The sequence below is a fragment of the Lysobacter olei genome, assembly GCF_054777355.1.
In genome coordinates this window covers 1-115,343 of record NZ_BAAHAT010000009.1, presented here as the reverse complement: position 1 = coordinate 115,343, position 115,343 = coordinate 1, and the positions used below count along the sequence as shown (strand labels likewise).

At 67.3% G+C, this 115,343-nt stretch carries 93 protein-coding genes, 3 tRNA genes and 1 pseudogene (1 of these 97 running past the window's edge); 51 read left to right on the top strand and 46 right to left on the bottom strand.

The window, feature by feature from the left end; translation table 11 throughout:
• From ACYVBS_RS13235 to yeiP, 5 genes are all read left to right on the top strand, one after another.
• A protein-coding gene (locus ACYVBS_RS13235) for an acetyl/propionyl/methylcrotonyl-CoA carboxylase subunit alpha (RefSeq protein WP_460824169.1) crosses the window boundary here: on the top strand, positions 1-747 show its final stretch. 1,251 nt of this gene lie to the left of the window's left edge; 747 of the gene's 1,998 nt are visible here — the last part of the coding sequence; the start codon falls outside the window, past its left edge; its stop codon occupies positions 745-747.
• Between the two features lie 7 nt (positions 748-754).
• Positions 755-1,648: a hydroxymethylglutaryl-CoA lyase gene (locus tag ACYVBS_RS13230; RefSeq protein ID WP_460824205.1), complete on the top strand. Its 894-nt coding sequence runs from the start codon at positions 755-757 to the stop codon at positions 1,646-1,648.
• Entirely contained in the window at positions 1,645-4,221 is a 2,577-nt protein-coding gene (locus tag ACYVBS_RS13225) for a sensor domain-containing protein (RefSeq protein WP_460824168.1), read from the top strand. The genes ACYVBS_RS13230 and ACYVBS_RS13225 overlap by 4 nt, the downstream gene beginning before the upstream one ends.
• 70 nt (positions 4,222-4,291) lie before the next feature.
• A complete protein-coding gene (locus ACYVBS_RS13220; RefSeq protein WP_460824166.1) occupies positions 4,292-5,062 on the top strand; it encodes an SDR family NAD(P)-dependent oxidoreductase in 771 nt (256 codons plus the stop codon).
• Between the two features lie 78 nt (positions 5,063-5,140).
• Positions 5,141-5,707 carry an elongation factor P-like protein YeiP gene (gene yeiP, locus ACYVBS_RS13215; protein ID WP_460824164.1) on the top strand — a complete coding sequence of 189 codons (567 nt, stop codon included), beginning with the start codon at positions 5,141-5,143 and terminating at the stop codon, positions 5,705-5,707.
• A 209-nt stretch (positions 5,708-5,916) separates the two neighbouring features.
• Here the strand turns inward: yeiP and ACYVBS_RS13210 are convergent, their stop codons facing one another.
• Positions 5,917-7,305: an FAD-binding oxidoreductase gene (locus tag ACYVBS_RS13210; protein ID WP_460824163.1), complete on the bottom strand. Its 1,389-nt coding sequence runs from the start codon at positions 7,303-7,305 to the stop codon at positions 5,917-5,919.
• A 125-nt stretch (positions 7,306-7,430) separates the two neighbouring features.
• Here ACYVBS_RS13210 and serA point away from each other — a divergent pair, with 125 nt between their 5' ends.
• Positions 7,431-8,675 (top strand): phosphoglycerate dehydrogenase, encoded by a 1,245-nt coding sequence (gene serA, locus ACYVBS_RS13205; protein ID WP_460824162.1) that lies wholly within the window; start codon positions 7,431-7,433, stop codon positions 8,673-8,675.
• A 33-nt stretch (positions 8,676-8,708) separates the two neighbouring features.
• Here serA and ACYVBS_RS13200 read toward each other — a convergent pair whose 3' ends face one another.
• Positions 8,709-9,290, bottom strand: coding sequence for an NUDIX hydrolase (locus ACYVBS_RS13200; protein ID WP_460824160.1), 582 nt, complete (start codon positions 9,288-9,290; stop codon positions 8,709-8,711).
• A 169-nt stretch (positions 9,291-9,459) separates the two neighbouring features.
• Between ACYVBS_RS13200 and ACYVBS_RS13195 the strand changes: the two genes are divergently transcribed.
• The 6 genes from ACYVBS_RS13195 to mtnC all read left to right on the top strand — a co-directional run bounded on the left by ACYVBS_RS13195 (position 9,460) and on the right by mtnC (position 15,144).
• Positions 9,460-10,935, top strand: coding sequence for an amino acid permease (locus ACYVBS_RS13195; RefSeq protein WP_460824158.1), 1,476 nt, complete (start codon positions 9,460-9,462; stop codon positions 10,933-10,935).
• Between the two features lie 99 nt (positions 10,936-11,034).
• A complete protein-coding gene (locus tag ACYVBS_RS13190) occupies positions 11,035-12,462 on the top strand; it encodes an amino acid permease (RefSeq protein WP_460824157.1) in 1,428 nt (475 codons plus the stop codon).
• Between the two features lie 42 nt (positions 12,463-12,504).
• Positions 12,505-13,179, top strand: coding sequence for a class II aldolase/adducin family protein (locus tag ACYVBS_RS13185; RefSeq protein ID WP_460824155.1), 675 nt, complete (start codon positions 12,505-12,507; stop codon positions 13,177-13,179).
• A gap of 83 nt (positions 13,180-13,262) precedes the next feature.
• Positions 13,263-13,898 (top strand): methylthioribulose 1-phosphate dehydratase, encoded by a 636-nt coding sequence (locus ACYVBS_RS13180; protein ID WP_460824154.1) that lies wholly within the window; start codon positions 13,263-13,265, stop codon positions 13,896-13,898.
• Positions 13,895-14,452, top strand: a complete 558-nt coding sequence (locus ACYVBS_RS13175) for a 1,2-dihydroxy-3-keto-5-methylthiopentene dioxygenase (RefSeq protein WP_460824153.1) — start codon at positions 13,895-13,897, stop codon at positions 14,450-14,452. Before ACYVBS_RS13180 ends, ACYVBS_RS13175 begins: the two co-directional genes overlap by 4 nt.
• Positions 14,449-15,144 carry an acireductone synthase gene (mtnC, locus tag ACYVBS_RS13170; protein ID WP_460824152.1) on the top strand — a complete coding sequence of 232 codons (696 nt, stop codon included), beginning with the start codon at positions 14,449-14,451 and terminating at the stop codon, positions 15,142-15,144. Before ACYVBS_RS13175 ends, mtnC begins: the two co-directional genes overlap by 4 nt.
• Positions 15,145-15,197: 53 nt before the next feature.
• Here mtnC and ACYVBS_RS13165 read toward each other — a convergent pair whose 3' ends face one another.
• The 10 genes from ACYVBS_RS13165 to ACYVBS_RS13120 form a co-directional block, all read right to left on the bottom strand.
• Positions 15,198-16,865, bottom strand: coding sequence for a calcineurin-like phosphoesterase C-terminal domain-containing protein (locus ACYVBS_RS13165; RefSeq protein ID WP_460824151.1), 1,668 nt, complete (start codon positions 16,863-16,865; stop codon positions 15,198-15,200).
• Positions 16,866-16,913: 48 nt separating this feature from the next.
• Complete coding sequence (hisIE, locus tag ACYVBS_RS13160; protein ID WP_460824204.1) at positions 16,914-17,546, bottom strand: bifunctional phosphoribosyl-AMP cyclohydrolase/phosphoribosyl-ATP diphosphatase HisIE; 633 nt, start codon at positions 17,544-17,546, stop codon at positions 16,914-16,916.
• A gap of 65 nt (positions 17,547-17,611) precedes the next feature.
• Complete coding sequence (hisF, locus tag ACYVBS_RS13155; RefSeq protein ID WP_460824150.1) at positions 17,612-18,400, bottom strand: imidazole glycerol phosphate synthase subunit HisF; 789 nt, start codon at positions 18,398-18,400, stop codon at positions 17,612-17,614.
• Complete coding sequence (gene hisA, locus ACYVBS_RS13150) at positions 18,400-19,143, bottom strand: 1-(5-phosphoribosyl)-5-[(5-phosphoribosylamino)methylideneamino]imidazole-4-carboxamide isomerase (protein ID WP_460824149.1); 744 nt, start codon at positions 19,141-19,143, stop codon at positions 18,400-18,402. Before hisA ends, hisF begins: the two co-directional genes overlap by 1 nt.
• Positions 19,140-19,739: an imidazole glycerol phosphate synthase subunit HisH gene (gene hisH / locus ACYVBS_RS13145; RefSeq protein ID WP_460824148.1), complete on the bottom strand. Its 600-nt coding sequence runs from the start codon at positions 19,737-19,739 to the stop codon at positions 19,140-19,142. The genes hisA and hisH overlap by 4 nt, the downstream gene beginning before the upstream one ends.
• 13 nt (positions 19,740-19,752) lie before the next feature.
• The gene (hisB, locus tag ACYVBS_RS13140) at positions 19,753-20,850 is read right to left on the bottom strand and encodes a bifunctional histidinol-phosphatase/imidazoleglycerol-phosphate dehydratase HisB (RefSeq protein ID WP_460824147.1); all 1,098 of its coding nucleotides are present in this window, start codon (positions 20,848-20,850) and stop codon (positions 19,753-19,755) included.
• Positions 20,847-21,929 carry a histidinol-phosphate transaminase gene (gene hisC, locus ACYVBS_RS13135; RefSeq protein WP_460824146.1) on the bottom strand — a complete coding sequence of 361 codons (1,083 nt, stop codon included), beginning with the start codon at positions 21,927-21,929 and terminating at the stop codon, positions 20,847-20,849. The genes hisB and hisC overlap by 4 nt, the downstream gene beginning before the upstream one ends.
• Positions 21,926-23,227, bottom strand: a complete 1,302-nt coding sequence (gene hisD, locus ACYVBS_RS13130) for a histidinol dehydrogenase (protein ID WP_460824145.1) — start codon at positions 23,225-23,227, stop codon at positions 21,926-21,928. Before hisD ends, hisC begins: the two co-directional genes overlap by 4 nt.
• Positions 23,224-24,141, bottom strand: a complete 918-nt coding sequence (hisG, locus tag ACYVBS_RS13125; RefSeq protein WP_460824144.1) for an ATP phosphoribosyltransferase — start codon at positions 24,139-24,141, stop codon at positions 23,224-23,226. Before hisG ends, hisD begins: the two co-directional genes overlap by 4 nt.
• Before the next feature lie 29 nt (positions 24,142-24,170).
• A complete protein-coding gene (locus tag ACYVBS_RS13120; protein WP_460824143.1) occupies positions 24,171-24,479 on the bottom strand; it encodes a YerC/YecD family TrpR-related protein in 309 nt (102 codons plus the stop codon).
• Positions 24,480-24,632: 153 nt separating this feature from the next.
• On the opposite strand from ACYVBS_RS13120, the gene ACYVBS_RS13115 reads away from it, so the two are divergent.
• Positions 24,633-26,459: a sensor domain-containing diguanylate cyclase gene (locus ACYVBS_RS13115; RefSeq protein WP_460824142.1), complete on the top strand. Its 1,827-nt coding sequence runs from the start codon at positions 24,633-24,635 to the stop codon at positions 26,457-26,459.
• Between the two features lie 92 nt (positions 26,460-26,551).
• Here the strand turns inward: ACYVBS_RS13115 and ACYVBS_RS13110 are convergent, their stop codons facing one another.
• Both ACYVBS_RS13110 and hisS read right to left on the bottom strand, forming a co-directional pair.
• Complete coding sequence (locus ACYVBS_RS13110) at positions 26,552-28,444, bottom strand: HAL/PAL/TAL family ammonia-lyase (protein WP_460824141.1); 1,893 nt, start codon at positions 28,442-28,444, stop codon at positions 26,552-26,554.
• Positions 28,441-29,895, bottom strand: a complete 1,455-nt coding sequence (gene hisS / locus ACYVBS_RS13105) for a histidine--tRNA ligase (protein ID WP_460824203.1) — start codon at positions 29,893-29,895, stop codon at positions 28,441-28,443. Before hisS ends, ACYVBS_RS13110 begins: the two co-directional genes overlap by 4 nt.
• A gap of 160 nt (positions 29,896-30,055) precedes the next feature.
• On the opposite strand from hisS, the gene ACYVBS_RS13100 reads away from it, so the two are divergent.
• A tRNA-Pro gene (locus ACYVBS_RS13100) sits at positions 30,056-30,132 on the top strand.
• A gap of 50 nt (positions 30,133-30,182) precedes the next feature.
• Here ACYVBS_RS13100 and ACYVBS_RS13095 read toward each other — a convergent pair.
• From ACYVBS_RS13095 to ACYVBS_RS13050, 10 genes are all read right to left on the bottom strand, one after another.
• Entirely contained in the window at positions 30,183-31,475 is a 1,293-nt protein-coding gene (locus tag ACYVBS_RS13095; RefSeq protein WP_460824140.1) for a glutamate-5-semialdehyde dehydrogenase, read from the bottom strand.
• Positions 31,472-32,632, bottom strand: a complete 1,161-nt coding sequence (proB, locus tag ACYVBS_RS13090) for a glutamate 5-kinase (RefSeq protein ID WP_460824139.1) — start codon at positions 32,630-32,632, stop codon at positions 31,472-31,474. Before proB ends, ACYVBS_RS13095 begins: the two co-directional genes overlap by 4 nt.
• Positions 32,629-33,918, bottom strand: coding sequence for an argininosuccinate lyase (gene argH, locus ACYVBS_RS13085; protein WP_460824138.1), 1,290 nt, complete (start codon positions 33,916-33,918; stop codon positions 32,629-32,631). The genes proB and argH overlap by 4 nt, the downstream gene beginning before the upstream one ends.
• A 19-nt stretch (positions 33,919-33,937) precedes the next feature.
• Positions 33,938-34,906 (bottom strand): N-acetyl-gamma-glutamyl-phosphate reductase, encoded by a 969-nt coding sequence (argC, locus tag ACYVBS_RS13080; protein ID WP_460824137.1) that lies wholly within the window; start codon positions 34,904-34,906, stop codon positions 33,938-33,940.
• A complete protein-coding gene (locus ACYVBS_RS13075) occupies positions 34,899-35,513 on the bottom strand; it encodes a GNAT family N-acetyltransferase (RefSeq protein ID WP_460824135.1) in 615 nt (204 codons plus the stop codon). The genes argC and ACYVBS_RS13075 overlap by 8 nt, the downstream gene beginning before the upstream one ends.
• Before the next feature lie 3 nt (positions 35,514-35,516).
• On the bottom strand, positions 35,517-36,839 hold the full coding sequence (locus ACYVBS_RS13070) for an acetylglutamate kinase (RefSeq protein WP_460824134.1): 1,323 nt from the start codon (positions 36,837-36,839) through the stop codon (positions 35,517-35,519).
• Positions 36,836-37,933 carry an acetylornithine deacetylase gene (locus ACYVBS_RS13065; protein ID WP_460824133.1) on the bottom strand — a complete coding sequence of 366 codons (1,098 nt, stop codon included), beginning with the start codon at positions 37,931-37,933 and terminating at the stop codon, positions 36,836-36,838. The genes ACYVBS_RS13070 and ACYVBS_RS13065 overlap by 4 nt, the downstream gene beginning before the upstream one ends.
• A gap of 103 nt (positions 37,934-38,036) precedes the next feature.
• Positions 38,037-39,230, bottom strand: coding sequence for an argininosuccinate synthase (locus ACYVBS_RS13060; protein ID WP_460824131.1), 1,194 nt, complete (start codon positions 39,228-39,230; stop codon positions 38,037-38,039).
• Between the two features lie 153 nt (positions 39,231-39,383).
• The gene (locus ACYVBS_RS13055) at positions 39,384-40,400 is read right to left on the bottom strand and encodes an N-acetylornithine carbamoyltransferase (RefSeq protein WP_460824130.1); all 1,017 of its coding nucleotides are present in this window, start codon (positions 40,398-40,400) and stop codon (positions 39,384-39,386) included.
• Between the two features lie 294 nt (positions 40,401-40,694).
• Entirely contained in the window at positions 40,695-41,144 is a 450-nt protein-coding gene (locus tag ACYVBS_RS13050; RefSeq protein WP_460824128.1) for a hypothetical protein, read from the bottom strand.
• Positions 41,145-41,312: 168 nt separating this feature from the next.
• On the opposite strand from ACYVBS_RS13050, the gene cysS reads away from it, so the two are divergent.
• The 3 genes from cysS to ACYVBS_RS13035 are packed head-to-tail and all read left to right on the top strand — an operon-like array spanning position 41,313 to position 44,437.
• Positions 41,313-42,752: a cysteine--tRNA ligase gene (gene cysS / locus ACYVBS_RS13045; RefSeq protein WP_460824127.1), complete on the top strand. Its 1,440-nt coding sequence runs from the start codon at positions 41,313-41,315 to the stop codon at positions 42,750-42,752.
• 12 nt (positions 42,753-42,764) lie between these two features.
• Entirely contained in the window at positions 42,765-43,202 is a 438-nt protein-coding gene (locus tag ACYVBS_RS13040; protein ID WP_460824125.1) for a SufE family protein, read from the top strand.
• Positions 43,203-43,210: 8 nt separating this feature from the next.
• A complete protein-coding gene (locus ACYVBS_RS13035; RefSeq protein ID WP_460824202.1) occupies positions 43,211-44,437 on the top strand; it encodes an MFS transporter in 1,227 nt (408 codons plus the stop codon).
• Between the two features lie 95 nt (positions 44,438-44,532).
• Here the strand turns inward: ACYVBS_RS13035 and ACYVBS_RS13030 are convergent, their stop codons facing one another.
• The 5 genes from ACYVBS_RS13030 to dksA all read right to left on the bottom strand — a co-directional run bounded on the left by ACYVBS_RS13030 (position 44,533) and on the right by dksA (position 53,742).
• Positions 44,533-47,769 carry an autotransporter domain-containing protein gene (locus tag ACYVBS_RS13030; RefSeq protein WP_460824124.1) on the bottom strand — a complete coding sequence of 1,079 codons (3,237 nt, stop codon included), beginning with the start codon at positions 47,767-47,769 and terminating at the stop codon, positions 44,533-44,535.
• A gap of 86 nt (positions 47,770-47,855) precedes the next feature.
• Positions 47,856-50,699 (bottom strand): TonB-dependent receptor domain-containing protein, encoded by a 2,844-nt coding sequence (locus ACYVBS_RS13025; RefSeq protein WP_460824123.1) that lies wholly within the window; start codon positions 50,697-50,699, stop codon positions 47,856-47,858.
• 96 nt (positions 50,700-50,795) lie between these two features.
• Positions 50,796-51,791 carry a FecR family protein gene (locus tag ACYVBS_RS13020; RefSeq protein WP_460824122.1) on the bottom strand — a complete coding sequence of 332 codons (996 nt, stop codon included), beginning with the start codon at positions 51,789-51,791 and terminating at the stop codon, positions 50,796-50,798.
• Positions 51,788-52,414 carry an RNA polymerase sigma factor gene (locus tag ACYVBS_RS13015; RefSeq protein WP_460824121.1) on the bottom strand — a complete coding sequence of 209 codons (627 nt, stop codon included), beginning with the start codon at positions 52,412-52,414 and terminating at the stop codon, positions 51,788-51,790. The genes ACYVBS_RS13020 and ACYVBS_RS13015 overlap by 4 nt, the downstream gene beginning before the upstream one ends.
• Before the next feature lie 200 nt (positions 52,415-52,614).
• Entirely contained in the window at positions 52,615-53,742 is a 1,128-nt protein-coding gene (gene dksA / locus ACYVBS_RS13010; protein ID WP_460824119.1) for an RNA polymerase-binding protein DksA, read from the bottom strand.
• Positions 53,743-53,958: 216 nt separating this feature from the next.
• On the opposite strand from dksA, the gene yidD reads away from it, so the two are divergent.
• From yidD to ACYVBS_RS12995, 3 genes and pseudogenes are all read left to right on the top strand, one after another.
• Positions 53,959-54,219, top strand: coding sequence for a membrane protein insertion efficiency factor YidD (yidD, locus tag ACYVBS_RS13005; protein WP_460824118.1), 261 nt, complete (start codon positions 53,959-53,961; stop codon positions 54,217-54,219).
• 2 nt (positions 54,220-54,221) lie between these two features.
• Positions 54,222-55,568, top strand: a complete 1,347-nt coding sequence (locus tag ACYVBS_RS13000) for a dihydroorotase (protein ID WP_460824117.1) — start codon at positions 54,222-54,224, stop codon at positions 55,566-55,568.
• Between the two features lie 242 nt (positions 55,569-55,810).
• A pseudogene (locus ACYVBS_RS12995) lies at positions 55,811-56,560 on the top strand (M23 family metallopeptidase); the annotation flags it as partial.
• Positions 56,561-56,713: 153 nt separating this feature from the next.
• Here the strand turns inward: ACYVBS_RS12995 and folE2 are convergent.
• The 6 genes from folE2 to efp all read right to left on the bottom strand — a co-directional run bounded on the left by folE2 (position 56,714) and on the right by efp (position 62,111).
• Positions 56,714-57,661, bottom strand: a complete 948-nt coding sequence (gene folE2, locus ACYVBS_RS12990) for a GTP cyclohydrolase FolE2 (protein WP_460824115.1) — start codon at positions 57,659-57,661, stop codon at positions 56,714-56,716.
• A gap of 89 nt (positions 57,662-57,750) precedes the next feature.
• Positions 57,751-58,572 carry a phytoene/squalene synthase family protein gene (locus tag ACYVBS_RS12985; protein ID WP_460824113.1) on the bottom strand — a complete coding sequence of 274 codons (822 nt, stop codon included), beginning with the start codon at positions 58,570-58,572 and terminating at the stop codon, positions 57,751-57,753.
• A complete protein-coding gene (locus ACYVBS_RS12980; protein ID WP_460824201.1) occupies positions 58,569-59,282 on the bottom strand; it encodes a phosphoglycolate phosphatase in 714 nt (237 codons plus the stop codon). Before ACYVBS_RS12980 ends, ACYVBS_RS12985 begins: the two co-directional genes overlap by 4 nt.
• Positions 59,283-59,338: 56 nt before the next feature.
• Positions 59,339-60,061, bottom strand: a complete 723-nt coding sequence (ubiG, locus tag ACYVBS_RS12975; RefSeq protein WP_460824112.1) for a bifunctional 2-polyprenyl-6-hydroxyphenol methylase/3-demethylubiquinol 3-O-methyltransferase UbiG — start codon at positions 60,059-60,061, stop codon at positions 59,339-59,341.
• A complete protein-coding gene (locus ACYVBS_RS12970) occupies positions 60,061-61,404 on the bottom strand; it encodes a TRZ/ATZ family hydrolase (RefSeq protein WP_460824111.1) in 1,344 nt (447 codons plus the stop codon). Before ACYVBS_RS12970 ends, ubiG begins: the two co-directional genes overlap by 1 nt.
• 140 nt (positions 61,405-61,544) lie before the next feature.
• A complete protein-coding gene (gene efp / locus ACYVBS_RS12965; RefSeq protein ID WP_460824109.1) occupies positions 61,545-62,111 on the bottom strand; it encodes an elongation factor P in 567 nt (188 codons plus the stop codon).
• 126 nt (positions 62,112-62,237) lie between these two features.
• Between efp and epmB the strand changes: the two genes are divergently transcribed.
• Together epmB and ACYVBS_RS12955 are read left to right on the top strand one after the other, a co-directional pair.
• Positions 62,238-63,272: an EF-P beta-lysylation protein EpmB gene (gene epmB / locus ACYVBS_RS12960; protein ID WP_460824107.1), complete on the top strand. Its 1,035-nt coding sequence runs from the start codon at positions 62,238-62,240 to the stop codon at positions 63,270-63,272.
• A gap of 86 nt (positions 63,273-63,358) precedes the next feature.
• On the top strand, positions 63,359-65,434 hold the full coding sequence (locus ACYVBS_RS12955) for an EAL domain-containing response regulator (RefSeq protein WP_460824106.1): 2,076 nt from the start codon (positions 63,359-63,361) through the stop codon (positions 65,432-65,434).
• A gap of 112 nt (positions 65,435-65,546) precedes the next feature.
• Here ACYVBS_RS12955 and htpX read toward each other — a convergent pair whose 3' ends face one another.
• Positions 65,547-66,455 (bottom strand): protease HtpX, encoded by a 909-nt coding sequence (gene htpX, locus ACYVBS_RS12950; RefSeq protein ID WP_460824105.1) that lies wholly within the window; start codon positions 66,453-66,455, stop codon positions 65,547-65,549.
• 77 nt (positions 66,456-66,532) lie between these two features.
• Here htpX and gluQRS point away from each other — a divergent pair, with 77 nt between their 5' ends.
• From gluQRS to phaR, 3 genes are all read left to right on the top strand, one after another.
• Positions 66,533-67,453 (top strand): tRNA glutamyl-Q(34) synthetase GluQRS, encoded by a 921-nt coding sequence (gene gluQRS / locus ACYVBS_RS12945; protein ID WP_460824103.1) that lies wholly within the window; start codon positions 66,533-66,535, stop codon positions 67,451-67,453.
• 43 nt (positions 67,454-67,496) lie between these two features.
• On the top strand, positions 67,497-68,237 hold the full coding sequence (phbB, locus tag ACYVBS_RS12940) for an acetoacetyl-CoA reductase (RefSeq protein WP_460824102.1): 741 nt from the start codon (positions 67,497-67,499) through the stop codon (positions 68,235-68,237).
• 177 nt (positions 68,238-68,414) lie between these two features.
• Positions 68,415-68,906, top strand: a complete 492-nt coding sequence (gene phaR, locus ACYVBS_RS12935) for a polyhydroxyalkanoate synthesis repressor PhaR (protein WP_460824101.1) — start codon at positions 68,415-68,417, stop codon at positions 68,904-68,906.
• A gap of 142 nt (positions 68,907-69,048) precedes the next feature.
• Here phaR and ACYVBS_RS12930 read toward each other — a convergent pair whose 3' ends face one another.
• Together ACYVBS_RS12930 and ACYVBS_RS12925 are read right to left on the bottom strand one after the other, a co-directional pair.
• Positions 69,049-69,978, bottom strand: coding sequence for a M48 family metallopeptidase (locus tag ACYVBS_RS12930; RefSeq protein WP_460824100.1), 930 nt, complete (start codon positions 69,976-69,978; stop codon positions 69,049-69,051).
• Positions 69,979-69,996: 18 nt separating this feature from the next.
• Positions 69,997-71,817 (bottom strand): formylglycine-generating enzyme family protein, encoded by a 1,821-nt coding sequence (locus ACYVBS_RS12925; RefSeq protein ID WP_460824099.1) that lies wholly within the window; start codon positions 71,815-71,817, stop codon positions 69,997-69,999.
• Between the two features lie 123 nt (positions 71,818-71,940).
• Here ACYVBS_RS12925 and rnd point away from each other — a divergent pair, with 123 nt between their 5' ends.
• From rnd to ACYVBS_RS12850, 15 genes are all read left to right on the top strand, one after another.
• The gene (rnd, locus tag ACYVBS_RS12920; protein ID WP_460824200.1) at positions 71,941-73,065 is read left to right on the top strand and encodes a ribonuclease D; all 1,125 of its coding nucleotides are present in this window, start codon (positions 71,941-71,943) and stop codon (positions 73,063-73,065) included.
• A gap of 13 nt (positions 73,066-73,078) precedes the next feature.
• Positions 73,079-73,154: transfer RNA gene (locus tag ACYVBS_RS12915), tRNA-Ala, on the top strand.
• 249 nt (positions 73,155-73,403) lie between these two features.
• A complete protein-coding gene (locus tag ACYVBS_RS12910; RefSeq protein WP_460824097.1) occupies positions 73,404-74,561 on the top strand; it encodes a DUF819 family protein in 1,158 nt (385 codons plus the stop codon).
• 97 nt (positions 74,562-74,658) lie between these two features.
• Positions 74,659-75,750 carry a dipeptide epimerase gene (locus ACYVBS_RS12905; protein WP_460824096.1) on the top strand — a complete coding sequence of 364 codons (1,092 nt, stop codon included), beginning with the start codon at positions 74,659-74,661 and terminating at the stop codon, positions 75,748-75,750.
• A gap of 12 nt (positions 75,751-75,762) precedes the next feature.
• Positions 75,763-76,611, top strand: coding sequence for a MurR/RpiR family transcriptional regulator (locus ACYVBS_RS12900; RefSeq protein ID WP_460824199.1), 849 nt, complete (start codon positions 75,763-75,765; stop codon positions 76,609-76,611).
• A 48-nt stretch (positions 76,612-76,659) separates the two neighbouring features.
• Positions 76,660-77,439 carry a L,D-transpeptidase family protein gene (locus ACYVBS_RS12895; RefSeq protein WP_460824095.1) on the top strand — a complete coding sequence of 260 codons (780 nt, stop codon included), beginning with the start codon at positions 76,660-76,662 and terminating at the stop codon, positions 77,437-77,439.
• 72 nt (positions 77,440-77,511) lie between these two features.
• Positions 77,512-78,777 (top strand): dicarboxylate/amino acid:cation symporter, encoded by a 1,266-nt coding sequence (locus ACYVBS_RS12890; RefSeq protein WP_460824094.1) that lies wholly within the window; start codon positions 77,512-77,514, stop codon positions 78,775-78,777.
• A 539-nt stretch (positions 78,778-79,316) separates the two neighbouring features.
• The gene (locus ACYVBS_RS12885; protein WP_460824092.1) at positions 79,317-82,205 is read left to right on the top strand and encodes a TonB-dependent receptor plug domain-containing protein; all 2,889 of its coding nucleotides are present in this window, start codon (positions 79,317-79,319) and stop codon (positions 82,203-82,205) included.
• A gap of 113 nt (positions 82,206-82,318) precedes the next feature.
• Entirely contained in the window at positions 82,319-83,944 is a 1,626-nt protein-coding gene (locus tag ACYVBS_RS12880; protein ID WP_460824091.1) for a serine hydrolase domain-containing protein, read from the top strand.
• Between the two features lie 142 nt (positions 83,945-84,086).
• Positions 84,087-84,818, top strand: coding sequence for an N-acetylmuramoyl-L-alanine amidase (locus ACYVBS_RS12875; protein WP_460824198.1), 732 nt, complete (start codon positions 84,087-84,089; stop codon positions 84,816-84,818).
• 102 nt (positions 84,819-84,920) lie between these two features.
• A tRNA-Arg gene (locus ACYVBS_RS12870) sits at positions 84,921-84,997 on the top strand.
• A 50-nt stretch (positions 84,998-85,047) separates the two neighbouring features.
• A complete protein-coding gene (amaB, locus tag ACYVBS_RS12865) occupies positions 85,048-86,580 on the top strand; it encodes an L-piperidine-6-carboxylate dehydrogenase (protein ID WP_460824090.1) in 1,533 nt (510 codons plus the stop codon).
• A gap of 3 nt (positions 86,581-86,583) precedes the next feature.
• On the top strand, positions 86,584-87,642 hold the full coding sequence (locus tag ACYVBS_RS12860) for a quinone-dependent dihydroorotate dehydrogenase (RefSeq protein ID WP_460824089.1): 1,059 nt from the start codon (positions 86,584-86,586) through the stop codon (positions 87,640-87,642).
• Between the two features lie 9 nt (positions 87,643-87,651).
• The gene (gene murB / locus ACYVBS_RS12855) at positions 87,652-88,689 is read left to right on the top strand and encodes a UDP-N-acetylmuramate dehydrogenase (RefSeq protein ID WP_460824088.1); all 1,038 of its coding nucleotides are present in this window, start codon (positions 87,652-87,654) and stop codon (positions 88,687-88,689) included.
• Between the two features lie 20 nt (positions 88,690-88,709).
• On the top strand, positions 88,710-89,597 hold the full coding sequence (locus tag ACYVBS_RS12850; RefSeq protein ID WP_460824197.1) for a DMT family transporter: 888 nt from the start codon (positions 88,710-88,712) through the stop codon (positions 89,595-89,597).
• Positions 89,598-89,617: 20 nt separating this feature from the next.
• Here the strand turns inward: ACYVBS_RS12850 and ACYVBS_RS12845 are convergent, their stop codons facing one another.
• Genes ACYVBS_RS12845 through ACYVBS_RS12830 form a run of 4 tightly spaced genes read right to left on the bottom strand, consistent with a single transcriptional unit; the run spans position 89,618 to position 96,756 of the window.
• Complete coding sequence (locus tag ACYVBS_RS12845; protein ID WP_460824087.1) at positions 89,618-90,853, bottom strand: dipeptidase; 1,236 nt, start codon at positions 90,851-90,853, stop codon at positions 89,618-89,620.
• Positions 90,850-92,121 (bottom strand): diaminopimelate decarboxylase, encoded by a 1,272-nt coding sequence (lysA, locus tag ACYVBS_RS12840; RefSeq protein WP_460824086.1) that lies wholly within the window; start codon positions 92,119-92,121, stop codon positions 90,850-90,852. Before lysA ends, ACYVBS_RS12845 begins: the two co-directional genes overlap by 4 nt.
• Positions 92,122-92,176: 55 nt before the next feature.
• A complete protein-coding gene (locus ACYVBS_RS12835; protein ID WP_460824085.1) occupies positions 92,177-95,194 on the bottom strand; it encodes a TonB-dependent receptor in 3,018 nt (1,005 codons plus the stop codon).
• Positions 95,191-96,756 carry a transglutaminase-like domain-containing protein gene (locus tag ACYVBS_RS12830; protein WP_460824084.1) on the bottom strand — a complete coding sequence of 522 codons (1,566 nt, stop codon included), beginning with the start codon at positions 96,754-96,756 and terminating at the stop codon, positions 95,191-95,193. Before ACYVBS_RS12830 ends, ACYVBS_RS12835 begins: the two co-directional genes overlap by 4 nt.
• Before the next feature lie 185 nt (positions 96,757-96,941).
• Between ACYVBS_RS12830 and ACYVBS_RS12825 the strand changes: the two genes are divergently transcribed.
• Positions 96,942-98,390, top strand: coding sequence for a C40 family peptidase (locus tag ACYVBS_RS12825; protein ID WP_460824082.1), 1,449 nt, complete (start codon positions 96,942-96,944; stop codon positions 98,388-98,390).
• Positions 98,387-99,493 carry a dipeptide epimerase gene (locus ACYVBS_RS12820; protein ID WP_460824081.1) on the top strand — a complete coding sequence of 369 codons (1,107 nt, stop codon included), beginning with the start codon at positions 98,387-98,389 and terminating at the stop codon, positions 99,491-99,493. Before ACYVBS_RS12825 ends, ACYVBS_RS12820 begins: the two co-directional genes overlap by 4 nt.
• Before the next feature lie 18 nt (positions 99,494-99,511).
• Here the strand turns inward: ACYVBS_RS12820 and ACYVBS_RS12815 are convergent, their stop codons facing one another.
• The gene (locus ACYVBS_RS12815) at positions 99,512-100,255 is read right to left on the bottom strand and encodes a phosphatase PAP2 family protein (protein WP_460824080.1); all 744 of its coding nucleotides are present in this window, start codon (positions 100,253-100,255) and stop codon (positions 99,512-99,514) included.
• Positions 100,248-101,516 carry a flavodoxin-dependent (E)-4-hydroxy-3-methylbut-2-enyl-diphosphate synthase gene (gene ispG, locus ACYVBS_RS12810; protein WP_460824079.1) on the bottom strand — a complete coding sequence of 423 codons (1,269 nt, stop codon included), beginning with the start codon at positions 101,514-101,516 and terminating at the stop codon, positions 100,248-100,250. Before ispG ends, ACYVBS_RS12815 begins: the two co-directional genes overlap by 8 nt.
• 125 nt (positions 101,517-101,641) lie before the next feature.
• Between ispG and xseA the strand changes: the two genes are divergently transcribed.
• The 3 genes from xseA (at position 101,642) to ACYVBS_RS12795 (ending at position 106,255) form a co-directional block, all read left to right on the top strand.
• Positions 101,642-102,985 carry an exodeoxyribonuclease VII large subunit gene (gene xseA / locus ACYVBS_RS12805; protein WP_460824077.1) on the top strand — a complete coding sequence of 448 codons (1,344 nt, stop codon included), beginning with the start codon at positions 101,642-101,644 and terminating at the stop codon, positions 102,983-102,985.
• A gap of 101 nt (positions 102,986-103,086) precedes the next feature.
• Positions 103,087-104,517 carry an aldehyde dehydrogenase family protein gene (locus tag ACYVBS_RS12800; protein WP_460824076.1) on the top strand — a complete coding sequence of 477 codons (1,431 nt, stop codon included), beginning with the start codon at positions 103,087-103,089 and terminating at the stop codon, positions 104,515-104,517.
• 211 nt (positions 104,518-104,728) lie between these two features.
• Positions 104,729-106,255 (top strand): vWA domain-containing protein, encoded by a 1,527-nt coding sequence (locus tag ACYVBS_RS12795; protein WP_460824196.1) that lies wholly within the window; start codon positions 104,729-104,731, stop codon positions 106,253-106,255.
• On the opposite strand, the gene ACYVBS_RS12790 is transcribed toward ACYVBS_RS12795, so the two are convergent.
• A complete protein-coding gene (locus tag ACYVBS_RS12790; RefSeq protein WP_460824075.1) occupies positions 106,245-109,166 on the bottom strand; it encodes a bifunctional diguanylate cyclase/phosphodiesterase in 2,922 nt (973 codons plus the stop codon). The two genes, ACYVBS_RS12795 and ACYVBS_RS12790, sit on opposite strands and share 11 nt — an antisense overlap.
• Positions 109,167-109,359: 193 nt before the next feature.
• Here ACYVBS_RS12790 and ACYVBS_RS12785 point away from each other — a divergent pair, with 193 nt between their 5' ends.
• Genes ACYVBS_RS12785 through ACYVBS_RS12770 form a run of 4 tightly spaced genes read left to right on the top strand, consistent with a single transcriptional unit; the run spans position 109,360 to position 113,284 of the window.
• On the top strand, positions 109,360-109,914 hold the full coding sequence (locus tag ACYVBS_RS12785; protein WP_460824195.1) for an RNA polymerase sigma factor: 555 nt from the start codon (positions 109,360-109,362) through the stop codon (positions 109,912-109,914).
• On the top strand, positions 109,911-110,873 hold the full coding sequence (locus tag ACYVBS_RS12780) for a hypothetical protein (RefSeq protein WP_460824074.1): 963 nt from the start codon (positions 109,911-109,913) through the stop codon (positions 110,871-110,873). The genes ACYVBS_RS12785 and ACYVBS_RS12780 overlap by 4 nt, the downstream gene beginning before the upstream one ends.
• A gap of 36 nt (positions 110,874-110,909) precedes the next feature.
• A complete protein-coding gene (locus tag ACYVBS_RS12775; protein ID WP_460824073.1) occupies positions 110,910-111,506 on the top strand; it encodes an IMPACT family protein in 597 nt (198 codons plus the stop codon).
• Positions 111,503-113,284: an ABC transporter transmembrane domain-containing protein gene (locus ACYVBS_RS12770; RefSeq protein ID WP_460824071.1), complete on the top strand. Its 1,782-nt coding sequence runs from the start codon at positions 111,503-111,505 to the stop codon at positions 113,282-113,284. Before ACYVBS_RS12775 ends, ACYVBS_RS12770 begins: the two co-directional genes overlap by 4 nt.
• Positions 113,285-113,287: 3 nt before the next feature.
• Here the strand turns inward: ACYVBS_RS12770 and ACYVBS_RS12765 are convergent, their stop codons facing one another.
• Positions 113,288-114,301 (bottom strand): integron integrase, encoded by a 1,014-nt coding sequence (locus tag ACYVBS_RS12765; protein WP_460824070.1) that lies wholly within the window; start codon positions 114,299-114,301, stop codon positions 113,288-113,290.
• A 183-nt stretch (positions 114,302-114,484) separates the two neighbouring features.
• Here ACYVBS_RS12765 and ACYVBS_RS12760 point away from each other — a divergent pair, with 183 nt between their 5' ends.
• Positions 114,485-114,811 (top strand): hypothetical protein, encoded by a 327-nt coding sequence (locus ACYVBS_RS12760; protein ID WP_460824068.1) that lies wholly within the window; start codon positions 114,485-114,487, stop codon positions 114,809-114,811.
• A 62-nt stretch (positions 114,812-114,873) separates the two neighbouring features.
• The gene (locus ACYVBS_RS12755) at positions 114,874-115,287 is read left to right on the top strand and encodes a hypothetical protein (protein ID WP_460824066.1); all 414 of its coding nucleotides are present in this window, start codon (positions 114,874-114,876) and stop codon (positions 115,285-115,287) included.
• The last annotated feature ends 56 nt before the right edge of the window (positions 115,288-115,343 follow it).

Here is a 115,343-nt window from a genome sequence, read left to right as displayed (position 1 = left end):
TCGAACATCGAGTTCCTCGAGCGTCTGTCGCGCCATCCGGCGGTGGTGGAAGCGACCATCGACACCGGCTACCTGGACCGCCACCTCGACGAGTTCATGCCGGTGGCCAGTGCCACCGACATCGACCTGCTACTGGCCGCCACCGTGGCCGAACTGTTGGGCCAAGAGCGCGCCACGCGTGACGCCGCGGCCGGCTCCAGCGACCCGAGCTCGCCCTGGGCCATCGCCGACGGCTGGCGCCTGGGCCACGGCAGCCGCCGGGCCCTCGCCTTCCTGCGCCGTGGCGAGCGTATCGAACTGCACGCGCAAGGCAGCGCCGGTGAATACCGCATCGAACACGATGGCACTGCGTACACCATCGCTGGCGCGCGCCTGACCGGTGACACCCTGAGCCTGCGTATCGACGGCAAGGGGCGACGTTTCGACATCCTTGAGCAGGACACCCATCTGGTCGTCCACGACGGCGCGCAACGCCTGCGCCTGGACCCGGTGCCGATGTACCGTTCCGATCAGGGCCAGGGCGGCAGCGGCGCCGACCGCGTGCTGGCGCCGATGCCGGGCCGCGTGGTGGTGGTGAAGGCCGCACCGGGCGACGAAGTGGCCGCGGGACAGGAGGTGATGGTGATCGAGGCGATGAAGATGGAGCTGAGCCTGAAGGCTCCGCGCGCCGGCAAGGTGGCCGAAGTGCGCGCCGCCAGCGGCGACTTCGTCGACGCCGATACCGCCCTCGTGGTGCTGGAGGCCTGACATGGGGATGCCACCGCACGTGCGTATCGTTGAAGTGGGCCCGCGCGACGGCCTGCAGAACGAGAAGACGTTGGTTTCCACCGCCGACAAGATCACGCTGATCGACCGGCTCTCGGCCACCGGCCTGCAGAGCATCGAGGCCACCGCCTTCGTCAGCCCCAAGTGGGTGCCGCAGATGGCCGATGCCGCCGAGGTGTTCACCGGCATCACCCGCAAGCCGGGCGTGCACTACCCCGTGCTGGTGCCCAACGAACAGGGCTACGAGCGCGCTCGCAGCGTGGGCGTGGAGGAAGTGGCGGTGTTCACCGCGGCCTCCGAGGCGTTCAACCGCAAGAACATCAATGCGTCCATCGAGGAATCGCTGGCCCGCTTCGCCCCGGTCATGGAGCGCGCCCGCGCCGACGGGGTGAAGGTGCGCGGTTACGTCTCCACCGTGCTCGGCTGCCCCTACCAGGGCGAGGTGCCGCTGGCCGACGTGGTCCGCGTGGCCAAGGCGCTACACGCCATGGGCTGCTACGAAGTCTCGCTGGGCGACACCATCGGCGTCGGCACGCCGGCCAAGGCGCGCGCCATGCTCAAGGCCGTCGCCGCCGAAGTGCCCATGCAGGCGCTGGCTATCCACTTCCACGATACCTACGGCCAGGCGCTGGCCAACATCCTCGCCTGTCTCGAGGAAGGCGTGACCGTCGTGGACGCCGCGGTATCCGGCGCCGGCGGCTGCCCTTACGCCAAGGGTGCCAGCGGCAACGTCGCCAGCGAGGACGTGGTCTACATGCTGCACGGCCTGGGCATCAGCACTGGCGTGGACCTGGCCGCCCTGGCCGAGACGGGACGCTGGCTGGCAGGCATACTGGGACGCGACACCCAAAGCAAGGTCGGGAAAGCCCTCGCCGCCGAATGAGCCGCCGATCACCCCTGCCCTGCCTGATTGGTCCAGACACGACGGTGGATCCCGGGGAGGTGTTGGCGGCCATCGATCGCACTTTGGCTGACCCCGGGCTGCCGTCGTCGGCACGCAGGGTGCTGGAACAGGCCCGCGACGCGCTGGCCCACAGCGCGGAACATGCCCTGGCCGCGCAGCAACGGTACCAGGCGGTGTTTGACGCCGTCCCGGACCCGGTCAGCATCATCGGCTGGGATGGCACCGTGCTGGACCTCAACCAGGCCGGACTGAACGCCTACCGCCGTCCGCGCACGGACATCGTGGGCAAGCCCATCCACGTGCTCAACCCCGACCTGCCCCGCGACCACATGGCCCCCGTCTGGGAGGCACTTGGGCGCGGCGGGAGTTACGTGGTCGAAGTCTCCAACATGCGTGGGGATGGCACCCGGTTTCCGGTAGAGGTGCATTCGGCCGCGTTCGACCAGGACGACGAGAAGCTGATCGTCGCGGTGGCGCGCGACCTCAGCGGCCGCCGGGATGCGGAAACCCGGCACCGCGAGCTGATGGAGAACATCGACAAGGGCATCCTGGTACGCGATGCGGAGGGGCGCATCATCCACGTCAACGCCGCGGCGATGCGCTTGTTCGGCTTGGCGCCTGGAGAACCAATCGACGCGATCCTGTCGGAAGATCACTGGCTCGTCATCGACGAACACGGCCGCACGCTGGACGACAGCGAACGTCCTGCGATGCGTGCGATGCGCTTGGGGCAGCAGGTCGAAAGCACCGTCCTGGGTTTCTACCATCGCCAGCAACGTCGCCTGGTGTGGCTGTCGGTGACTGCGGTCCCGCAGTTCGCGCCGGGCAGCGACCAGGTGCAGCAGGTCCTGTCGCTGTTCTCCGACGTCACCGCGCTCAAGCGCGACAGCGCATTGTTTGACCGCGCCCAGGCACTGGCCCAGATCGGCGGGTGGCAGTGGGACGCCGGCCGCGACGAGCTCTACCTGACCGGCGAAGCCATGCGCATCATTGGCGCCGACGGCACACGCACCGGCATTGCCGGCCTGCTCGACACCCTCCTTCCCGATGACGCCCGCCGCCTGAAGTGGGCCCTCGACCGGGCCATGGACAGCGACCAGGGCCTCCACCTTGAGTTGCAGGGCGTTCGTCGCGACGGCAAGCCTTTCTGGATCCAACTGATGGGCGAGCGCCAGGCGGGCGCGCCCTTCAATGCGCAATTGACCGGCACGCTGCAGGACATCACCGCGCCCAAGCAGGCCGAAGAAGCTCTGCGCATCCAGGCGCGCACCGACCCGATGACCGGGCTGCTCAACCGGGATGCCGGGCTCAGCGACCTGGAACTGTGGATGGCGCCCGGCAGCAGTGCCCGCGTGGCCGTGCTGTACATCGACCTGGACCGCTTCAAGGTGGTCAACGATGTCCTCGGCCACGCTGCCGGCGATCGCCTGCTGGCATCAGCGGCCAGGAGACTCATGCGCGCGGTGGGCCGCGAGGGACACGTGGTGCGTTTCGGTGGCGATGAGTTCCTCGTGGCATGCACGTTCCAGGACGACGCCAGCCGCCCCGCACGCCTCGCGCAGGCGATCCTGGACAACTTTTCCGAGAACTTCCGCGTGGACGGCGAGGAGTTCAGCATCACCGCCAGCATTGGCATCGCGCAGTCGCCGGAGCACGGCGAACGTCCTCAGCAGCTCATCCAGAGCGCCGACGTGGCCATGTATGACAGCAAGCGCCGTGGTCGCAATGCCTGGCAGGTGTTCAGCTCCGAATTGGCCGAGCAACAGACGGAGCGGCTGCAACTGGAGACCCACCTGCGGCGTGCAGTGGATAACGACGAGTTCGAGTTGGTGTACCAACCGCAGGTGGACCTGGCCAGCGGGCGGACGGTCGCCGCGGAGGCCCTGATCCGTTGGCGCAATCGCACGCTGGGGGAAATGCCGCCCGACCGGTTCATCCAGCACGCGGAAACCACGGGCGACATCGTGGAGATTGGCAACTGGGCCTTGCACGAAGCCTGTCGACAGTTGCGCCGCTGGCGGGCCGATGGCCTGCACCTGGATCGCGTGGCGGTCAATGTTTCCTATCGGCAGTTCCTGGGCGAAGACCTGATCCGCAACGTGCGCTCGGCCCTGGCCGCCGCTCACCTGCCGGGATCGGCGCTGGAACTGGAGTTCACCGAGCGGGTACTGATCGAGGACGAGCCTGACACCCTTCGCACCTTCGCCGAGCTGCGCGACATGGGCGTGGTGCTGACCATCGACGACTTCGGCGAGGGCTACAGCGCGCTCAACTACCTCAGGCGGTTGCCGATCCATGGCCTGAAACTGAGCCAGTTGTTCGTCCAGGGCGTGCCGGACAACCACTCGGACGTGGCCGTGTGCCAGGCCGTGGCCGGCATCGCCGGCAGCCTGGGGCTGGAGTTGATTGCCGAAGGTATCGAAACGGAGGCGCAACGCGCCTTCATGCTGCGCCTCGGGCTCGGCGTGGGCCAGGGCTTCCTGTTCCAGCGAGGGGTCCCCGCCAGCGAGCTGCGCCAGCGTTACGGCGCGCCCATCACCGTGATGACCTGACGCCTGCCGGGGTTCGCGGGGATCCCCGCACCTGCAGTAAAATCCCGGCTTTCCGCTTTCGGGGCTCCCCATGCAGCTTGCATCCGTCCGCGCCGTCGTCACCGGCGGCGTCTCCGGCCTTGGTTTCGCCGTGGCCCAGCACCTGGTCGCCAACGGCGGCAAGGTCGCTCTGTTCGACGTCAACGAGGAAAAGGGTGCCGCCGCCGTCGCCGAACTGGGCGAGGCCAATGCCCGTTTCTGGAAGACCGACGTCAGCAATGAAGAGGCCGTCACCGCCAACGTCGCTGCCGCGAAGGAATTCCTGGGTGGCCTGAACACCGCGATCAACTGCGCCGGCATCCTGGGCGCCGGCCGCGTGCTGGGCAAGGAAGGCCCGATGCCGCTGTCGCAGTTCCAGACCACGGTCATGGTCAATCTGGTGGGCAGCTTCAACGTGGCCAAGGCCGCCGCGGCGCTGATGCAGAACAACGAAGCCGGCGTGGACGGCGAGCGTGGCGTGATCATCAACACCGCCTCGGTCGCGGCGTACGAAGGCCAGATCGGCCAGGCGGCGTATTCGGCCTCCAAGGGCGGCGTGGTCGGCATGACCCTGCCGATGGCGCGCGAACTGGCCCGCTTCGGCATCCGCGTGATGACCATCGCCCCGGGCGTGTTCTGGACGCCGATGGTGGACGGCATGCCGCAGTCGGTGCAGGAATCGCTGGCGGCCTCGATCCCGTTCCCGTCGCGCCTGGGCCAGCCGGAGGATTTCGCCAGTCTGGTCGCCTACATCCTCGGCAACACCTACCTCAACGGCGAAACCATCCGCCTGGACGGTGCCACCCGCCTGGCGCCGAAGTAACCCTTTTTCCACCCTCCCCCGGTCCACCCCGACCCCGGGGAGGAACAGGACCGGGGCACACGATCCAGTGAGCAACCCATGAAGGCTTTTGACGTCAAGAAGGGCAACGTCGTCGAGTTCAACAACGGCGTCTACCAGATCCGCGACATCGAGCGCAGCTCGCCGCAGGGCCGCGGCGGCAACGTGCGCTTCCGTTTCATCATGTACAGCGTGCCGGGCGGCAACAAGCTCGATGCCAGCTTCGACGCCGACGACGAACTGCGCGAGGTCGACCTGGTGCGCCGCCAGGCCACCTTCTCGTACATGGACGGCGATGCGTTCGTGTTCCTCGACGACGAGGACTACACCCCGTACACGCTCGACGCGGACGTGGTGGGCGACAACGCCGGCTACATCATCCCGGACCTGCAGGGGTATTACGTGCAGGTGATCGACGAGCAGGCCATCGGTTTGCAGCTGCCGCAGACCGTGGCACTGCAAGTGGTGGAAACCCCGCCGGAACTGAAGGGCGGCACCGCCACCAAGCGCCCGAAGCCGGCCAAGCTCAACACCGGCATCGAGATCATGGTGCCGGAGTACATCGTCAACGGCGAGCGCGTGCTGGTGAACACCACCACGGGCGAATTTGCCGGCCGCGCGGACTGAGTGCGGCTGCAATGTTGAACGAGCGCCTGCCGCACTGATCCGCGCGGCGGCGAAGACGACCAAGGCGGGCCCAGCCCGCCTTGGTCGTTCCTGGACGATGTGATCAGGAGCGCGTGGTGTCCCAGCGCCGTTCGATCACTGCCCGCACGTCAGGATCAACCTCGACCGACAACACCGGACAATGGCCTACCCGCCCGGCGCAGGCGCCATCAGGTGTCGAACACCTTTCCGGGATTCATCACCCCGTTGGGATCCAGCACCCGCTTGATGCCCTTCATGATCGCAATCTCCGCCGCGCTCCGCGTGCGGGACAAATAGGGCTTCTTCACCAGGCCGATGCCGTGCTCGGCCGAGATGCTGCCGCCGTGGCGTTCCAGCGCGCCAGCGAGCAGCTTCGTGACCTGCTCGCACTGGGCGACAAAGTCATCATTGTCCATCGCATCGGGCTTGAGGACGTTGATGTGCAGATTGCCGTCCCCGATGTGGCCGAACCACACCACCTCGAACTGCGGGTATTCCTGCGCCAACAGCGCCTGCGTCTCCGCCAGGAATGCCGGCATGGCCGACACGCGCACGGAGATGTCGTTCTTGTAGGGCTTGTAGCGCGCCAACGCTTCGGTGATGCCTTCGCGCAAGCGCCACAGTTGCGCCGCCTGCGCGTCGCTCTGGCTGATCACGCCGTCCAGCACCAGCCCGTTTTCCAGGCAGTATTCGAAGGCGGCCAGCGCTGCGGCCTCCTCGCGCTCGTCACCGGTCGCGTATTCGGTGACCACGTAATAGGGGTGCGTCTCGGCAAACGGCGCCTGCGCGCCGTGGGCGAGTACGTGGCGTAGGGCCACGTCGGTGAAGAACTCGAAGGCTTCCAGCTGAAGCCGCTCGCGAAACGCGGCGAACACCTGCATCAGCACCTCGAACGACGGGAGGGCCAGCAGCATGACGTTGGTGGGCGGCGGCGGATCCGTGAGGCGCAACGTGGCCTCCACCACGATGCCCAGCGTGCCTTCCGAGCCGACGAACAGGTGGCGCAGATCATAGCCGCTGGAGTTCTTGACCAGCCCCCGGTTGAGTTCCAGCAACTCGCCCGCGCCGGTGACCACCGTTAGCCCGGCCACCCACTCGCGCGTGTTCCCATAGCGCACCACCCGAATGCCGCCCGCGTTGGTGGCGATGCTGCCGCCCACCGTGGCCGACCCGCGCGACGCGAAGTCCACCGGATACGCGAGGCCGTGGCCGGCCGCGCTCTCCTGCGCCACCTGCAGCGGCACGCCAGCCTGCACGGTCAGCGTTCGGTCGACGGCATCGAAAGCGAGCACGCGGCTCATCCGCTCCAGGCTGAGCACCAACTCGCCCTGCGCGGCCACCGCGCCACCGGACAACCCGGTGCGCCCGCCCGAGGGCACGAGGGCCACGCCCGCCTCGTTGGCCCAGCGGACAATGCCCTGCACTTCCGCGACGTTGCCCGGCAAGGCAATGGCCAGCGGCGCGGGCGTCCAGCGGCGGGTCCAGTCCCGGCCGTAGTGTTCCAGGTCGGCGGGATCGGTCTTGAGGCGCAGCCCGGGCACAGTGGCCAGCAGGCGGTCCAGGCGCGGGTCGGTCATGGCGCGGGGCGGTGGGATGAGGCGCCCAGCGTGCCAGTCCCTGGCCGTGCGCGTCCAGTGATGCGGTGCAGCAGAAACCATTTTTTTCTGCGATATTCGAAGACCCGCGAAACGCCCCTCCCGCCGTGGCCAAGAAAACCTCGTACCCCAAGAATGACATCCGCGTACTGCTGCTGGAGGGCCTGAGCGCCACCGCCGTGGAAAGCTTCCGCGCGGCGGGTTACAGCAACATCCAGACGCGCGACAAGTCACTGCCGGAAGACGAGCTCAAGCGCCAGATCGCCGAGGCCCACATCATCGGCATCCGCTCGCGCACCCAGCTCACCGCCGAGGTGCTGGCCGAGGCACGCCGCCTGATGGCCATCGGCTGTTTCTGCATCGGCACCAATCAGGTGGACCTGGACGAGGCGGAACTGCTGGGCATCCCGGTGTTCAACGCGCCCTACTCCAACACCCGCAGCGTGGCCGAGCTGGTGGTGGCCGAGGCGATCATGCTGATGCGCGGCATCCCGCAGAAGAACGCCGAATGCCACCGCGGCGGCTGGTCGAAGTCGGCGGCGGGCAGCCACGAGGTACGCGGCAAGGTCATCGGCATCGTCGGCTACGGCCACATCGGCACCCAGGTGGGTGTGATCGCCGAGGCGCTGGGCATGCAGGTGCTGTTCCACGACATCGAGACCAAGCTGTCGCTGGGCAACGCTCGTTCGTCCGCGGGCCTGGACGACCTGCTGGCCCGCAGCGACATCGTGACCCTGCACGTGCCGGAGACCCCGGCGACGAAGAACATGTTTGGCGCGCCCCAGTTCGCGAAGATGAAGCGCGGGGCGCACTTCATCAACGCCTCCCGTGGCACCGTCGTCGACATCGAAGCGCTGTCGGCGGCCCTGTCATCGGGCCAGGTCGGTGGCGCCGCGGTCGACGTGTTCCCCGTGGAGCCCAAGGGCAACGACGATGCGTTCGTGTCGCCGCTGCGCGGCGTCGACAACGTCCTGCTGACGCCGCACATCGGCGGCAGCACGCTGGAAGCGCAGGACAACATCGGCCTGGAGGTGGCGGCCAAGCTGATCCGCTACAGCGACAACGGCTCCACGCTGTCGGCAGTCAACTTCCCCGAGGTCACGCTGCCCGAGCACACCGGCAGCAAGCGCCTGCTGCACATCCACCGCAACATCCCGGGCATCCTCTCGCAGATCAACGAGATCTTCTCGCGCGAGGGCGTGAACATCGACGGCCAGTTCCTGCGCACGCACCCGAAGGTGGGTTACGTGGTGATCGACGTCACCGCCAGCGAGGAACAGGCGGACCGCCTGCGCGAGCAGATGTCGATGATCGAAGGGACACTGAAGACCCGCATTCTCTACGGGCACTGAGCGCGCTGCAGGCGTATGCCTGCGGCGGGCGCCTCATTGTCTGGCGCCACGCTCCAGCCATTTGCGGGCCATGCGCTGCATGGATGCGTCCGACGCCGGGTCCTGGGCGATGGCCGCAATGTCGCGCCACGCCAGGTCGAGCGACTCCTCGCTGACGACGAAGTCCTCGCTCCCCTGGGTGCGCACCACGTAGCGCGCGTCGTAATGCCAGTGGCCGGGCACATCACCGCGCTCGGGAATCCAGTGGCGATCCAAGTCGAACAGCTCGGGCTCCACTACCAATGCGGTCAGACCAGACTCCTCCTCCGCTTCTCGCAGGGCCACGTTGGCCAAGTCGCGATCGCCGTCGGCGTGGCCACCGAGCTGCAGCCACCGGTCCAGCTTGCGGTGGTGCGTCAGCAGTGCGCGCGTACCCGTCGCATCGACCAGCCAGGACGATGCGGTGAAGTGGCCCGCCAACCGTTCGCGCACGAAGGGGTCGGCGGCATCGGCCAGCAATTCGAGGAACATCGCCGCGCTGTCCGCCTCGTCGGGGCACCGCCGCGCGTAGTCACGGAAAACTGCTTCCAGGTGCGCAACAGGACTGGAGCCAAGTGGCGTGGACGAGGACGACATACGCTCCGGTATCCGATCAACTGAACAGGGGCGCCAATTATGCGGGAAAGTCCGACGGCCTCTGCCGCCCTTGCTGCGACTTTCGTCGGTGGGTTAATGTGGCCCGCCGCGGGTCATTCCATTGCCACAGCGCGATGACAGGCCCAAGACAATCACTTTGGGGATCTGGATGTACAAGAATCTGTTCGCGACCAAGCCGGTCGAGGCTGCCGGCCACGTCGATGCCGGCGAGCCGGTGGAAGGCGGCTTGCAGGGCGAGGTGTCGCTCAAGCGCGCCCTTACTGCCCGCCATCTCGTCATGCTGGGCGTGGGTGCCATCATCGGCGCCGGTATCTTCGTGATGACCGGCACGGCGGCGGCCAACTATGCCGGCCCGGCGGTCATCCTGAGCTTCGTCATCGCGGGCATCGCCTGTGCGTTCGCGGGCCTGTGCTACGCCGAGTTCGCTTCGATGATGCCGGTCTCCGGCTCTGCCTACTCGTATACCTACAGCACGATGGGCGAGGTCGTGGCCTGGTTCATCGGCTGGAACCTGGTGCTGGAGTACCTGTTCGCGGCGTCCACCGTGGCCGTGGGCTGGTCGGGCTATCTCAACAGCTTCCTTTCCTCCGTCGGCGTCGGGCTGCCTGAGGCACTCATCCAGGCGCCCTTCCACTATTCGGCCGAGGCCAAGGCCTTTGTCAGCACGGGGGCCCTGCTCAACCTGCCGGCCGTGCTGATCGTGGCCGCCATCTCGGGCCTTTGCTACCGCGGCATCACCCAGTCGGCCTGGGTCAATGCGCTGATCGTGGCCATCAAGGTCACCGTGATCGTGCTGTTCCTCGGCTTTGCGATCCAGTACATCAACCCGGACAACTGGCACCCGTTCATCCCCGAAAACCAGGGCGGCACGCGCTTTGGCATGGAAGGCGTGGTGCGTGGCGCGGCCGTGGTCTTCTTCGCCTACATCGGTTTCGATGCGGTCTCCACCGCGGCCGGCGAGGCCAAGAACCCGCAGCGCGACATGCCCATCGGCATCCTGGGCTCGCTGGCAGCCTGCACCCTGCTGTACATCGCGATGGCGGCCACGTTGACCGGCCTGCTGCCGTACACCCAGCTGGGCACGTCCAAGCCGGTCGCCACCGCGCTGGAAACCTACCCGGCGCTGGCCTGGCTGAAGCACCTGGTCGAGATCGGCGCAATCGCCGGCCTGAGCTCGGTGATCCTGGTCATGCTGATGGGCCAGCCGCGCATCTTCTATGCGATGGCGAAGGACGGCCTGCTGCCGAAGATCTTCGCGCGCGTGCACCCGAAGTTCCAGACGCCGTATTTCGGCACCATTATCGTGGGCGTCGTGGCCTGCATCATGGCCGGCCTGCTGCCACTGGACTTCCTGGGTGACCTGGTGTCGATGGGCACCCTGCTGGCCTTCGCCACCGTCTGCGCGGGCGTCCTGATCCTGCGCTACACCCGCCCGGACCTGCCGCGTCCGTTCCGTGTGCCGGGTGCGCTGCTGATCTCCCCGCTGGGCGTGATCGCCTGCCTGTACCTGTTCTGGCAGCCGTTCAAGGACCACTGGCAGGTGATGCTGGGCTGGACGATCATCGGCTTCGTGATCTATTTCGGCTACGGCTACCGCAACAGCAAGTTGCGCAAGGCTGCCTGACCCGACGTTTTACCCCAGGGCCGACGACCACCTCGTCGGCCCTTTTCAGTTTCGCCATCAAGACCGCCGACGCGCCACCGCCGGCCCAGGGAAGATCCAATGCTGCAACGCCTGCTCGCCACCAAGCATCCCCACGCTGCCCATGCCGAAGCCGACGGGCTGAGCCTGCACCGCACGCTGGGCAAATGGGGCCTGACCGCGCTGGGCATCGGCGCGGTGATCGGCGGCGGTATCTTCGTGATCACCGGCCAGGCGGCGGCCAACCACGCCGGTCCGGCCATCATGCTGTCGTTCGTGCTGGCGGCGTTGTGCTGCACGTTCTGCGCGCTGGCGTACGCGGAATTCGCCTCGATGGTGCCCGTGTCCGGCAGCGCCTACACCTATACCTACGCCACGCTGGGTGAGCTGGCGGCCTGGTTCATCGGCTGGATGCTGGTGCTGGAATACGGCGTCTCCGCCTCGGCGGTCGCGGTCAGCTGGACGGGCTATTTCCTGAGCCTGCTTGAGCATTTCAACATCTACCTGCCTGCGGCCCTGGTCCAGGCCCCGTTGGACAGCAAGCTGCAGCCCACCGGCGCGATCGCCAACCTGCCTGCCGCGGCCATCGTGCTGCTGCTGACGGCGGTGTGCTACGTGGGCATCCGCAAGTCCTCGGGCATGAACACCGCCATGGTGCTGCTCAAGAGCGGCCTGATCGTGCTGGTCATCATCGCCGGCTGGCAGTACGTGGACGCGGCCAACTGGCAGCCGTTCATCCCGGCCAACGAGGGGCCGGGCAAGTTCGGTTGGGAGGGCGTGCTGCGCGGCGCATCCATGGTGTTCTTCGCCTACATCGGTTTCGAGGCGGTGTCGGTGGCGGCGCAGGAATCGCACAACCCGCAGAAGGACCTGCCGTTCGGCATGCTCATGTCGCTGGCGATCTGCACCGTGCTGTATATCGGCATGGCGGCCGTGATGACCGGCCTGACCCCGTACAGCCTGCTGGGCACCGACGAGCCCGTCGTCACCGCGGTCGCCGGCCATCCGGAACTGGCGTGGCTGCGCGTGATCGTGGAGATCGGCGCGCTGGTGGGCCTGTCCTCAGTGGTGCTGGTGATGATCATCGGCCAGCCGCGCATCTTCATGATCATGGCCCGCGATGGCCTGCTGCCGGCCGTGTTCACCCGGATCCACCCCAAGCACCGCACGCCACACATCAATACCGTGATCACCGGCATCGGCATCGCGCTGCTGGCGGCGGTGTTCCCGCTGGACATCCTGGGCGAACTGACCTCGATGGGCACCCTGATCGCCTTTGCCGCGGTCTGTGCCGGCGTCCTGATCCTGCGTCGCACCCAGCCGGACCTGCCGCGCCCGTTCCGTATCCGCGGCGTCTGGTTCGTCTGCTTGGCGGGCATCTTCAGCTGCCTGGCCCTGCTGTCGGCCATGACGATGCACAACTGGATGCTGATGCTGGGCTGGACGGCGGTCGGCTTCGGCATTTACTTCCTGTACGGCTACCGCCACAGCAAGCTGCAGCCGCGCTGAGGCAATGCACCAGACGCCGGGTTATCCTGTGCGCCCTCCTCCATGCCATTGATTTCCATGCAGCTTCACGAGCACGACGCCCGACAGTTGCTGGTTGAGTACTGCCGTGCGATGAACGCCAGCGGCCTGTCGCTCAACAAGTCGGGCAACGCCAGCCTGCGCTGGGGCAAGGGGCTGCTGATCACACCTACCGGGCGCGACTACGGCAGCCTGCGACCGGATGAGATCGTCTACATGGACAGCGACGGCACCTGCCCTCCGGGACAGTTGCTGCCCTCCAGCGAATGGCGGATCCACCGCGACATCCTCCTGGCATTTCCGGAGGCGAATGCGGTACTGCACGCGCATTCGCCCCACGCCACCGCACTGGCCTGCCTGGGGCAGGAAATTCCGCCCTTCCACTACATGGTGGCCATCGCGGGCGGCGACCGGATCCCCTGCGCGGAATACGCCACCTTCGGCACAGAGGCGCTCTCCACCCACATCCTGCAGGCCCTGCAGGGCGGCCTGCGCGCCTGCCTGATGGCCAACCACGGTCAGGTTGCGATGGGCGCGACCCTGGAACAGGCTTACGCGCTGGCCGAAGAGGTCGAGAACCTGGCCCGCCAATACATCATTGCCCGCAGCCTGGGGCCGACCCGGGACCTCCCGCCGGAGGAAATGCGCCGGGTGATGGAGAAGTTCAAGACCTACGGGCAGCAGCACCCGGAAGTCTGAGCCGCCCCGCGCCCGGCAACCGGGCATGAACTTCGTCCAATCGGTGATATGGCCGCGACGCGACTGCCGGTAAACTCGGGCACATGAACACGCCCGTTTTTGACCACACCCTGTACGCCGGCTGCGCCGCCCAGATCATTTCGCACACCCGCGAACTGGCAGCCAAGGGCTGGATGCCTGCCACGGCCGGCAATTTTTCCATCCGCATGAGCGCGGACCACGCGGCCATCACGATCTCCGGCAAGGACAAGGCCCGCCTGTCCGAGGCGGACATCATGGTGGTCGACATGCAGAACAACCCGGTCGCCACGCATCATCGCCCGTCGGCCGAAGCGGCCCTGCATACCCACCTCTATCGCCTGTTCCCGGAAGTTGGCGCGGTGCTGCACACCCACTCCCCGACCCAGACGATCGCCAGCCTGCTGTACGCCGCCGACGGACGTGTGCTGCTCAAGGACTACGAACTGTTCAAGGCGCTGCGCGGGCACACCACCCACGAGGCGGAAGTGGCGCTGCCGGTCGTCCCCAATGCGCAGGACATGGACGAACTCACCGCCAGCGTGGACAAGGCGCTGGCCGGCGTGGAGACCTGGGGCTACCTGATCGCAGGCCACGGCCTGTATGCGTGGGGTCGCGACATCAATGAAGCCCGACGCCACCTGGAGGCGTTCGAGTTCATGCTGGCCTGCGACCTCGAACTAAGGAAGCTGCAACGATGAGCCGCCTGCGTATCTTCGCGGAAGAGAACCCCGCCTCGCCGCGCCTGGCCACCAGCGACCACGCGGAAATGGCGCGCGAACTGTCCAAGATCGGCGTGACCTTCGAGCAATGGCAGGCTGCGCAGCCGATCGTCCCGGGCGACACCCCGGAGAAGATCATGGACGCCTACCGCGCCGACATCGACCGCCTGGTGGCCGACCGTGGCTTCAAGAGTGTGGACGTGGTCAGCATCGCGCCGGACAACCCGCAGCGCGAGGCGATGCGTGCCAAGTTCCTGAACGAGCATTTCCACCAGGAAGACGAGGTTCGCTTCTTCGTGGCGGGCTCGGGTCTGTTCACACTGCACGTGGACAACGGCGTGTACGAGGTGCTGTGCGAACAGGGCGACCTGATCGCGGTGCCCGACCGCGCGCTGCACTGGTTCGACATGGGGCCGGAGCCGAGCTTCGTGGCGATCCGCTTCTTCACCGAGCCGGACGGCTGGGTGGGCCATTTCACGGACAACGACATCGCCCAGCGCTTCCCGCGCTACGAGCCGGGCGCTGCGGCATGACGCGCGCCATCCTGACCGACATCGAGGGCACCACCAGCAGCATCTCCTTCGTCAAGGACGTGCTGTTCCCGTACGCGCGGCGAGCGCTGCCAGGCTTCGTGGCCAAACGCGGGCGCGAGCCCGCCGTGCGCAAGTGGCTGGACATGGTGGCCACCGAGAACGGCGGCATGTGCGATGACGCCATGATCGTCGAGGTGCTGCAGGGTTGGATCGACCAGGACCGCAAGCACACCGCGCTGAAGGCACTCCAGGGCATGATCTGGGCCGACGGTTACCGCACGGTGGATTTCACCGCGCACATCTACGACGATGCGGCGAAGTCGCTGCAGGCGTGGAAGGCCGCGGGCCTGCCGTTGTACGTGTACTCCTCGGGCAGCGTGCCGGCGCAGCGTCTGTTCTTTGGCCACAGCGACGCGGGCGACCTGACCGGGCTTTTCTCGGGCTGGTTCGATACCGAAGTCGGCGGGAAGCGCGAAGCTGACAGCTACCGGCGCATCGTCGAGGCCATCGGCCACGACGCCAGCGATGTGCTGTTCCTCTCCGACGTGGTCGAGGAACTGGATGCCGCGCGCGAGGCCGGATTGGGCACCGTGCTGCTGGACCGCCGCGAGGACTACCCCACGCCGCGCACCGGCGAAGCGGCGAACGGACATGTGCGCGTGGAATCCTTCGCCGACATCGCGATGGCCTGAGTGGGTTCGGGGCCGCCCCTGCCGGGCGGCCAGGGTTTCAGGCGGGCTTCGCCCTATTCGGCCGCTTCGTCCAGCCTGTACTGCAGCGAGGCGCGCTGCTCACCCATCCAACGATCAAAAGCGCGCACTTCCACGGCGTTCTCGCCCACCGACAGGTGGGTCGGCAGCGTGCCGCGCCACAGGTGGGTCGATGCTTCGGCCGGCGGGGCGCGATCATAGCCACGCAAGCTCTCTGCGCGGTCGTCGAGCACGTTCTGCGCGGTCAGCCACGGATCGTTCGCGGGGACGCGTTGCATCGGACGCCATTCGCCGCCATCGACGCGGTATTCCACGCGGGTATCCGCCTGTCCCATGTAGACGTTGGCGTGGACGGCAAACGCGGGCCACGCGCCCTTGCGCAACACGTTCGGAGCGCTCAGCCGCATTGCCGTCGTGCTGGCCGTATTTCCCGCGGGCGTTCGGGCGGGGTGCCATGACAGTCGGTAGTCGCCACGGCGCGTGACCTGGAGGCGGGCATGGCCATTGGGCGTGCCATCGGCCATGGTCGCGTCCGGAATGCCTTGGGCATCCTTTTCGCCGGACCAGAATGCGCCGCACGCCGCGCCCACGTTGTACTCGTGCAGGGGTGACGCGCCGTGCCAGCCACTGGCGGCGTCGTGGTAGACGTGACGCTGCGTGTGGGTGTGGCCGCTCAGCAGCAGGACCTTGGGAAAGGCCCGCAACATCGCGAATAGCCGCTCACGGTCAGCCCGACGGAACGTCTCCTTCCCCGGCTCTGAATCAAAGAACGGGATGTGCGCCGAGACCACCAGCAGGCGATCCTTGGGCACGGTGGGCAGGTAATTTTCCAGGAACGCGAACTGATCCTCGCGCAACCCGCCCACATAAGCCGGCTTTCGGCCGGGCTGGTAGATGACGTCATCGAGCAGCACGAAGGTCGCTTCGGGCTCCTCCCACGCATGCGTGTCGGGGCCGAAGTGGTGGCGGAACGTGAGCAGCGAATCTTCGTCGCGCGCGGCGTCAAAATCGAGGTCGTGGTTGCCGGCCACGTGCAACCAGGGCACGCCCAATCGGGCCGTCGCGGCAATCAGGGACGGATAGAGCGACAGGTCGTCATGGGTGATGTCGCCCAGGCTGATGCCAAGGTCCCCGGCCAGTCCCGTGAAGTAGAAGCGTCCAAAGCCGTGGCCCATGTCGATGGCGGTGTCGCGCATCAGCGGCTCGATGATGTCGCGGCGGTAATAGTCCACGTCGCGCGACGACTGCGGTTGCGGGTCGGCGAAGACGAGGACGTCGAGCCGTTCTTTCCGCAGGGGCGAGGGCTTCGCGGCACGCAAGGCAAAATCACGGCAGGTCGCCGGCTGCACGGGCAGGCCACCGTAGCGCAATACCGGCCCTGGCGCGGTGCGGGTGTTCTGCCACACGTCCGGCAGCCCCTCACTGCGCGGGATGGACTGGTAGCCGGCCGGCTTGATTACGAACAGGGTTCTTCCGTCAACCGGATCCAGACGATAGGCACCCTGCGCATCGGTCATGGTCAGGGTGACGCCGTCGGATACCTTGACGCCCGGGATGCCGGCCTCGTCTTCGTCGTGGCGACCGTTGCCGTTCTGATCCTGGAACACCACGCCTCCCTCGCAGGAGGCGACCTGGGTCGCTTGAGCATGCGGGACGAGCAGCACCGTCGCGACCAGCAGGATCATGGGAGTTGTACGACGCATCACCGGTCCCCGCGAGAGCCACCGGGCGGCGGCCAATCGATCGGGCCATTATGCGGCAGGGGCGTGGCGACCGCGCAGCACGTTTACCGCTTCCTCCAAGCCCAACCCCCTCGCCCTGAGCAACACCTGCAGGTGGTAGAGCAGGTCAGCCGCTTCGCCGAGCAAGGCATCGTCATCCTGCGCCACCGCGGCCAGTGCCGTTTCGACGCCTTCCTCGCCCACCTTCTGGGCGATACGTCGAATGCCACCCTCGAACAGGCGCGTGGTGTAGCTTCCGGCCGGCCGCTCACGCTCGCGTGCGGCCACCAGCGCATCGAGCTCGGCGAGGAAGTCACCCGGCGCATCGGGGAAACAACTGGAGCGCCCCAGGTGACACGTGGGGCCGTGCGGAAGGGCACGCACCAGCAGCGTGTCCGCGTCGCAGTCCACGTCGATCGACACCAGGTCCAGGAAGTGGCCGGAGGATTCGCCCTTGGTCCACAGTCGCTGCTTGCTGCGGCTGTAAAACGTCACGTGACCGGTGTTGCAGGTGGCTCGCACCGCGTCGCGGTCCATGTAACCCAGCATCAACACGCGCAACGTGGTCGCATCCTGCACGACCGCGGGGATCAACCCGCCCTGCTTTTCCCAACCCAGGGCGCCGACCAATGCGTCCGGATCGATTGCGCGCAAGGGCGGCATGTCCCGGCTGATCGATTGCGGGCCGTCGTTCCGGTCAGCCGACGACTCCGTTCCAATCTGTCCCATCAGATACTCCCTTGGTCCACGGGTCGAATCGCAATGCCGGCCGCGGCCAGTTGACGCTTGAGATCGGGTATCGCGATATCGCCCGAGTGAAACACACCGGCTGCCAATGCGCCGTCCACGTCGGCGTCCCGAAACACGGCCACGAAGTGATCGATGGCACCCGCGCCGCCCGAAGCCACGAGAGGGACGTTGCAGACGTCGCGCACGGCCCGAAGCTGTGCAATATCGAATCCTTCGCGAACACCGTCACTACCCATGCAATTGAGCACGATCTCTCCCGCCCCAAGTCTCTGCGCCTCGACGACCCAGTCGAGCGTGCGCATGGACAGGGCCTGTGTCCGCGATGGGTCTCCGGTGTACTGGCGCACGTGCCATTCGCCATCGGCGTCGCGAAGACTGTCCACGCCCACCACCACGCACTGCTGGCCAAAGGCATCCGCCAGCTCGCTGATCAACGCGGGGCGCTCCAACGCCGGTGTGTTGACCGACACCTTGTCCGCACCGGCATGCAGGATGCGCCGTGCGTCGTCGACGCTGCGGATGCCGCCGGCCACGCAGAACGGGATGTCGATGGCACGGGCCACCCGTTCGACCCAGGCCCGGTCCACGGCGCGCCCTTCCGGGCTGGCGGTGATGTCGTAGAACACCAACTCGTCTGCGCCCTGCTTCCGGTAGCGCTGGGCCAGCGACACGATGTCGCCCATGTCCACGTGGTCGCGGAAGCGGACGCCCTTGACCACCCGGCCGTCGCGGACATCGAGGCAGGGAATGATGCGGCGACTGAGCATCACGCCACCTCCTTCACCGCGTCGGCCAGTTCAAAGCGGCCGTCCAACAAGGCCTTGCCGAGCACGGCGCCCGCACACCCCGCTTGGCGCGACGCGAGCACATCTGCCACGTCGCGCACGCCGCCGGAGGCCTGGAGGCTTACCTGCGGCACCGCCGCCACGATGCTCCGATAAAGCGCCAGGTTGGGCCCGGCCAGCATCCCGTCCCGGGCAATGTCGGTGCACAACAGATGCTGCAGGCCGGCTGCCGCATAATCCGCCAGCAGTGACTGGAGTTCGATGCCGCTGTCCTCCGTCCATCCTGCGGTGGGCAAGCGCCAACGTCCGTCCGCCGACTCGCGTGCGTCCAGCGCCACCGTGATGCTTTCGCTGCCGAATTCACGCAGCCAGTGGCCAACCCGCTCGGGCTCTCGAACCGCAAGCGAACCCACCACGACACGGTCCGCGCCCGCCTGGAGGATGGCCCGCACATCGGATTCGCCACGCACGCCGCCCCCCGTCTGCACCTGCAACGAGGTCTCGGACTTGATGGCGGCAAGCAAGGGCGAGAGTGTATAGCCGCCTGCCCGTGCCGCATCCAGATCCACCAGATGCAGCCAGCGCGCGCCTGCGCGTGCATAGCGCCGCGCGACTTCCAGCGGGTCATCGGCGTAGCGCGTTTCCTGCGCATAGTCGCCTTGTCGCAGACGAACCACCCGGCCAGCCCGGACATCGATCGCGGGATACAGCGCGAAACCGGTCATGCCACCCTCTCGGACAGGAAGTTCTGCAGCAGTCGCGCGCCTACGTATGCGGAGCGCTCGGGGTGGAACTGCGCACCAAAACGGTTGCCACGCCCCACGACCGCAGCAAACGTCTGGCCATGGGCGCAGGTGGCCAGCGTGTCCGCGGTTACGGGCGCGCAGTAACCGTGGACAAAGTACGCCTGGGCCCCGGCCAGAATGCCGTCGAGCAGCGGATGATCGACCATTGGCTCCAGTGCATTCCAGCCCATGTGCGGGATGCGCAGGCCTTCGTGGCCCTGCATGCGCGTGACCTTGCCGGGCAGGATACCCAGGCAATCCACGTTGCCCTCTTCCGACGCGTCGAAAAGCAGCTGCATGCCGAGGCAGATACCCAGCAACGGCTGCTGCAGGTTGCGAATCACGTCCACCAGGCCATGTTGACGCAGCTGGGCCATGGCCGTGCCCGCGGCCCCGACGCCAGGCAGGATCACCCGGTCCGCGCCCTGGATCTCGTTGGCGTCGGCCGTCAGGGGAGCGTCCACGCCCAAGCGCTCCAGCGCATAGCGCACCGAGCCGATATTGGCGCCGCCCGAGTCGATCAACACGACCTTCATTGTGTTGCCACCCTCACAGTGTTCCCTTGGTGCTGGGCAACTCGTTGCCCTCGCGTCGAATGGCCTGGCGCAAGGCCCGCGCCACGACCTTGAAGCAGGCCTCGACCTTGTGGTGATCGTTGTCGCCGTCGACGCGCAGGTTGAGGTTGAGACCGGCGGTTTCGCACAGCGAACGGAAGAAGTGCGGCACCAGCTCCGTCGGCAAGTCCCCGACGCGCTCACGCGTGAACGCGCCGTTGAAGACAAAGCACGGCCGCCCGGAGAAATCGAGCGCCGCGGCCGCCAGCGATTCATCCATCGGCAGCGTGAACGATGCCGACGTCGCCGCATCGGCACCGTAGCGGCCAATGCCGCGCTTGCTGCCCAACGCTTCGCGCAAGGCCTGTCCCAAGGCCAGCGCACAATCCTCGACGGTGTGGTGCTCGTCGATGTGCAGGTCGCCTTCGCAGTCCAGCCGCAACGCGAACCCGCCGTGCTTTCCGATCTGTTCCAGCATGTGGTCAAAGAACCCAAGGCCGGTGCGGATCGAAGGCTCGGCCGCACGGTCCAGGTCGACGTCGACCTGGATGCGGGTTTCGCGGGTGGTGCGCGTGACACTGGCCTGCCGCGGCTGGCCGGCCAGCTCGTGCGCCAGGCCCTCCCAGTCCCACTCGCCCCCAAATTGCTCAGTCCGGAGCTGGAAGGCCCGTATGCCGAGGTTGCGCGCGAACGCGTTGTCGGTCTCGCGGTCGCCCACCATCGCCGAGCGCGCCCAATCGATCCCGCGGTCCTTCAGGTACGGCAGCGCCAGGCCAATGGCCGGCTTGCGCGTGGGCGCATTGTCCTCGGGGAAACTGGAATCGATCAGTACGTCACGGAAGACGATGCCCTGGCTTTCCAGCACCTGCATCATCAGGGTGTGCGGCCCCTCGAAGCTTTCGCGCGGGTACGCGGGCGTTCCCAGTCCGTCCTGGTTGGTCACCATGATGAACTGGTAGCCCGCGTCGCGCAGCCGCAACATCGCGGGAATCACGCCGCGCACGAAGCGGAGCTTCTCGAACGAATCGACCTGGAAGTCGGCCGGTTCCTCGATGAGGGTGCCGTCGCGGTCAACGAACAGAATGGGTGTCATGCAGCCGCCTCCAATGCCGTCAACGCGGCCAGCACTGCATCGTTCTGCTCAGGCGTGCCAAGACTGATGCGCAGCGCGTCACCGAGGCCATAGGCCTGCCGCATGTCGCGCACCACGATCCCGGCGTCAAGCAGCCGCCGATACGCCGACTCCGCGTCATCGAAGCGCACCAGCAGAAAATTGGCATTGGATGGATAGACCCGACGCACTCCGTTGAGGCGTGGAAGTGCAGCGGCAAGGCGCTCGCGCTCTGAGCGCGTCACGAGAATGCGGCTCGCCGTCTGCATGCGGGCATCGGCCGTGAGCCCGCGGCACGCCAATTCAACAGTGGGCTGCGGCAGCGGATACGGCGCCTGGCAACGCTGCAACACTTCGATCAGTGCCGGGTCAGCGATGACGGCGCCGATACGGGCCGCTGCCAGCGCGTGGGCCTTGGACAGGGTGCGAAGCACCGCGACATTGCGCTGCTGTCCCAGCAGACTGACGGCGGAAGGTCCATCGGCATACTCCTGATACGCCTCGTCGACCACTACCAGCGCTTGACCGTCCAGCGCGCGTGCCAGCCGGGACACGTCCTCAAGGGACAATGCGGTTCCGGACGGGTTACCGGGTGAGCAGAGGAATACCAGGCGCGCGCGCGAATCATTCACCGCCTGCTGAACAGCCTGGAAGTCGCACACCAACCCGTCCTGGTCCTCGACCAACGGCACTTCGACCACGGGGGTGCCGTGCAGACGGGCACACACCGCGTACATGCCGAAGGTCGGCGGGGTCACGACGATGGCATCACCGCCCGGACGACACAGGGCCCGGACCAGCAGGTCAATGGGTTCGTCGCTGCCACGTCCGACCAGCAGTTGCGACGGTGCACAGCCGTACAATTCCGCGAGGGCGTCGCGCAGTGCCGCAGGCTGCGGCTCCGGATAGCGCCGCGCCGCACCTTCGGGGTCAGCGTCATTGGACCACGCTGATTCATTGGCATTCAGCCAGACCCCGCCCATCACCTTGTCGGTGCGCGCGGATCGATACCCGGCAAAATCGCGCAGGTCCTCGCGGACCAGCATCAAGGGGTCGCTCATGCCACGGCCTCGTCCAGTCGAAGTGACACGGCCAAGCGGTGCGCGTCCAGGCCCTCCGCCGACGCCAGTTCCACCGCGCACGGACCAATCGCCGCGATGCCGCCACGGCTCACTTCCTGCACGGTGATCGCCACCTGGAAACTGGCCACGTTGAGTCCCCCCACGTAGCGCGCGGCACCGCTGGTAGGCAGCACGTGGTTGGTCCCGCTGCAATAGTCGCCCAACGCCTCAGGCGCCCAGTCACCGAGGAACACGGAACCTGCCGCCTCCACCTTGGGGAGCCACGCTCGCGCGTCGCGCAATGCCAGGATGAGATGCTCGGGAGCGTAGGCATTACTGATGCGGAAGGCCTCGTCCAGCGAATCGACCTGGATCATGCGCGACGATTCCAGTGCGCGCCGGGCGACATCCGCGCGCGCCAGCACCTGCAATTGGCGCTCCACCTGAACCGCCACGGCGTCAATGAGCGCGGCGTCATCCGAGAGCAGCAGCACCTGCGAGTCTGGCCCGTGCTCGGCCTGCGACAGCAGGTCGGCAGCCACAAACGCGGGGTTGGCCCCGGCGTCGGCAATGACCAGTACTTCGGAGGGGCCGGCCGGCATGTCGATGGCCGCGCCGCCTTCGGTCATCGCCACCTGCCGCTTGGCCTCGGTGACGTAGCCGTTTCCGGGGCCAAATAGCTTGTCGCACTTGGGCACCGATGCCGTGCCAAACGCCATGGCCGCGATGGCCTGCACACCGCCGATCTTGAAGACGTGGCGAACGCCGCAGCGCATGGCGGCATAGAGGACGGCGGGATCGGCCGTGCCATCCTGGCGTGGCGGCGTGCACATCACGACATCGCGGCAGCCGGCCAGGCGCGCCGGCACGCCCAGCATCACCGCCGTCGACGGCAACGGCGCGGAACCTGCAGGCACGTACAGTCCGACCCGCGCGATGGGACGCAGGACGCGCTCGCAGCGCACGCCGGGAGCGGTTTCCATGGCGTATTCGCGGGTCATGCCTTCCGCGTGGAAGGCCTCGATGCGTCCGGCGGCCTCGTCGATTGCGGCACGCAATGCCGGCGACAATGCGGCGGTCGCCGCGTCGAACTCGGCAGCGCTGACCGCGAAGTCGTCCAGCACGACGCGGTCGAACCGCTCGGTCAACTCACGTACCGTCGCGTCACCGCGCGCACGCACATCGTCGATCAAAGCCGCCACCGCGGCCGCCGTGCCAACGCTGGCCTGCTGTGCCGGACGCCGCAGGGCCTGCGTGCGCTCCGGTGCGCTCAGGGCACTCCACGCAACCTGCTTCATGCCAGCATACCCTCCACCGGCAGCACCATCAGGCCACTGGCGCCGGCACGCTTGAGATCCTCAAGGCGCTGCCACGTCACTGCGCCATGGCACAACGCCTGCAATGCCATGCGATCGGCACCGTCGACCTGCATCACGGTGGGTGCCTCGGCATCGGGCAGCAGGGGCAGCAACACCGGCAAGTCGTCGCGACGCGCCTGGAACAGCAGCAGCTTGCTCCTGCGCACGCGGATCGCGCCATCCAGCCGTCGCTGCAACAACTCCGCCAGTTCCGCGCGCACATCGTCGAAGGGCGCGACCGGGCCCGCCAGCACGGCCTCACTCTGGACCAGGGTCTGCACTGGCTTGAGCTGGTTGGCGGCCAGCGTCGCGCCGCTGGACACGAGGTCACAGATGGCCTCGGCCTGCCCCAGCTTCGGCGCAATCTCCACCGACCCCGACAGCAGCACCACGTCCGCGGCGATGCCCTCGTCCTTCAACCACTGCCGCAGCAGCGCGGGATAGCTCGTCGCAATGCGCTTGCCTTCCAGCTGCTGCGGCCCCTGCCAGTCCCACGCATCGGGCACGGCGATATCGAGCCGGCAGCTGCCAAAGCCCAAGGCCCGCCACTCGCAGTAGGCAGGTGCGATGCCACGCTCGGCCCGGTCCTGCCCCTGCTCCAGCAACACATTGCGACCGACCACGCCAAGGTCGCAGACGCCATCGGCGATCAGACCCGGGATGTCGTCATCGCGCACCAGCAGCAGGTCCACCGGCAAGGTCTCGCCGTAGCAGAACAGGCGATCACGGCTTTCGCGCCAGCTCAGCCCGCACGACGCCAACAGCGCGCGGGCGGGATCGGCCAGGCGCCCAGACTTCTGGATCGCAATGCGAAGACGGTCGCGCCCTTGGGGCGCACTGGAGGGGGGGGACATGCGCGACTTCTCTGGAAAATTATGTGGAATCAGGCGACGGAATTGACGGCCTGGAGGGCGGCGGCATAGCCGCCTGTACCGCGCTCAAGCGTGCGAGCCACGCGACCGACGGTGGTGACGCTCACCTGCGTCCGTTCGTGGATCTCGCGGTAAGGAACCCCTTGGGCGACCAGCGGAACGACCCGCCAACGGTCAGCCATGGCTTCAAGCTCCGCCGGGGTGCACAGATCCTCGAGAAAGGCGGCCACGGCTTCCGCAGTGTCCAAGCGAGCCAAGACGGCCGCCAATTCCTGGGTGGCAATGGGCATGTCGCTGGTTTCGTGGATACGCCGCTTCATGGGTGCCTTTGTTAATGTATTAACGCGCTAGTACATTAGGTTAAGAAAATTCCCCAGTCAACCCGGCAACCCCACACAGCCTGAATCAGTGGGATAGACTGCGGCTGCGAGGCTTGAGTGGGCGCACGAAGGCGCAGGGGGGACTGGGCACGCATGGCATGGCTTTGCCGCATTGGCTGCTTCCTGCTGACCATGGGCCTGCTGATGGCCAACGGGCCGGCACGCGCCGAGACGGCTCTGGCGATCCAGCCTGGCACCACGTCCGTCCATCTCGCCCCGTGGACACGTTATTTCCATGACATCGCCGCGACAGCCGACCTGAATGCCGCGAGTGCCGCCCTCAAGGCAGGCCGATTCCAGCCGCTGCCCTCGGGCAGTTCCTCGTTCGGCTTCCGGGAAGGCGCGTTCTGGTTCCACCTTCGCATTGCCAACCAGGACCGCACCGAACAGCGGTGGCTGCTGGTGCAGCAGTACGCGCTCAGTGACCACATTGACGTGTATGCCACCTACCCTGACGGCAGGACGGTCCATCGCAAGGGCGGCGACGCACTGCCCTTCAATGCCCGCAGCGTCCCCTACCGGCACCCCAACTTCACGCTCGAGTTGCCGACGGGCCAACCCGTCGACGTCTACGTTCGGGTGCAAAGCCAGAGCTCGATGCAGGTTCCGCTGGTGCTGTACACCCCGACGGCATTCACCGAAATGTCCCGCGACGCGCAGTTCGCGATGGGGATGTACTACGGCATCCTGGCCGCGCTGTTCTTCTACAACCTGGTGCTGTGGCAGTCGCTCCGCGATTCCAGCTATGGCTGGTACCTGCTGCACATCACCGCGTTTGGCCTGGTCCTGCTGGCGCTCAATGGGCTGGGCTACGAGTACGTGTGGCCGGGCTCGCCCTGGCTGCAGGATCGATCGGTTCCCCTTTCCATCTGCCTGGCGCAGATCGGCATGCAGCAGTTTGCACGCTCGTTCCTCGGGCTGAAGGAGCGCTGGCCCCTGGGCGACCGGGTGGGCTTGGCGATGATCGTTTTCTTCATCGTGTGGGGCGTTGCCTCGGTGTTCCTCCCCTACCGGATCACAACCCCGGTCGCTTCACTGGCGGTGTTCGCCAGCATCGTGTGGATCGCGCTGGAATCGATCGTGGTCACGCACCGGGGCTATCGCCCTGCCCGCCTGTTCCTGCTGGCATGGGGCCTGTTCCTGCTGGGGACGGGCATGTTCGCGGCCATCGCATTCGCGCAACTGCCCAAGATTTTCTTGACCGAGTACGGCGTGCAGATCGGCTCGGCGATGGAGATGTTGCTGCTGTCGGTCGCTTTGGGGTACCGCTACTCGGCACTGCGCAACGAGAACGAACGCGTGGTGCGCGAGGCGAAGGAGCAACTGGAACACAAGGTCGAACAGCGCACGTCCGAACTGAGCAACGCATTGGCGCAGCTCGGCGATGCGCATGCGCGCCTGAGGGAGTCCAGCCAGCGCGATGGCCTGACCGGCCTGCATACCCGCATGCACTTCCATGAGCGCTTCCAGCCGGTGGTCGCGCACGCCCTGGAGCACCGCCAGCCCGTGACGCTGCTGATGATCGATCTGGATCACTTCAAGCAGATCAACGATGAGCATGGGCATCTGGTAGGCGACGAGTGCCTGAGATGGTCGGCGCGCGTCATCGGACAGACGCTTCGTCCACACAATGCGCTACTGGCGCGGTTCGGAGGCGAGGAATTCGTGGCTGCCCTCCCCAACCAGGGGCTGGCGGACGGGCTCGCCACCGCCGAGGCCATCCGGACCGCACTCAACAGCGCACCTTGCACCTTCGGCGAACGCACCTTGTCGTTGAGCGCCAGCATTGGCCTGCACGTCATCGAACTGCACTCGTCGTGCACGATCGAGATGGCACTGCAGAGGGCGGATGAGGCGCTGTATCGCGCTAAGGCCGACGGACGCAACTGCACGCGGACGTCAACGCCCCAAGCGGCGTAGCTCTTCCCTTAGCAGGCTGCGCGGCTCCGGGGCCGCGCGCCGCCCCTTGCCCCATGCCCACCCGATGCGGTTCCCCATCGGGTGGCGATGTCTCAGGCATCCAGCGCCGCGGACAGCACGTGACCTTCGCGCTCCAGCCGGACGATCGCGCCAAGCTCACCATCGAGTGCACGGTCGCGGGCCAGGAACGGAATGTGCCTGCGAATCGCAGCATGAGCCGCTGCGACGGCACGCCCGGGACGGAACTCCGGCGCCGACGACAGCTCGCCGCGGAGTCCTTCGACTTCGGCGATGAACGCTTCCCGGTCAGGCGATTCCGGCAGCGGCGCCCCGGACACCTTCGATGCCAGCTGGCGGGCATCGGCACGGTCGGCCAGTCCACGCGCGGCATTGATCATGTCCCGGCGAAGATCCAGCGCCTGCGCGGCGGTGTACAGCTCCAGCGCCAGCACCTTGCCCAGGTCGTCGGCCATGGCCAACACGTGACGGGCCTCGTTGGCGCCCATGGACACGTGGTCCTCCGCATTGGCGCTGGTCGGCACCGAGTACACCGACGCCGGGTGCGCTCGGCTGGCCAGGTCGTTGACGATGGCCGCCGCGGTGTACTGCACGATCATGTGGCCGGACTCGGTGGAGTCCTCGTTGCCGATCAGGAAGCCCGGCAGGCCGTCGTTGGTGGCCGGGTCAACCAGCTTGTTGAGGCGGCGTTCGGAGATGCTGGCCAGCACCGGGATCGCGGCTTTCACGTAACTCATCGCCAGCGCCAGCGGCATGCCGTGGAAGTGGCCGGCCGAAATCACCTGCTCCTCCACGTGCTGCTTCTTCGCATCCGGGAAGACGATGGGGTTGTCGGTCAGCGCGTTGAGCTCGATGTCCAGCACGCGTGCGGCCTGGGCAATGGCGTCGCGTACCGCACCGTGTACCTGCGGGATGCAGCGCAGCGAGTACGCGTCCTGCGGCTGGTGCTTTTTGCCACCACGGAACGGACGGAAACGCGTGTAGAACTTCTCGCGGCCGTGACGCTGGTTGAACGGCACCCAGTCCCAGCCGATGTCGAAGCGCAGCGCCTGCGACTCTGGTGTATCCCAGCTGCCCGGCTGCCATGCGCGGAACCTCGGGACCAGGTGGTACGGAATGTCAGCCAGCGTGGAGCCTTCCAACAGGCGACGCAGGTTGGCCGCCACTTCCACCTGGCCCGGATGCGGACGCAGGGCATGCACCTCCTCGGCGAACGCACCGAGGCGGCCAGCGAAGGCGTCGATGGTCATGGCCGCAGCCAGGTCGGCGGTGTCGGCCAGCTTTTCCAGACGGTCCAGCGCCAGCACGCCGGTGGCGAGCATCTGCGCGGTGCCGTTGTTGAGGGCCAGGCCTTCCTTGTAAGACAGCGTCACCGGCTTCAGGCCGGCGCGCTTGAGCGCCTCGCCGCCGGGCATGCGCTCGCCCTGGTAGAACGCCTCACCACCCCCCAACAGCACGATGGCCAGATGCGACAACGGCGCAAGGTCACCGCTGGCGCCTACCGATCCCAGCTGCGGCACCACCGGCACCACGCCGGCATTGAGCAGGGCGGCCTGCGCCTCCAGCGTCTGCACGCGGATGCCGGAGTGGCCGCGCATCAGGGTGTTGATGCGGATGCACAGCATCGCGCGCACCACTTCGGGTGCGAACGGCTCGCCCACGCAAACGGCGTGGGTCACGATCAGGTTGCGCTGCAGCTCTTCGTGCAGGGTTTCCTGCGACCGCTGCGCGCCGGGCAGCTCGTCGCGCAGGTGGTGCGCACCAAGCAGGCGGTCGGCATTGCTGCCGAAGCCGGTGGAGACGCCGTAGATCGGCTCCTCGCGGCGCACCTGCTCGGCCAGGAAGTCGGCCGCACGGGCCACGGCCGGCAACTGCGCCGGGTCGAGCTCGACCTTGGCGCCATGGGCAACGGAAACCAGCTGGGCGCGCGTCAGCGAGCGCCCGTCAAGACGTACGGTGGCAGTCATTTGCTCTGCAAAGCCTCGGCCTGTGCCAGCTCCACGCGCAGGGTACGCGCCAGCTCGCCACGGGCCACTTCGAATTGATCCTCACGGCGCAGGTCCTTGACCGTCACCGTCCCCTTGGCGATTTCATCCTCGCCCAGCACCACCACGAAGCGGATACCGGCGCGATCGGCGTACTTGAACTGCTTGCCCAGCTTGGACGGCTCCATCACTACTTCGGTATTGAGGCCGCCGTGGCGCAACTCGCTGGCGATGGCCAGGCAGTGCGGCAGGTGCGCCGCATCCATCTGGGTGACCAGCACCTGCACGGTACTGGACGCGGCATCGACGATGCCGGCTTCGCGCAGCTGCCAGAACAGGCGGCTCAGGCCGATGGAAATGCCCACGCCGGGCAGCTTGGACTTGGTGTAGTGGCTGGCCAGGTTCTCGTAGCGGCCACCAGAGCAGATCGAGCCGATCTGCGGGTAGTCGTTGAGCGTGGTTTCGTAGACGGTGCCGGTGTAGTAATCCAGGCCACGCGCAATGGAGAAGTTGACCGCGTAGTTGGCTTCGGGCACGCCCATGGCATGGACCAGCTCCAGCACTTCGCGCAGCTCGGCGACGCCTTCGCGCAGGGATTCATTGCCCTCGCCCAGTGCGGCGAGTTGCGCCAGCGCATCGGCGTGCGAGGTGGAACGCACCTTCACGAACTGCATGATGCGGTCCACTCCATCGGCCGGCAGGTTGAAGCCCTCGCCGGTCAGCGTCTGGCGCACGTAGTCCTCGCCGCGCTTGTCGAGCTTGTCGACTTCGCGCAGCACCAGCGCCTGCAGCGGCGGGTCGGCCACGCCCTGGGCCTCGAAGAAGCCCCGCATAAGCTTGCGGTTGTTGAGCTGGATGGTGAACGCGCCGATGTCCAGCTCGGAGAACACCGCGTGGATCACGGCCGGCAGCTCGGCATCGAAGCGAACGCTCAGCGCGTCCTTGCCGATCACGTCGATGTCGCACTGGTAGAACTCGCGAAAACGGCCACGCTGGGCGCGTTCGCCGCGGTACACACGCTGCATCTGGTAACGGCGGAACGGGAACGCCAGGTCGTGTTCGTGCTCGGCCACGTAACGGGCCAACGGCACCGTCAGGTCAAAGCGCAGCGCCATTTCGGGCCGAGCAAGCTCGCGGGTCGCGGCGCGGACGCGTTCAGCGTCAATCGTGGCGTCGCCGCCCTCCAGTGCGGCGGATACCGCGTTGAGGCCGTTCTCGATCGCGCCGGTGGACTGCACGAAATAGACCTGTCGCTCGGTCTCGCCGCCGGACTTGGTGAGCAGTACCTCGGACAACTCCATCACCGGCGTCTCCACCGGCAGGAAACCGAACCGCTCGAAGTTGCGGCGGATCGTGTCCAGCATGCGCTGAAAGGCGATCTGGTCAGGGGGCAGCAGCTCCATGACCCCGGGAGGGGTGCGCGGCTTGATCAAGCGGGTCACCAGCAGTAGCGGAAAGACGGCCCAACAGTTTAACGGGCTGACGCCGGCAACGTGCCTGCCGGCGCGCACATGGCGGGGACGCGGCCACTCAATTTTTTTTGCGCCCCCTATTGCCTGAACGCCAACGAGTCTTTAGAATGCACGGCTCAGTCGGGGTGTAGCTCAGTCTGGTAGAGCGCTACGTTCGGGACGTAGAGGTCGCAGGTTCGAATCCTGTCTCCCCGACCAATTCATGCAGTGCCATCAAAGCCGGCCAAGCCGGCTTTTTTGTTGCCCGCTTACTGGCCGGATCCGCCGCTATCCGGGGACAACCTGGAGTCGGCATGGCGCACCTGCCCCTCCCCCCGGACCACAAAGCGCTCGATGGTCAGGGATTCCACGCCCATCGGGCCGTAAGCATGCAGGCGCGTGGTGGAGATGCCGATTTCCGCGCCAAGGCCCAGCTGGCCGCCATCATTGAACCGGGAGGAGGCGTTGACCATAACCGCCGAACTGCGGGTGCCCCGCACAAATGCCTCAGCCGCGTGCGGATCCTCCGTGGCAATGACCTCGGTGTGGTCGGAGCCATAACGCGCGATGTGGGCCAGCGCGTCTTCCAGCCGGTCGACCACGCGAACCGCGATCACCAGGTCCAGGAATTCCGCAGCGTAGTCGGCGTCGGTGACGGGATGCACGTTTCGCCCGAATGCCTGAGTGCGACCGCAGCCGCGCACCTCCACGCCGCGGGTCGACAAGGCTTCCAGGGCCTTCGGCAGGAAGGTCTCGGCAATGTCACGGTGCACCAGCAGCGTTTCCAGGGCGTTGCACACACCCGGCCGCGAGGCCTTGCCGTCGAGCAGCAAGTCGAGCGCCTTGCCGACGTCGGCCGCACGGTCCACGTACAGGTGGCACACCCCCTTGTAGTGCTTGATCACCGGGACGCGTGCGTGCTCGGTGACGAATCGAATCAGGCTCTCACCGCCCCGGGGAATGGCCAGGTCGATCAGATCGCTGAGTTGAAGCAGCTCCAGCACGTGCTCGCGTCCCGGATTCGACACCAGCGATACCGCAGACTCCGGCAGCCCCTCGGCGCGAAGCGCCGCATGCAGGCCGGCAGTGATGGCCGCATTGCTGGAGCGGGCTTCAGACCCACCGCGCAATAGCACCGCATTGCCGGACTTCACGCAAAGTGCGGCGGCGTCCGCGGTCACGTTGGGGCGCGCCTCGTAGATCATCGCGATCAGCCCCAGCGGGACCCGCTGTCGCTCCACGACCATCCCGTTGGGCCGCACTTCCCGACGCGTGACCTGGCCTAGGGGATCGGGCTGTGCGGCCACGTCACGCAGTGCATCAGCGATGCCATTGAGGCGCGTGGCGTCCAACATCAGACGATCAAGCATCGCATCGCCAAGTCCGGCTTCCTTTCCGCGGGCGAGGTCTTCGGCATTCGCGGCCAGAATGGTGTCACGGCCACGCTCCAACTGTGCCGCCATGCCTTCAATCAGGCGCTGTCGCGTTGAAGCATCGGTCGCGGCCATCACCGTCGCCGCCGCACGGGCATGCTCCGCCAAGGCCCTTACATACCCGCTCATGCCTCCCCCCTTTCACGCAACACCACGAGGTCATCGCGGTGTATGACCGATTCGCCGTACCGAAAGCCAAGCAGCGATTCGATCTGGCTGCTGTGGTGGCGCGCAATGCGCCGGACTTCGCTTGAGTTGTACTGCGCCTGCCCACGCGCAAGTGCGTGCCCGGTGGCCGCGGCGCGCACTTCGACGATATCACCGCGCCGGAATTCGCCTTCCACGGCGACCACGCCCCCGGGCAACAGCGAGGCGCCTCGTCGATACAGCGCTGACTCCGCGCCTTCATCCACGCTCAGCACGCCCGAGGTCGGCGCATGCCTGAGCCACTGCTTGCGCGCGCGCAACCGGTCGCCGTGGCCGGCGATCAGCGTGCCATGGAGGGTGCCGCGCGACAGCGCCTGCACCACGGCGTCATCACGCCCGCAAAACAGCGCCGTCGCGATGCCGGCCGTGGCGGCTTTGGCAGCCGCTTCGAGCTTGGTCCGCATGCCGCCCGTACCTAGGCGCCCCGCGCCCCCGCTAGCAGCTTCCAGCAGTGCCGGCGTTACGTCGTCGACGAAGGTGAGGGGACGTGCATTCGGGTCGCGCTGCGGGTGCGCGCTGTACAGCCCACCGATGTCGGTGGCGATGAGCAGCAAATCCGCCTCGACCAGCGAAGCCACCGCGGCGGCGAGATTGTCGTTGTCGCCGAGCTTGAGCTCGTCCACTGCGACGGTATCGTTCTCGTTGATGACCGGCAGCGCGCCCAGGCGCAGCAATTCCTGCAGCGATTCGCGTGCGTTGAGGTAGCGGCGACGATTGCGCAGGTCATCGTGCGTCAGAAGCACTTGCGCCACCGGAGCGGGCGAAAGTGACTGCCAAAATGCGATCAGCGAGGCCTGTCCCAACGCCGCCAGCGCCTGACGCAGCACCAGGCCGTCCCCGCCCGTGGCCACGCGACCACGCCCTGCGGCAACGGCCCCGGAGGACACGACCACCACCTCACGCCCCTGCAGGCAGGCCTGCGAAATGAAGGCGGCCAATCCCTTCGCGTGGCGGGCATCCAGCCCGCCGTCGATGCCCTGATCAGGGAACCCGGCCAACAGGCTGCTACCCACCTTGAGCACGGCGCGGCGCCACGACGGCAGGGGTTGGCCGGTGAAATCCCCTGCCGCGGCGCTCATCGCAGGGCGTCCAGTCGTTGCTGCAGCACGTCCAGCCGCAGGTCGCCCGCGGCGCCGGGCGAAACGCGCGCCACCAGGCTCGCCTCGGGGTCGCCTTCCGCCCAACGAGCCGGGTCGGCCGCCTGCTTGTACGCATCGCGGAACGGCATGCCCTGGCGCGCAAGATCCACGGCCAGGTCGGTGGCGTACATCGAAGGATCCAGCGCCGCCCGCATCCGCTCGGGCTTCCATTCCAGGTTGCGCAGCAGGTCAGGCAGCAGTTCCAGCGCGCCGAGTCCGCGCCCGAAGGCGTGGAAAATCGCGCCCTTGGAGAACTGCAGGTCGCGGTGGTAACCCGACGGCAGCGACAGCAACTGTTCGATTTCGGTGCGCGCCGCTGCGACAGCGGAGTAACTGGCGCGCATCAGTTCGACCACGTCGGGGTTGCGCTTGTTGGGCATGATCGAACTGCCGGTGGTGTACTCCGCCGGCAATGCAACGAAGCCGAATTCGGCGCTGGTGAACAGGCTCAGGTCCCATGCCAACCGACGCACGTCCAGCAGCGCCGCGCCCAATGCATCAATCGCGGCCATCTCGAACTTGCCCCGCGACAGTTGCGCATAGGTGGCCGCCACCTGCATGCGGCCAAAGCCAAGCGCCTGCGTGGTGTGGTCACGCGCCAAGGGCAGGTTGACGCCGTAGCCGGCCGCACTACCCAGCGGATTGGCATCCACCCACGCCAGGGTGTCGCGTGCTCGCACCGCGTCGTCGATGAAACCTTCGGTCCACGCCCCCCACCACATGCCCGCCGACGACACCATCGCGCGCTGCAGGTGGGTGTAGCCGGGTATCGGCAGAGACGCCTCCGCCGTGGCACGCGCCAGGGCCACCTCGGCGCATTCGCGGCACAGCGCGGCCACGCGGGCCAGTCGGTCCTTCAACCACAGGCGGGTGGCGACGAGCACCTGGTCATTGCGGCTGCGGCCGGTGTGGATGCGGCGACCGGTGTCACCCAAGCGATCGATCAGGCGGGCCTCGATGGCGGAATGGCCGTCCTCGAACTGCTCGTCCAGCACGAACCGACCGGCGCTGAAGTCATCGGCCAGCACCGCCAGCTCGCGACGGATGCCATCCAGCTCGTCCGCCGTCAGGATGCCGATCTGCTGCAGGCCCTCGGCGTGCGCACGACTGGCCTGGATGTCGAACAGGAAGAACTCCCGATCGAGGATCACGTCCTCGCCCGCAAGGAAGCGCTGGATGCGCTCGTCCACCTTTACGCCGGGTTTCTGCCAGAGCAACTGGGTCATGGGCGAATCTTCCTTCGAATCAATCGTTGCCGGTGGAAATACCGGTCAACTCGTCCAGCCCGAAGGCCAGGTTGAGGTTCTGCAAGGCCTGGGTGGCCGCGCCCTTGAGCAGGTTGTCCTCCGTGGCGACCACCACCAGGCGGCGACCGTCCTCGGACAGGGCAAAGCCACCGATATCGACGTGGTGGGCTCCTGCGATGCGGCTGACCCAAGGGGCATCGTCGTGCACACGCACCAGCGGCTCGCTGGCGTACCGCTCGTGATAGCGCGCCAGGACCTCATCGTGGCCCATCGGGCGCGACAGGTGCAGGTTGGCGGTCAGGGTGATGCCGCGAAAATGCGGTGCCACGTGCGGCATGAACTCGACTGTGTGTCCAAGCTGGCGGGTCACCTCGCGTTCGTGCACGTGGTTGACCAGGGCATAGGGCATCAGGTTGTCACGCAGTTTTTCGGGATCGTTCTTGTCCGAGGGCGAGGTGCCGGCCCCGGAATAGCCCGACACGCCAAAGCACTGCACCGGGCCTGCCAGTACGTCCAGCATCGGCGCGATCGCCAACTGCATGGCCGTGGCGTAGCAACCGGGATTGCTGATGCGGCGCTGGCCGCGGTAGCTAGCGCGTGTCAGCTCCGGCAGGCCGTAGTACCAGCCGTCGTCAAATCGATAGTCCGCCGACAGGTCGATGATCACTGTGTCCACGCCAGCCGCATCGAATGCGGCTACGCAATCGGCCGCCTTGCCGTTGGGCAGCGCCAGCACGACCGCATCCGCGTCCAGCGCCGGCAGCTCGCCGTTCGAAGGCGCGCTGTACCGCAAATCGCCGTGATAGGCCGCGTTGTGCTCAGCGACCCGCTGCCCCGCCAGCTCGCGCGAGGACACGAACGCCAGTTCGAAGCGCGGATGACGGGCCACCAGCGTGATCAACTCCGCGCCGACGTAGCCACGGGCACCGACGATGCCAAGCCTGATGGGGGATGATGCTTCAACCATTGCGATGCCCTTGCAGCTTGGCCAGCAGGTGCTGCTTCACTGCCGGCCATTCCGATTCGATGATGGAAAAGATGACGGTGTCGCGGGGACTGCCGTCACCATGACGCTTGTCGTTGCGCAGCACGCCGTCCTGTTTGGCGCCCAGCCGCGTGATGGCCGCCCGCGACGCATGGTTGAACCAGCTCGTTTCGAAGCGGACCGCGATGCAGCCCAGCGCCTCGAAGGCATGGCCAAGCAACAGCATCTTCGCTTCTGTGTTCACGCCGGTTCGCTGGGCATGCGGGGCGTACCACGTGTAGCCGATGCTCAGGTTGGGCACCGAGGGATCGATGTCGTAGTACCGGGTCGACCCGACGATCATGCCCGCGCCATCCCGCACCACGAACGGCAACACCTGCCGTCCATCGCGCATGGCTAAGGCCGCGTCGATATAGCGCTCGACGTCCGCCGGTGCCGGCACGTTCGTGTACCAGCAGCGGGACAGCTCTCCGTCGCCCAGGGCCACACGCAGGCCTTCGGCATGCTCCCTCTGCAGCGGCTCGAGCGACACGTGTTCGCCGCGCAATGTCGGCGTGACCCAGTCGGGCGAGGCGGTTCGTGCCGTCATCCCCTACCCCTTCAACGTCGCCGGGCGACTGTCGCAATGCTCCACGCACCAGCGGATGTCGTCGAAGGCCTCCATGCCGTACCAGAATACCCGCCATGGCCCCTGCTTGATGCTGCCGTCGGACTCGACGTGGTAGAAGGCATTGACCGGGTTGCCCTGGCGCGAACGCCAGAACAGTCGCGGATTCTCCTCACGCATGACCTGCCACACGGCGCGACCCAAGCCCTCGCCCTGCGCCTCGTCCAGCACCGCGAATTTGTCCAGGTAGGTGTAGCCACCTTCGTTGGTGAGGATCACCGCGGTGCGGTAGTTCTCGCTCACGTAGGCGCGATGCAGTTGGGTGCGCTCAAAGTAGTCCGGCAGCAGCTTGCGACCGAATGCCGATTCAATCAGTTCACGCAATCGCGCCAGGTCCAGCTGCCCCCAACTGTCCACGCTCAGCACGCGCTCGCCGCGCCGGATCAGGGTGCCCGAGCCCTTGTGCGTGAACAGCTCCTTGGCCAGCTCATCCGGACGTGTGATGGACACCGACGAGGTCAGCGGAAGCTTGTCCAGCAGGTCTTTGATCTGTTCAATCTTCACCCGCATGCCGCCGTTGATCCACGGCTGCGCCATCAGGTGCTCGTACTCGGTGGACAGGTTGATCGAGTCGATCACCTTGCCATTGTCGTCCAACAGGCCGCCGGTCCCGGTCAGGAAAACGATCTTGTAGGGCTGCAGCACCTGCACCAGCTCATTGGCGGCGAAGTCGGCATTGACGTTGAGGATCTGCCCGCCCGCGGTTTCGCCCAGGCTGGCGATCACCGGGATCGAGCCGGCATTGAGCGCTGCTTCAATCGAGGCCAGGTGCACGCGATTGACCTCGCCCACCAGCCCGAGGGTGTCGCGATCCAGGTATTCAGCCTCAAACACGCCCGAAACGATCGAGGTGGCGCGCGCATCGAATGCCTGCAGCGCCTCGACCAGTCGGAGGTTCTGCGCATGAAACACGCGGCGCACGATGGCCAATGCCTCCGGCGAGGTCACGCGCAGGCCGTTGACGGTCTGCTTTTCGATGCCTGCCGCGGACAATTCCTGGTCCAGCTGCGGGCCCGCGCCGTGGATCACGATGGGCGTCAGTCCCACGTCCTGCAGGAACGCCAGCGACGAGGTCAGCGCGTCGATGTCGTCGCGCAGGACCGCGCCGCCGACCTTGACCACCGCGAACTTCTTGGCGTCGAGCTGCGAAAAGCGCTTGAGGTACTGCGAGATTTCCTTCGCGCCGGCCATGCTCGAGAGCAGGCGGACGATGGTCTGGCGGGTCTGGATGTCGTGAGCGTCGTTCATTGCGTGGTATGCCCGGCAAGGATCCGGGTGACGGATTCGGAGTAGCGACGAAGCTGGTCCAGCGAGACCCATTCGTCGGCGGTGTGCGCCTGGGCGATGTCGCCCGGGCCGTAGACAATCGCGGTCAGGCCCGCAGCCGAGAACCGCGAGGCCTCGGTCCAGAAATCGACGGCGTTCCCGATGGGAAGCCCCAGCGCATCGGCCAGGTCACGCGCGGCCAACCGGTTTTCCTCGGCATGCGCCACGTCCCCGGCGGGCAGCGAGGGGCCGCGGAAGGTCTCTTCATACCGCTCGATGGCGCCAGCTTCGATCAAGGTGCCAAACTTCTCGTGCAGGCCATCGATCGACATCGAGGGCAACGGACGAAAACCAAAGCGGACCTCGGCACTGGGCGCGATCATGTTCGCCTTGATCCCGCCTTCGACCTTGCCAATGTTGAAGCGCAGGCCGGTCAGCCCACCAAAACGCTGGTGCGCCTGCGATTCGACGAAGTCCAGCGCGCGGTTGCCCCAGCGCATGGCTTGGTGCAGTGCACTGGCCTGCATGGCGTTGGCGCCCGAGGCGTGCCCCGCTGCACCCCGGAAGCGCATCAGCACTGAACTGATGCCCCGGTGCGCCAGCACCGCCTCGCACTGTGTCGGCTCGGCCACGATGGCCTCGGCAAAGCCATGCTCGCGCGCCAGGAACGCGGCAATGCAGCGCGGATCGTTAGCCTCCTCGTCGGTGCTAAACAAGAAGGCAGCGTCGCCTTCGGTGAGGGCAGCCGCGGCCAACAGGCCCGCCGCTGCCCCCTTGATGTCGCAGGCGCCCAGTCCGATGGCACGGTCGCCCGTGACCCGCAGCACGTGCGGGTCGGCGCTCCATGCCGGGGAGTCCGGCACGGTATCCATGTGCACGTTGAACACGCGCCGCGGGTTGCCCCGCACGGCCAGCAGCGACACCGCGCCCGCACCGTGGTCCGTGACCTCGATGCGGAAATCCGGCAACTGCGAGCGGATGTAGTCGAACATCCCACCGGTGCCGATCAGGCGCGGCGGGTTGCGGGTGTCGTGGGACACCAGCACTTCAAGATGTTTCAGGACCTGGTCCAACATGGTCGTAGGGGCTACCTCGTAGGGTGCGGTCCGTCGCACCGGTCTGGATTGGGGAAAGAAACGGACTGACGGCGCAGGTGCGCTGCGCCATTACGCCAGATCGTTACTTGCGGTTGACCTCGGCCCACAGCGTGCTGCTCATGCCGAACAGCTTGATGAAGCCCTCGGCCTCGGCCACGCCCCAGTCCGCCGACTGCGCGTAGGTCGCGCCCTTGGCATTGAGGATGTGCGCCGACTCCACGGCCACGGCGCCGACGCTGCCGCCCTCCGTTTCCAGCACCACGTCGCCGTTCACGGTCGACTGGCTGGACGCCAGAAACGCCTCCAGGTCGGTCTTCAACGGGTCATGGAAGAAGCCCTCGTACACCAGCTCCACCCACTTGCGCGCCACCTCGGGCTTGAAGCGGTTCTGCTGTTTGGTCAGCACCGCCTCTTCCAATGCGCGGTGTGCGGTCAGCAGCGCGGCCAGGCCGGGGGCTTCGAAGATGATGCGGCCCTTCAGGCCGATGGTGGTGTCGCCGGTATACAGGCCGCGACCCACGCCATACTGGGCGAACAGGCCGTTGAGCTTGGCCAGGATGCGGTGGCCGTCCATCTTCTCGCCGTCCAGCGCCACGGCCTCGCCGTTGACGAAGCTCAGGCGCACGCGCAGCGGAGCCGTCGGCCACTCGGCGCGCGGCTTGCACCAGCCCACCGCGCCCTCGCCCGGCGCCTGCCACTTGTCGATCTCGCCGCCCGACATGGTCAGGCCCAACAGGTTCTCGTTGATGGTGTAGGCCTGCTGCTTGGCGCGCACGCCGAAACCACGCTCCTCCAGGTACTTCTGCTCGTAGGCGCGGGTCTGGGTGTGTTCCTTCTGGATCTCGCGGATCGGCGCCACGATCTCGTAGTCACCCGAGGCCTTCACCGCCAGGTCGAAACGCACCTGGTCGTTGCCCATGCCCGTGCACCCGTGGGCGATGGCCTTGGTGCCCAGCTCGGCGCAGCGCTGCAGCGCGGCATCGACGATCAGGTAACGGTCGGATACCAGCAGCGGGTACTGGCCCTGGTAGCCCTCGCCCGCCCACACGAACGACTTGACGAAGCCGTTCCAGATCGCCGGGCCACCGTCGACGGTGACGTGCGACGTCGCACCCAGCTCGGCCGCGCGGGCCTCGATGTAGGCACGCTCTTCGGCGTCCACGCCACCGGTGTCGGCGAACACGGTATGCACGTTCCAGCCACGCTCCTGCAGGTAAGGCACGCAGAAGCTGGTGTCGAGGCCGCCGGAAAAGGCGAGGACGATGTCTTTGCTCATGGGGGAGGTTCTCGGTTGGGGTGCCGCCGCTCGCGCGGGGCCAAGAAACAAGGAGTTGGAAAGAAATAGCAATCGGATAGGGTCGACGCCCGGACCTTCAGGCCCCGTCAACGGCGACCCCGGGGTGAGCCGGAGATCACGGAGGCCGGCGGTTCACTGCCCGATCAAAGCAGCCATCACCGCCTTCTGCACGTGCAGGCGGTTCTCGGCCTCGTCGATCGCGATGCACTGCGGCGAATCCATCACCGCGTCGGTGGCCTTGACGTTGCGGCGCAGCGGCAGGCAGTGGCTGAAGACGCCGTTGTTGGTCAGCGCCATCTTCTGCTCATCGACGATGAAGTGCTGGTACTGGTCGCGGATCGGCTTCTCCGGCACCCAGTTGCCGAAGAACGGCAGCGCGCCCCAGCTCTTGGCGTACACCACGTCCGCGCCGGCATAGGCGCTCTGGATGTCGTGGCTGACGGTCAGCGAACCGCCGCTCTCGGCCACGTTCTGCTCCGCCCAGCCCATGTAGCGCTCGTCGAGGATGTAATCGGGCGTGGGGCACAGCAGGGTCACGTCCATGCCCAGGCGCGTGGCGATCGTCAGCGCCGAGTTGGCCACCGCGGTGTTGAGCGGCTTAGGGTGGTAGGTCCACGTCAGCACGTACTTCTTGCCACGCAGGTCGGTAGTGCCGAAGTGCTCCTGCAGCGCCAGCGCATGCGCCAGTTCCTGGCACGGGTGGGTGATCGTCTCCATGTTGATCACCGGCACCGGCGAGTACTTGGCGAACGACTTCAGCACGATGTCCTCGCGGTCGTACGCCCAGTCGATGAACTTCGGGAAGGCGCGCACGCCGATCAGGTCCACATAACGACCCAGCACGCGCGCCACTTCGGCGATGTGCTCCTCGGTGTCACCGTCCATGACCGTGCCGAGGTTGAACTCGATCGGCCACGCATCCTTGCCCGGCTGCAGCACCACCGCGTGGCCACCCAACTGGAATGCGCCCAGTTCAAAGCTGGTGCGGGTGCGCATGGACGGGTTGAAGAACACCAGCGCGATCGACTTGCCCTTCAGCGCATCGCCCAGCTTGTGTTGCTTGAACAGGGCCGCCTGGGTCAGCAGCGCATCGAGGTCCGTACGGGACCAGTCCTGGGTGTTCAGGAAATGCTTGAGGTGGGAAGTCATCGGGGGTTCCAGGTGACGGTGCGGCGGCGGGGTCGGTTGCGACTGAAACTGAAAACAAAAAAGCCCAGCACTGAGGCTGGGCTTTTCGTGTGTGATGTTGCGTTCACGAACGGCGTGCGCCGTCACCCAGCCAAGTTGGGAGGCAACGGTCGACGCGCGCGCGAGGTCATCCCCGCCGCCATCCAGGCGGAGGTCAAGACGTCGGCGTCGGCGTAGAAGGCGTTCATGAGGGGGCGAATGCTCGCACGTAGCGGCGACGGGGGCAATAGTCCGATGGGCGAAGGCCCGGCCGGATCAACGGGTCCGGACGCCGGGCACCGCCGGGGTGATGCCAATGCGGATGCGAAGGCGGTTGCCGGGATCCTCCGGCAGGCGGGACCGGTAGCGGGAGCCCTTGTAGACATAGTCGACGTCGTACGCGATGGGCCGGCGGAACTCCCGCTCCACCGGGACCGGGCGGCAGTCGCCCTGCGCCTCGGCCTCGTCGCGCGTCAGCGCGCCCTTCACCGCGCCCACCACCCGGCCGATTCGGGTGTCCGCCTTGCCAACCGGGTCGCACCGCTGCTCCACGCGCGTGGCCTTCAACGTCTGGTAGACCGGCGTCACCCGCAACACCTGTGCGTAGTCGTACCGCACGTTCTCGGTCTGCAGAACCGTGGCGTCCTGCGCCTGCGCCATCCCGGCGCACAGCCCCAGCAGCGCGCAAAGCGCGGCCGAGCGGGTAGCGTGACGAACGACGGGCATAGGCATGGCGTGGAAGTGTAGTCGGTGAGACCACCCGTGGGCTGAACCCCTGCTGTCACCCCAACGGCCAAGGGAGGGCCGCCGACCGCCCCAGCCCCAGCCCCGGCCCGCGCCGCCACGCGCCCCGTGGCTCCCCGCTACAATGGTCTGTCCACTGCCGTAGCCCCCATGAGCCTGCACCTCTACAACAGCCTGACCCGCCGGGTCGAACCCTTCGTCCCCGCCAATCCTGCCCGCGTGACCATGTATGTCTGCGGCCCGACGGTCTACAACTACGTCCACATCGGCAACGGTCGCGGCCCGGTGGTGTTCGGGGTGCTGGCCAACGTACTGCGCCGCCGCTACGGCAGCCTCGCCTACGCCCGCAACATCACGGACGTGGACGACAAGATCAACAACGCCGCGCGCGAACAGGGCGTGCCGATCTCGGCCATCACCGACCGCTTCGCCGCCGCCTACCGCGAGGACATGACCGCGCTGGGCGTGCAGCCGCCGGACATCGAGCCGGAAGCCACCCGCCACATTCCGCAGATCATCGCGATGATCGAGCGCCTCATCGCCGAAGGCCACGCCTACGCCGCCGAGGGCCACGTGCTGTTCGCGGTGGGCAGCTTCGACGGTTACGGCAAACTCTCGCGCCGCGATACGGAAGAGATGCTGGCCGGTGCCCGCATCGAGGTCGCGCCGTACAAGCGCGACGCCGGCGACTTCGTGCTGTGGAAGCCCTCCACCGACGACCTGCCGGGCTGGGACTCGCCGTGGGGCGTGGGCCGCCCGGGCTGGCACATCGAGTGCTCGGCCATGGCAGCCGCGCACCTGGGTGAAACCATCGACATCCATGCCGGCGGCGTCGACCTGCAGTTCCCGCACCACGAGAACGAAATCGCGCAGAGCGAGTGCGCCCACGGCGGCAAGCCGTTCGCACGCTGGTGGCTGCACAACGGCATGCTCAACTTTGGCGGCGCCAAGATGAGCAAGTCACTGGGCAACATTGAAAAGATCCACGACCTGGTACGCGCGCACCCACCCGAGGCGCTGCGCTATGCCCTGCTTTCGGCGCATTACCGTCAGCCGCTGGACTGGTCGGACAACCTGATCGAGCAGAGTATCCGCACCTTGGACCGCCTGTACGGGACGCTGCGGGACATTGACGCCGCGCTGCCCGCCGGCAGCGCAAACACCGCCGACGCGAATGCCGAAGCCGTCATTCCCGAGTCCATCGAAACGGCGCTGGACGACGACCTCAATACGCCGCAGGCGCTGGCTGAAGTGGCGCGCATCGCGGCGGGCGCACGGCAGATGCTCGCCCAGGCAGACGCCTCAAAGGGTGAACGCAGCGCTGAAGTGACTGCGAACCTGCGACAGGCCAAGGCCGACCTGCTTGGCGCGGGACGGGCGCTGGGATTGCTGCAACAGGCGCCGGAAGCGTGGTTCGCGCGCGGCGCCAGTGGCGATGACGACGCCCGCATCCAATCGCTGGTGGACGAGCGCACCGCCGCCAAGAAGGCACGCGACTTCGCCCGTGCCGACGCCCTTCGTGATCAGCTCGCCGCGGAAGGCATCGTGCTGGAAGACACGCCACAGGGCGTGCGCTGGCGCCGGGCCTGAGGGGACTGACGCATGGCTGACTCCCCCTTCCCGCTCGAGCCCACCGCCGCTGAAGCCCAGGCCGCCATCCGCGAGGAGTTCGCGTTCTTCAGCGACTGGGCCGAGCGCTACCAGTACCTGATCGACTTGGGCCGCAAGCTGCCCGACCTCCCCGCCGAGTGGAAGGTGGAGGACAACCGCCTGCACGGTTGCCAGTCGCTGGTCTGGATCGTGGCCGAAGGCAACGCCGACCGGCTGGATTTCCACGCCATCAGTGACTCGGCCATCGTTTCTGGCCTGGTCTACCTTGCCTTGCGTGTGTACTCGGGCCGCAGCGCACGTGAGATCCTCGCCACCGAGGCCGACTACATCGCCGACATAGGCTTGGCCAAGCACCTCTCGCCCAGTCGCAGCAACGGCCTGACGGCCCTGCTCGGCTTCATCCGCGACAAGGCCCAAGCCACGCTGTGAGCGCCGCGATGCCGGGGGTGGCCACGGTGCTGCGCAACCCGGCCTTCCTCGGCTTGCTCGGCTACCGGCTGCTGGCGATGCTGTCGTACCAGATCGTGGCGGTCACGGTCGGTTGGCACATCTACGAGCTCACCCGCGACACGCTGTCGCTGGGTCTGATCGGCCTGGCGGAGGTGCTGCCCTATATCGCCTTCGCCCTGTTCGCCGGCTACGCCGTGGACCATCTCCCACGGCGCAAGCTGGGTATGGCCGCGTGCCTGGGCTTGTGTGCGACCACGCTGGTGCTGGCCGGCGTGGCCCATGGCAGCGTGCCGGCGCTGGGCACTGCCACGATCTACGCGGCAATTGCCTGCAATGGCGTGGTGCGCGCGTTCCTGGCCCCGGTGTACATGTCGCTGTTTGCCCGCGTGCTGCCCCGCGAGGCCTATGCACGCGGCGCGGGCATCAGCAGCGTGGTGATGCAGACGGGGCTGGTGGTCGGCCCCGCACTGGGCGGCGTGCTGGTGGCGCTGGGCGGCAAGACCACCGCCTACCTCGTCGCGGCGGCGCTGGCGATGGCCGCGGCGATCGCCATCATCAGCCTGCGCGTGTCGGAGCCGCCGCTGCCCAGAGAGCGCGCCCCGATCTTCCGCAGCATCGGCGAAGGCCTTCGCTTCGTTTTCAGCAACCAGGTCATCCTCGGCGCGCAGGCACTCGACATGTTCTCGGTGCTGTTCGGCGGCGCCGTGGCGTTGCTGCCCGCCTTCATCAGCGACGTCTTCCACTACGGACCGGAGGCGCTCGGCATCCTGCGCGCCGCGCCGGCCGCGGGCGCGGTCCTCGTTGGCATCTGGCTGGCCCGGCATCCGCCGGACCGCAATGCGGGGCGGCTGTTGCTGGCCGCCGTCGCCGGATTCGGTCTGTGCATCATCGGCTTCGCCCTGTCGCGCCATTTCTGGCTGTCGGCCGCGCTGTTGATGATGTCCGGCATGTGCGACAGCGTGTCGGTGGTGGTGCGCTCCACCATTCTTCAGCTGTCCACGCCCGACCATATGCGCGGCCGCGTGGCTTCGATCAACGGCATCTTCATTGGCTCGTCCAATGAATTGGGCGCGTTCGAATCGGGTGTGGCGGCGCGGCTGCTGGGGCTCGTGCCGTCGGTGATCTTTGGCGGCAGCATGACGCTGGCGGTGGTCGCGCTGACCTCACGACTCGCCCCTCAACTGCGTCGATTGAATCTAGGTGACCTGCGATAATCACCGGCGGGCGCAAACTCCAGCCGCCCCATAGTTTTGCCCATGAAGAGCAAGGGCGGCTTTCGCCGCCCCTGCTTCCCATCAGCTCCTTAGACTCAGAATCGCACCGAGAACCGAGCGCTTGCGCCGTGGTCTCGGATTTCGTCGCCAAACTGGCCGCTGTAATGGAACTCCAGCAGGCTGTTGGCGCTCAGACGCGCGCCGATACCGGCTTCTACCACGTCCGCATCCTTGGCCAACGTCGCACCCCGCACAGTGAATGCGTTGTCGTCCGCCCAAGCCATCGCGGTGGTCGGCATACGGTCGCCGGAGACATGGCGACGGGCAATCGCGCCTCGCACGCTCAGCCATTCCTGCGACTGCTGCGCTCCCTTCAGGCCTGCATTGAAACGCAGACCAACCGTGCCCAGGTCCACGGCGCTTTCGGCATCGGACCCAGAAAGTGCGGCAACCCCACCCGCCTCAGTGAAACCATCCGCCTGCACCTCGACCCGTGCGTACTGTGCATAGGGCTCCAGCTGCCACGACTGGCCACCAAAGCGGAAACCCGCATCGATGAAGACCTGACGGGTCTCCGCCTGGTAGTCAGCGCGGGTGCGATCCTGCAGGCCCTCGAAAGACACCTTGCGATCCACGTCCACGTCATGCCATGCATAGGACAGGCCGCCGCTCAGGCCGAAGCCACCCCATGACTGACCCGCATGCACCGCCACCTGCCGGCTGGTCACATCACCCTCGGAACCCCGGCTAGGCAGTTTATTGTCGATGCGGCCCTTGCCACCCAGCACGCCGACCCGCCAGCCCGTCGCATATCGGTGATCGAAGCCCAGCAGCGTCGCATCGCCGTTGTAGTCCACCCGGCCGGCATTGCCGTCGGCATGCAGGCTACCGCCGTTACGCAGCACCTGCACCCACGCGGCTGACTCGCCTTCGGCATCGGCATCCTGCGCTGCGAAGTCGCCGCCCACGATCTGAGCACGGGTCAGTGCGGCGTCGCGCAGGTGGCGGCTCGCCTCTACCAGTACCGAACGGGTGCTAGCATGCAGTTCGCCGCTAAGCTGGTCCAATGCCGAGCGCGCCTGCTCCGGGAACAGCTGGCTGACCGCAACAAACGCCTCTGCGCTGTCGGCCATGGCGTCAATGCTGCCACCGACCGCGCGCTGGTTGGCGGTACTGCCAGAGGCGGCAATCGCCATGCCGCGTGCGACGTCCAGCGACAGGCCATTGACGGAGTATTGCGTCTGGAACGACAGGAACGGCGAAAACATGCTGCTGTCCAGCGTGGTGAACTGGCCGGTGAGGCCACCCGCGGCTTGCAGCAAGTTGTATTGCTGGCCCACACGGTACACGCCAGCGCCACGCAGCAATTGCAGGCGTCCGCCTTCCAATGTCGCAGCCCCAGTCACATTGAGCAGGTCTGCCGAGCTGGGTGCCGACAACTCCGCGTGGAACGTCGAGCCCGCGGCCTGGCTGTAGCTGCCGTTGATGGTCAGGGTACCGATCGAGTTACCTGGTGCGATGGCGCCCGCCACGCGCGTGGAGGACAGCGTGCCGCTGCCGCCAATCATGCCATCGCGGCCAACCAGAGTGGTGCCCCCCTCCTGCACGCCATTGACCACTGCCACACCGCGGTTGACCGCCAGATCGGTATCGACCAGCGCCCCGTTGAGCATCAGCACGCCGCCATTGACCTTTACCGAGGAACTCAGCACATTGCGGCCATTCAACTCTAGGATGCCCTGCTCGACGCTCGCGCCAGCGAAGGTGTTATCGCCACTCAACCGCAGCCAGCCGACGCCGGACTTGGTCAGGCGACCGGGACCGCCGATGTTGTTGGTCCAATCGTCCCACGCGCCCCCTGCCCATACCTTGGCGCCACCCGCACGCTGGTTCATCACCACATTCGTGTCCACCCGCAGCAGACCCGGACCCTCGATGGCCTTGCGAAGGTCGACCAGGCCCCAACCGTAGATCTCGTCCACGCCGGCCGCGCCAAGGTCGGTTGCGGTGGTCAGCAGCACGTCACGCACCTGCGGATTGCTCAGGTACGGGAAGCGCTCCATCAGCAGGGCGAGCGCCCCGGTCACGTGCGGTGCGGCCATCGACGTACCCGTCAAGTCCCCGTAACCAAACTCAGGAGTCTCGCCGGTAACGTTGAAGCCGATGACGTTCCCTTCCTCATCGCGGATCACTTCGCCTTGGATGTCGCCGCCGACCACCGTGGAAGTGATGTCGGTGCCCGGCGCGGTCACGCACCAGTCCTTGCTCAGACCGCAGATGCTGGAGCTTTCGTCAAGCACGCCGCTGCTGTTGAGGTTGGCGACACTCAGCCAGTACTGCTCCAGCCCCTCGACATAGCGCGGCAGCGTGGCGTAGATTCCTGCGATGTCGCCATAGCCATTGCCCGCGGCCCAAACCTGCAACATGCCGCGGTCCAGCGACGGCTGGGTGTAGGTGGAAAAGTATTCGGCGACGCCCGGCAGGTTATAGAGGTAATCCATCTGCGCAGCGGTGGTGGGCTCGTAGGCCAAACCCCAGCTATGGTTGATGGCGCGGACGCCTGCCGCGGCCATGCCGTCGTACATGCCGGCCACTGCTTCGCTGCTCGGGCCGATCGCCAGCTCGATGCCGCCAAAGTCGACGCCGAAGATGCCTGAAAGCAGCGCGGTCACGTCTGAGTAGCTGTTGGAGAACAGGCGAGCCGTAGTGAGATTCGAGCCATAGGCCACACCGTGGGTACCGGCACCATCACGGTTGGCCAGCATCGAACCGGCAACGTGTGTTCCATGCGTGCCGTAGCTGAAGCCCGCCCACGATTCCAGGATCTGCGGCGCGCGCGGATTGAGGTAGCCGAACCGCACCAGCAGATCGACCAGCGCGCGATCAGCGTCGGTGAACTCAAGGTACTCAACGCTGGCGCGATCGCCTTCCGTGTAGAAACACGCTTCCGGACCGCCCAGCACGCCTTCCTGCTCGCAGCCTGCATCGGCCACGCGCAGACTGGTGTGCTGCTTCCCCGCAAATTCGCCATGGCGCAGGTCGGCGCCGCTGTCGAAGATGCCCAAACGGACGCCATGACCCGTGAGGCCACGCGCATACGCATGGTGCGCGTTCATCGCGGCAAGGCCCCAATCGTTGTTGAATTCGATGGTGCGCCAGCTATTGGCGTCTCCAGCCTTGCCAGATTCAACGTAAGCATTCTGCGCCAAGGCCGCACCTGGGAGCATGCTGCCGACGAGCAGCGCCGTCGCGATTGCGCGACTCAGATGGGCAGGACGATGGGCGTGGGTGCCTTCGGATGAGGCACGTGCGTTGTCTACCGCGGATTGCATCATTCATGACTCCGTTGGGAAACTGCGCGGCGCTGTTGGCGCCACAGTGCTCCAACGTGACAAAGAGCACCCCTCCCTACCCCGGGTCAGAAGCGGTATGTCGCGCTCAACAGGTAGTAACGCCCACGCGGGTCGTCAACGGCAAAATCATAGCCTGCGTGTTCCACGTCATAGCTCACCGGTTCGCGGCCGAGCACATTGCGCGCGTTGAACGAGAGACGCCACTGCGGTGATGCGTCGTAGTCCATGTTGAGGTCGAACAGGCTGAAGCCGGGGGTGACGCAGCGCCCCTGCTCCATATTCTTCTCCCGGCAAGGCTTGTCGGGTGCATGGATGCGCATCGAACCCGCACGCCGCCAGTGCAGCGTGTGTGTCCAAGCCCCGATATTCCAATCCACCGCGCCAAGCAGGCTGTGACGCGGCACGCGAAAGCCAGCATGGTCCAGCGTGGGCGCGCCAGGGAATCGCCGGCGCTCCAGCCGATCCAGGAAATACGCACTGCCGCGGATCCCGAAGCCGCCCAGCGTGCGCGTATGCCACCTATACTGCATGGCGCCTTCAAACCCGCGCATGTCGCTGTCGCCGACGTTTGCATAGTAGTCGTTGATGCCAACCAGTCGTCCCGCGGCATTGCGGACCAGTGAGCGTGGGGAGGCTCCGGCATCGTCGGCCGCGCTGATCGGCAGGATCTCGTCATGGCGACTGATCCGGAAGTAGTCAAAACTCAGCTGGAATCGCTCCCCGGATGCCCACACGACCCCCAGCGTCTGGCTGGAAGAGGTCTCCGGCTTCAGATCACGATTCTCCATTGACCCGCGCAACAGAAGGCAATACGTCCCCAGTTGCGGATCAGCCACAACATGCTGGCATTCACCAAAGCCAGGCTGGTATGGGAAAAAGTCGTAGTTCTCCTCGACACCGGGCCGGCGCAACTCAAACAAAGTCGGGGCGCGGTACCCCGTCGCCATCGTTCCACGCAGCGTGACGGCATCCAGAACATTCCACTTCAGCCCCAACTTTGGCGACCAGCGGCTGCCATATCCCTCCCGATAATCCATGCGGAGCGCGAGGTCCGCCTGCAAGCGCGCCACTACGGGAAACCTGAGCTCGCCATAGAGCGCAGCTCCCGCACGGTGTTCGTCAATGCGGATCTTCTGCGGGCCCAGCGCAACGTCATGCGCCAGCATGAGCGCATCCGGATTGTGCTCAAGCCCGTCACGCAGCACCTCTAAGCCGGTCGCAAACTGAGCTTGCCCACCTCGCATCGTCCACGCCGGCCCGTTTGCGCCGATGCTGACCTGTTCCAGCGTCGACGTGCCTCGGGTGGTGAGGGACGGGGAGATCGCAGCCAACAGGTCCACCGGGTTGTTCGCGCCAAACCGGTAGCGGTTATCGAAGACCGCATCGATGAAAGCCGTCTCACGCACCAGGCCGCGGGTACGGCTGGTGACTTCATTCCGGTGATGCGCCGCGTTGGCATGCCATTGCCATTCGCCAAGCCACCCGCTCAGTCCCGATGCCAGGTCCAAAGAAGTCGCATCGGTCTCGCTGTCGACCGGCCCGATGTCGAAAAACGCGTAGTCGAGACGCTCCATACCCGCAATCCAGTCCGGATGTGAGTCTGGCAGCAGCACACTTGCGTGGAAAGGCGCGCGCCACAGGGTCTGCTCCGCTTTCGTGAGTCGCAAGCTGGTCTGCCATTCCGCGCGCTCGCCCACCGGCGCGCGTACGCTGGCATACAACGAGCCGCGCCTCGTTTCTGGCTCCAGGCTTTCGTATCGCGGCGGGTCGAACATGCACCTACGGGCCGAATCGGCGGGAGCGCCCGGGCAATAAGACTGGATCAATCCGCCACTGGCATTGCGGTAACCCAGTCGGTAACGCCAATCGCCAAGGCGCAAATGGCGAAGGTCCCGTGTACGCCAGCTCCGCTGCGCTCCCAGCAGGCCGTCGTTGCTGAAGTATTCCCCCCCCAGAAAGAAGTCACCCCCTACTCCCCACGTGCGACCGAGCGTCATGGATACTAGCGTCTGGCCTGCGTCACCCGAGTCGGTGCCGCCCCCGCGCACCACCAACGTCGGCGTCTGGGCATCCTTGCGCAGAATGATGTTGACCACGCCGGCCATGGCATCGGCACCATAGATGGCCGACGCGCCACCTCGCATGATCTCGACGCGGTCAACCATGCTCAGAGGAATACTGGCAAGGTCCGCCAGGCCGCCAAGATCGGCGGAAACCAGCCCGTAGTTGGCCACGCGCTGACCGTCAACCAGGAACAACGTGGCCCGCGGGCCCAAGGCATAGAGACTGGTCGTGGCCGCGGACGCAAAGGGCTGTTGGGTGGCACTGCCGCCCTCCACAGCCACTTCCACCGGATGGTGGCCGACCATGCCCGGTTGCTCGCGCAGCAATTCGAACAGGGTAAGGTGCCCGCTCGCCTCGATCTGCGCGCGAGTGATCCCGGTCATGGGCGAGGCTTCGATCCCGTCCACTGGCGTCCGGGGAATGTGCGTGCCAGTAACGGTCACAGGCCCCACGTCGACCGGACCCTCACCGGCATCACGGGGACGCGGGGCAGAAGGAGTGTTGCGGGACTTGGGTGGAATCCGCTCCAGCACATAGGTGCGATCGGCCACCGGCACCGCACGCAGGCCGGTGCCATTCAAAACCATCGCCAATGCATCCCCTGGAGTCCGAGTACCGGTGACCGGGTGCGAGCGAAGACGCGCCACCAGCGTCGCCGGATACAGCACTTGGATGCCTGCCTGTCGTGCCAGCGCCTTAAGCGCATCGTCCAACGCTCCCGCGGGCACGCTCAGTGTACGGGCCTCACGCGCGGTCGGGGCATGCACCTGCGCCACCGCCGTCGGCAGGATGCCGGCCAGCATGGCAGTCAGGACGAAGGCGTTGCGGCGGCGCGGCAGTGCCATGCGCGGGCGTCACAGGTCAGGGTAAACGCCCCACATTACGAAAGCGCGACCCTACGCGCAACGCCAAGCCACACATGGAAGCACCTGTCAGCGCTGTCAACGGTGGAGGCTGATCTCGCTGTTCCCGCGACGCTCGGCACGCAGTCCCCAACCGCGCTCCAGCGCGGACACCAAGGCTTCCTGGTTGCCGGCACGGAACACACCACTGACGGTGATATCAGCCAGCGCCGGATCGGCCAGGATCAGCTTGGTTTGGGAGTAGCGGTTGGCTTCGGCCAGCAGCGCGTCCAATCGGCGTTCCTTGAACACCAACTCACCCTGGGCCCAGCCTTCCGCCACCGCAATATCGAACGCCTGCACCGGCTCAAAGCCCGCGCCCGCCTCGACCGACACCTGCTCACCGGGCGCCAGGCGCACGCTTTCCGGCCTGCCGGTCGACGCGGGTGCCGACACCACCACAGCGCCATCCATCAAGCCCACGTTGACCGCCCCCCCCTCGCGGCTGACCTGGAACGTGGTGCCAATGTCGCGGATGACCGTGGCGCCTGCATGCACCAGGAAGGGGCGTGGATCGTCCCCGACCTGCAACTGCACCCGCCCGAGGTCGACGTCCACCTCGCGCTGGCGACCTCCCAGGCGCACGGTCACGGCAGAACCGGTATCGAGCAGCAACGTGGTGCCATCGGACAGTCCAATAGTGCGTTGCTCGCCCACGGATGTCGCGTACCGCTGTTCCGGCAGGGGTGCCTCGGGCTGCGCGCGCCAGACCAGTACGCCGGCAACCACCGCCAGGCTGGCTGCGACCGCCCAACCCCAAGTACGCACGCCAACCCGCGAAGCAAACACCTGCCGCCCTTCACGGCGCGCCTTTCGCGCCGCCGCTTGCAGCAGGTCATCCCCTGCCAGCCCCGCAGCCGCCCAATGGATGGCATCGGCCTTGACCCAGGCCTCGACGTGATCCGGCGACTGGGCCAGCCAATCCTCGAAAGCCATACGCTCGCTGGCGCCGCAGTCAGGCGCATCCAATCGCGCGACCCACCATGCGGCCTGCTGCTCCATTTCGAGATCGTGCATCTGTTCGTTGATGTTCATGGCCACTCCTTGTGACCGTCGTTGTTGCCGCGCAGATGCACGCGCAGCAGTGAAAGGGCCTTGCCAACATGCTTCTCGACCGCTTTCACCGAGATGCTGCAATGCCTTGAGATTTCGGTGTAGCTCATGCCTTCGATGCGGTTAAGCAGGTAGACCTCACGGCACCGCGGTGGCAGGCGAAGGATCGCGGTTCGAACCGCCACCAGAGCCTGCTGGTGGGCCACGCGCTCGTCCTGTGTCGGCTCCATTGAAGGGAGCGCCAGCTCGTCATCCCCCAGGCTGACGTGGGCGTGCGCCAGGCGACTTGCGTCCCGGCGCCCACGGTCGGCCAGGACATTCAGCCCGATCCGGTACATGAGGGGCCGCAATGCCTCGCGCGGCTGGCCGTCATAGCGCATGAGGCGCACCATCGTTTCCTGCGCCACGTCCTGGGCGTCGTCATCCGACACGCGACGCCGCAGGAACGCGATCAGCAGCGGCCGATGCTCACGGACAAAGTGCTCAAAGCCTCCGTCCGTGGCGACGATGCCTTCAGGCCCCGGCGTTACGTTCATGCACGCCTCGATCGCGTGGGCGAGCACGTCATCACCGGGAAACCCCGCGCAGGAACCGTCATCCAGCACGGTTCCTCCCGCCCCACGGGTGCGTGGATCCGGAATTCCCTCGGGTCTGGCGCTGGCAATGGGAAACCCATCGGCTCATGTCCCCAACAACGCGAGCGCAATGCAGTCCCCCTACCTTGCGCCCGCAAACGACAACGCCCCGGCACGGGGCGCTGTCTGGTCGCACCGTCGGCCGCGACGTGCGCGGCCCCCGGCGGGCGTCAGTCGCCCATCTGCTTCTGCAGGTGCTCCCAACGCTCCTGGGCGTCGATGGTACGTTCCGCGGTCAGGCGCGCCTCCAGACGCTCCAGGCCGATTTCCTCGCCGGTGTCCACGCAATAGCCGTAGTCGCCGGAATCAACGCGCTTGAGCGTACTGTCGATCTTGCTGATCAGTTTGCGGTAGCGGTCACGGGTCCGCAGTTCCAGCGAGTTTTCGGTCTCGCGAGTGGCGCGCTCGGCCTCGTCACCGACGTCGCGGACTTCGTCCTTGAGGTTCTCGATGGTCTGCTTGGACTCTTCGACCAGCTCGGCCCGCCACTGCAGGAGGCGCTGGCGGAAATATTCGAGTTGCAGCGGGCTCATGTATTCCTCGTCCACGCCCGGCTTGTAACCCGGCGGAACGATGGGGCGGCCACTGCCTGATTCAACCTTGTACTGCACGACTTTCACCTTGCCTTTCGGGGCGGGCTCGTGCGGCTTTGCCGCAACGGCCACGGCCACCTTCCCTACCTTGCGGGGAGCCGCAGGAGGGGTGTTCGGGGGGGGAGCCTTCTCGACCGTGGGCTTGCTGGCCACTGCCTTGACCGGGGTTTCCGGCTTGGCCACCGCGGGGGCGGGGGCCTTGGGCTGTGCGGCTGACGCAGGGGCTGGCTTGCTGGCCAGGGTCGGCTTGGCGACGGGCTTCACGGCTGCCGGTTTGGCAGCCGGGATCTTCTTCGGGGCAGCGGCGGCTTTGGTCGCCGCGGCCTTGGCGGCCGCCGGCGCTTTCGCCGGAGCCTTGGTGACCACCGGCTTCTTGGCCGGGGCAACCTTTTTCGCCACGACCTTGGTGCTGGTCGCAGCAGATTTCTTTGCGGGTACCTTTTTCGCGGGCGCCGCCTTCTTGGCGGCGGCCTTCACCGGGGCTGGCTTGGCGGCCGGCTTCTTCGGGGCGGCCTTTTTGACCGCGACCGACTTGGCCGGGGCCTTCTTGGCGGCGGGCTTCTTGGCTACCGGCTTTTTCGCCACGGCCTTCTTCGCGACCGGTTTGGTGGTCGCAGCCTTCTTGGCAACCGGTGGCTTGGCGGCCGGCTTGACGGACTTCTTGACGGCCTTGGCGGCCTTCTTCGCGGTTTTCTTCACTGCCACGAGCGACGTGTCCTTCTGATTCCCTTGTGACGGGAAGGCGCGCTGTTATAACCTGCCCCGGTGACCGCGGCAACCGCGACTCCCCACTGGCCCCACCATACATCGCTCCGGCTTTTCAGGCCACGGCCGCCAAGCCTGGCAGCACGCGAAACATTCGCAGTTCCGGCAAACAACCGCGCTGGAGCGCATCATGGCGCCACGCCGCATGAACACCCTGTGATCGACCGACTGCTCATCGCCTGTCTCCGCTTCTACAAACGCTGGATCAGCCCCCTGCTGGGTCCGCGCTGTCGCTTCCATCCCACCTGCTCGGTATATGCGATGGAGGCCATTGGCCGGTTCGGGGCGATCAAGGGCGGCTGGCTGGCCGCGCGTCGTGTCCTGCGATGCCACCCTTTCCACCCCGGTGGCGTGGACCCGGTTCCACCCGCACCGGCAAACCCGCACCATCCCCCCACTCCCACTGACGGCCCCTAACGATGTCCAACACCCTCATCGTCAACGCACGACTGGTCAACGAAGGCCGCGAATTCGACGGCGACCTGCGCATTGAAGACGGGCGCATCGCCCAGATCGGCAGCGGGCTGTCGGCTCGGGGCAACGAGACCGTGGTCGATGCCAACGGTCGTCGCCTGCTGCCGGGCATGATCGACTCCCAGGTGCACTTCCGCGAGCCGGGGCTGGAGTACAAGGCCGACATCGCCACCGAATCGGCGGCGGCGGTCGCAGGCGGGCTGACCAGTTTCATGGACATGCCCAACACCAACCCGCCCACCCTCGATGCCGAGGCGCTGGAGGACAAGTACCGTCGCGCCAGGGGCCGCGCGTGGGGCAACCACGGCTTCTACCTGGGCGCCAGCAACGACAACCTGGATGCGGTACGCGGGCTTGATCCGCGACGCGCGCCGGGGATCAAGGTGTTCATGGGCGCCTCCACCGGCAACATGCTGGTCGACAACCCCGTTGTGCTGGATGGCATCTTCGCCAGCGCGCCCACGCCGATTATCACCCACTGCGAAGACACGCCGATGATCGAAGCGGAGCTGGCGCGCTACAAGGCGCAGTACGGCGACGACATCCCGGCCGAATTCCACCCCGACATCCGCTCGCGCGAGGCGTGCATGAAGTCGACGGAGCTGGCGATCTCGCTGGCCCGTCGCCACGGCACCCGACTGCACGTGCTGCACATCTCCACGGCCGACGAGCTGGCGCTGTTCGAGGCCGGCCCGCTGATCCGCGCCGACGGAAGCCGCAAGCAGATCACTGCAGAGACCTGCATCCACTTCCTGCGCTTTGACCGCACGGACTACGCCACGCTCGGCCACCTGATCAAGTGCAACCCGGCAATCAAGGACAGCACCGACCGCGAGGCGCTGATCGCCGCCGTGGCCGGCGATGTGATCGACGTGCTGGCCACCGACCACGCGCCGCACACGCTGGAAGAGAAGGCGCGCCCCTACACCAGCGCGCCCAGCGGCCTGCCCCTGGTGCAGTTCGCGCTCAATGCCGCGCTGGAGTTGGTGCACGAAGGCCGACTGACCACTGCCCAGGTCGTGCAGAAGGTCGCGCACGCGCCGGCGCAGCTGTTCGATGTGAGCGAGCGCGGCTTCCTGCGCGAGGGCTATTTCGCGGACCTGGTGCTGGTCGACGACACGCCCTTTACCGTGCAACGCGCGCAGGTGCTCTCCAAGTGCGGCTGGTCGCCGTTCGAGGGCCGCACCTTCCATTCACGCATCGCGTCGACGTGGGTGAACGGCGTGCTGGCGTGGGACGGCGAGCGCCTGGTGGGCACGGCCAACGGCCAGCGGCTGGCCTTCAATCGCTGATGCGGGCGGGCGGCGCACGCGCCACCGCCGCGCTGGCACTGGGGTCGCTGCTGGCCATGGCCGGCAGCGGCTGCGTCACGGCCCATGCCACCGCACCGGGTCAGGCGAGCGAACCCGGCGGGGATCAGGGATTGAGCCCCCCCTCTGGGCGTAGAGAAACTGGCGTTCGTGCCCCAGATCGGCCACCGGGCCTCCCAGGCATCCGCCGTCCGGTCGCCCACCCCGTCCGCGCCACGTTCCTGCCGGCATCGGTGCCGCAGGGCGCCCTGGTGCTGGGCCTGGCAGACGCCGGGGCGATCGTGGAGTATGCCGGCCGAACGTTGAGGGTGACAGCGGACGGGCGCTTCGCGTTTGGCCTTGGCCGCGATGCGACCGGCCCCGTGGAAATTCGCATTACCCGCTCCGACGGCAAGGTCCTCACGCAGCAGGTCGCGGTTACGCCGCGTGACTGGCCCGTGGAACGCATCGACGGCGTGCCGCCCACCACCGTGAATCCGCCCCCGGCCATCGCCGAGCGCATCCGGCGGGAACAGGCGCGGGTGACCGAAGTGCGCCTGCGCGACGACGCACGCGGCGACTTCGCCCAGAGTTTCATCTGGCCGGTGCAAGGTCGGGTCAGCGGTCGCTTCGGCACCCAGCGCGTTTACAACGGTGAGCCCGGCGCGGCGCATTCGGGCATGGACATTGCCGCCGCCAACGGCGCGCCGGTGAAGGCGCCGGCGGCTGGCGTGGTGAGCTTTGCCGATCCAGGGCTCTACCTCACTGGCGGCACCGTCGTGCTCGACCACGGCCACGGCATCAGTTCCAACTTCCTGCACCTTTCGCGATTGGATGTGAATCCGGGAGACCGCATCGAGCAGGGCCAGGTCATCGGCGCGGTGGGCGCCACCGGGCGTGCGACCGGGCCACACCTGCATTGGGGCATGAACTGGTTCGACGTGCGGATCGATCCGTTGCTGGTGCTGGAAGCGTCGGGCGCGGCTCAGCCCTGAAACGGGTCGCGCGCATCACGGGCGCGGAGCTACCGGCCCTTCTCTGCGCTGCGAGACGAGCCACTGGCCAACGGCATCAGCACCCACCGGCCAGTCGCACCGACCGCCACGAACATCCCGCCAAAGACACCGCAATCACGTGGGAACGGGAAATCAACCCTGCTGTGGGGCTCCGACGGGCCCGTGGCCCGCAACCGTGGCCACCGCATCATGCGCGTGCAGGCTCTCGAAGTGCGACACGGTGGCTTCGAAACGCTCCACGCGCTGGTCGGCGGACAACACGGCCGCGACGCGGCGTGCGGCGTCCTCGCAGAACATCAGGTTTTCGGCATTGAGACGGGCGAACGCCTGCTCGTCCTCGCGCTTGACCGCAGTCTGCACCGGGGTGGCGAGGCCGCGCTCCAGTTCGTCGATCAGGTGGCCCAGCGGCAATTCGTCGAAGGCCGGGCGCAGTTCCACACGGACTTCGGCGCGGCTGCGTTGTGCGTGCGGCGTGGCGGCCAGGCCGCGCGGCGAGGCCAGCCAGTCGCGCACGACCGCGGTGGACATCGGGCGGGCGTCGGCGAAATCTTCGGCGAAACGTTCGGCATTGATCTGGCGCGAGAGCGCCGCCGAAGCCGGGCAGGTACTCGAGTACTCCACCGCAAAGCGTAGGCCCAGATGCAGGTGGCCGTCCTCGAGGCGGGCATCGATCTCGACGGGATAGCGCTTCCAGCCGGCGTGTTCGCTGGCCAGCGCCGGGCGAAGCAGCAGGTGCTCGTAGCGCAACACCAGCCGCGCCGCGCTCGAGAGCCCGGCCTGAGTGTCCACCAGGGTCTGCAAGACGCGCCGCAGCCCGGCCGGCGTCACCACTTCACCGGTGAACGCGTGCTGCAACTCCAGGTACAGGCGCGACATGTGGATGCCACGCGCGTCCGCCTTCGCCAGGTTGACCGCCACGTCGACGGAGGCCGCAACCTGCAGGGTCTCGCCCGTGCCGGACGCCACGCGCAGCGGCAGCGCGATGTTGGACATGCCGACCCAGTCCAGCGGACGCGCCGCGGCGGCGGCGTCGAACGCCACGTCGGGCAAGGTGCGGGGCGGATTCAGGGAAGTGGTCACGGCGATCGATATGGGGGTGGATGGGGGAATCGCAACGCGAGTTATTTTATCGGCCGCACGCGTGGGAACCGGCCGCGCCACCGGAACGATCAGTTGCGGGCACCCTGCCAAGCGGCGACCAGCGCCCGCCAGGCGGGCAACGGTCGGGCTACGTCACCCTGCCGGAGCCGCTGCCGGGCCAAGGCGGCCGTCACGCGGCGGAAGCGCGGAACGGGTGCCTGCGCGCTGCGGGTCATGCCACGCGTGCCTTGATCTTCGGGCATTGCGTGCCCGGGGCCGTGAACCTCGAATGCCAGTGCCGGCACCTGCTGCGCCCACAGCAACGCGGCATTGCCCTGCCCGGCCCGCGCGAGTTCCTGCAATGGCACGGCGGTTTCGCCGGCCACGAGCAGGCGCGCGTGCAGCAACTGCTGGCTTACCAGCGCAGTGGCGAAGCCAAGGGGGATACCGGGCGCCTCACCCGGCATCGCGCCCGCTTCAAGCCCCGCATCGATGCGGGCCAACACTTCGGCCACCATCGCCAGCTGTCGCAGCGCATCGGCGGCATCGGCGGGGCGCTCGCGGCTGTCGCGCAGGGCCGGCAACACGCTGGCCAAGGCCAACCAGTCACCGGGCTGCGCCTGCAGCATCGCGCCCAAGGGATGGCGGCGCAGCCCGCGGCTCCAGCCGCGGAGTTCTTCCTGCCACCAGCCCAGCTTGGCCTCACCGGGGCGCGCGTCCGAGCCACCCCATGCCGCATCGCCCAGTTCCTGCTGCAGCGCGGCCCAAGCCAGCAGCGTCGGCCGCTGGGCCTGCGGCACGAAGACCTGCGCCACCGACCATTCGGGCCAGCGGACCAGCCATTTTTCGATGAAGCTGTCCGGCGCGGCGGCATTCTCCGGCAGCGACGGGCTGTCGTCGGCCGTGCTCATCGCTGGGAAGGCCATGCGGTGGCTTCGCACAGCGCGTCCGGCCGTTCGACCATGGTGTCGCCGCGCCAGTCGCCCGGCTCGTCGCCCGGTAGGCGGTAGCCCCACAGCGCCACCACCGAGGGCATGCCGGCGGCACGCGCCGCGACGATGTCGCGCTCGTCATCGCCCACGTAGACGCAGTCGCCGGGCGCGACGCCGATGCGTTCGGCGGCGACCAGCAGCGGCAACGGATCAGGCTTGCGCACGGGCAGCGTATCGCCGCCGATCAGGACGGCGCAGCGGTCTTCCCAGCCCAGCATCGGCACCAGCAGGGCCGCCAGGTACTCGGGCTTGTTGGTCACGATGCCCCAGGTGCAGCCCGCCGCTTCCAGTGCGGTCAACATTGCTTCGATGCCCTCGAAGGGTGCCCCGTGGCGCCCCAGTTCGCGGCCGTAATGCTCCAGGAACTCAGGCACCCACGTTTCGCGCTCGGCCACGTCCACGTCGGGGAATGCGGCGCCGATCATCGCCCGGGCGCCTTTCGACACGTGCGGCCGCAAGGCCTCCAGCGTCATCGGCGCACGTCCGCGCGCGGCCAGCATCACGTTGATGGTGGCCAGCATGTCAGGCGCGCTGTCCAGCAGGGTGCCGTCCAGATCGAACAGAACCGCTTTCGGGAACGCCACGGCGTCGGCATGCCCCGCGGACCGGCTGCCGGTCACGGCGTCCATGGCCCGGGCATCCCCCTCGCCTGCTTCCTGTCCGCCCACCACGTCCTTCACTTCGCTCATGCCGGCTTGGCCGCGCAGGCCAGGTAGTTCACATCGGTGCGGCCGGTGACGCGCGCGGCATTGCGCCACGGCTCGTACATCAGGCCGCTCACGTCTTCCAGTTGCAGGCCGGCGGCGCGAAGCCATGCGGCCAGCTCGGACGGCTTGATGAAGTCACGGTACTGGTGGGTGCCCTTGGGCAGCAGGCGTGCCACGTATTCCGCACCGACGATGGCCAGTGCAAAGGCGGCCGGCGTACGGTTGAGCGTGGACAGGAACAGCTTGCCGCCGGGCTTCAGCAGCGTGGCGCAGGCCTGGATGATGGCGGCCGGGTCGGGCACGTGCTCCAACATTTCCATGCAGGTGATGGCATCGAAATGGCCCGCCTTTTCGACGGCCAGCGACTCCACCGACTGCACGCGGTAATCGACCTTCACGCCCGACTCCAGCCCGTGCAAGCGGGCCACCTTGACCAGCTCCGGCGACAGGTCGAGTGCTGTGACGTGCGCGCCCTCGTGGGCCAGCGCCTCGCTCAGCAGGCCGCCGCCGCAGCCCACGTCCAGGACGTCGGCATTGCGCAGCGTGGTGCGCGCGGCCACGTAGCCCAGCCGCGCCGGGTTGAGCGCGTGCAGCGCCTTCTGCGGGCCGTCCGGGTCCCACCAGCGGTTGGCCAGCGCACCGAACTTGTCCAGTTCGGCCTGGTTGAAATTGGTGTCGTGCGACTCGGTCTGCGTGGTCATCAGGAAATCCGGATGGAGGCGATGCGCGCGCGCCACTGGCGGGCGTTGGCGACGAGTGCGGCCAGGTCCATGCCGACCAGCTCGCGCTGGCGCAGCTTGGCCTTGCCGGCGATCCATACATCGCTGACTTGTTGGCGGCCGGCGGCGTACACCAGCTGCGAAATGACGTGATGCAGCGGCTGGGTTTCCAACTGGCCGAGGTCGACCATGGCCAGGTCGGCCTGCTTGCCTGCCTCGATGCTGCCCACGCGCGCGTCCAGGCCCAACGCCTTCGCACCGCCCAGGGTGGCCGCCTGCAGAGCACTGGGCGCGTCCAGCGCGGACGCGTCATTGGCGACAGCCTTGGCCAGCAGCGCGGCCGTACGGGTCTCGCCGAACATGTCCAAGTCATTGTTGCTGGCACAGCCGTCGGTGCCGATGGCGACATTGACGCCGGCCTGCTGCAGCATGCCGACCGGGCAGAAGCCCGAGGCCAGCTTGAGGTTGGATTCGGGGCAGTGCACGACGCTGACGCCGCGCTCGGCGCACAGCGCGATCTCGGCGTCCGTCAGCTGGGTCATGTGCACGGCGATCAGACGGTCGTTGACCAGACCCAACCGGTCCAGGCGTGCGAGCGGTCGCTGGCCGTGCTTCTCCTGCGATTCCTCGGTCTCGTGCGCGGTTTCGTGCACATGGCAGTGCACGGGCACGTCCAGCTGGTCGGCTAGCATGCGGATGCGTTCGAAGTTGGCGTCCGACACCGTGTAGGGCGCGTGCGGCGCGAAGGCGGTGGCCACCAATGCGTCGTCGCGCCACTGGTCATGTACTTCGGCGGCCTTGTCGAAGTATTCGTCCGAAGTGCGCGCCCACGCCGTCGGGAAGTCGATCACCGGCAGGCCCACCAACGCGCGGAAGCCATGGCGCTTGTAGACCGCAGCCTGCACGTCAGGGAAAAAGTAGTTCTCGTTGGCGCACGTCGTGCCGCCGCGCAGCATCTCGGCAATGGCCAGGCTGATGCCATCGGCCACGAACTCCGGCCCGATGACCTCGGCCTCGATCGGCCAGATGTGCCCCTGCAGCCACTGCATCAGCGGCAGGTCGTCGGCGACGCCGCGCAGCAGCGTCATCGGATTGTGCGTATGGGCATTCACCAGCCCGGGGATCAGCGCGCCGTCAGGACGCGACACCACTTCGCGGGCGGAGAAACGCTGGCGGGCCAGGGCCCGCGGCAGCACCGCCTGGATCACGCCGCCAGTGACGGCCACGGCGTGGTCTTCCAGCACCACGCCGTGCGGCACGACCGGCACCACCCAGCCGGCTTCGATCAGAAGGTCACAGGCTTCGGGTGCGGCATGGGTCGTCATCAGGCATTCCTGTCGGGGCTACCCCGACAGCCTGCACCGGGCGCGTGACAGCGGGATGCAGGCCGTCCGACAGGCGGCGTCGCGCCGCCCGGTCGTGGCGGCGCGGATTCACCGGGGCAGCCAGGCCGCCCCTGATGGGATTACTTCACGCGGGAGACGTACTCGCCCGAGCGGGTGTCGACCTTGATCACTTCGTCCTGGGCGACGAACAGCGGCACGCGGACCACGGCGCCGGTTTCCAGGGTCGCCGGCTTGCCGCCGGTGCCGGCGGTATCACCCTTCACGCCCGGATCGGTCTCGGTGATCTTGAGCTCAACAAAGTTCGGCGGCTGGACCATGATCGGGTTGCCGTTCCACAGCGTCACCACGCACTCTTCCTCGCCCTTGAGCCACTTCTCGGCACCGCCCATGCCGGCCTTGTCGGCCTGCACCTGCTCGAAGCTCTCCTGGTTCATGAAGTGCCAGTACTCGCCATCGGCATAGAGGTACTGCATGTCGGTGTCGACCACGTCCGCCACTTCCAGCGAGTCGGTCGCCTTCATGGTGGTTTCCTGCACGCGGCCGTTCTTGATGTTGCGGTACTTCACGCGGGTGAAGGCCTGGCCCTTGCCCGGCTTGACGTACTCGGTCTCGGTGATGACGCAAGGGTCATTGTTGACGAGGATCTTCTGACCGTTCTTCACGTCGTTCATGCCAAGGCTGGCCATGGTGCAACTCCTGGATCTTTCTTGTCTGGGATGGGCTGCCGCCGCGGCGCGCAAGGCCGAGGCCGGCTAGAATGTCGGCCCGCGCCGCCGCCCTCCCGGGCTGCTTCGACGCGAAAACAGTACGCCATGATACCTGCTGGCCCCGTCCCCATGCAGCCTGCCCCCACGCAGCCCGCCCCCTTCACGCCCCGCACCTGGCAACAGCTGTGGCGCGAAGCCGTGCGCGATCCGCGCGAATTGCTCGCGCTGCTGGGGTTGGAAGGCCGGGTGCCCGACCTGTCGGATGAGGCTGCGGCGCAGTTTCCGCTACGGGTACCCCGGGGCTTCGTCGCCCGGATGCGCCACGGCGACCCCACCGACCCGCTGCTGCGCCAGGTGCTGCCGCTGGATGCGGAAATGCGCCCGATGCCCGGCTTCAGCCTGGACGCCGTGGGCGACGGGGCCGCCAAGGCCGGCGACGGGGTGATCCGCAAGTACAACGGGCGCGCCCTGCTGGTCACCACCGGCAGCTGCGCGATCAATTGCCGCTACTGCTTCCGCCGCCACTTCCCCTATGCGGAGGAGACGGCGGCGGCTGGCGGCTGGCAAGGCGCCATCGACCTGATCCGCGCCGACACCTCGATCCACGAGGTCATCCTGTCCGGCGGTGACCCCTGGTCGCTGGCCACCCACAAGCTGGCCGAGCTGACCGATGCGCTCGCCGCGGTGTCCCACCTGCGCCGCCTGCGCATCCACACCCGCCTGCCCGTGGTCCTGCCCGAGCGCGTGGACGAGGCCCTGACGGCCTGGCTGGAGGCCCTGCCCTGGCCGGTGACCGTGGTGCTGCACGCCAACCACGCCAACGAGTTCAATGGCCACGTTGACGCGGCGCTGGCCCGGTTGCGTGCGACAGGGGTGCAGTTGCTCAACCAGGCGGTATTGCTGCGCGGGGTCAACGATTCGGTCGAGGCGCTGGCCGAACTCAGCGAGCGTGGCTTCGCCGCGGGCGTGATGCCCTACTACCTGCACCAGCTGGACCGCGTGCAGGGCGCCGCCCACTTCGAGGTCGAAGACGAACGGGCAAAGGGACTGCACCGCGCCCTGGCCGCCCACCTGTCGGGCTATCTGGTGCCCCGCCTGGTGCGTGAAGTGGCGGGCGACCCGGGCAAACGACCGCTCTAGACCGTGAGTCCCCGCGTGGGGATCTGACGATGTTCATGGACGGCCGCAGCCGCTTCATGGCATAACCCCGACCCATGGAGATCGCCATGCAAATCGGCAAAGACAAGGCCCTGCGCCTGCTGGTCGTCGACGACAGCGTCGAGGCGGCGGAGGCCATTGTCAGCGGCCTGCGGAACGCAGGCATCGCGGTGCGCCCCTCGCGCCCGGAAAACGAAGACGAACTGAAGGCGCTGCTGGACAGCCAGACGCCGGACCTGATCATCGCGGCCCATGCCTCCAGCGCCATCCCGCTGGCGAGGACGATGGCGGTGGTGGATGCCAGCGGCAAGGACCTCCCGGTCCTGATCCTGTACGACAGCATCGACGACGCCCGGCTGCTGGAAGCCAGCGCGCTGGGTGCCCATGGCGTGATCCTCCGCGACAAGGCGCAGCAGATCGAGCAGGCCGTTCGCACCGAGTGGACGGACCTGGAGGCCCGGCGCGCCTTGCGTCGCCTCGAGAACCACGTCCGCGAGACCGAGCGCCGCTGCGACGCCCTGATCGAATCCTCCCGGGACCCGATCGCCTACATCCACGAAGGCATGCACATCCGCGCCAACGCGGCGTACCTGGAGATGTTCGGGTTCGAGTCCTTCGAGGACATCGAGGGGATGTCGCTGCTCGACCTGGTGGCCCCGCAGCACGTGGAAGGCTTCAAGAAGCTGCTGAAGTCCCTGTCGAAGGGAGAAGCCCCACCGCCCCGGCACGAGTTGCAGGCGCGGACGCTGGAGGGCGCGCAATTTCCGGCGGTCATGGAGTTCACGGCCGCCACCTATGAAGGCGAGCCCTGCCAGCAGCTCATCCTCCGCCGCCAGGAGACCGGCGCGGTGGACGAGGCCCTGCTGGAAGAGCTGCGGCAGCGTGACCAAGTCACGGGCCTGCTCAACCGCCAGGCGTTCCTCCGCGAACTGGAAGACACGGTGGCCGATGCCGCCCAGAACGCCACCCAGCACGGGCTGCTGCTGGTGGAGCCGGATCATTACGCACGACTGGTCCAGGACATTGGCCTGGGCGCGGCGGACGCGCTGATCGCCGCGTGTGCCGAGCGCTTGCGCAATGCCGTGGGCGCGGAGGACGTGGTGGCCCGTTTCGGCGAGCACCAGTTTGGCGTCCTGCGCCGCGGCGCCGACCATGCGACTACCGCGTCCATCGCCGAACAGATCCGTGCGGCGTTTGCCGACGCCGTGCTGGAAGTTGGCAGCCATTCGCTCAACATCACCGCCAGCATCGGCGGCGTCCAGATCAGCCAGCGCATTGCCAGCATGACCGCGGTACTGGGCAAGGCGGCCTCTGGCGTGCAATCGGCGATCGGGGTGGGCGGCAACCGCGTGGACCTGTTCGACCCGGGCGCCGTGGACCGTGCCGAGCTCGAACGCATGGCGGCGTGGATCGCCCGCATCCGCGAAGCGCTGGAGGGCGACGGCTTCCTGCTGCACTACCAGCCGCTGATCGGGCTGCATGGCGAACCGCGCGAGATGTACGAGGCTTTCCTCCGCCTGCGGGGCGAACACGGCGAGATCGTTCCGCCGCTGACCTTCCTGCAGATCGCCGAGGAAAACAGCCTGATGTCGGACATCGACCGCTGGGTCGTGGGAACCGCCATCTCGCTGATCGGCGAACGGGCCCGCAACGGTCACGAAACCACGATGCTCGTGAAGGTCACCGAGCATTCCCTGCAGGACGACAGCCTGGCCGGTTACATCGAGGAGCAGTTGGCTACGCACGGCGTCGACGGGCGCCAGCTGGTGATCGAAATCCCCGAGTCGAAGGTGTTCACCCACCTGCGCGCGGCACAGGCCTTCCAGGTGCGACTCGCCCGGCTCGGGGTGCGCATCTGCCTGGAACAGTTTGGCAGCGGCCTGAACTCCTTCCAGATGCTCACCCACTTCGACGCGGCCGTGCTCAAGTTCGACCGCGCCTTCATGGAAGACCTGCCCACCAACAACGAGCTCCAAGCGCGCCTTCGCGACATGACGCGCAAGGCACGGGACATGGGCAAGACCACGATTGCCGAATTCGTGCAGGACGCGGGCAGCATGTCCATCCTGTTCGGTGCCGGCGTGGACTATGCGCAGGGTCATTTCCTCGCCGCATCCGGTCCCAGCATGGACTACGAGTTCTAACCCCTGCCCCGCGCCCGCGGCCGCGCACTCACTGCGCCCCGTCCGCCCTGCCCCCACCAACGACAAAGCCCGCCTTTCGACGGGCTTTGTCTTGTCCGGTGAACCGGGTGCGTCAGCCGACCACGGTGCCGCGCACCGGCTCCACGGGCGCGTTGCGCAGCGCCTCGATGCGCTCGGCCAGCGGCGGGTGGCTCATCAGCAGCTTGCGCAGGCCGTGGCCGACCGCACCACTGATGCCAAACGCAGCCACCTGCTTGGGCAACGTGCTCTCGCCGTAGGTCTGCGACAGGCGCTCCAGTGCGGCGATCATCTTCGGGCGACCGGCCAGGCTGGCGCCGCCCGCGTCGGCGCGGAACTCGCGGTAACGCGAGAACCACATAGCGATCATGCTGGCGAACAGGCCGAAGACCATGTCCAGCACGAAGACGATCACGTAGTAGCCCAGGCCCGGCCCACCTTCACGGTTGCCATTGAGGTAGCCATCGATCACCCGGCCCACCAGGCGCGCCAGCACGATCACGAACGTGTTCAGCACGCCCTGGATGAGCGCCATGGTCACCATGTCGCCGTTGGCCACGTGGCTGACCTCGTGGGCCAGCACGGCCTCGGCCTCGTCGCGGTTCATGGCACGCAGCAGGCCGGTGGATACCGCCACCAGCGAGTTGTTGCGGCTGGGGCCGGTCGCGAAGGCGTTGATCTCCGGCGCGTCGTAGATGGCCACTTCCGGCATCTTGATGCCGGCGGCCTCGGCCTGGCGGCGCACCGTGGTGACCAGCCATTGCTCAGCCTCGTTGCGGGGCTGCTCGATCACGTGTGCGCCCGTGGTGCGCTTGGCCACCCACTTGGACATCATCAGCGAGATCAGCGAGCCGCCGAAGCCGAACACGGTGGCCATGACCAGCAGCGCGCCGTTGTTGCCCAGCGTCACGCCGAACACGTTCTGCAGCACCGCCATGACGATGCTCAGCAACGCGAGTACGGCGAGGTTGGTGGCAAGGAAAAGTACGATCCGCTTGAACATGCTTCAAATCCTGCCGCGCACCGTGCGCGGATACGTGAAAAGTGTGGCAGTCTCGCATGGATTTCAAGTGAACCCGCGTGACTTTGCCCCCCGTCCCCTCCCGCTACCGCGGCCGTTTCGCCCCGTCGCCCACCGGCGATCTGCACGCCGGCTCCCTGCTGGCCGCCTTGGGAAGTTGGCTGCTGGCGCGCCAGGCCGGCGGAGAGTGGCTGGTCCGCGTGGAGGACGTGGACGCCCCGCGGGAAGTGCCTGGAGCCGCGCAACGGCAACTGGAGGCCCTGGCCGCATTCGGACTGCATCCAGACGGGCCCGTGGTGTACCAGAGCCAGCGCGGGGCGCTCTACCGGGCTGCACTGGACAAACTGCTGGCGAGTGGCGAGGCATTTACGTGCCATTGCAGCCGCACCGCATTGGCCGCCAGCCAGGGCATCCATCGGCACTGCGTGGCCACCGCCCCGCGACCCGATCCGGCGGTTCGGCTGCGGGTGCCTGACGGCGCCGTCGTCGACTTCGTCGACGCCATCCAGGGGCCGCAACGTCAGGACGTGGCTCATGACGTCGGGGATTTCGTCCTCCTGCGCGCGGACGGCTGCTGGGCGTACCAGTTGGCCGTGGTCGTGGACGACGCGGAACAGGGCATCACCGACGTTGTCCGGGGGGCCGACCTGCTGGACTCGACCGCCCGCCAGATCCTGTTGCAGCGTGCGCTGGGATTGCCCCAGCCGCGTTACGCGCACTTGCCGCTGGTCGTGGATGCGCAGGGCCGCAAGCTCTCCAAGAGCGATGTCGCGCACCCGGTCGACCCCGGCAACCCGTTGCCCGCACTGGCAGCCGCCTGGCGGACGCTTGGCCAATCGCTCGACGCGGTGGCAGCAGCCGCGGACGTGGCGGCTTTTTTGGGAGCCGCCGTCGCCGCGTTCGACCCAAGCCGCATCCCGACAGGCGCCGCGACCAAAGTCGCCGCAATGCAGCATCAAAGTTTCACGATGCAGCGCTAGTATCGAGGCGGAGCCGCAGGGTCGCGGCAATGGAGAAGTTGGCATGCAATCGCGTGTTGCACTGGTCACGGGTGGTACGGGCGGCATCGGCACCGCCATCGTCAAGAAGCTGGCAGACATGGGCCATCGGGTGGCCACCAACTACCGCAACGAGGAGAAAGCCAAGGCCTGGCAGGAACGGATGAAGGCCGAGGGCTATGACGTAACGCTGGTGAAGGGCGACGTCACGTCGCCGGACGAAGCCGCCGCGATGGTGCATGAGGTCGAGCAGAAGCTCGGTCCGGTGGACATCCTGGTCAACAACGCGGGCATCACCCGCGATGGCACCTTCCACCGCATGAAGCCCGAGCAGTGGACCGAGGTAATCAACACCAACCTTAACTCGGTGTTCAACGTGACGCGGCCCGTGATCGAGGGCATGCGTGACCGCAAGTGGGGCCGCATCATCCAGATCAGTTCGATCAACGGCCTGAAGGGCCAGTACGGCCAGGCCAATTACGCGGCCGCCAAAGCCGGCATGCACGGTTTCACCATTTCGCTGGCGCGCGAGAACGCCAAGCTGGGCATCACGGTGAACACCATTTCGCCGGGCTACATCGCCACCGACATGGTGATGGCGGTGCCGGAGGACGTGCGCGCCAAGATCGTGGCCGACATTCCGACCGGGCGGCTGGGCACGCCGGAGGAAATTGCCTACGGCGTGGGTTTCTTGGCGGCAGAGGAAGCCAGCTGGATCACCGGCAGCAACCTGGACATCAACGGCGGCCACCACATGGGCTGGTGAGCTCCCGCCGCGACCGGGACGACTCTGCCCCCGTCGCGGCACACCCTGGAAGCGCGCGGCCGGCCACCCAAGCCGGCCGCGTCGTTTCGTGGCCGCGGGGCTGTCCACCGGGCCAGTTGCAAGGCCACGCGGGCTGCGCCATGCTGCAAGGCACCAACGATTTAGAGTCTCCGCTCGATGGCCTCGACCCGCGTCATCAAGAAGTACCCGAATCGTCGTCTCTACGACACCGAGATCTCCAGCTACATCACCATCGAGGACGTGCGCCAGCTGATCGTCGATGGCGAGGATTTCGAGGTGCGGGATGCCCGTTCCGGCGAAGACCTCACGCGGCAGGTCCTGTTGCAGATCATTTCCGAGCACGAGCAGGACGGCGAGCCGGTACTGTCGACGCAACTGCTGAGCCAGATCATCCGCTTCTACGGCGACTCGCTGCAGGGTTTCATGGGCAGCTATCTGGAACGCTCGATGCAGGTCTTCCTCGACCAGCAACAGCAGTTCCGCAGCCAGATGGGCGGGATGATGGGGCAAACCCCGTGGTCCCTGATGAACCAGCTCACCGAGCGCAATCTGGCCATGTGGAAAGACTTCCAGCAAAACCTCACCAGCAACGTGGGTTCCTCGCCCAACACCCCGCGCAAGCCCGCGGACACCAAGCGCGGGCGCTGAGTTTCGCCAACTGCTGAGCGGGGCAAAAAAGCCGGCATATCGCCGGCTTTTTTCATGGGCGGGCGACCGTCCCCTCGCTCGCGCCGAGTTCAGTGGCGGTGCGTGCGGCGCTGGCCGTCCGTGGCAGCCCCTGCACCGGGCCTCAGCGCGATGCTGTGGCGCCGGACTGGCAGTACTTAGCCCGGAACGCCTCGGCCTGCGGCATCAGCGACTGCAGGTTTTGGATGCGGTTGGCGGGATTGGGGTGCGTGGAGGCGAACTCCGGCGGCTGCTGTCCGCCACCGAGGCTGGCCATGCGCTCCCACAACGGGATGGCCTGCTGCGGGTCGAAGCAGGCCGCGGCGGCCAGCATCAGGCCCACTTCGTCGGCCTGGGTCTCGTGGTTGCGGCCGTACGGCAGGATGAAACCGTATTGCGCGCCGGCGCCGAGTGCCGCCATCACCGCCTGCTGCTGCTGCGGATCCATGCCGCCCACGGCCATGCCGGCCGCCATCTGGCCCATCTGCACCAGTTTCTGTTGCGCCATGCGCTGGGAGCCGTGGCGCAGCAGTGCATGCGCGATTTCATGGCCCATGACCACCGCCATCGCATCCTGGTTCTGGGCGACGGGGATCAGGCCGGTATAGACGGCCATCTTGCCGCCGGGCAGGCAGAAGGCATTGGCCTGGTCGGACTGGATCACGGCCACGTCCCACTGGAAGTTCTGGTGGGAGGTGGGCACCTGCTGCTGGTTGGCCGCCGCCATGTCGGTGGTGACCTCGGGTACGCGCGCGACCAGCCGCTGGGCGATCGTGCGGATCTGCTGGCTGACCTCCGTGTTGGCGGGAAGCAAAGCACCTTGCGCTTGCGCATCGCCCAGTACCTGCTGGAAGGCCTGCGCACCCAACTGCACTTCTTCTTCGGGCGTGGCGCCGTAATGGGCCTTCTCGCCGGTGTACGGGTCGACCTTCGCGCTGCCGAACCACTGCCAGGCCGCATAGCCGGCGAACAGGATCAGGATCCACCACCGGATACCGCCGCCACGACGCGGCGCGCCGGACTGGCGCTGTCCACCCAACGGATCAATCCTCATGCCACGCACTCCTGCAGGTCAGATGTCCCGCACGACCCGGAAGCCGACGCGGGCATTGGTGGTGTTGCGGTCACTGCCCAGGCGCCACGCCGAGCGCGTCTGCGCCGGCGAACTGGCCCACGAGCCGCCACGGACCACCGCGGTGCGGCACCCGGGGTTGACCCAGGCCTCGCCGTCATCGGGGGCGCGACGGTAGGTGTCGTGCCAACAGTCCGCCACCCACTCGGTTACATTGCCTGCCAGGTCGTGAAGACCGTATGCATTGGCTGAATAACTCCCAACCAGTGCCGGCCCCCAGGCATCGTCGCGGTAACCCGCAAACGCATTGCGCCAGCCACGTCCGCTGGGCGAGGCATCTTTGGCGCCGGTGAAATTGCCCGCGTCGTCGGGCGGGACGTCCCCGGGCCACGGAAAGCGCGACTGCGAGCCCGCGCGCAAGGCGTACTCGAACTCGGCTTCACTAGGCAGGCGATAGGTCTGCCCCGTCTGCTCGGACAACCACTCCGCATACGCGTGCGCGTCTTCCCAGCTGACGTGAATGACAGGCATGCGCTCGTCGGCCGCCTTGCCGGTGTAGTCCGAGCGCCAGCTCACGCGGCTGCGCCGGACCAGGTTACCGCTGCGCTCGTCATAGGCAATCGAATAGCCGCGCCGCTCGGCGCGCGAACGGTAGCCGGTGGCGGCCACGAAGCGGCCAAACTCGCCCACCGTCACCTCGGTGCGAGCCATGGCCACACCGCGATCGAACCGAATGTTGCGGGCCGGGTATTCCGCATCGCTGGCGTCCCGCTCGCCCTCGGCCGCGCCCATGCGGAACGCGCCGTGCGGCACGACCACCATGACCGGACTGCGACCGCCATTGCGAAGGGCCTCGGTGAATACCTGACCCGGCCGGAACATCCCGTAATGCGAAGCAAGTTCAATCCGCTGGCGCAGTTCCACGGCGGCGGGATCGCCACTGGGGGCAATGCGCAGCAAGGAGGCAAGGTGGCCGCGCGCCGCGTTCAGGCCATCCTCACGACCGAGCGAGGCGATGCCCAGGTCGCGCAAGGCGCGGATGCGTGCGGCCCGGCGCTCGGCAATCTGGACGCGCGCGTGGGCGATGGTGTCCACGCCCCCACGCACCTTTGCCGCGATGTCGAGCCAGCGATCGGCGCCGGCATAATCGTGCTCATCCGCGGCCAGTTCGGCGCGTCGGATCAGCGCGCTCTCGGCCGCCGCAAGGCCCTGTTGGGCGCGGGCATCGCCGGGCCGCCACTTCAGTGCCTGCCGGAAGTGCGCCAGCGCGCCACCCTTGCCGTCTTCCCCAACCTTGCCGGCGGCCAACGCACGCTCACCCTGGCGGTTGGCCTTGGCGGCGGCCTCCGCTGCGTCCACCCGCGACAGATAGGCCTGCACCGCCTCCTGCGCGGGCGCGACGGTGCGGGCAACGGCCGCGACCTGGTGCGCCTCGCGCAGCGAGTCGGGCTCGATGTCGATGGCGGCCAGCGCGGCATCGCCCTGTGCCAGGAGGGCGGCAGTGGCCCGTGCCAGCGAGTCCACGACGGCCGCGTCATCAGGCCGGTGCTTGGCCAGCGCGAGCAGGATGGGCAAAGCGCCTCCGGCATCCGCGTACAGCTGGCCGTCGGCGAGCGCTTTGTCGGCCTGGCGCTTGAGCGTGCCGGCGTTGGCGTCGGTGACCTCCACCGCGGGCGGGCGCCAGGGCCCCACCGGGGAGACCGCCTGGTCCTCACTGACCGTGACCACCGGACGGGGGCCCTTGGCAACGCGGTCGGCGCCGGCACCATGGCCGGCACCCTGCTCGCGGGAACATCCCGCCAGCAGCAGCGTTGCCACCATGCTCGCCACCACGATCGCCCGCAAACGCCCTCTCCCTGCTCCGGCCCACGCCGGATGCCGGCCCGGGTGAAAGTAGGCTATTGTCGCCCGCCCCGGCAACCCAAACGCGTGAACAACCGTCCCGTGCCCATCTGGATCAAAGACCCCGCCGCGCTGCAGGCGCGCTTCGCCCAACGTCCCGCCCGCATCGGGCTGGATACCGAGTTCATCCGCGAACGCACCTTCTGGCCGCAATTGGCGCTGGTCCAGATCGCGCTGGACAGGGGCGGCGAACTGGCGCCGGACGACATCGTGCTGGTCGACCCACTGGTGCCGGGCATGCCGGAGGCGCTGGCCACGATCCTTGCCGATACCGCCATCCTCAAGGTGATGCACAGCCCCAGCGAGGACCTGGTGGCGTTCCGCCACACTTGCGGCGTGGTGCCCACCCCACTCTTTGATACGCAGGCCGCGGCAGCGATGGCGGGGGTCGGCACCGGCCTGGGCTACCAGAAGCTGGTGGAACAGCTAACCGGCACCGCGCTGGCCAAGGGCGAGACGCGCTCGGACTGGCTGCGGCGTCCCCTCTCGCCGTCGCAACTGGAATACGCGGCGGACGATGTTCGCCATCTGTTCGAGATGCACGACATCCTCGCCGACCAGCTGGAGCGCAGCGGACGCAGCGCATGGCTCGCCGAAGATGCCGCGCGCACGGTGGCCAATGCCCTGAACGAAGGACCGGAGCGCTGGCCGCACCTGTCGCTGCGTTCGGCAGGGTTCCTGGAGCCCGAAGCCCAGCGCCGCCTGCTGCGCCTGCTGCGTTGGCGCGACCAGTACGCGCGCACCAACGACCGCCCGCGCAACTGGATCCTGGACAACGAACTGGCGGTGAGCCTGGCCCGCACCCCGCCCATCGACGTCGCCGGCCTGCTGCGCGTCTTCGACGGCCACCCCAAGGCCCCGCGCAAACTGGCCGACGCGATCTGGCAGGCGCTGCAAACCCCGCTGACCGACGAGGCCTACGCCCCGGATGCGCGACAGGCCGAAACCCGCGACAAGGCGCGGTTGCGCCGCCTGCAGGACGCGGTGGCCGCCCGCAGCCAGGCGATGGAACTGCCCGATGGCGTGCTCGCGTCGCGGCGGTGGCTGGAAGCACTGATGGACACGGGCGAATGGCCCGAGGCACTTGCCGGCTGGCGCCGCGCCGCGCTGGAGCCCACGCTGGCCCCGCTGCTGGCGACTAGCGACAACCCATCGACATCCGTATAATGCCGCCTGCCGTGGGGCCATAGCTCAGCTGGGAGAGCGCGTCGTTCGCAATGACGAGGTCGGGAGTTCGATCCTCCCTGGCTCCACCACTTATTCCAAATGGTCAGGCTTATGCTTGGCCATTTTTTTTGCTGCCGCCACGACACCCCGCCCCGCCACGTGCATGGCGGCACGGATGGCGGTTCGCTCGCGCGTTGATCGCCTGCGACGCAGGGCTGCTCCTGCCAATAATTTATTCTTGACTTAATAGTCGATAGAAGCTCCTATTCCGTAACGATTCCACCCGAGCCGTCGGGCCGCCATGGCCTGCCTCGGTGCCGATGGGTCAGGGGACTTGAATGATCGAAACGGTGTGGCCTTACCTGGCGATCCTGCTGCTGTCGGCCGGACTCTTCCCGACCCTGGAACGACGTTACGGGTGGCGACTGTTCTCCACCCTGCCGCCGATTGTCCTCACCTACCTGTTCGTGACCGCACTGGCGGTCGCTGGGGTGTGGCAGGCGACACCCGCGATCACGACCGCGCAACGCACGTTGACCGCGCAATTGCTGCCAGCGCTGCTGTTCCTGCTGATGACGGGCTGCGACCTGCGCGCCATCCTCGCACTCGGCCCTCGCATGCTGGCCGTGTTCGCCTGTGCCATGGGCAGCATCCTGCTGGCGATCGTGCTGGTGTACCTGGCATTCCGGCACGTACTGCCCGGTGACGGGTGGAAGATGCTGGCGGCCCTGAGCGCGACCTGGACCGGGGGCTCGGCCAACCTGGTCGCGGTCAAGCAATCGGTCGGGCTTCCGGACAACCTGTTGCCGTCGGTGCTGCTGGCCGATGCGTTGTGCTACTCGGTATGGGTGGTGGCGTTGTTCTCGGCGGGGAGACTGGCGCCGGCGTTCAATCGCTGGACGCACGCGAGCGAGCGCCCTCCTCTGCCGGAGTTGGCGCCTCGTGTCGAAGGCGATGCGGGCCCCGGCAGCGTGCTGCTGTGGCTGGGCGCGGCGCTGGCCGTCGGAAATGCGGCCGCAGGCATCGCAGCGATGCTACCGACGAATGGCCTGCTCACCGTCACGGCCTGGACCGTACTGATCGCCACCGCCGCCGGCCTGCTGCTGGCTCACACGCCACTCGCCCGTTCGCCCGTGCCCGCGCCACTGGCCCAGGCCCTGTTGGCCTGCCTGGTCGCCGTACTGGCGTCGCAGAGCAACTTCGAAGGCCTGGCGACCGCGCCGCTGTTCGTGGCCGTGGGGTTCTGCGTGCTGCTCCTCCACGTGGCGCTGCTGGTGTTGGCGGCGCGGGTGTTCCGCTTCGACCTGCACCTGTGCGGCATCGCCTCGCTGGCCCAGATCGGCGGAGTCGCGACGGCGCCAGTACTGGCGGCGACCTATTCGCGCGCCCTCGTGCCGGCCGCAGTGTTGCTCGCGACGCTGGGGCTGGTGCTTGGCACGGCCGTGGGCCTGAGCATGGCCGGCCTGCTGTCCGGGCTGTCGCCGGCCACGAGTTGATGCATGCTCCACGCTCCACCCGTTCCACGCTGATGGCCAACGTCACCTCGACCGCCAGCGCCCCAGACCACCCTCCACTCCATCCGGCCGACGCCCAATGAAGATCACCGAGATCCGCTTCGGCATGCTGCGTGTCCCGTTGAAGACGCCCTTCAAGACCGCGCTGCGCACGGTCTCGGCGGTGGAGGACATCGTGGTGTGCGTGCATACCGACACCGGCCACGTGGGTTATGGCGAAGCACCGGCCACGGCCGTGATCACCGGCGACACCCATGGCTCCATCATCGACGCGATCGACAAGTTCATCGCGCCGCGGGTGATCGGCCAGGAGATAGCCAACCTCAACCGCATCACGGGACTGATCCAGGGCGCACTGGAGCGCAACACCAGCGCCAAGGCCGCGGTGGAAATCGCGGTGTACGACCTGTTCGGTCAACTGTACGGGGTGCCGCTGTACAAGATCCTCGGCGGCGGCGACCCGGTGATCACCACCGACATCACCATCAGCGTGGACTACATCGACAAGATGGTGGCCGATTCGATCAGCGCGGTGGACCGCGGCTTCGAATCGTTGAAGATCAAGGTGGGCAAGGACATCGGCGTGGACATCGAGCGGGTCAAGGCGATCCATGCCGCCGTCGAAGGACGCGCGCTGCTGCGCCTGGATGCCAACCAGGGTTGGACCGCCAAGCAGGCCGTGCATGCCATCGGCCTGCTGGAGGATGCCGGGGTGCGGTTGGAACTGGTGGAACAGCCGGTCAAGGCGCGGGACTTGGACGGCATGAAGTACGTCACCGAACGGGTGCACACGCCGATCATGGCCGACGAGAGCGTGTTTGGCCCCGCCGAGGTGATCGATCTGATCCGGATGCGGGCCGCCGACATCATCAACATCAAGCTTATGAAGACCGGCGGCCTGTCCAATGCCATCCGCATTGCGGATATCGCGGCGTTGCATGGTGTGGAGTGCATGATCGGCTGCATGCTGGAGTCCAGCATCAGCGTGGCGGCGGCGGTGCACCTGGCGGTGGCCAAGGCCGACGCGATCACCAAGGTGGATCTGGACGGTCCTTCGCTGTGCGCGTTCAACCCCGTCGATGGTGGCGTGATCTTCAACGAATCGGAGATCTCGGTGACCGATGCCCCCGGGCTCGGCATCCGCGAGATCCGCGGCCTTGAGCCTCTCTGAATGAACCAGCCCCTGGCCCCATTGCTGAAGATCCGCGCGGAACGCGACCAGATGTCGGCGATCGAACGGCGCATTGCCGACTTCATCCTCGACAATGCGCACCTGCTGCGCGACTACTCCTCACAGCACTTGGCCAATGCGCTGGGCATCAGCCAGTCCAGCGTGGTCAAGTTCAGCCAGAAGCTGGGGTTCAAGGGGTATCCGGACCTCAAGTACTCGATCGGGCAGGCACTGGCGCGCGGCGACGCGGAACCCGCGAGTCCGCCTTCCGCATCGCCCCTTGGCGCCGACCCGCACTCGGCGCTGGCCGGGCGGTTGTGGCAGCTCAAGGCCAAGGCCGAGGCCGAGACGCGGTTGATCAACCCCGCGGAACGGATCGACGAAGTGGCCGCCGCCGTGCAAAGCGCCGGCAAGGTGTTTGTCATTGGTTTGGGCGAAGACGGCATTCCGGCGCGCGCGTTCGCCACGCGGCTGTCGATGCTGGGCGTGCTCACCGTGCATTACGTGGACGCGATCCTCATGCAGGCCGGCATTGCCTCGGCGGCTCCCGGCGACGTGCTGCTGGTGTTCTCCGAGCGGGGTCGGCAGCCGGTGCTGTGCCAGATCAGCCGCCGCTTCCGCGAGCACGGTGGGCGCGTGGTATCGGTCACCCGGCACACGCCCAACCCGTTGCGTGCGCTGGCCGACATCGCGCTGCTGGTGTCGGCGCACGACGAATCGCGCCACGTGGAACCGCTGCTTTACCAGTCCGCGCTGCAGCACCTGCTGGACCTGATCTTCCTGATGGTCTGCGAAGCCAGCGAGGAGCGACAACGCTGGTTCGACAGCAACGCCGAGCACATGCATGCGCTGGAAGACTGACCCGCGCCCCGTTCCGATATGACCGCCACCGCACCTGGAGCCCGCCAGATGACGTTTTCCCGCACCGCGCTGCTGCTCGCCATCGCCCTGCTGTCGGCCTGCGCGAGCACCACCCGCGCACCGACGACCGCGTGGAGCGAGGCGCGACAACTGGTGCTGGTCACCACCGCCGACTGGGATGCGACCCAAGGCCAGATGCGCCGCTTTGAACGGGCTGCCCAGGACGGCGCATGGCAACCTGCGGGGTCAGCCAACCCAATTACGGTGGGGCGTGCCGGCAGCGCGTGGGGCATCGGCCTGCATCCGGCCGCCGATGCCGGCAGTGCGCCCGGCAAGCAGGAAGGCGACGGGCGCGCACCCGCGGGCGTGTTTCGCATAGGCACCGCCTTCGGGTATGCCGGCCACGCCGACACTGCCTGGCCGTACCAGGCCATGCAGGCCTCGGACTACTGCATCGACGTGAATGGCTCACCGCTCTACAACCGCATCGTCGATGCCAACGTCGTGGGCGCCGCGGCCGTGGCCGGGTCCACCGAACCGATGCGGCGCGATGTGCACGCCAATGGCGACGCGCGCTACCGGCTGGGCTTCGTGATCGAGCACAACGCCGGGAACCGCTCGGGCGCGGGCAGCTGCATCTTCGCCCACCTGTGGCAGGCCCCGGGCGTCACCACCGCGGGCTGCACGGCCATGGCCGAACCCGCCATGCAGCAATTGCTGGGGTGGCTGCAGCCGCAGGCCAAACCGGTGTTCGTCCTGCTGCCTCGAGCAGAGTACGAGCGGCTGTGGCAGCCCTGGGGCCTGCCCCGCCCCGACGCCGCGCGCTGAGTCGCACCCAGACACCGCACTTCCCCGTCCGCGCCTGGACCACCACCCCGCTTTCTCCCTGCAGGAGCTTTCGTGTCGACCACTGCCCGCGTACTACTCGGACTTTTCCTCGGCGCCGCGATCGGACTGCTGATGGCGTGGTGGGACCCCACCTTCGCCGCGCGCGCCGCTGACGTGGTGCAGCCCATCGGGCGGCTATGGCTCAATGCGCTGCAGATGACGGTGGTGCCCCTGGTCGCGGCCCTCGTGGTGGCGGGGGTCAACACCGCGAGCGATGCCGCGTCGTCGGGCCGTACCGCCCGGCGCGCCATGGCGACGTTCGTGCTACTGCTGGCCGCGGCCGCCGCTTTTGCCGCGGTCGCCGCGCCGCTGATCCTGTCCCTGCTTCCGCGCCGCCCCGGGCTGGCGGAGTCGCTGCGTGCGGCGACCGACACCACCGCGCAACTGAGCGTGCCGTCGTCGCTGGGCGAATGGTTTGCGGCAGTCATTCCGAGCAACGCGCTGGCCGCTGCAGCACAGAGCGCCATGCTGCCGCTCGTGGTGTTCTCGCTGTTCTTCGGCTTTGCCCTGACCCGGATCGAAAGCGGCCGCCGAGAAAGACTGCTGGACTTGGTACATGCGGTGTCCGACGTGATGATCGTCATCGTGCGCTGGGTGCTGTGGGCGGCGCCGCTGGGCGTGTTCGCGCTCGTACTCGCGGTGTGCGCGCGCGTGGGCAGTGGCATGCTCGGCGCCTTCGGCTACTACATCCTGTTGCAGTGCGCACTGTACATCGTCGCAACCCTGATGCTCTATCCGGTTGCCGTTGTCTTTGGCGGTGAGCAGGCGCGGCGCTTCGCGGTCGCCATCCTGCCGGCGCAGACCATTGCCGCCAGCACCCAATCGTCGCTGGCCTCGTTGCCGGCAATGATCGAAAGTGCGCGTACCCGGTTGGGGCACCCGCTGGGCGTGGTCTCGATGGTATTGCCGATGGCGGTGTCGCTGTTCCGCATCACCAGCCCGATCCAATACGTGGGCGTGGCGGCCTTCATTGCCTGGGCCTACGGCGTGGACCTGAGCGTTGCCCAACTGGCGGCGGGTGCCGCCCTGGCAGTGGTCATCAGCATGGGGTCGGTGGGTTTGCCTGGCCAGGTCAGCTTCATGGCGACCAACATGCCGGTCACCCAGGCGATGGGCTTGCCGGTCGAACCGTTGGGCCTGCTGCTGGCGCTGGACACCATCCCGGATGTGTTTGCCACGGTGGGCAACGTCACCGCGGACCTGACCGCCACCAGCGTGGTCGCCCGACCGCTGCCGCGAACGATGCCGGATGGCGCCGCCAGCGTCTCCGAGGAATGACGCCCCGCGCGCCGCAACCAGCCCAACGCCGCAGTTGCAGGAGCGCCCCACTGCTCGATGCCGGCAAGGCCATCGACTGTCCTCGCCGGGCGCATCCGAATATCCGATTCCAACGCACCCCAGTCGACGGAATAAAAATTTGACCGGTCATGGGGCGTGTGCTAAATCGAGCACATACGCATGACGGTGGTGTGACACGCAATCGGGGAGTGGTTGCGTGCGGGGAACCCTTTCGTGTGCTGGGACTGGTTCGTGTGGGGAATTCGTCGAGCAGGAAGACGGTAGCGGCGCCCGTAGGGGCCGCGGCTTCCTGTTGACTACCGCGCACCCGATCGTCGGCGCCGTACAGGTTTTCTGGATGGGCATTGATGCCGGTGGCGTCCCACTCGGACGCGCCGCCTGTCCAAGGCCATCCCCTGCCCCGCCGCTCACGCGAATACGCATGGCCATTCCTGGCCCGCCGGGTAGCGAACGACCGCAAGGATGCGGCAGCCCACGCGGCATCCGCGTGTCCAATCCTTGATCCAGGAGAGAGTCGCATGTCGATCCACGCCCCGCTTCCAACGCGCCACCGCCTCGCCGTGGCGTTGCTGGCCTCGTTGTGCATGCCCGCCGCCGCCCTGGCCCAGGCACAATCGGATGCACCCGTGGCGGGGCCTGCGAAGGAGCTGGACAAGGTCACGGTGACCGGCTCGCGCATCAAGCGCACGGAGGCGGAGGCCCAGCTGCCGATCACCACCATCCAGAAGGAGCAGATCGACGCGCTCGGCATCACGTCGGCTGAGCAGTTGCTGATGCACCTCAACATCGCCGGCAATTCGTCCGACAACCTGGCCAGCAACGGCGGCATCGTCAGCGAGGAGCAGCGCGGCAACAACGGCGTCTCCGGCGCCAACCTGCGCGGCCAGGGCGCCGACGCCACGCTGGTGCTGCTCAACGGTCGCCGCGTGGCCACCCACGGCCTCAAGGGCCGCGCGGTGGATCTCAATTCGATCCCCTTCGCCGCCCTCGCGCGCGTGGAAGTGCTGCGTGACGGTGCATCCGCGGTGTACGGCACCGACGCCATCGGTGGCGTGATCAACTTCATCACCCGCAGCGACTACACCGGCGTCGAAGCGTCGGTCTTCGCCGACGTCACCGAGGCCGGCGGCGGCAACATCTACCGCGGCAACCTGCTCGCCGGCTGGGGTGACATCGACACGGACCGCTGGAACGTATTCGGCACGGTCAGCTTCAAGAAGAACGAGGTGTTGCGCGGCACCGACCGCGACTTCTCCAACAGCTTCCAGGCCGACCGCGGCCTGTCGCCCGACACCCGCGGAACGCCGTTCGCGACGGTGTTCAGCCTCGGCACGAGCGGCACGGGGGTCAACACCCTCATCCGCGGTGGCCAGATCGATCCGTTGGACGGCTCCCGCCAGACGGCGATCAACATCCTCAACCTGCCCGGCGGGGCTGGCTGCGAGAACGGCGGCGACATGATGGGGCCGTATGCGTACCGGATGTGGAGCTCGCCGGCTTCGCGCTATGCGTGCGCGTGGGACTACCCCGCGGCGGCGATCATCCAGCAGCCGCAGGAGAGCATCGACTTCGTCGGCCGCGCGACGTTCAAGCTCAGCGACAACCACCAGGCCTATGTCGAGTTCATGGGGTCGGAGGTGGACGTCAAGAAGACCTTCGAGCCCAACCAGATTTCGTCCAGCACGTCTACGGCGGCTACGTCGTTGGGCCCGGCCACCTGGTACCCCAGCACCGGTGCCGCGTACGACACGATCTACAACGCGCTGGCGGCGTACTTTGGCACGGCCAACCTCAACTATGGCGCGCCCATCGCCTACCGCTGGCGCTGCATTGCCTGCGGGCCCCGCCAGATCGAAACCAACACGCGCTCCTACCGCCTGCTGGCATCGTTCGAAGGCACGGTGGGCAAGTGGGACTACAACGTGGGTGCATCGCGCGCCTCCAGCAAGTCCGAGTCGGTGCTTGGCGGCGGTTACCACTACACCGATGCCCTGCGGCAGGTGTTGGGCAGTGGCTTGCTGAACCCGTTTCTGATGCCGGGCCAGAGCCAGACCCCGGAGGCGATGGCCGCATTGCAGGCGGCTTCTGCCACCGGCGTGATGCTGTATGGCGGCGAGTCGATCATGACCCAGATCGACGCGACCCTGTCGGGCAGCCTGGGCTTCTCCCTGCCCGGCGGTGAGGTGCTGGCGGCGGCGGGCGTGGACCTGCGCCGCGAGGAGTTCAAGTTCGACGGCGACTCGCGGGCAACCAAGCGGCTGATCTTCAACGCGCCGTTCGACGAGTCCAACATCCTCGACGACGTCAGCCGTGACGTGAAGGCCGCGTTCGTGGAAGCGCACCTTCCGGTGTTCGACAGCCTGGACGTCACCCTTGCCGGTCGCTATGACCGCTACGACGGCTTTGGCAGCACGACCAATCCCAAGGTGTCGTTCAAGTACCAGCCGATCGACGCATTGGCGTTCCGCGGCGCGTACAGCACCGGCTTCAAGGTGCCGTCGTTCAACCAGTTGTTCAACGGCGTGACCGAGTCCCAGTACACCGGCCTGGACCTGGCGGACCCCGCCACCTGCCCCGGCGGCGTGGCCAATCCCGCCATCCCCGGCTGCGCCTCGATCCGCCCGGACGAGTGGTTTGGCGGCAAGGCCGACCTGGAGCCGGAAGAGTCCACGCAGAAGAGCTTCGGCGTGGTGCTCGCACCCACCGACTGGTTCAATGCCAGCCTGGACTGGTGGGAGATCGAGCGCGAGAACACCATCCGCTCGGCACCGCGCGATATCCTGATTCAGTACTACGACGTGTTCGCGGCCAACTGGATCCGCGATGCAAGCGGGCAGGTGGTGGCGATCGACCGCCGCTACATCAACTCCGGCGGCAGCCTGATGCGCGGCATCGAGCTGGACGCCAACCTGATGGGCGAGTTGGCCGGTGGCAATTGGCGCATCAACCTCAATGGCAGCTACATCGATGCGTTCAAGACCAAGGGCCTTGAGACGCTGCCGTACACCGACAACCTGGTCGGCGATTACGTGCGCTATTACAACCTGCCCATCCGGTGGAAGCACACGCTGTCGTTTGCCTGGCAGCGCGGCGACTGGTCGCACAACCTGACCCAAATCTACCGCGACGGGTACATGGACGAGTTGCCGGTCAGCGTGCGCAACGGCACCTACACGCCCCCGGCGTGGGACCCGGAAGTGGACAGCTACACCACGTACAACTACAGCGTCAGCTGGAGCGGCATCGAGAACATGGCGGTCACGTTTGGCGTGAAGAACTTGCTGGATCAAGACCCGCCGTTCACCGCCCACCAGAACGACTATGCCGCCGGCGCGGCATGGGAGCCGCGTATTGCCGACCCGCGCGGGCGCGCATACACGCTGATGCTGGAGTACAAGTTCCTCTGACCCATGGGGAAGGCACCCTCGCGTCGGACCGTCTTTTCTCCTTGGACGGTCCGCACGTGGGGGTGCTACGGGAGAAGGTGGATGTTGCACGACGAGATGACAGGCGAACCGCGATGCCGCGGATGAGGGTGGCGCGGGTTGTACTCGCCTGCGTGGCGATGGCGCTACCGGTGGGCACGGGCTTTGCGGGCGATGTCCCGGGCGGTGCCCTCCCCCCTAGCGTGCAGATCGAACCCCAATCCATCGACCGCGCGGTGGATGACGTGGTTCGTCGCTACCAACTGCCCGGCATCGCGGTGGGCGTGGTTGCGGGAGGCGACGTGGCATATCGGGCCACGCGCGGCGAATTGGCCGCAGGCACGGGCCAGTCCGTCGACCCGAACACGGTGTTCAAGATTGCCTCGCTGACCAAGGCGATGACCACCGCTGTGCTCGCGCGATTGGTGGATGCCGGCAAGCTGGATTGGCACGACCCCGTCATCCGGCACCTGCCGAACTTCCGCATGCACGACCCGTGGGTGACGCAGCACATCCAGGTGCGCGACCTGCTGATCCACAACAGCGGGCTGGGGGCCGGCGCGGGCGACCTGATGCTGTGGCCGGAGCCCAACGCGTTCACCCGCGAAGACATCATCGGCGGACTGGCGCACCTCAAGCCGGTGCACGGATTCCGCGAGCGCTACGCGTACGACAACCTGCTGTACGTGGTGGCCGGCGAAGTCGCGGCGGCGGCAGGTGGCAAACCGTATGCGGAACTCGTGCGTGAACACATTTTCCAACCGCTGGACATGGATCGTTGCCAGGTCGGCAGCTGGTCCCGCGACGCGGTGGGCAATGTCGCGCAGCCGCACATGCGGCAGTCTGGGACCAACGTAGTGGTGCGTGCGGACGGCGCGCAGGTGCCGGATTCGCCGTCGATGGCCGCGGGAGGGGTGCGTTGCAGCCTGGAGGACATGCTGAAGTGGGTCCGCGCCTGGCTCCAGGAGCCGGACCCCGCGCGGCCATGGCTGTCCCCGGCACAACGCCGCGCGCTGTGGATGTTGCACACCCCGATGCCGATTTCCCAGCGCATGCGCGACTGGGACGGGACCCGCATGCATGGCTATGGCTACGGATGGCGCGTGTCGGACGTGGAGGGCCACTGGAAAGTGGCGCACACGGGCACGCTGATGGGCATGTATGCCTCGCTGGTGCTGCTGCCCGATCAGGACGTGGGCTTCGTCATCCTGATGAACGGGGAGGCGGATGCGGCACGCACGGTGCTGGAACAGACGCTGCTCAAGCGCCTCATCCGGCCGCAGGGGGCGGCGCCGGAGGCGGCCCATTACGCCGATCTGCTGGAAAAGGAGCGCGCATCAAAGCCCGCCTCCGCCGCACGGGCTGCGGATACCAGCGCGCGTGTTCCCGCTTCCACCAATGCGCTGACCGGCCATCTTGGCCTCTGGCGCGACCCCTGGTTCGGCGAGGTCGAACTGTGCGCGGACGAGGAAGAGGTGCGGTTCCGCGCCCGCAAATCGCCGCGCCTTGACGGCCGGGTCATGCAGGTTGGGCCACGCTGGCTCGTGGATTGGGATGACCCCAGCGTGGACGCAGAACCGTGGCTGGCATTCGAGGACGCGGGATCCGGCCCGCCGCACATGCGCTTGTCGCACGTCGATCCGTCCGCGGACTTCAGTTATGACTACGCGGACCTGGACTTCATCCGCGTGGGCGATTGTGGCCCGCGCACTGCCCGGTGACCGTCTGCCCCTCCCTGAGCCGGAGCTGGCCGTGCCGCCAAGCGCCACCGACACGCCATCCCAAGGAGCCCCCATGCCCTTTCGACCGAAGCATTTCCTGCCGCTGCGCGTGGCCAGGCCCTGGACCGCACTGCTGCCGTTGATGCTGCTGGCGGCCTGCACCCACGTTCCGCCGCGTAATCCGCTGGCCGAATGGGTGCCCTCGGCCAACCAGGACGAACGCCGACCTGTACTGGTGGTCATCCACTTCACCGACCAGGACTCGGTGGGGCAAAGCCTGGATACGCTGCGCTCCCGCAACCGTGGCGGCCCGGTCAGCGCCCACTACCTCATCGGTCGCGACGGCGAACGCTTCCAACTGGTCAGCGACGCGCGGCGCGCCTGGCACGGCGGCGCGGGCCGCTGGGGCACGATCACCGACATCAACTCCGCCTCAATCGGCATCGAGCTAGACAACGATGGCCACAGCCCCTTCCCCGACGCGCAGATCGATAGCCTGCTCGTCCTCCTGGAAGACCTGAGCACGCGGCTGCGCATTCCACGATCGCAGGTGGTGGGCCACTCCGACGTGGCCCCGGTGCGCAAGGTCGATCCCGGCCCGCTGTTTCCCTGGAAGCGACTGGCCGACGCGGGGTTCGGCCTCTGGCCCGGGGAGGACACACCCCCTGCGCCGCCGGGCTTTGACCCGTGGCTGGCGCTGCAGGCGATCGGGTATTCAATCGACGACCGTGCCGCGACCGCGCGCGCGTTCCGCCACCGCTTTCGGGCCAGTGAAGGCACGGAACTGGACGCGGAGGACCTGCGCATCCTGTATGCGTTGACGCGACCGTCCTCGGTGGCCGCCAAGCCCGGATCGCTGGAAGACGCCCCCTGACCGAGGCGGAAGGCGGGAGGCGCCGGCCCTTGGGGCCCCGGCCGCTGGATACCCCGACGGACATTTCCGGCTTGCCGCCGGTTCGTGCGAAAATTGCGGTTTGGCCCCGTAGCTCAGCTGGATAGAGCGGTCCCCTCCTAAGGGACAGGTCGCACGTTCGAATCGTGTCGGGGCCGCCATCATCCCAGCGCCAGCCTTCCGGCCGGCGCAATGACGCACGGAGCCTGCAATGACCCATCCCGTCCTCACCGCCCTCGGCCTCGGCGCCAGCGAATCCGGCACCTTCCTCGGCAATGGCGAATGGTCGAAGACGAGCGACGCCGGCGTCCTCGAGCCGATCAACCCGACCACCGGCGAGGTGCTGGGCAAGGTGATGGCCTCCTCGCAGGCCGACTACGACGTGCTCATGGAGCGCGCCCAGGCCGCCTTCAAGGTGTGGCGCACCACCCCGGCCCCGCGCCGCGGCGAAGCCATCCGCCTGTGCGCCGACGCGCTGCGCAAGCACAAGGACGCGCTGGGCTCGCTGGTCGCGCTGGAAATGGGCAAGTCCAAGCCGGAAGGCGACGGCGAAGTGCAGGAGATGATCGACATCGGCGAGTTCGCCGTCGGTCTGTCGCGCCAGCTGTACGGCCTGACCATGCACTCCGAGCGTCCGGGCCACCGCATGTACGAGCAGTGGCACCCGATCGGCATCGTCGGCGTGATCTCGGCGTTCAACTTCCCGGTGGCCGTGTGGGCGTGGAACTCGTTCGTTGCCGCGATCTGCGGTGACATCACCGTGTGGAAGCCCTCGCCCAAGACCCCGCTGTCGGCGATCGCCTCGATGAAGATCTGCAACGACGCGCTGAAGGCCGGCGGCTTCCCGGACATCTTCTTCCTGTTCAACGACGCGGGCAGCGACCTGGCGCAGCAGTTCGTGGACGACAAGCGCGTGGCGCTGGTCAGCTTCACCGGCAGCACCAAGGTCGGCCGCATGGTCGGCGAGCGCGTGGCGCGCCGCATGGGCCGTTCGCTGCTGGAGCTGGGCGGCAACAACGCGATCATCGTCGATCCGACGGCCGACCTGAAGCTGGCGATCCCGGCCATCGTGTTCGGCGCAGTCGGCACCGCCGGCCAGCGCTGCACCACCACCCGCCGCCTGTTCGTGCACGAGTCGATCTACGACGAGGTGCTGGGCAAGCTGGTCACCGCCTACAAGCAGGTCGAGAAGAAGATCGGCGACCCGACCAACCCCGAAACCCTGATGGGTCCGCTCAACAGCCGTGACGGCGTGAACGCCTACCTCGACGCGGTCGAGAAGGCGAAGGCCGCCGGCGGCAAGGTTGAGACCGGCGGCGCGGCGATCGAGGGCAAGGGCAACTTCGTGCTGCCGACGATTGTCACGGGTCTGACCAACGATGCGGAGATCGTGCAGCACGAGACCTTCGCGCCGATCCTGTACGTGATGAAGTACAGCACGCTGGACGAGGCGATCGAACTGCAGAACGCCGTGCCGCAGGGCCTGTCGTCGTCGATCTTCACCACCAACCTGAAGGCGGCCGAAGCGTTCCTGGCGGCCTCGGGCAGCGACTGCGGCATCGCCAACGTCAACATCGGCACCAGCGGTGCGGAGATCGGTGGTGCGTTCGGTGGTGAGAAGGAAACCGGCGGTGGCCGCGAGTCGGGCTCGGATGCGTGGAAGGCTTACATGCGCCGCCAGACCAACACCATCAACTACTCCGACGCGCTGCCGCTGGCCCAGGGCATCAAGTTCGATCTGTAACCGATGTACGGATTCGCGCGCCCCTTCCTGTTCCGCCAAGACGCCGAGACCGCGCATGGGCTCGGCCTCAAGGCGCTGGACTTCGCCTACCGCACCGGGCTCAACCCGCTGGTGGCGCGCAGGCCCGAGCCGCTGCCGACCAAGGCGTTTGGCCTGACGTTCCCCAACCCGGTCGGCCTGGCCGCCGGGTTGGACAAGAACGGCGAGCACATCGACGCGTTGCTGGCGTTGGGCTTTGGCTTCATCGAGATCGGCACGGTCACGCCGCGGGCGCAGCCGGGCAATCCCAAGCCGCGCATGTTCCGCATCCCGGAGCATCGCGCGGTGATCAACCGCCTGGGCTTCAACAATGGCGGCGTGGATGCGCTGGTGCGCAACGTCGAGAAGGCCCAGCGGCGCCATGGGCTGCTGGGCATCAACATCGGCAAGAACAAGGACACGCCCAACGAGGCGGCCGCGGGCGATTACATGTATTGCTTGTCGCGGGTGTACCCGCTGGCGGACTACGTGACGGTCAACATCTCCTCGCCCAACACCGCCGGCCTGCGCGAGTTGCAGGAAGAGCAGGCGCTGCGCGAGCTGGTGAGCATCCTGCGTGAAGAGCAGGAGCGGCTGGCCGGCAAGCACGGCAAGCGCGTGCCGATGCTGGTCAAGGTGGCGCCGGACCTCAGCGACAGCGACATCGACGCGGTGGCGCGGGTATTGGCCGACTTGGAAGTGGACGGCGTAATCGCCACCAACACCACCGTCTCACGAATGGGCGTGGAGGATTCACCGCTGGCCGCGGAACAGGGTGGCCTGTCGGGTGAGCCGCTGCTGGGGCCATCGACCGCGGTGCTGCGCAAGCTGCGCACGCGCCTGCCGGAGTCGATCCCGCTGGTGGGCGTGGGTGGCATCCTGTCCGGTGCCGACGCGGTGACCAAGATGGCGGCCGGCGCGACGTTGGTGCAGTGCTATTCCGGCCTGGTGTATCGCGGCCCGGCACTGGTGGGCGAGTGCGTCGAGGCGATTCGTCGCCGCAAGCACGCGCCGGCCACCGGCATTGCCAATGCGAGCGCGTAACGTCCGCGCATGACTGACGCCTTCCGCATCGCCCGCGATGCCTCGCTGCGCGAGCGCAACACCTTCGGCGTGGAGGCCGTGGCCCCGTGGCTGGTGGAAGTGGCCGACGCCACCCTCCTGCCCGAGGTGCTGCGGCGGCCCGAGCTGGCCGACGGCCTGGCGCTGGTGCTGGGTGGCGGCAGCAACCTGTTGTTTGCCGGAAACCCCGCCGGCGCGGTGCTGGCCCTCACCGGCCAGCGCGTGACGATGTTGCGCGACGGCGACACCGCCATCGTCCGCGCCGATGCGGGCGTGCCTTGGCATGACTTCGTCATGCAGACCCTGTCGATGGGGTTGTGCGGCCTGGAAAACCTCGCGCTAATCCCTGGCACCGTTGGCGCCGCACCGATCCAGAACATCGGCGCCTACGGCGTGGAGGTTCGGGAGTTCGTGCACGCGGTGGAAGCCTTCGAGCCGGCCACGGGCACGGTGCATCCCTTCGACGCGGCCGAGTGCCGTTTCGCGTACCGCGACAGCCTGTTCAAGCACGCCCCGGACCGCTACCTGGTCACGGCGGTGGAGTTTGCCCTGCCCCGCCAGCCCGCGTTGCGGCTGGAGTATGCGGGGATTGCCGAGGAGTTGGCGGCCATGGGCGTCACCCACCCGACGCCGGCGACCGTGGCGGATGCGGTGATCGCGATCCGCCGACGCAAACTGCCGGATCCGGCCGTGCTCGGCAACGCCGGCAGTTTCTTCAAGAACCCCATCGTGCCGGCTGCGCAGGCCGATGCGCTGAAGGCCGTGCATGACAGCCTGCCCGTATTCCGGGGCAGCAGCGAGGACACGCGCAAGCTGTCGGCGGCGTGGCTGATCGACCAGTGCGGCTGGAAGGGATACCGCGACGGCGATGCCGGCGTGGCCCCCACCCATGCGCTGGTCCTGGTGAACCATGGCCGGGCGACCGGCGCGCAGTTGCTGGGCCTGGCGCGTCGCATCGCCGCGTCCGTGCATGAACGGTTTGGCGTCGCCATCGAACCAGAGCCACGGGTGATCGGCGCGACGTGGTGAACGGGCCCGCCAACCCGCACCTGCGCGCCGCGCTGCTGATGCTGGGCAGCACGGTGTTCTTCGGGTTGATGGCGGTGGCGATCAAGCTGGCCTCGCAGACGCTGCACACGTTCGAAATCGCCTTCTTCCGCAATTTCTTCGGCGTGATTGCCGCGTTGCCGCTGCTATGGCGCCACGGCCCGGACCTGCTGCACACGACGCAACTGCGGCGTTACCTGGTGCGCTGCGCGATCGGCGTGCTGTCGATGTTCTGCGGCTTCTGGTCCATTGGGCACCTGCCGCTGGCGCAGGCCGTGTCACTGTCGTACTCCACGCCGCTGTTCGTCACCATCGCCGCCGTGCTGCTGTTGGGCGAGCAGGTGCGCGCGCGTCGGTGGGCCGCCGTGGTGCTGGGTTTCATTGGCGTGCTGGTCATCGTGCGTCCGGGTAGCGCGGGCTTCACCGCGGGCACGTTGATCGCCCTGAGCGCGGCCGTGCTCAGCGGCCTGGTTTCGATCCAGATCAAGCAGCTCTCGCGCACCGAGCCGGCCGACCGCATCGTGTTGTGGACCACCCTGCTGTGGGTGCCCATGTCCCTGGGGCCGGCGCTGTTTGTCTGGGAGTGGCCGCGAGGGATCACGTGGCTGTGGGTGGCGGCAGCGGGCGTTCTGGGCACCACCGGACACATGCTGTGGACGCGCGCACTCAAGCTGGGCGACGTTTCGGCACTCACGCCGATCAGCTTCATGCAGCTGCCGCTCGTGGCCGGGCTGGGCTACCTGCTGTTTGACGAACAGGTGGACCGCTGGACGGCCATCGGCGCGGCCGTCATCTTCGCGGCCAACGCGTACATCGCCCACCGTGAGGCACAACTGGCGCGGCGATCAGCCTCCAACGCTCCCGTGCAGGCCGCAAAGCCCGGCGAGTGACGCACCGCCGGAGGCCCGGCTCAGGGCGCTCCCGCCACCTTGGGGTCCGCCACATCCATCGCTGCCTGCCACACGCGCAGCAGGTTGCCGCCCCACAGCTTGGCGACCTCATCATCGCGGAACCCGGCGTGCCGCAGCGCAGCGGTGACGTTGGCCGTCTCGGCCGCGTGCATCCAGCCGGTGATGCCTCCACCACCATCGAAGTCGGACGCAATGCCCACGTGGTCGATCCCCGCCACCGCCACCATGTGCCGGATGTGGGCCACGTAATCGTCCAAGGAGGCGAGTGGGTGCTCCTGTTCGATGGCGGCCAGGCCGGCCACCATCGCGGGGTGCTGGTCATGCTTGTCGCTGTCGTATTCGGCATCGCCGGCCAGGCCTGCCACGTGCTTCTGCAGCGCCACTTCGGCCGCCTTGCGGGCAGGGTCCGCCTTCAGGAATTCCTTGTACGCCACCGCCTGTATCACGCCCCCCTGGGCGGCGATGGCGCGGAGCAGTTCATCCGGCAGATTGCGCGGATGATCAACTAGCGCACGCGCCGACGAGTGGGACGCGATGACCGGGGCCTTTGAAATCGCCAGTGCATCGCGCACGCACTTGTCCGAACCGTGGGACACGTCGACCAGCATGCCCAGTGCATTGGCGCGGGCCACCGCGGTGCGGCCGAACGCCGTCATACCCGCGTCATCCGGGCTGTTGTGTGCCGGCTCACCGGTTTGGACATTGGGCATTGAACTGGAACACAGGTCGTTGTTGCCCACGTGCACCAACCCCAGGTATCTCGCGCCCCGCGCATGCGCGCGATCAAGGTTGGCGAGATCGTGGCCCAGTGAATAGCCGTTCTCGATGCCGATCACGGCCGACAACAGGCCCTCGTTCTGGTTCTTCCGCAGCGCTTCGGGCGAATGCGCGGCACGAATGAGGCCCGGATTGCGCTCCAGCATCATGGCGATGGCCGAGTACTTCCGCTCCGCCTTTTCGACGGCGTCGGCATACCCCTCAGGAGTCAGTGCCCCCTGCCCCACGTAAACGATGAAGAAGGCCGAATCCAGCCCACCCTGACGCATCTTCCGCAGGTCCACCTGCAGGACGCTGTCGCCACCCGCATCGAAGCGGGCCTCGCGCATGAAATTGGTGGGGATGTCGACATGGCTGTCGACCGTCAGGAACCCCGGCGCGGAACGCGGCGCGTGGCTGGCGCAAGCCGCCAGCGCAAGCGTCAGCACGGGAGGCAGCACGGAACGGGAAAGCGTCATGGTGATGTCCAGTCGGTCGCGGGACGTTCGGCCGCCACCATCTCGTCAAAGGTCTGTCGTCGTCGCACGACGGCATAGCGCCCGCCTTCCACGAAGACTTCCGCAGGCAGCGGACGGGAGTTGTAGTTCGAGGCCATCGATGCGCCGTAGGCCCCCGAGGCCAGGATGGCCACCAGTTGGCCGGCGTGGCAACGAGGCAGCAGCCGGGCGGTGGCGAAGGTGTCGCCCGTTTCGCAGACCGGGCCGACCACGTCGTAGGCGACTCGCGCTTCATCACCCGGGCTGCCGTGAGGCAAAGGCACCACGTCGTGCCACGCCTCGTACAGGCTGGGACGCAGCAGGTCGTTCATGGCAGCGTCCAGCACGAGGAACCGTCGCGTGTCGCCCTGCTTTTCCAGCATTACCCGCGACAGCAGCAATCCGGCTTCCGCCACCAGCCATCGACCCGGCTCCACCAGGATCCGCCCATTGAACCAGCCCAGGCCGTGCGGGATGATCGCGGCGTACTCGTCGGCGCTGGGGGCGCACTCGCCCTCGCGATAGCGCACGCCCAAACCGCCCCCCACGTCTATGCAGGCGATATTGCTGCCTGCGGCAAGACGCTCCCGCGCGAAGTCCGCCATGCGTGCAATGGCCTCGCGCAACGGTTCAAGCGACAGCAACTGCGACCCGATGTGCATGTGCAGGCCATCGAGCCGGATGTTGGGCCAGCGTTCCGCCGACTGGAACCAACCCCGCGCCTCGGCGATGGACACGCCAAACTTATTCTCGGCACGACCCGTGGAGATCTTGGCGTGGGTCAATGCGTCTACATCCGGATTGATCCGGACCGATGCGCGTGCCACCGTGCCGTGCTCGCGCGCAACGGCCTGCAAGGTTTCCAGCTCCGCCAACGACTCCACGTTGAAGCGTGCCACGCCGGCCTCCAGCGCGGCGTGCATCTCCGCGACGGACTTGCCCACGCCCGAAAACACGATCCTGTCGGCCGGGATTCCGGCCTGCAAGGCGCGCCGCAGCTCCCCGCCCGACACGATGTCGGCTCCCGAACCTTCAGCGGCAAGCAATTCCAGTACGGCGCGGTTGCCGTTCGCCTTCACCGCATAGCAGATGTCTGCGTCAAGGCCGGCCAATGCGCGCTGCAGCGCCTGAAACCTGCCGCGGATGGCCTCAGGCGAGTAGACGTACAACGGCGTCCCCTCGCGTTCGGCCAGGGCTGCGAGGTCGACACCGCCGAACACCCCGTCGTTCGCAATTCCTTCCAGATCCACCATGCGTTGCTTGGCGCGTGGCGGCCCGACTCCGGGGCCACCACGCGCCGGCTCCTCAGAAGTTGTAGGTGACCACCAGCTGCGCGTACCGCGGCGACTGCCAGCGCGTGCCGGTGCCGAAATACGGCCTGCGGACGCCCGGATTCGCCTCGTAGCGGCCGCGCACGTTGACCGTCTCCTGCTCGTTCAGCACGTTGAACACCGACAGGCGCACCTTCAGGTCCATGTCCGGCACCGGCAGCGCCCACGTGACATTCGCGCCCAGGTTGTAGGTCCAAGGCATCCGGCCGAACGCGCCGCGCGGGCTGTATTCGTACACGCGCTGCTGCCACGGGCCCGCGCAGTTCTGCACGCACAGCCAGCCGGTACCGCCGCCGCTGCCCTCGCTGGTGTAGCTGGCGACGGCGAAGTTCTCGTCCGGCCAGGTCACGCCGAATGCGGTGATCGGACCGCCGGACAACGCGGTCAGGGTCGAGCCGAACGACCACATCTCGTTGAGCTTGTAATTGCCGCGCAGCTTGATCTGGTGGCGGTGGTCATTGAACAGCACGCCGTAGCGCTGGTTGTTGGCCGGATGGTCCCAATGCTGGACCATGCCGGTGTCGCCATAGTTGGTGTCGGAGTTGACCGGACCTTCGTGGTTGCCGTCGGACTTCGACCAGAGGTAGGACGCATTGAACGACCAGTGGTCATCCCACGCGCGATCGATCTGGAACTCCACCGACTTGTAGGTGCGCTTGGGTTCGGAGTAGCCGATCACCCGATTGCTGCCGACGGTGATGTATCCCTCCTTGGAGGTGTCGATCGTCACCCAGCCGTCCTGGGCACAGCCCATGGCCTGGGTGCCCCACAGCGTCAACTTGTCGCCAGGGTTGGCGATAGGCCACAAGGTACCGTGGCGCGCGCCGCACAGTGCGTTGATGCGGATGTCATCCAGCGCGCCGTGCATGCGCCGGTAGGTGGCGTTGATGCCCCACGACCACGCCGGGCTGATCATGCTCTGGAAGCCAAGGATGGCTTCGTCCTGGTACACCGCGTCCAGGTCGCGATCCACGCTCTGGCGCAGGTCGCCGACCGACACGTTGTACTGGTCGTCGATCCCACCGATCTGCGGGCCGATGACGGGCGCCATGTAGGTGCCGCCCTCGATCGGGTTCTGCGTAGCCTGCCAGCCGTTGAGCACGTAGTAGGTACGCTCGTCGGTCAGGCCGCCGGCAAAGGTGTAGTTGATGTTGTTGGTGACCGGCAGGTAGTAACGGCCCAGGTTGCCGAAGAGCTTGGTCGAACCGTCGCCCTTCATGTCCCAGGAGAAGCCCAGTCGCGGCGAGACCAGGTTGTCCATGTCGATGAAGCTGCTGCCGGTGGCGGTCTTGTTGGTGAAGCTGTCCACGCGCACGCCGAGGTTGAGCAGCAGCGACGGGGTGACATTCCAGTTGTCCTCCACGTACCACGCGTTGGCCACCGTCTCGAACTCGCCACCGTCGATGCGGCGACGTCCCATCAGGTAGGCCGTCGTGCCCAGCGGGATGGTGGCGCCATTGGATAGCACCATGCCGGGCGTGGTGACCCCGTACACCGTGTACTGGATGCCATCACCGGGATAAAACGACGTGCGGTCGGTGGTCATGACCTCCCGGTCCAGGCCGAAACGGACGAAGTGGTCGCCCAGCGCCCATTCAAAATCGAGTCGGCCGACCTGACGCTGGTCCTCGTGGTCGACGATCGAACTGCCGGGGTGGCAGCTCACCGCAGGACGCCCCATGGCCGTGTACTGGGCGCCATAGCTGGCGGTGTTGATCGTGACCCAGTTGCAGGAGGCATCGGCGGGCGAGCGCGTGATGCCGCTGCTGTTGTTCTCGCCGATCATCGCCTTGACCGTGAAGGCCTCACCGAACCGCCCCGTGTAGGTCAGCGAACCGCTCTGGCCACCGGTGGTCGTATTGCTGCGGCTGTTGCGCGCGCCTTCGGTGGACGTGGGGAAATCGTACTTGTAAACGGTGAGGTCGCTGTCACCCTCGTCCGAGAACGCCATCAGGGCCAGCGAATGGTCATCGGTGATGTTCCAGTCCATCTTGGCGCCCCAGAAGCCATTGTTGGACTCGCTCTCGCTCCAGGTGCTGCCGACGGGGTTGGTGTAGCCGGATTCGAAATCACGCTGTTCGTACATCGCGAACAGGAACAGCTTGTCCTTCACCAGCGGCCCCGAGGCCCAGACGTTGCCCTTCATGAGGGACTGGCGGTCATGACTGGACAGCACGTTGATGGTGCCGTCGTCGTAGTAATGGTCCTCCGCCGAGGAACGCATCTGGCTGGGCTCGAAAGTCATCTCGAACCCACCTTCCATTTCATTGCTGCCCGAACGGCTCACGGCGTTGATCACGCCGCCCGTGCTACGACCGAACTCGACCGAATAGCCACCCGTCTTGACCTGGAACTCCTGGAAAAACGCGAACGGCGCGGCGGAGAAACTCTGCCGTCGGTAGAAGTCGGTAACGTTCAGGCCGTTGACGAACACGGAGTTTTCCGCGACCGACGAACCGCCAAAGGACATGCCACCGAACGACGAATTGCCCGCGACCACGCCCGGCGCCAGTAGTGCCACCGAGCCAATGGTCTGGTCGAGCGGAACGCGCGCGATCTCTTCGCGGGTGATGTTGGTGGCGGTCTCGGTGGAGTACACGTCCACCCGGTTCACCACGGCGGCGCCGGTCACGCGCACCGCGTCGAGGTTGGTCAGGTTGCCCTCATCCCCCAGGTTCACCGTGGTGGTGCCGCCCAGCGCGACATTCACCGCCACTGGCTGGCCCAACGGTTGGCCGTCGCGCTGCACCTGCAGGCGGTATGCGCCCACCGGCAACTGGGTCAGTCGGTAGCCCCCGTCTCGGCCCACGGTGACCGAACGGACCAGGCCGGTCGCCGTGTTGGTCACGACGACCTGGGTACCCGCATCCGCACGGCCGGCCACCGCGCCCGTCGCGGCCTGCGCGAACGCGGAAGGGGCCGCGATCGACGCGATGCACAGCCCCATGGCCATGCTGAGGACGGATTTTCGCAACCGGCGTGACGTACTCATGGACTCTCTCCAGACTGGGTTTTTGCTGCACTGAATGGAATGGGCTCCACGACGAAGTCGTAGTCCCACTGATCGAAATAGAGGTTGCCGCCGCGCCATTCGGCTTCGCCGCGTTGCAGGTCGACGGTCTCGGAACGGAAATGCTGCTTGGACGGCACGAGCGCGCGCCCGTAATCGTCGTTGAAGGTGACCCGGTACCCGTCGATGCCACCCAGGTAGAAGCCAGCGATCGCCGGATCGGGATCGTCCAGGCGGCCGAACGTGACGTCGAACGGGACCCACCCGTACGGTGCGATGTACACCTGGCCCCAGTCGTGGAGGTTCCAGTAGCCGCGACCGCGACCCCCGCCCTCTTCGCCAAACATCATCCCCGACTGCCAGCGGGCCGGGATGCCATTGAGACGCAACAGGGTGATCAACAGCAGCGTCTGTTGTCCGCAGTCGGCGTGGCCGGCGCGGAACGCGTACTCACTGATGTTGGAGATCGTCGAATACTCACGCGCGCCGGCCCACGGAATGCGATCCACCGCCTCGTACAGTTTGCGCGTGATGGCCCACGGGTCGGTCTCGCTGCCCACCACGGCACGTGAGAAAGCCTTCAGCTCGTCGGTAAACACCACATGCGGCGCGCGCTCGGCCAGGAACGGGAGCAGTTCCGGGCGCGCCGGTGCGGCGACGACCTTCGCCGGGTCGACGTCGAAACGGCGGGCACGGATCGTGACTTCATAGCTCACCGAAAACCGCGTGGGTTGCCCCTGTACCGCAGGCTGCTCCAGGTACACCGTGCGTTGCAGCGTCTCGGCCGACGCGATGCGGTGTGTCGCCGGCGCACTGGAAAGCAGGCGGATGCCATCCTGCTGCCCGGGAATCTCCCGCGGGAACGGAATCCAGGCGCGGACCACTTCGCCCTCCGGCACCGCATTCGCATTCGCATTCACGGTCAGCGACTGCGTGATCTTCCAGCGCTTGGGCAGGACGTCGTGCGCCAGCCCCTGCCGGGTGGCCGCGACCACGTCCCCGTGGTGCTGGTGCGTGGTTGCGAACGGACTCTCCAGGAACGGCGTCTGCTCGGCGCGGCGGGCACGCGCCTCGGCGCTCAATCGGAACAGGTTCGAGGCGGCGCGATTGAAATAGCGCCGCTTGCCGTCGATGTCCATGCGCTCAAACAGGCCTTGCGCATCCCAGCGCGAGAACTCCTCGTCGCGCAGGTCAGGAATCCGGCTGCGCACGCGGTCGCGCACTTGCGTGGCGTCCTGGTCGAAGTCCAGTTCGATGCGCCGCATGCGCTCGCGCTGGAATGCCAGCACCCGCGCATCCGCGGGGGAGGCCCGGTCGACAGTCGCATCGATCAAGGCACGGGCCCCGGCGAAGTCCCCGCGGTCAATGCGCTCGATCACCGCGCGCACGCCCGGGCTGTCGCTGGTATCGGCGCCTTCGGCGACCGTCGGCGCAGCATCGGCGCGCGCGTCTCGCCCATCGTGGCGCCCCTCGCCCGCAGTCGCGAACAGACACACGCCCAGCAACGCCCACGGAAGCGGACGTGCGCGGCGCGAACCGTTCATGACATTAGTGGAATTGACTCCCCCCACCCGACACGCCTCCCCTGACGATCGGTAGCATTGGGCTTGTGTAGCACGCGCCCCCGGGCTGGTCAATAATTTATTCTTGCCGTATATACTTTTTGCATCATCTATTCTGCGATGCAGCATGGCGGACCTTTCCGCCCGGACCCAAGGACCCACGAGGCATGTCAATGAAGCGTCCGCTTTCTCTTCGGCTTGCGCCCCCCGCGATGCGCGTACTGGCGCTCTCGTTGGCACTCGCTACCCTGCCGGCGATCGCGCGCGGCCCCGCGCCCGCATTGCGCGACGACCTGGTGGTGCCCCCCAGCGGCGTCATCGGGGTCGAGGACGCACAGCTTTCGGCCAGTTTCTGGGTCCAGCGCGCAGCGTCGCCCGATGAAGTGCTGCTCGACACCGCGGCGATCGCAGCCCGGAATGCGCTGCTGCTGAAGGCCGATGCCTCCATGCACGATCTCGACGCGTTGCCCGCGAGCCTCACGGGGACGCAGGTCCGCGGATGGATCGACAAACTGGCGTCGCCGCCGACCCGACCGCTTTGGGACGAACACGGCCAGCCGATCGCCAAGGCCACGCTGGACGCCATCGTCGCCAACCGGGCCGTGGGCGCCATTCCCGCGAACTCGCGCACGCGTTTTGGCCTTGCGGTGGAGCGCGCCGCGCTGCGCACCTTCCCGACCCGGCTGCGCCTATTCAATACGGCCGGTGACACCGACATCGACCGGTTCCAGGAAAGCGCGCTTTTCCCTGGTGATCCCGTCGCCATCGTGCACGAGAGCGCGGACCGCGAGTGGCTGTTCGTGGTCAGCCCGCGCTACGCCGCGTGGGTCGCCGCGCGCCATGTGGCCGAAGGCGGCCGCGACGAGGTGCTCGGCTACCAGGCGCGCGCGCCGTACCGCGTGATCACCGGCGCTAAGGTGCATACCGTGCATACCCGCGAGGAGCCGCGCGTGTCCGAATTGCAGCTGGACATGGCCACGCGCGTGCCGCTGGCCAGCGTGCCCCTGGACCAGTCGGTGAACGGCCAACACCCTTATGCCTCCTGGATCCTGCAGTTGCCGGTGCGCGACGCGGCGGGTCGCCTCGGCTTCTCGCCGGCGCTGCTGCAACGCAATGCCGACAGCGCGGCTGACTACCTGCCGCTCACCCGCGCGAACCTGCTGCAGCAGGCCTTCAAGTTCCTGGGCGAGCGCTACGGCTGGGGACATTCCTACAACGCGCGCGATTGCAGCGGCTTCGTCTCCGAGGTCTACCGCAGCATGGGCGTGCAGCTGCCCCGCAATACTTCCGCTCAAGCCGTCAGCCCCGTCTTCCCGCGGACGACGTTCCAGCCCGGAGATTCCCGCGAAAAGCGGCTGGATGCCATTCGCGCCCTCGATGTCGGCGACCTGATCTTCATCCCGGGGCACGTCATGATGTTCGCAGGCTGGGTGGACGGCGCGCCCTACGTGATTCACGACACCAACGGCGGCAGCTACCTGGGTGCCGACGGTGCGCTGCGCTCCATGCGCCTCAACGGCGTCTCATTGACCCCCATGTTGCCACTGCGGTTTGGCAAGGACCACGACTACGTCGACCGCATGACCGCCATCGTCCGAATCACCCGCGCGCAATGAAGATCACCGACATCCGCTTCGGAATGCTGCGCGTTCCACTCAAGACCCCGTTCAAGACCGCACTTCGCACCGTCGAGCAGGTCGAGGACATCGTGGTGATGGTGCATACCGACACCGGGCAGGTGGGGTATGGCAGCGCGCCGGCGACGGCGGTCATCACCGGCGACACGCACGGCTCGATCATGGCGGCAGTCAGCGGCTACATCGCGCCGCGCCTGGTAGGCCTGGACATTGCCAACCTCAACCACCTCACCCACCTGGTGCAGGGCGCGATCGAGCGCAACACCAGCGCCAAGGCCGCGGTGGAGATCGCCCTGTACGACCTGTGGGGCCAGCTGTATGGCGCGCCGGTGTACCAGCTGCTGGGCGGTGGCGACCCGGCCATCACCACCGACATCACCATCAGCGTCGATTACATCGACAAGATGGTGTCGGATGCCCTGGCCGCAGTGGATCGCGGCTTCGAGTCGTTGAAGATCAAGGTAGGCAAGGACATCGGCCTCGATATCGAGCGCACCAAGGCCATCCACGCGGCCGTCGAAGGCCGGGCCCTGCTGCGGCTGGATGCCAACCAGGGGTGGACCGCGAAGCAGGCCGTGTTTGCCCTGCACGCGCTGGAAGATGCGGGTGTGAAGCTGGATCTGGTAGAACAGCCCGTCAAGGCGCGCGACCTGGAAGGCATGCGCTATGTCACCGAGCGCGTGAACACGCCGGTCATGGCCGACGAGAGCGTGTTCGGCCCGCGCGAGGTCATCGAACTGATCCGCATGCGCGCCGCCGATATCGTCAACATCAAACTGATGAAGACGGGCGGTATCTCCAACGCCGTGCGGATCGCGGACATCTGCTCGCTGTACGGCATCGAGTGCATGATCGGGTGCATGCTGGAATCCAGCATTGGCGTGGCCGCTGCCGTGCACCTGGCGGTCGCGAAGTCCGACGTCATCACCCGGGTCGATCTCGACGGCCCCTCGCTGTGCCGCCATGACCCGGTGCTCAGCGGCGTGCGCTTCAACGATGCCGAAATCCGCGTGACGAATGCGCCGGGGTTGGGCATCCGCAGCATCGAAGGATTGACGCCCGCGCAGGACCTGGCCGCCTGACAGCACTCCGCCCGCGCATCAGTCCTCGTCGCGGTGGAGACCTTCGCTGGCCGCTGCGCGGCGGTTGGACAGACGGGCCGCCCAAGGCCGGGCATCGCCGTTGAACACGGTGACGTAACAGGCCATGGCCCAGGCCAAGGCCGCCGCCCATCCGGCCAGCACGTCGGATGGGTAATGCACCCCCAGGTACACGCGCGACAGTCCCACGCCCAATACGAACGCCGCGGACGCCAACAACACCGGCCAACGCCATCGCGTGTTCCACGCCAAAGCGACCAGCACGCAGGCCAGGGTCGCCGACCCCATGGCATGGGCACTGGGGAAGCTGTAGCTGGTTTCCGGCGCGACGGACTCCCACAGCGCAGGACGCGCACGCGCGAACCAGTGTTTGGCGCCGATGTTCAGCAGGGCCGAGCCGCCCAATGCGGTAACCGCGAATACCGCCTCGCGCACATGCCGCCGCAATGCCAGCACGGCAATCAGCACCAGATCGGCCGGCACCACGCCGTAACCATGGCCGACCCGCGAGAGCCACAGGAAGAATCGGTCCCAGCCCGCATCCGCACTCGCGCGTGCGAACAACAGCAACGGCTCGTCGAAGACGATGCGTTCGCGCTCGCGCACCTCCCCCGCCAGCTCGCCCAAGACCCAGAGCGGCGCGAGGATGCAGGCAAACAACAGCAGCAGTCGCCAGCCACGGCGACGCACCAGTTCTGCGACCCGCCGCGCCATCACGCGCATGGCGGCGGGGCTATCAGCCACCCTCGCCCGTGCCGTACCTGCGCTCGACATACCGGTCGATGATCGCCACGAACGCATCCGCGATGCCTTCGCCGCGCAGCGTCACGGTCTTCTCGCCATCCTCGAACACCGGCGCCGACGGAGCCTCGCCCGTGCCCGGCAGCGAAATGCCGATGTTGGCGTGGCGCGATTCGCCCGGCCCGTTGACCACGCAGCCCATCACGGCCAGCGTCAGGTTTTCCGCGCCCGGGTGGGTGATCTTCCATTCCGGCATCTTCGCGCGCACGTGCTCCTGCACCTTCTGCGCCAGTTCCTGGAAGAAGGTGCTCGTGGTGCGACCACACCCTGGGCATGCGGTGACCATCGGCGTGAACGCACGCAGCCCCATCGTCTGCAGCAGCTCCTGCGCAACGATGACCTCGTTGCTGCGCGCCTGGCCCGGTTCCGGGGTCAGAGAGATGCGGATGGTGTCGCCAATGCCCTCCTGCAGTAGCACGGCCAACGCCGCCGACGAGGCGACGATGCCCTTGCTCCCGATGCCGGCCTCGGTGAGCCCCAGGTGCAGCGCGTAGTCGCCACGGCGCGCCAACTCGCGGTACACGGCGATCAATTCCTGCACGCCCGACACCTTGGCGCTGAGCACGATACGGTCCGCCGGCAGGCCGATGTCCACCGCACGCGCCGCCGAATCCAGCGCGGAACGGATCAGCGCCTCGCGCAGCACTTCCGCGGCGTCGCGGGGCTGGGCCAACGTGTGGTTCTCGTCCATCAACTGCGCCGCCAGCGCCTGATCCAGCGAGCCCCAGTTGGCGCCGATGCGCACCGGCTTGTCGTGCTTGATCGCGAGCTCGATCAAGGTCGCGAACTGGCTGTCCTTCTTCTTGCCAAACCCCACGTTGCCGGGGTTGATGCGGTACTTGGCCAGCGCCTCGGCGCAGGCCGGTTCGGCCGTAAGCAGCTGGTGGCCGTTGTAGTGGAAGTCGCCAATGATCGGCACCGAGATGCCCATCATCGCCAGCTTGTCGACGATGCGCGGCACCGCGGCGGCGGCTTCGACCGTATTGACCGTGACCCGCACCAGTTCCGAGCCCGCGCGCCACAGTTCCGCCACCTGCTTGGTGGTGGAAGCGACATCGGCGGTGTCGGTGTTGGTCATCGACTGCACCACCACCGGCGACCCGCCGCCTACGTGCACGCCGCCGATCTGAACGGAGCGGGTCAGGCGGCGCGGCAGCGGACCAAAGGCGGGAGTGGCGCAGGGCTTGGGGGCATCGGCATTCATCCGTCCATTGTACCGCCGCGCCTGCCCCTCACCGTGCCCGCGCGCGCCCACCACCTACGCGCAACCCGCACGTGACCCCGCCCGCCTCCTGCGGTAGGGTGTGCTGCCGTCCGCCCGAAGCGCCGATGTCCCGCGACGACAGCCCCGATGTCCTGACCCCGAGCCAGCTCAACACGCTGGCGCGCGACCTGCTGGAAGGCGCCTTCCCGCTGGTCTGGGTGGAAGGCGAACTGGGCAACCTGTCGCGGCCCAGTTCCGGGCACCTGTATTTCACGCTGAAGGACGCCCGCGCACAGGTGCGCTGCGCGATGTTCCGGCCCAAGAGCAGCTGGCTCAAGTTCGTGCCGCGCGAAGGCCTGAAGGTGCTCGCCCGCGGCCGGCTCACGCTGTACGAAGCCCGCGGCGATTACCAGTTGGTCCTGGACCACATGGAGGAGGCCGGCGAAGGCGCACTGCGCCGCGCCTACGAGGAACTGCGCGCGCGCCTGCAAGCCGAAGGGCTGTTCGACGCGTCCCGCAAGCGCGCCCTGCCCGCCTATCCGCGACGTATCGGCGTGATCACCTCGCCTAGCGGCGCGGCCGTTCGCGACGTGCTGAGCGTGATCGGACGGCGCTTTCCCATGGCCGAAGTCGAGGTCCTGCCCGTACCGGTCCAGGGCGAAGCCGCGCCGCCGCAGATCCTGGCGATGCTGCAACGTGCGATTGCCTCGGAGCGCTACGACGTACTGCTGATGACCCGCGGCGGTGGTTCGCTGGAAGACCTGTGGGCATTCAACGATGAGCGCCTGACGCGCGCCGTCGCGGCCAGCCCGGTCCCGGTGGTGGCGGCGATCGGTCATGAGACCGACTTCAGTCTGGTGGAATTCGCGGCCGACCTGCGTGCGCCCACCCCGTCGGCCGCCGCCGAGCTGCTGGTGCCCGACCGGGAAGACTTGTCCCGCCGCGTGGCCGCGCTCCAGATGCGGCTGCAACGCCAGTCTCTGCAGCGCCTCCGGCAGGCGATGCAACGCGCGGACCGGGCCGCGTTGCGGCTCAATGCACAACGTCCCCAGGCGCGACTGGACGCGCTGCGACGCCGGCAACAGGACGCGCTGCGCCGGATGCTGCTGGCATGGCGCCAGCGCCTGGTGCGCGAACAGGCGCGGCTGCGGCATGCCGAAGTCGGGTTGCGCGCCTCGCATCCGCAACGCCGCATCCAGCGCCTGCGCGAGCGCCTGGCACGGCTGGCGCCCAGCCCCCATGCAACCCTCGCACGCCGACTGGCCAGCGAGTCCCTCCGCCTGCGCGGCCTTGCCCGCTCGCTGGAGGCCGTCAGCCCGTTGGCGACCGTGGCGCGCGGCTACGCCATCCTTCAGACGCCAGACCGGCGCGTCGTGCGCAGCGTGCTGGATGTGGCGCCCGGTGATCGGCTGGAAGCGACGTTGGCCGACGGCACGCTCAAGGTGCGGGTCGAAGGCCAGCACAACTGACACTTCGTGCAGGTGCGGGCCAAGCCCCGCCCAGCGCGTTCATCGCCCCCGGATACGGGCCGATGTACTACCCTCGGTGCAGGTCATCCGCGCATCCCGCCATGCTGAAGAAGCGCTATCCCTATTACCTCGCCAACCGGCCGGTGGAGGCCAACGCCGACCTGGACGTGCTGGACAAGTACAGCCGCAAGCGTGCCACCCGCGTGGCCCTCGCCGACGCCACGGCGGTGCGCAAGGCGATCGTGGCGGCGCACAAGGCGCGCGAGGCGATGGCCGCGTTCCCGCCCGATGCCCGTCGCGACGTGCTGGAGCATTGCGTGCGCCGCTTCACTGAGCGCGCCGAGGAACTCGCGCAGGCGCTATGCATCGAAGCCGGCAAGCCGATCAAGGACGCGCGCGGCGAAGTGACCCGGCTCATCGATACGTTCCGCATCGCCGCCGGCGAAGCCACGCGCATCGGCGGCGAAGTGCTGGAACTGCAACTCTCGGCGCGCACGCGGGGCTACCGCGGCATGACCCGTCGCGTGCCGGTGGGCGCGTGCAGCTTCATCACACCCTTCAACTTTCCGCTCAACCTGGTGGCGCACAAGGTGGCTCCGGCCATCGCGGCCGGTTGCCCGTTCGTGCTCAAGCCCTCGGACAAGACGCCGGTGGGCGCGCTGATCATCGGCGAGGTGCTGGCCGAGACCGACCTGCCCAAGGGCGCGTTCTCCATCCTGCCCTGTTCCAACGCGGATGCCAGCTTGCTGGTGGAGGACGAGCGCATCGCGCTGCTGAGCTTCACCGGTGGGCTGGTGGGCTGGGACCTCAAGGCCCGCGCGGGACGCAAGAAAGTCACGCTGGAACTGGGCGGAAACGCCGCATGCATCGTGGACGACGAGCCCGGCGCCAGCCTGGACCATATCGTGCAGCGACTGGTGTTCGGCGCCTATTACCAGAGCGGCCAGAGCTGCATCAGCGTGCAGCGCATCTACGTCCATGCCAGCCTCCACGAAAAGCTCCGCCGCAAGCTGAAGGCCGCCGTGGCCAAGTTGCCTATGGGCGATCCCCGCGATGAGCGCACCTTCATCGGCCCCATGATCGACGAGGCCGCCGCCAAGCGTGTCGAAGGCTGGATTGAGGAAGCGCGCAAGGGCGGCGCGAAGCTGCTGGCGGGCGGCAAGCGCAAGGGCAACCTGCTACCGGCCGCGCTGCTGGAACGCGTGCCCCGCGACTGCACCCTCTACCGCGAGGAAGCCTTCGGTCCGGTGGCCTTCCTCGAGCCGTTCGAACACTTCGATGATGCCATCGCCCGGGTCAACGACAGCCGCTTCGGCCTGCAGGCCGGCGTGTTCACCGGCCGCATCGCGCACGCCATGCAGGCTTGGGACCGGCTGGAGGTGGGCGGCGTGGTGGTGGGGGACGTGCCCAGCTTCCGCGTCGACAACATGCCCTATGGCGGCATCAAGGACTCCGGCGTGGGCCGCGAAGGCGTGCGGTGCGCCATCGAGGACATGACCGAGCCGCGGTTGCTGGTGATCCGGACGGGCTGATTCCGCGGGCGTGGGATGTCGCCCGCATACCCTTCAACCCCGTTTGGCGGGGTCGTGCGTTGGAAGGCATACCCAACCCGCACGGATGATGCCCATGCAACGCACCCTGATGTTCGCCCTGGTCACTGGCATGACCCTCGCCGGCTGCCATCGGACGGCCACCCGCCCTGCCGCCGTCGAGGCGGCCGCGGCAGCCGATGCCGCGGCCGTCATGACCGGCGCAAACCACGCCAGGATGGCCCAGGAGGCGATGTGGATGGCGCCGCCTCCCCCGCCGGCCCCGTCACTGAGCCACGCGATCACCAACACCGAGCAGTACCAGGCGCGCGAGGACAACCCCATCCATCGCGCCAGCGAACAACCCGTGTCGACGTTCTCGGTGGACGTGGACACCGGCAGCTACACCAATGTGCGCCGCATGCTCAACGCCGGCCTTCGCCCGCCGGCGGACGCGGTGCGCGCGGAGGAGTTCATCAACTACTTCCACTACGGCCACCCCGCCCCCACGCGGGCGGATACCCCCTTCCGCGTGACCACGGAACTCGCGCCCGCACCGTGGAATGCGAAGCGGCAGTTGCTGATAATCGGCATCAAGGGTTACGAGGTGCCAGCCGCCACCTTGCCGCCCGCCAACCTGGTGCTGCTGATCGACACCTCGGGCTCGATGGACGAACCCGACAAGCTGCCGCTGCTCAAGCGTTCCCTCGCCTTGCTGGTGCGACAGCTGCGCCCGCAGGACCGCGTGTCGATCGTGGTCTACGCCGGCTCCGCGGGCCTGGTGTTGCCGCCAACCCCGGGGGATCGCCAAGGCGAGATCCTTGCCGCACTGGAGCGGCTGGAGGCAGGCGGCAGCACCAACGGCGGCGAAGGCATCCAGCTGGCCTATGCGATGGCTCGACAGTCGTTCGTGAAGGGCGGCGTGAACCGCGTACTGCTGGCCACCGACGGTGACTTCAACGTGGGCGTGGTCGACCGTCGCGCGCTTGAAACGCTGGTGGCCGACCAGCGCCAGCACGGCATCGCGCTGTCCACCCTGGGCTTCGGGCAGGGCAACTACAACGACGAAATGGCCGAGCGCCTGGCGGACGTCGGCGATGGCAACCACGCCTACATCGACACCGCACTGGAAGCGCAACGCGTGCTGGTGCAGCAGATGGGCGGCACCCTGCACACGATCGCGCGCGACGTGAAGGTGCAGGTGGAGTTCAACCCCGCGTTCGTGGCCGAGTACCGCCTGATCGGCTACGAGAACCGCCTGCTGCGCCGGGAGGACTTCGCTAACGACAAAGTGGACGCCGGCGACATCGGCGCCGGCCACGAGGTGACCGCGCTGTACGAGATCACCCCGGTGGGCAGCGGCGCAGAGCGCATCCCCGCGCTTCGGTACGGTAACGGCACCACCCGCCCAACCTCCACTGGCGGCGAGCTCGCGCATCTGAAGCTGCGTTACAAGCGCCCCGGCGACAGCGAGAGCCGGCTGATCGAACAGCCCGTGTCCGCCCGCCCGCTGGCGCAGCGACCGAGCAATGCGCTCCGCCTCGCCGCCAGCGTCGCCGGCTTTGCCGATGCCCTGCGCGGTGGCACTCACCTGGAGCAATGGACCTGGCAGGACATCGAGGCCACCGCGCGCGACGCCCGTGGCAACGACCCCGATGGCCAGCGCGGCGAACTGCTGCGGCTGATCCAAGCGGCCCGCGGCGTGACCGGGGGCGCGCCTGCTGCCAGCGTCAGTGAATGAAGGCGCCCGGGCTGACCGGGAGCATCGCCTCGGCAGGGGCGCCAAACAGGAACCCCTGCCCCTGACTGCACCCGAGATCGCGCAGGAAGTCGCGCTGCGATCCCTGTTCAATGCCCTCGCCGATGGTATGGATGCCCAGCGTCCCGGCGAGGGCCTGGATGGCCCGGATCACGGCCTCGCTCTCAGGCCGTGACTGGCCTTCCAGGCCGGCGACGAAGCTCTGGTCGATCTTCAGGCACTCGATGGGAAACCGGTGCAGGTAGGACAACGATGAGTAACCCGTACCGAAGTCGTCCAGCTGCGCAATCACTCCGTGGCTACGCAGCATCCGCAACATCCGCAGTGCGCGCGGCACGTCATCCAGCAACGCCACTTCGGTGATCTCGATCCGCAGCTGCGCCGGGTCGGCATGGTGCGTCGCAAGCAATCGCAACAACCGGTCGGCAAACTCCGGGGAGCGGAAATGGCGCGGTGATACGTTCACCGACACGTACCCGCTGACCCCTTCGGCCATACGCGCGGCCACCTGTTCGTACATGACCCAATCGACCGCATCGATCAGGCCGTTGTCCTCGCCCAGCCCGATGAAGTCACCCGGCAACAGCAGTCCCCGACGCTGGTGCCGCCAGCGCAGCAGGGCCTCATGGCCGATGACCGTGCCCGTGTCGAGCTGCACGATGGGCTGGTAATACGCGACGAAGCCTTCGCCGTTGATCGCGCGCCGCAGGTCGACCTCCAGGTCGAGGATCTTCACCGCCTCCTCGCGCATGTCCTCGTCGAACACCGCAAACTGATCGCGTCCGGCCGCCTTGGCGCGGTACATCGCAGCATCCGCGTCGCGCAACAACTCCGCGCCCATACGATAGCGCGGGTGCCACAACGCGATACCCAAGCTGGCCGAAGGAAACACCTCACGCCCCGCAATCCAGCACGGCTGGCACAGGGCCCCGAGGATCCGCCGCGCAAGGTCTTCGGCGGCATACTGCCCCTCGATGCCCTCGACGAGGATCGCGAATTCGTCGCCGCCCAGCCGCGCGACCGTGTCGCCCGTCCGCACCATCGAAACGATGCGGCGGCCGGCCTCGACCAGCAACTCATCGCCGGCCGAATGGCCCACGCTGTCGTTGACCAGCTTGAACCTGTCCAGGTCGAGGAACAGCACGGCAAACAGCCGCGACGGATCCTGGTGGCCGGATGCGATCGCCGCGGCGAGACGGTCCAGAAGCTGGTTGCGATTGGGCAGCCCCGTCAGCGAGTCGTGGCGGGCCTGGTGGGTCAGTTGCTGCTCGGCGCGCAGGCGCTCGCCAATCTGTTGCAGCAACTCGGCGTTGGTCGCCGCCAACTCGTGGGTCCGAAGCTCGACCCGCCGCTCCAGTTCGGCATGCGCGGCCATCAGGCGACTCTGCGCCTGCTTGCGCGCCAGTGCGATGCCGATGTGGTGGGCCACAAACGTCAACAATTCCTGGTCGCGCTGGGTGAAGGCAATGGCCGGCGAATAACTCTGCACGGCAATCACGCCCACCACCGTGTCGTCGCGGTAGAGCGGCACCCCCAGCCAGCAATGCGCCAACGCACCCAGGCTGCGCGCCAAGCCTTGCGTCTCCAGGGCCTCGATCCGCGCCCGGTCCGCCAGCAGCGGCCGTCCCTGCGCCAGCACGAACTCGGTCAGGCCGTGCGAAAGCCTGCGCGTGGCGCGCGCCGCATCGCGCTCGTCGATGGAATACGGGAACTCCAACCGCTCGCCATCCTCGGACAGCAACGCGATATAGAAGTTGCGCGCGTAAAGCAGCTCGGCCACCACGTCGTGCAGGTGGGCGTAGAACCGCTCGAGGCTCTCGGCCGTGATGGACAGCTCCGCGATACGGAACAGCGCACGCTGCAGCCGTTCCGCACGCTGGCGCTCCACGATTTCCGCCTGCAGGTCGCGGTTGCTCAACTGGAGTTCGTGCGTGCGTTCCAGGACCCGGCGCTCCAGCTCCTCGCGGGCCTGATGGCGATCCAGCGCCGTCAGGATGTGCTGGGCCACGAAGGCCAGCAGCGCACGGTCTTCCTCGCCGAAACAATTGGGCTGGTCGTAACTCTGCACGACCACCGCGCCGCACACGCGGTCATCGCGACGCATCGGCACGCCCAGCCAATCCTCGCACTCGGGACCAGCGCTTTCCGGATCCGGCTCCTTCGCACCCAGGTCGCCATCAACCCCCAACTGCACACGAATCTCCCCCGGCGTGCCCTGCAGCGGCTCGCCGTGGCGCAGCAGCGCCAGCGTCAGACTGTCAGGCATGTCCGCAGGGCCGAACTCCAGGCTGGGATCGGCGACAAACGGATCACGCTCGTCCGCGAAATACAGAAAGCGCATCCGGTCGCGGACATCGTCGTAGAGCACGATGTAGAAATTCCTCGCCACCATCAGCCCGCCGACGATCGCGTGGATGCGACGCAGCATGTCGGCCATTTCGAGGTCCGCACCGGCCAGGTCGCCAATTCCATACAGCGCCTGCTGCAGCTGCTCGGACTTGCTCAGGGCCACCATCCGCGCTTCGGCCTGCCGCAATTCCATCCACGCACTGGCCAGGTTCTGCGTGATGCGCACCCACCCGTCCACGCCCAGGTCCAAGGCTTTGGGGGCCGGCTCCACGACAAGCGCCAAGCGCGTGCCGTCGGACAGGGACCACGCCGACGTGAGGATCCCCGGATCCTCCATGGGCGTACCGTCTTCTTCCAGCAACCGTCGCGCCAACGCAATCGCCGCCGGGGACGCATCGACCACCGACAGCCCACTCCCTCCGCCGCCCGGGGCCCGCCAAGCGACGGCCAAGCCGCACGCCAGCTGCAAGGCCTGCTGCAGGTACGCAGCCAGCGACAGCGCCTCCGCGCGCGCCACGGGCAGTTGGGTCGTGGTGATGTTCATCGTTGCTGACAACGCAATCCCCCCCCAGACGACACCTCTGCCGACTCGGTTCCGTTCAGGAACTGGCAACCCCATCCCGCCCGCCCATCCGTTGGATGGAACGATGGTCGACGTCGCCACCCTGCCCCTGCTGCAATCCACACCATGCCGCAACGGCTTCCCGGCGGCAACGGTTGCCCGTACCCTGCAGGCCATGAACTCCGGAGCGTCCCCTGGCGATGACGTGCTGATGCTCGCCTGGCTCGCAGGGGACGCCACCGCGTTCGAGCAGCTCTACGCACGCCATCGGTGGTCCCTGTTTGGCTTCCTGCTGCGGCAGACCCGCGACCAGGCGCTGGCGGAAGAATTCTTCCAGGACGTGTGGCAACGGGTCATTGCCGCACGGGCCGGCTGGAAGCCCGAGGCGGCGTTCACCACGTGGCTGTTCCGGATTGCCCACAATCGGCTCAACGACCACTGGCGCGGACTCAAGCACCGGCCGGTGGCCCCGGACGATGGCGATGAACGCGCCGAGCGGGTGCCGGACCCCACCACGCCGGAACATCACCTGTCCGAGTTCGAACAGCGCCGCCGCCTGCAATTGGCCATCGAAGGTCTCCCAGAGGAGCAACGCGAAGTGGTGCTGCTGCGGCTGGAGCAGGAATTGAGCCTGGAGGAAATCGCCGCGATCACCGGTAGCGGCCGTGAAACCGTCAAATCGAGGCTGCGTTATGCGATGGACAAGCTGCGCGCAGGACTGATGCCATGACCCATCCTTCCCACGACCCGCTGACGCCGCAAGAGCGCGAGCTGGCCGCCCGCCTCGCGCGCCTTGGCCCGCACGGCGAACCGCCGGCCGCCCTCGACGCCCGGATCCTCGCGGCCGCGCATGCCGCGGTGGCGACGTCGCCGCACGCCCACCGGCGCTGGCCCGCACTGCTGGCCGTGGCGGCAACCCTCGCGCTTGCCATCGGCCTTACATGGCAGTTGCGCCCGCATGACGATGCGGCTCCGGTGCTGCACGAAGGCCCGGCGGCGAGCGCAGAAATGGAAGCGGCGCCCGCGGCTTCCGCTGATGCCGTGCCTGCGGAAGCAGCTACCGCGGCTGCCGTGCCTGCGGACGCGGCGGCCGCGTCTGCCACCGATTCCGCCCGCTCCGCGCCCCCGGCTTCCGCCCCGGGTTCTGCTCCACTCCCCACGCCGCCATCCGCCCCAACGGCCCAGGCGCAGTCCCAGTCGAGACCGTCCACCCGCGCGTCACGCACGTCCGCCCCCGTAACCGGCACTGCCGCTTTACGCGCCGCGCCGCCACCCGAAGGCCAGGCCACCCAGGAGGAACCGCTTGCAATGCAGCCGTCCGAAGAGGCCGCTGCGCCGGCGCGAGTGATGGCGTCACCCCCGCCACCACCGCCTGCCCCCGTGGCTGCGCCGGCCGCAGTGGCGACTCCGCAAGCCGCAACGGCCGCCCCGATGATGCGCAAGGCCATGCCCCAGCCAGTGGCCGCCGACAGCGCCGCGGAGGCCGCTCTGCCCCGCATCAACGGCCGTGCGGTGAGTGACGTGCCGATCGAGGACGATGCCCGGCTGGACGCGACCGACTGGCTCGACCGCATCCGCCTGCGACAACTCGCCGATGACACCTCCGGTGCCCGCGCCAGCCTTGCCCTGTTCCGGCGCTACTACCCCGATCGCGCCATCCCCGAGGACCTGGCCCCCCTCGCCCACTGACGCGCGGGGTAAAATGCGCGGCATGGGTCCCGAGGCATGAGCATCGACACACTGGCCACGCGGGCCACGCACCTGCTTGAGGTGAAGCACAGCCGCTTCCTCGCACAGGCCGCTCCGGTGACCACGCCCGAACAGGCCCTGGCCTTCTTCGCCGAAGTGGGCGACCCCACCGCCACGCACAACTGCTGGGCTTACCGCATCGGCGGACTCTACCGCTTCAACGACGACGGCGAGCCTGGGGGCACCGCCGGCCGCCCCATCCTCTCGGCCATCGACGGCCAGGGGTATGACCAGGTGGCCGTGGTCGTGACGCGCTGGTACGGCGGCATCAAGCTGGGCGCCGGCGGCCTGGTGCGCGCCTACGGCGGCGCCGCCGCGGAATGCCTGCGCACCGCCCCCCGCCAACCGTTGATCGTGCTGGCAGAGGCCGACCTGACCTACGGCTTCGAAGACACGGGCGCGGTGCATGCCGCCGTGGCCCAATTCGGCGCAGAAAAACTGGACGAAACGTTCGACAGCCACGGCGCGCGCCTGCGACTGCGACTGCCGGCCGAACGCCTCGCCCCCTTGAAAGTACAGCTACGCGACGCAACCCGTGACCGGGTGCGCTTGATGGACCAGGACAGCGAATGAACTCACCAGCCGATGCGGCATCCCCTGCCACCAAGGCGAAGGCGCCGATCGGCAGCCTGCGCACGTTGTGGCCCTTCGTCAGCCGGCACCGCGCCCTGTTCGTGGCTTGGCTGGTCGCCCTGGGCTGCTCGTCCGCGGCCACGCTGACCCTGCCCAAGGCCTTTGGCACGATGATCGACCAGGGGTTCGCCCAAGGCGGAGGCGCGGCCATCGATCGCGCCTTCCTGCTGCTGTTCATCGTGGCCGTGGCCTTGGCGCTGGCCACTGCGGCGCGCTTCTTCTTCGTGTCGCTGCTGGGCGAAAAAGTCGTCGCGGACCTGCGCGAACGGCTGTATGCCCACCTGGTGGGGCTGGACCTGGGCTTCCACGACCGCAACCGCAGCGGCGAACTGGTCTCGCGCCTCACCGCCGACGCGGAACTGCTGCGCAGCGTGATCGGCTCGACGATGTCGGTTGCACTGCGCAGCGTGGTCACCTTCCTCGGCAGCTTGACCATGCTGTTCGTCACCAGCCCGCGCCTGGCTGCGTTCGCACTGCTGGGCATCCCGCTGGCCGTGTTGCCCATCGTGCTGGGCGCGCGCCGCCTGCAGAAGATCTCGCGCGCCAGCCAGGACCGCCTGGCCGATGCCAATGCACTGGCGGCTGAAACCCTCGGCGCCGTCCCCACCGTGCAGGCCCACGCACGCGAACCGTACGAACGCGGCCGTTTCGCCAGCGCCCTGCAGACCGCGGTGAAGACCGCCCGCCGACGCATCCAGGCGCAGGCCTGGGTCACCGCCATCGCCATCGTGCTGGTGTTTGGCGCCATCACCCTGGTGCTGTGGTCCGGCGCGCACGACGTGGCCTCGGGCCGCATGACCGCCGGCACATTGGGCCAGTTTGTGCTGTACGCACTGATTGGCGGTGGCTCGGTCGGCGCCCTGGCCGAAGTGTGGAACGAACTGCAGCGTGCGGCCGGCGGCATGGGCCGCATCAGCGAACTGCTGGAAGAGACCCCCGCCATCCGCGCGCCGGCCACACCGCAGGCCCTGCCCGCGCCGGTGCGTGGCGACATCGTGCTCGACCGCGTGACGTTCCATTACCCGCAGCGACCGGACGCCCCCGCGCTGGAGGACTTCAGCCTGCACGTGCGCCCGGGCGAGACCGTGGCCCTGGTGGGGCCCTCCGGCGCCGGCAAGAGCACCGTGTTTTCGATGCTGCTCCGCTTCCATGACCCGCAGGCCGGTCAAGTGCAGGTGGAGGGCATCGACCTGCGCGCCCTGGACCCCGCGGCGCTGCGCGAATCCATTGCCTTGGTGCCGCAGCACCCCACCATCTTCGCCACCACCGCGCGCGACAACATCCGCTACGGCCGTCTCGACGCCACCGATGCCGAGGTGGACGCCGCCGTGAAGGCCGCGCACGCCACCGACTTCGTCGCCGCCCTGCCCGAAGGCCTGGACAGCCAGTTGGGCGAGCGCGGCGCACGCCTGTCCGGCGGCCAGCAACAGCGCATCGCCATTGCCCGCGCCCTGCTCAAGAACGCCCCCATCCTGCTGCTGGACGAAGCCACCAGCGCACTGGACGCCCAGAGCGAACGCGCCGTGCAGCAGGCACTGGAAACGCTGATGGAAGGCCGCACCACGCTGGTCATTGCCCACCGCCTCGCCACCGTGCTCAAGGCCGACCGCATCGTGGTCATGGACCACGGCCGCATCGTCGCCGAAGGCAGCCACGAAGCCCTGCTGGCCCAGGGCGGACTGTATGCCGAACTGGCGCGCCTGCAGTTCATCGACTGAGCCTTACCCCAGGCCATCCAAGGGGCTGACGACCCCGCACGCACCGCGGTTGAGCACGTGGGTGTAGACCTGCGTGGTGGCCACGTCTTTGTGGCCCAGCAACTCCTGCACCGTGCGGATGTCGTAGCCGCGCTCCAACAGGTGCGTGGCGAAGGAATGGCGGAAGGTGTGCGCGGTGACCGGCTTGGCCAGCCCCGAGCGCATGCGCGCCCGACGCAGCACCCGCGCCAGCGACTCCGGATCCACGTGGTGCCGCCGTTCCTGGCCGGACTGCGGATCCATCGACCGCCGCGCGGACGGAAACAGGTACTGCCAGCCGAAGTCGCGTGCCGCACGCGGGTATTTGCGCGCAAGTGCAGCGGGCAGGTACACCTCGCCAAACCCCTGTCGAAGATCCTCGTCGTGCAGCGCCCGCGCCCGCACCACCTCACGCTCCAGGGCGGGTGCGAGCGACTGCGGTAATACCGTGCGCCGGTCCTTCGCGCCCTTGCCCTCGCGCACCGTGATCTCGTTGCGCGCAAAGTCCACATCCTTCACCCGCAGGCGCATGCATTCCAGCACCCGCATCCCGGTGCCGTAGAGCAGGCTGGCCACCAGCCACATCCGCCCCTCGAGATGCGCCAGCACCGCCGCCACCTCTTGCTGGGACAGCACCGTTGGCACCCGCTGCGGCCGCTTGGCCCGCACGATGCCGTCGAGCCATGGCAGCTCCATCGCCAATACCTCGCGATACAGGAACAGCAGCGCCGCCAATGCCTGGTTCTGCGTGCTGGCGGACACCTGCCCTTCTACCGCCAGATGTGACAGGAAGGCCTCGATCTCCGGTTGGCCCAGATCACGCGGGTGACGCTTGCCATTGGCCAATATGAAGCGCCGAATCCAGGCGATATACACCCGCTCCGTACGCAAACTGTAGTGTTTGACGCGGATACGGCGCCGAACCTCGTCCAACAATCGGGGACGCGAAGAGGGTTGCGCATCCGTGCTTATCACTGATCTTTGCGGCTGATAATCCATATCGCCTCACATTTGCCTGATAACACGGCAACGCTAGGGCGTCAGGAGTGGGCGCGCAGTCGGGCAAGCGTTTGATCTACTGTAGGATTTTTCTGATTGACAGCCCTAGGCACCGTTCTGACCATACGGTGCTATCGTCCCGGAACGGGATCTAATTAGTGTTAGGCCTATAGGAGAGTTCTAATGCGACTTCTAGTTCTGGCAGCATTCTTACTCTTGCCTTTTGCCACGTCTGCGGCCCCTGACTACAAGTATTGCGAGATTACGGGGCTTGCACTTGGGGCTGACAAGGAGTTTGTTGGTTCAGTTGCCTCGCGCATCGTGGACAAGCAAGGACTCACCGGAGATTCTGGCTGCCAAGCCGTCTGGGCAGACGCATATCAAAAGGGCAAACGTCTCTCTGCTGGCGGCCAATGGTCAAAGCTCGATTTTGTCACTTGGCAAAAGCTGCAAGACTTTGAGGCCAAGGTTCTCGATAGCGTCATCAAGAACCTACAGCTCGACTTCTAGGCCTAACAAATCATTCAAGTCGAAGCTGCTTCGCAGCTCGACTTAATTCCGGTGTTAGGCCAATGAGCATGGATTACCTCACGCCTGCAGAGCTGAGCATTAGCGACCCGCTCTCTGACGTCACTCGCAAAGAGCGCAGGATGCTGCTTGGCTTGGACGTTCTAGCTATCTTCGTGAGCACGACCGGCTTAGTGCCAACGAAGATCAGCGCTCTCGGCGTCGAGTTCGGGGCAGCGGACCAGCGCGCGTTCCTTTACGTGTTCGCCGCCGTGTTGGCTTACTTCGTCGCAGCCTTCCTCGTGTATGGAGTGTCGGACTATCTTGGCTGGCGCATCCGGCATTCCAGGGCTTGGAACACGCACGTGGATAAGGCAGCGTCGTACATCTACCAAGAGCCATTGCACGGCCCGCGTCCGCTCGCGCACCATATCCCCCTTGACCTGCCCCCGCTGTTAGGGCCACGAGCTACTTCGTAGAGTCCAAGGTTGCGAGCTTATCGCTCGATGGGTGGGTTGCAAGGGTGCCGCTCTCT

Coding starts and splice junctions, on each gene's coding strand:
- ACYVBS_RS13040 (WP_460824125.1), top strand. CDS start 42,765: ATGGCTGACTCCCCCTTCCCGCTCGAGCCCACCGCCGCTGAAGCCCAG.
- ACYVBS_RS13000 (WP_460824117.1), top strand. CDS start 54,222: ATGTCCAACACCCTCATCGTCAACGCACGACTGGTCAACGAAGGCCGC.
- ACYVBS_RS12860 (WP_460824089.1), top strand. CDS start 86,584: ATGTACGGATTCGCGCGCCCCTTCCTGTTCCGCCAAGACGCCGAGACC.
- hisA (WP_460824149.1), bottom strand. CDS start 19,143: ATGACCGGTTTCGCGCTGTATCCCGCGATCGATGTCCGGGCTGGCCGG.
- ACYVBS_RS13175 (WP_460824153.1), top strand. CDS start 13,895: ATGAGCCGCCTGCGTATCTTCGCGGAAGAGAACCCCGCCTCGCCGCGC.
- ACYVBS_RS12880 (WP_460824091.1), top strand. CDS start 82,319: ATGCCGCGGATGAGGGTGGCGCGGGTTGTACTCGCCTGCGTGGCGATG.
- ACYVBS_RS13075 (WP_460824135.1), bottom strand. CDS start 35,513: ATGACGGCACGAACCGCCTCGCCCGACTGGGTCACGCCGACATTGCGC.
- hisC (WP_460824146.1), bottom strand. CDS start 21,929: ATGAGCGACCCCTTGATGCTGGTCCGCGAGGACCTGCGCGATTTTGCC.
- argC (WP_460824137.1), bottom strand. CDS start 34,906: ATGGTTGAAGCATCATCCCCCATCAGGCTTGGCATCGTCGGTGCCCGT.
- ACYVBS_RS12895 (WP_460824095.1), top strand. CDS start 76,660: ATGACGTTTTCCCGCACCGCGCTGCTGCTCGCCATCGCCCTGCTGTCG.
- efp (WP_460824109.1), bottom strand. CDS start 62,111: ATGGCCAGCCTTGGCATGAACGACGTGAAGAACGGTCAGAAGATCCTC.
- ACYVBS_RS12910 (WP_460824097.1), top strand. CDS start 73,404: ATGATCGAAACGGTGTGGCCTTACCTGGCGATCCTGCTGCTGTCGGCC.
- ACYVBS_RS12795 (WP_460824196.1), top strand. CDS start 104,729: ATGACCGGCGCAAACCACGCCAGGATGGCCCAGGAGGCGATGTGGATG.
- ACYVBS_RS12820 (WP_460824081.1), top strand. CDS start 98,387: ATGAAGATCACCGACATCCGCTTCGGAATGCTGCGCGTTCCACTCAAG.
- ACYVBS_RS12760 (WP_460824068.1), top strand. CDS start 114,485: ATGCGACTTCTAGTTCTGGCAGCATTCTTACTCTTGCCTTTTGCCACG.
- hisD (WP_460824145.1), bottom strand. CDS start 23,227: ATGAAGCAGGTTGCGTGGAGTGCCCTGAGCGCACCGGAGCGCACGCAG.
- hisH (WP_460824148.1), bottom strand. CDS start 19,739: ATGAAGGTCGTGTTGATCGACTCGGGCGGCGCCAATATCGGCTCGGTG.
- ACYVBS_RS13095 (WP_460824140.1), bottom strand. CDS start 31,475: ATGAGCGGGTATGTAAGGGCCTTGGCGGAGCATGCCCGTGCGGCGGCG.
- ACYVBS_RS13230 (WP_460824205.1), top strand. CDS start 755: ATGCCACCGCACGTGCGTATCGTTGAAGTGGGCCCGCGCGACGGCCTG.
- ACYVBS_RS12875 (WP_460824198.1), top strand. CDS start 84,087: ATGCTGCTGGCGGCCTGCACCCACGTTCCGCCGCGTAATCCGCTGGCC.
- hisIE (WP_460824204.1), bottom strand. CDS start 17,546: ATGCCGCCCTTGCGCGCAATCGATCCGGACGCATTGGTCGGCGCCCTG.
- ACYVBS_RS13195 (WP_460824158.1), top strand. CDS start 9,460: ATGTACAAGAATCTGTTCGCGACCAAGCCGGTCGAGGCTGCCGGCCAC.
- ACYVBS_RS12770 (WP_460824071.1), top strand. CDS start 111,503: ATGAACTCACCAGCCGATGCGGCATCCCCTGCCACCAAGGCGAAGGCG.
- ACYVBS_RS13060 (WP_460824131.1), bottom strand. CDS start 39,230: ATGAGCAAAGACATCGTCCTCGCCTTTTCCGGCGGCCTCGACACCAGC.
- amaB (WP_460824090.1), top strand. CDS start 85,048: ATGACCCATCCCGTCCTCACCGCCCTCGGCCTCGGCGCCAGCGAATCC.
- ACYVBS_RS13050 (WP_460824128.1), bottom strand. CDS start 41,144: ATGCCCGTCGTTCGTCACGCTACCCGCTCGGCCGCGCTTTGCGCGCTG.
- ACYVBS_RS12825 (WP_460824082.1), top strand. CDS start 96,942: ATGTCAATGAAGCGTCCGCTTTCTCTTCGGCTTGCGCCCCCCGCGATG.
- mtnC (WP_460824152.1), top strand. CDS start 14,449: ATGACGCGCGCCATCCTGACCGACATCGAGGGCACCACCAGCAGCATC.
- ACYVBS_RS13185 (WP_460824155.1), top strand. CDS start 12,505: ATGCCATTGATTTCCATGCAGCTTCACGAGCACGACGCCCGACAGTTG.
- ACYVBS_RS12780 (WP_460824074.1), top strand. CDS start 109,911: ATGACCCATCCTTCCCACGACCCGCTGACGCCGCAAGAGCGCGAGCTG.
- ispG (WP_460824079.1), bottom strand. CDS start 101,516: ATGAATGCCGATGCCCCCAAGCCCTGCGCCACTCCCGCCTTTGGTCCG.
- hisF (WP_460824150.1), bottom strand. CDS start 18,400: ATGCTCAGTCGCCGCATCATTCCCTGCCTCGATGTCCGCGACGGCCGG.
- ACYVBS_RS12955 (WP_460824106.1), top strand. CDS start 63,359: ATGCAAATCGGCAAAGACAAGGCCCTGCGCCTGCTGGTCGTCGACGAC.
- ubiG (WP_460824112.1), bottom strand. CDS start 60,061: ATGACCACGCAGACCGAGTCGCACGACACCAATTTCAACCAGGCCGAA.
- ACYVBS_RS13200 (WP_460824160.1), bottom strand. CDS start 9,290: ATGTCGTCCTCGTCCACGCCACTTGGCTCCAGTCCTGTTGCGCACCTG.
- phbB (WP_460824102.1), top strand. CDS start 67,497: ATGCAATCGCGTGTTGCACTGGTCACGGGTGGTACGGGCGGCATCGGC.
- murB (WP_460824088.1), top strand. CDS start 87,652: ATGACTGACGCCTTCCGCATCGCCCGCGATGCCTCGCTGCGCGAGCGC.
- cysS (WP_460824127.1), top strand. CDS start 41,313: ATGAGCCTGCACCTCTACAACAGCCTGACCCGCCGGGTCGAACCCTTC.
- ACYVBS_RS12765 (WP_460824070.1), bottom strand. CDS start 114,301: ATGGATTATCAGCCGCAAAGATCAGTGATAAGCACGGATGCGCAACCC.
- ACYVBS_RS12925 (WP_460824099.1), bottom strand. CDS start 71,817: ATGGTGGCAACGCTGCTGCTGGCGGGATGTTCCCGCGAGCAGGGTGCC.
- ACYVBS_RS12800 (WP_460824076.1), top strand. CDS start 103,087: ATGCTGAAGAAGCGCTATCCCTATTACCTCGCCAACCGGCCGGTGGAG.
- hisB (WP_460824147.1), bottom strand. CDS start 20,850: ATGACACCCATTCTGTTCGTTGACCGCGACGGCACCCTCATCGAGGAA.
- ACYVBS_RS12755 (WP_460824066.1), top strand. CDS start 114,874: ATGAGCATGGATTACCTCACGCCTGCAGAGCTGAGCATTAGCGACCCG.
- ACYVBS_RS13030 (WP_460824124.1), bottom strand. CDS start 47,769: ATGCAATCCGCGGTAGACAACGCACGTGCCTCATCCGAAGGCACCCAC.
- ACYVBS_RS12905 (WP_460824096.1), top strand. CDS start 74,659: ATGAAGATCACCGAGATCCGCTTCGGCATGCTGCGTGTCCCGTTGAAG.
- epmB (WP_460824107.1), top strand. CDS start 62,238: ATGATACCTGCTGGCCCCGTCCCCATGCAGCCTGCCCCCACGCAGCCC.
- ACYVBS_RS13210 (WP_460824163.1), bottom strand. CDS start 7,305: ATGACCGACCCGCGCCTGGACCGCCTGCTGGCCACTGTGCCCGGGCTG.
- ACYVBS_RS13220 (WP_460824166.1), top strand. CDS start 4,292: ATGCAGCTTGCATCCGTCCGCGCCGTCGTCACCGGCGGCGTCTCCGGC.
- phaR (WP_460824101.1), top strand. CDS start 68,415: ATGGCCTCGACCCGCGTCATCAAGAAGTACCCGAATCGTCGTCTCTAC.
- ACYVBS_RS13165 (WP_460824151.1), bottom strand. CDS start 16,865: ATGCGTCGTACAACTCCCATGATCCTGCTGGTCGCGACGGTGCTGCTC.
- ACYVBS_RS12985 (WP_460824113.1), bottom strand. CDS start 58,572: ATGAGCACGGCCGACGACAGCCCGTCGCTGCCGGAGAATGCCGCCGCG.
- ACYVBS_RS12845 (WP_460824087.1), bottom strand. CDS start 90,853: ATGACGCTTTCCCGTTCCGTGCTGCCTCCCGTGCTGACGCTTGCGCTG.
- ACYVBS_RS12885 (WP_460824092.1), top strand. CDS start 79,317: ATGTCGATCCACGCCCCGCTTCCAACGCGCCACCGCCTCGCCGTGGCG.
- ACYVBS_RS13055 (WP_460824130.1), bottom strand. CDS start 40,400: ATGACTTCCCACCTCAAGCATTTCCTGAACACCCAGGACTGGTCCCGT.
- ACYVBS_RS12930 (WP_460824100.1), bottom strand. CDS start 69,978: ATGAGGATTGATCCGTTGGGTGGACAGCGCCAGTCCGGCGCGCCGCGT.
- ACYVBS_RS12775 (WP_460824073.1), top strand. CDS start 110,910: ATGAGCATCGACACACTGGCCACGCGGGCCACGCACCTGCTTGAGGTG.
- ACYVBS_RS12790 (WP_460824075.1), bottom strand. CDS start 109,166: ATGAACATCACCACGACCCAACTGCCCGTGGCGCGCGCGGAGGCGCTG.
- ACYVBS_RS12835 (WP_460824085.1), bottom strand. CDS start 95,194: ATGAGTACGTCACGCCGGTTGCGAAAATCCGTCCTCAGCATGGCCATG.
- ACYVBS_RS12970 (WP_460824111.1), bottom strand. CDS start 61,404: ATGACGACCCATGCCGCACCCGAAGCCTGTGACCTTCTGATCGAAGCC.
- ACYVBS_RS13070 (WP_460824134.1), bottom strand. CDS start 36,839: ATGAACGACGCTCACGACATCCAGACCCGCCAGACCATCGTCCGCCTG.
- ACYVBS_RS13065 (WP_460824133.1), bottom strand. CDS start 37,933: ATGTTGGACCAGGTCCTGAAACATCTTGAAGTGCTGGTGTCCCACGAC.
- ACYVBS_RS12785 (WP_460824195.1), top strand. CDS start 109,360: ATGAACTCCGGAGCGTCCCCTGGCGATGACGTGCTGATGCTCGCCTGG.
- xseA (WP_460824077.1), top strand. CDS start 101,642: ATGTCCCGCGACGACAGCCCCGATGTCCTGACCCCGAGCCAGCTCAAC.
- ACYVBS_RS13190 (WP_460824157.1), top strand. CDS start 11,035: ATGCTGCAACGCCTGCTCGCCACCAAGCATCCCCACGCTGCCCATGCC.
- yeiP (WP_460824164.1), top strand. CDS start 5,141: ATGAAGGCTTTTGACGTCAAGAAGGGCAACGTCGTCGAGTTCAACAAC.
- ACYVBS_RS13020 (WP_460824122.1), bottom strand. CDS start 51,791: ATGAACATCAACGAACAGATGCACGATCTCGAAATGGAGCAGCAGGCC.
- ACYVBS_RS13035 (WP_460824202.1), top strand. CDS start 43,211: ATGCCGGGGGTGGCCACGGTGCTGCGCAACCCGGCCTTCCTCGGCTTG.
- proB (WP_460824139.1), bottom strand. CDS start 32,632: ATGAGCGCCGCGGCAGGGGATTTCACCGGCCAACCCCTGCCGTCGTGG.
- ACYVBS_RS13180 (WP_460824154.1), top strand. CDS start 13,263: ATGAACACGCCCGTTTTTGACCACACCCTGTACGCCGGCTGCGCCGCC.
- ACYVBS_RS12830 (WP_460824084.1), bottom strand. CDS start 96,756: ATGAACGGTTCGCGCCGCGCACGTCCGCTTCCGTGGGCGTTGCTGGGC.
- ACYVBS_RS13115 (WP_460824142.1), top strand. CDS start 24,633: ATGGCATGGCTTTGCCGCATTGGCTGCTTCCTGCTGACCATGGGCCTG.
- argH (WP_460824138.1), bottom strand. CDS start 33,918: ATGACCCAGTTGCTCTGGCAGAAACCCGGCGTAAAGGTGGACGAGCGC.
- ACYVBS_RS12980 (WP_460824201.1), bottom strand. CDS start 59,282: ATGGACGCCGTGACCGGCAGCCGGTCCGCGGGGCATGCCGACGCCGTG.
- ACYVBS_RS13110 (WP_460824141.1), bottom strand. CDS start 28,444: ATGACTGCCACCGTACGTCTTGACGGGCGCTCGCTGACGCGCGCCCAG.
- hisG (WP_460824144.1), bottom strand. CDS start 24,141: ATGTCCCCCCCCTCCAGTGCGCCCCAAGGGCGCGACCGTCTTCGCATT.
- htpX (WP_460824105.1), bottom strand. CDS start 66,455: ATGTTCAAGCGGATCGTACTTTTCCTTGCCACCAACCTCGCCGTACTC.
- ACYVBS_RS13225 (WP_460824168.1), top strand. CDS start 1,645: ATGAGCCGCCGATCACCCCTGCCCTGCCTGATTGGTCCAGACACGACG.
- ACYVBS_RS13120 (WP_460824143.1), bottom strand. CDS start 24,479: ATGAAGCGGCGTATCCACGAAACCAGCGACATGCCCATTGCCACCCAG.
- ACYVBS_RS13025 (WP_460824123.1), bottom strand. CDS start 50,699: ATGGCACTGCCGCGCCGCCGCAACGCCTTCGTCCTGACTGCCATGCTG.